This is a genomic window from Cellulosimicrobium sp. JZ28, assembly GCF_015327065.1.
Taxonomy (GTDB): domain Bacteria; phylum Actinomycetota; class Actinomycetes; order Actinomycetales; family Cellulomonadaceae; genus Cellulosimicrobium; species Cellulosimicrobium funkei.
Window position 1 is genome coordinate 3,027,882 of sequence record NZ_CP017660.1, and the last position, 115,343, is coordinate 3,143,224.

General features: G+C 75.2%; 101 protein-coding genes, 1 tRNA gene, 1 pseudogene and 1 riboswitch (2 of these 104 cut by a window edge). Of the genes and pseudogenes, 39 read left to right on the plus strand and 64 right to left on the minus strand.

The window, feature by feature from the left end:
* Nucleotides 1-21, plus strand: the 3' end of a protein-coding gene (locus tag BJP59_RS13530; protein ID WP_051028110.1) for an SRPBCC family protein. Its footprint begins 456 nt before the window's first position; the window shows 21 of its 477 coding nt (coding positions 457-477); its start codon lies beyond the left edge, outside the window; it ends in the stop codon at nt 19-21.
* A 109-nt stretch (nt 22-130) separates the two neighbouring features.
* Here the strand turns inward: BJP59_RS13530 and BJP59_RS13535 are convergent, their stop codons facing one another.
* Nucleotides 131-1,036 carry a PadR family transcriptional regulator gene (locus BJP59_RS13535; protein WP_228485066.1) on the minus strand — a complete coding sequence of 302 codons (906 nt, stop codon included), beginning with the start codon at nt 1,034-1,036 and terminating at the stop codon, nt 131-133.
* Between the two features lie 309 nt (nt 1,037-1,345).
* Here BJP59_RS13535 and ddaH point away from each other — a divergent pair, with 309 nt between their 5' ends.
* The 5 genes and pseudogenes from ddaH (at nt 1,346) to BJP59_RS13560 (ending at nt 6,973) form a co-directional block, all read left to right on the plus strand.
* A complete protein-coding gene (gene ddaH, locus BJP59_RS13540; RefSeq protein ID WP_194521178.1) occupies nt 1,346-2,275 on the plus strand; it encodes a dimethylargininase in 930 nt (309 codons plus the stop codon).
* Entirely contained in the window at nt 2,272-3,576 is a 1,305-nt protein-coding gene (rocD, locus tag BJP59_RS13545) for an ornithine--oxo-acid transaminase (RefSeq protein WP_194521179.1), read from the plus strand. Before ddaH ends, rocD begins: the two co-directional genes overlap by 4 nt.
* A 10-nt stretch (nt 3,577-3,586) precedes the next feature.
* A pseudogene (locus BJP59_RS13550) lies at nt 3,587-4,868 on the plus strand (aminotransferase class I/II-fold pyridoxal phosphate-dependent enzyme).
* Nucleotides 4,869-5,120: 252 nt separating this feature from the next.
* Nucleotides 5,121-6,122 (plus strand): daunorubicin resistance protein DrrA family ABC transporter ATP-binding protein, encoded by a 1,002-nt coding sequence (locus tag BJP59_RS13555; RefSeq protein ID WP_034651234.1) that lies wholly within the window; start codon nt 5,121-5,123, stop codon nt 6,120-6,122.
* Nucleotides 6,122-6,973, plus strand: a complete 852-nt coding sequence (locus tag BJP59_RS13560; RefSeq protein WP_051028222.1) for an ABC transporter permease — start codon at nt 6,122-6,124, stop codon at nt 6,971-6,973. Before BJP59_RS13555 ends, BJP59_RS13560 begins: the two co-directional genes overlap by 1 nt.
* 48 nt (nt 6,974-7,021) lie before the next feature.
* Here the strand turns inward: BJP59_RS13560 and BJP59_RS13565 are convergent, their stop codons facing one another.
* From BJP59_RS13565 to BJP59_RS13575, 3 genes are all read right to left on the minus strand, one after another.
* Nucleotides 7,022-7,969 carry a universal stress protein gene (locus BJP59_RS13565; protein ID WP_076406209.1) on the minus strand — a complete coding sequence of 316 codons (948 nt, stop codon included), beginning with the start codon at nt 7,967-7,969 and terminating at the stop codon, nt 7,022-7,024.
* Nucleotides 7,970-8,156: 187 nt separating this feature from the next.
* Nucleotides 8,157-8,966 carry a C40 family peptidase gene (locus tag BJP59_RS13570; protein ID WP_442861512.1) on the minus strand — a complete coding sequence of 270 codons (810 nt, stop codon included), beginning with the start codon at nt 8,964-8,966 and terminating at the stop codon, nt 8,157-8,159.
* 7 nt (nt 8,967-8,973) lie between these two features.
* A riboswitch (cyclic di-AMP (ydaO/yuaA leader) is annotated at nt 8,974-9,134 on the minus strand.
* Between the two features lie 166 nt (nt 9,135-9,300).
* On the minus strand, nt 9,301-10,011 hold the full coding sequence (locus BJP59_RS13575; RefSeq protein WP_021482469.1) for a metal-dependent transcriptional regulator: 711 nt from the start codon (nt 10,009-10,011) through the stop codon (nt 9,301-9,303).
* Nucleotides 10,012-10,257: 246 nt separating this feature from the next.
* On the opposite strand from BJP59_RS13575, the gene serC reads away from it, so the two are divergent.
* Entirely contained in the window at nt 10,258-11,400 is a 1,143-nt protein-coding gene (gene serC / locus BJP59_RS13580; RefSeq protein ID WP_228485068.1) for a phosphoserine transaminase, read from the plus strand.
* A 94-nt stretch (nt 11,401-11,494) separates the two neighbouring features.
* On the opposite strand, the gene BJP59_RS13585 is transcribed toward serC, so the two are convergent.
* The 6 genes from BJP59_RS13585 to BJP59_RS13610 all read right to left on the minus strand — a co-directional run bounded on the left by BJP59_RS13585 (nt 11,495) and on the right by BJP59_RS13610 (nt 18,667).
* On the minus strand, nt 11,495-12,841 hold the full coding sequence (locus BJP59_RS13585) for an MFS transporter (RefSeq protein ID WP_163188048.1): 1,347 nt from the start codon (nt 12,839-12,841) through the stop codon (nt 11,495-11,497).
* Nucleotides 12,838-13,296 carry a MarR family winged helix-turn-helix transcriptional regulator gene (locus BJP59_RS13590; protein WP_021483075.1) on the minus strand — a complete coding sequence of 153 codons (459 nt, stop codon included), beginning with the start codon at nt 13,294-13,296 and terminating at the stop codon, nt 12,838-12,840. The genes BJP59_RS13585 and BJP59_RS13590 overlap by 4 nt, the downstream gene beginning before the upstream one ends.
* Before the next feature lie 158 nt (nt 13,297-13,454).
* Complete coding sequence (gene manA / locus BJP59_RS13595; RefSeq protein ID WP_194521180.1) at nt 13,455-14,810, minus strand: mannose-6-phosphate isomerase, class I; 1,356 nt, start codon at nt 14,808-14,810, stop codon at nt 13,455-13,457.
* Between the two features lie 9 nt (nt 14,811-14,819).
* Nucleotides 14,820-16,295 carry an NCS2 family permease gene (locus BJP59_RS13600; RefSeq protein WP_021483129.1) on the minus strand — a complete coding sequence of 492 codons (1,476 nt, stop codon included), beginning with the start codon at nt 16,293-16,295 and terminating at the stop codon, nt 14,820-14,822.
* A gap of 85 nt (nt 16,296-16,380) precedes the next feature.
* The gene (locus BJP59_RS13605) at nt 16,381-17,112 is read right to left on the minus strand and encodes a hypothetical protein (RefSeq protein WP_194521181.1); all 732 of its coding nucleotides are present in this window, start codon (nt 17,110-17,112) and stop codon (nt 16,381-16,383) included.
* 40 nt (nt 17,113-17,152) lie between these two features.
* Nucleotides 17,153-18,667, minus strand: a complete 1,515-nt coding sequence (locus BJP59_RS13610) for a sugar transferase (RefSeq protein ID WP_021482865.1) — start codon at nt 18,665-18,667, stop codon at nt 17,153-17,155.
* Between the two features lie 458 nt (nt 18,668-19,125).
* On the opposite strand from BJP59_RS13610, the gene BJP59_RS13615 reads away from it, so the two are divergent.
* On the plus strand, nt 19,126-19,377 hold the full coding sequence (locus BJP59_RS13615) for a DUF2530 domain-containing protein (RefSeq protein WP_034651078.1): 252 nt from the start codon (nt 19,126-19,128) through the stop codon (nt 19,375-19,377).
* Here the strand turns inward: BJP59_RS13615 and BJP59_RS13620 are convergent.
* From BJP59_RS13620 to BJP59_RS13635, 4 genes are all read right to left on the minus strand, one after another.
* Complete coding sequence (locus BJP59_RS13620; RefSeq protein ID WP_194521182.1) at nt 19,353-22,496, minus strand: sacsin N-terminal ATP-binding-like domain-containing protein; 3,144 nt, start codon at nt 22,494-22,496, stop codon at nt 19,353-19,355. The genes BJP59_RS13615 and BJP59_RS13620 overlap by 25 nt on opposite strands.
* A complete protein-coding gene (locus tag BJP59_RS13625; protein WP_194521183.1) occupies nt 22,493-23,608 on the minus strand; it encodes a DUF3027 domain-containing protein in 1,116 nt (371 codons plus the stop codon). The genes BJP59_RS13620 and BJP59_RS13625 overlap by 4 nt, the downstream gene beginning before the upstream one ends.
* A gap of 2 nt (nt 23,609-23,610) precedes the next feature.
* Nucleotides 23,611-23,994: a cold-shock protein gene (locus tag BJP59_RS13630; protein ID WP_034651071.1), complete on the minus strand. Its 384-nt coding sequence runs from the start codon at nt 23,992-23,994 to the stop codon at nt 23,611-23,613.
* A 132-nt stretch (nt 23,995-24,126) separates the two neighbouring features.
* Nucleotides 24,127-24,843 carry a TetR/AcrR family transcriptional regulator gene (locus BJP59_RS13635; RefSeq protein ID WP_194521184.1) on the minus strand — a complete coding sequence of 239 codons (717 nt, stop codon included), beginning with the start codon at nt 24,841-24,843 and terminating at the stop codon, nt 24,127-24,129.
* A gap of 119 nt (nt 24,844-24,962) precedes the next feature.
* Between BJP59_RS13635 and BJP59_RS13640 the strand changes: the two genes are divergently transcribed.
* The 6 genes from BJP59_RS13640 (at nt 24,963) to BJP59_RS13665 (ending at nt 34,854) form a co-directional block, all read left to right on the plus strand.
* Nucleotides 24,963-25,901, plus strand: coding sequence for an NAD-dependent epimerase/dehydratase family protein (locus tag BJP59_RS13640; protein WP_194521185.1), 939 nt, complete (start codon nt 24,963-24,965; stop codon nt 25,899-25,901).
* Nucleotides 25,902-26,294: 393 nt separating this feature from the next.
* Entirely contained in the window at nt 26,295-27,086 is a 792-nt protein-coding gene (locus BJP59_RS13645) for a hypothetical protein (protein WP_194521186.1), read from the plus strand.
* Between the two features lie 114 nt (nt 27,087-27,200).
* Nucleotides 27,201-29,645 carry a helicase-associated domain-containing protein gene (locus BJP59_RS13650; RefSeq protein WP_194521187.1) on the plus strand — a complete coding sequence of 815 codons (2,445 nt, stop codon included), beginning with the start codon at nt 27,201-27,203 and terminating at the stop codon, nt 29,643-29,645.
* Between the two features lie 117 nt (nt 29,646-29,762).
* On the plus strand, nt 29,763-31,442 hold the full coding sequence (locus BJP59_RS13655) for a DNA repair helicase XPB (RefSeq protein WP_076406186.1): 1,680 nt from the start codon (nt 29,763-29,765) through the stop codon (nt 31,440-31,442).
* Nucleotides 31,443-31,892: 450 nt separating this feature from the next.
* Entirely contained in the window at nt 31,893-33,962 is a 2,070-nt protein-coding gene (locus BJP59_RS20220; RefSeq protein ID WP_263858626.1) for a TPM domain-containing protein, read from the plus strand.
* 88 nt (nt 33,963-34,050) lie between these two features.
* Nucleotides 34,051-34,854: a PspA/IM30 family protein gene (locus tag BJP59_RS13665; protein WP_051028097.1), complete on the plus strand. Its 804-nt coding sequence runs from the start codon at nt 34,051-34,053 to the stop codon at nt 34,852-34,854.
* A gap of 12 nt (nt 34,855-34,866) precedes the next feature.
* Here BJP59_RS13665 and BJP59_RS13670 read toward each other — a convergent pair whose 3' ends face one another.
* Complete coding sequence (locus tag BJP59_RS13670; RefSeq protein WP_194523069.1) at nt 34,867-35,625, minus strand: type 1 glutamine amidotransferase; 759 nt, start codon at nt 35,623-35,625, stop codon at nt 34,867-34,869.
* Nucleotides 35,626-35,746: 121 nt separating this feature from the next.
* Between BJP59_RS13670 and BJP59_RS13675 the strand changes: the two genes are divergently transcribed.
* Entirely contained in the window at nt 35,747-36,346 is a 600-nt protein-coding gene (locus BJP59_RS13675) for an NYN domain-containing protein (protein ID WP_061268040.1), read from the plus strand.
* A gap of 25 nt (nt 36,347-36,371) precedes the next feature.
* On the opposite strand, the gene BJP59_RS13680 is transcribed toward BJP59_RS13675, so the two are convergent.
* Nucleotides 36,372-37,601, minus strand: a complete 1,230-nt coding sequence (locus tag BJP59_RS13680; RefSeq protein ID WP_194521188.1) for a winged helix DNA-binding domain-containing protein — start codon at nt 37,599-37,601, stop codon at nt 36,372-36,374.
* Nucleotides 37,602-37,733: 132 nt separating this feature from the next.
* On the opposite strand from BJP59_RS13680, the gene BJP59_RS13685 reads away from it, so the two are divergent.
* The 4 genes from BJP59_RS13685 (at nt 37,734) to BJP59_RS13700 (ending at nt 41,540) form a co-directional block, all read left to right on the plus strand.
* Entirely contained in the window at nt 37,734-38,471 is a 738-nt protein-coding gene (locus BJP59_RS13685; RefSeq protein WP_085387381.1) for a response regulator transcription factor, read from the plus strand.
* Nucleotides 38,468-40,156, plus strand: coding sequence for a sensor histidine kinase (locus BJP59_RS13690; protein WP_194521189.1), 1,689 nt, complete (start codon nt 38,468-38,470; stop codon nt 40,154-40,156). Before BJP59_RS13685 ends, BJP59_RS13690 begins: the two co-directional genes overlap by 4 nt.
* Nucleotides 40,157-40,389: 233 nt before the next feature.
* On the plus strand, nt 40,390-41,121 hold the full coding sequence (locus BJP59_RS13695) for an HD domain-containing protein (protein ID WP_021479889.1): 732 nt from the start codon (nt 40,390-40,392) through the stop codon (nt 41,119-41,121).
* Between the two features lie 125 nt (nt 41,122-41,246).
* Entirely contained in the window at nt 41,247-41,540 is a 294-nt protein-coding gene (locus tag BJP59_RS13700; RefSeq protein WP_021479890.1) for a WXG100 family type VII secretion target, read from the plus strand.
* Between the two features lie 120 nt (nt 41,541-41,660).
* Here the strand turns inward: BJP59_RS13700 and groL are convergent, their stop codons facing one another.
* The gene (gene groL, locus BJP59_RS13705; protein ID WP_031315159.1) at nt 41,661-43,286 is read right to left on the minus strand and encodes a chaperonin GroEL; all 1,626 of its coding nucleotides are present in this window, start codon (nt 43,284-43,286) and stop codon (nt 41,661-41,663) included.
* 819 nt (nt 43,287-44,105) lie between these two features.
* Here groL and BJP59_RS13710 point away from each other — a divergent pair.
* Complete coding sequence (locus tag BJP59_RS13710; protein ID WP_194521190.1) at nt 44,106-45,044, plus strand: hypothetical protein; 939 nt, start codon at nt 44,106-44,108, stop codon at nt 45,042-45,044.
* A gap of 46 nt (nt 45,045-45,090) precedes the next feature.
* On the opposite strand, the gene BJP59_RS13715 is transcribed toward BJP59_RS13710, so the two are convergent.
* The 4 genes from BJP59_RS13715 to BJP59_RS13730 form a co-directional block, all read right to left on the minus strand.
* Nucleotides 45,091-46,596 (minus strand): phytoene desaturase family protein, encoded by a 1,506-nt coding sequence (locus tag BJP59_RS13715; RefSeq protein ID WP_194521191.1) that lies wholly within the window; start codon nt 46,594-46,596, stop codon nt 45,091-45,093.
* A gap of 19 nt (nt 46,597-46,615) precedes the next feature.
* Complete coding sequence (locus BJP59_RS13720) at nt 46,616-46,819, minus strand: cold-shock protein (protein WP_021482750.1); 204 nt, start codon at nt 46,817-46,819, stop codon at nt 46,616-46,618.
* 191 nt (nt 46,820-47,010) lie between these two features.
* Complete coding sequence (locus BJP59_RS13725; RefSeq protein WP_194521192.1) at nt 47,011-47,661, minus strand: LytR C-terminal domain-containing protein; 651 nt, start codon at nt 47,659-47,661, stop codon at nt 47,011-47,013.
* A gap of 79 nt (nt 47,662-47,740) precedes the next feature.
* On the minus strand, nt 47,741-48,061 hold the full coding sequence (locus tag BJP59_RS13730; RefSeq protein WP_021482752.1) for a DUF3263 domain-containing protein: 321 nt from the start codon (nt 48,059-48,061) through the stop codon (nt 47,741-47,743).
* Nucleotides 48,062-48,288: 227 nt separating this feature from the next.
* On the opposite strand from BJP59_RS13730, the gene BJP59_RS13735 reads away from it, so the two are divergent.
* Both BJP59_RS13735 and BJP59_RS13740 read left to right on the plus strand, forming a co-directional pair.
* Nucleotides 48,289-48,948, plus strand: a complete 660-nt coding sequence (locus BJP59_RS13735; protein WP_263858646.1) for a uracil-DNA glycosylase — start codon at nt 48,289-48,291, stop codon at nt 48,946-48,948.
* Between the two features lie 135 nt (nt 48,949-49,083).
* Nucleotides 49,084-49,962 (plus strand): SGNH/GDSL hydrolase family protein, encoded by an 879-nt coding sequence (locus BJP59_RS13740; RefSeq protein WP_194521193.1) that lies wholly within the window; start codon nt 49,084-49,086, stop codon nt 49,960-49,962.
* A 141-nt stretch (nt 49,963-50,103) separates the two neighbouring features.
* Here BJP59_RS13740 and BJP59_RS13745 read toward each other — a convergent pair.
* The 4 genes from BJP59_RS13745 to BJP59_RS13760 form a co-directional block, all read right to left on the minus strand.
* Nucleotides 50,104-50,179, minus strand: a tRNA-Thr gene (locus tag BJP59_RS13745).
* A 117-nt stretch (nt 50,180-50,296) separates the two neighbouring features.
* Nucleotides 50,297-51,148 carry a DsbA family protein gene (locus BJP59_RS13750; protein WP_021483591.1) on the minus strand — a complete coding sequence of 284 codons (852 nt, stop codon included), beginning with the start codon at nt 51,146-51,148 and terminating at the stop codon, nt 50,297-50,299.
* Nucleotides 51,075-51,812, minus strand: coding sequence for a hypothetical protein (locus BJP59_RS13755; RefSeq protein WP_194521194.1), 738 nt, complete (start codon nt 51,810-51,812; stop codon nt 51,075-51,077). Before BJP59_RS13755 ends, BJP59_RS13750 begins: the two co-directional genes overlap by 74 nt.
* Before the next feature lie 55 nt (nt 51,813-51,867).
* Nucleotides 51,868-53,607, minus strand: coding sequence for a serine/threonine-protein kinase (locus BJP59_RS13760; protein WP_194521195.1), 1,740 nt, complete (start codon nt 53,605-53,607; stop codon nt 51,868-51,870).
* 216 nt (nt 53,608-53,823) lie between these two features.
* Here BJP59_RS13760 and BJP59_RS13765 point away from each other — a divergent pair, with 216 nt between their 5' ends.
* From BJP59_RS13765 to BJP59_RS13785, 5 genes are all read left to right on the plus strand, one after another.
* Nucleotides 53,824-55,302: an alpha,alpha-trehalose-phosphate synthase (UDP-forming) gene (locus BJP59_RS13765; RefSeq protein WP_319946782.1), complete on the plus strand. Its 1,479-nt coding sequence runs from the start codon at nt 53,824-53,826 to the stop codon at nt 55,300-55,302.
* Entirely contained in the window at nt 55,299-56,153 is an 855-nt protein-coding gene (otsB, locus tag BJP59_RS13770) for a trehalose-phosphatase (protein ID WP_194521196.1), read from the plus strand. The genes BJP59_RS13765 and otsB overlap by 4 nt, the downstream gene beginning before the upstream one ends.
* 277 nt (nt 56,154-56,430) lie before the next feature.
* Nucleotides 56,431-57,555 (plus strand): ABC transporter ATP-binding protein, encoded by a 1,125-nt coding sequence (locus tag BJP59_RS13775; RefSeq protein ID WP_021483311.1) that lies wholly within the window; start codon nt 56,431-56,433, stop codon nt 57,553-57,555.
* Between the two features lie 216 nt (nt 57,556-57,771).
* Nucleotides 57,772-59,448 carry a discoidin domain-containing protein gene (locus BJP59_RS13780; RefSeq protein WP_194521197.1) on the plus strand — a complete coding sequence of 559 codons (1,677 nt, stop codon included), beginning with the start codon at nt 57,772-57,774 and terminating at the stop codon, nt 59,446-59,448.
* Nucleotides 59,449-59,518: 70 nt separating this feature from the next.
* A complete protein-coding gene (locus tag BJP59_RS13785) occupies nt 59,519-60,784 on the plus strand; it encodes a DUF4032 domain-containing protein (protein WP_044144390.1) in 1,266 nt (421 codons plus the stop codon).
* Nucleotides 60,785-60,867: 83 nt separating this feature from the next.
* Here BJP59_RS13785 and rlmB read toward each other — a convergent pair whose 3' ends face one another.
* The 3 genes from rlmB to BJP59_RS13800 all read right to left on the minus strand — a co-directional run bounded on the left by rlmB (nt 60,868) and on the right by BJP59_RS13800 (nt 64,867).
* A complete protein-coding gene (gene rlmB, locus BJP59_RS13790) occupies nt 60,868-61,887 on the minus strand; it encodes a 23S rRNA (guanosine(2251)-2'-O)-methyltransferase RlmB (protein ID WP_086150972.1) in 1,020 nt (339 codons plus the stop codon).
* A gap of 207 nt (nt 61,888-62,094) precedes the next feature.
* Entirely contained in the window at nt 62,095-63,525 is a 1,431-nt protein-coding gene (gene cysS, locus BJP59_RS13795) for a cysteine--tRNA ligase (RefSeq protein ID WP_061269066.1), read from the minus strand.
* A gap of 73 nt (nt 63,526-63,598) precedes the next feature.
* Complete coding sequence (locus BJP59_RS13800; protein ID WP_081895924.1) at nt 63,599-64,867, minus strand: alanine racemase; 1,269 nt, start codon at nt 64,865-64,867, stop codon at nt 63,599-63,601.
* Nucleotides 64,868-64,911: 44 nt separating this feature from the next.
* Between BJP59_RS13800 and BJP59_RS13805 the strand changes: the two genes are divergently transcribed.
* The gene (locus BJP59_RS13805; RefSeq protein WP_194521198.1) at nt 64,912-66,321 is read left to right on the plus strand and encodes a D-arabinono-1,4-lactone oxidase; all 1,410 of its coding nucleotides are present in this window, start codon (nt 64,912-64,914) and stop codon (nt 66,319-66,321) included.
* Between the two features lie 46 nt (nt 66,322-66,367).
* Here the strand turns inward: BJP59_RS13805 and BJP59_RS13810 are convergent, their stop codons facing one another.
* Nucleotides 66,368-67,006 carry a TetR/AcrR family transcriptional regulator gene (locus BJP59_RS13810; protein WP_081599891.1) on the minus strand — a complete coding sequence of 213 codons (639 nt, stop codon included), beginning with the start codon at nt 67,004-67,006 and terminating at the stop codon, nt 66,368-66,370.
* A 157-nt stretch (nt 67,007-67,163) separates the two neighbouring features.
* Between BJP59_RS13810 and BJP59_RS13815 the strand changes: the two genes are divergently transcribed.
* Nucleotides 67,164-67,733: an LpqN/LpqT family lipoprotein gene (locus BJP59_RS13815; protein WP_194521199.1), complete on the plus strand. Its 570-nt coding sequence runs from the start codon at nt 67,164-67,166 to the stop codon at nt 67,731-67,733.
* A 2-nt stretch (nt 67,734-67,735) separates the two neighbouring features.
* Here BJP59_RS13815 and ispF read toward each other — a convergent pair whose 3' ends face one another.
* The 3 genes from ispF to BJP59_RS13830 all read right to left on the minus strand — a co-directional run bounded on the left by ispF (nt 67,736) and on the right by BJP59_RS13830 (nt 69,635).
* Nucleotides 67,736-68,203, minus strand: a complete 468-nt coding sequence (ispF, locus tag BJP59_RS13820; RefSeq protein WP_228485441.1) for a 2-C-methyl-D-erythritol 2,4-cyclodiphosphate synthase — start codon at nt 68,201-68,203, stop codon at nt 67,736-67,738.
* A gap of 98 nt (nt 68,204-68,301) precedes the next feature.
* The gene (ispD, locus tag BJP59_RS13825) at nt 68,302-69,048 is read right to left on the minus strand and encodes a 2-C-methyl-D-erythritol 4-phosphate cytidylyltransferase (RefSeq protein WP_137281514.1); all 747 of its coding nucleotides are present in this window, start codon (nt 69,046-69,048) and stop codon (nt 68,302-68,304) included.
* Between the two features lie 104 nt (nt 69,049-69,152).
* Nucleotides 69,153-69,635, minus strand: a complete 483-nt coding sequence (locus BJP59_RS13830) for a CarD family transcriptional regulator (protein ID WP_031315710.1) — start codon at nt 69,633-69,635, stop codon at nt 69,153-69,155.
* Between the two features lie 442 nt (nt 69,636-70,077).
* On the opposite strand from BJP59_RS13830, the gene BJP59_RS13835 reads away from it, so the two are divergent.
* Nucleotides 70,078-70,488 carry a hypothetical protein gene (locus BJP59_RS13835; RefSeq protein ID WP_228485069.1) on the plus strand — a complete coding sequence of 137 codons (411 nt, stop codon included), beginning with the start codon at nt 70,078-70,080 and terminating at the stop codon, nt 70,486-70,488.
* 107 nt (nt 70,489-70,595) lie between these two features.
* Complete coding sequence (locus BJP59_RS13840; RefSeq protein WP_021481982.1) at nt 70,596-71,123, plus strand: septum formation family protein; 528 nt, start codon at nt 70,596-70,598, stop codon at nt 71,121-71,123.
* Nucleotides 71,124-71,219: 96 nt separating this feature from the next.
* Here the strand turns inward: BJP59_RS13840 and pstB are convergent, their stop codons facing one another.
* From pstB to BJP59_RS13870, 6 genes are all read right to left on the minus strand, one after another.
* Nucleotides 71,220-71,999 carry a phosphate ABC transporter ATP-binding protein PstB gene (gene pstB, locus BJP59_RS13845; RefSeq protein ID WP_021481981.1) on the minus strand — a complete coding sequence of 260 codons (780 nt, stop codon included), beginning with the start codon at nt 71,997-71,999 and terminating at the stop codon, nt 71,220-71,222.
* Between the two features lie 15 nt (nt 72,000-72,014).
* A complete protein-coding gene (gene pstA, locus BJP59_RS13850) occupies nt 72,015-72,998 on the minus strand; it encodes a phosphate ABC transporter permease PstA (RefSeq protein ID WP_021481980.1) in 984 nt (327 codons plus the stop codon).
* A complete protein-coding gene (gene pstC, locus BJP59_RS13855) occupies nt 72,998-74,023 on the minus strand; it encodes a phosphate ABC transporter permease subunit PstC (protein ID WP_034654023.1) in 1,026 nt (341 codons plus the stop codon). Before pstC ends, pstA begins: the two co-directional genes overlap by 1 nt.
* A 100-nt stretch (nt 74,024-74,123) precedes the next feature.
* A complete protein-coding gene (gene pstS / locus BJP59_RS13860) occupies nt 74,124-75,263 on the minus strand; it encodes a phosphate ABC transporter substrate-binding protein PstS (protein ID WP_021483683.1) in 1,140 nt (379 codons plus the stop codon).
* 277 nt (nt 75,264-75,540) lie between these two features.
* Nucleotides 75,541-76,245 carry a response regulator transcription factor gene (locus BJP59_RS13865; protein WP_076406159.1) on the minus strand — a complete coding sequence of 235 codons (705 nt, stop codon included), beginning with the start codon at nt 76,243-76,245 and terminating at the stop codon, nt 75,541-75,543.
* Nucleotides 76,242-77,549, minus strand: a complete 1,308-nt coding sequence (locus BJP59_RS13870; protein WP_228485070.1) for a sensor histidine kinase — start codon at nt 77,547-77,549, stop codon at nt 76,242-76,244. The genes BJP59_RS13865 and BJP59_RS13870 overlap by 4 nt, the downstream gene beginning before the upstream one ends.
* A gap of 219 nt (nt 77,550-77,768) precedes the next feature.
* Between BJP59_RS13870 and phoU the strand changes: the two genes are divergently transcribed.
* Nucleotides 77,769-78,452 carry a phosphate signaling complex protein PhoU gene (gene phoU / locus BJP59_RS13875; RefSeq protein WP_021482507.1) on the plus strand — a complete coding sequence of 228 codons (684 nt, stop codon included), beginning with the start codon at nt 77,769-77,771 and terminating at the stop codon, nt 78,450-78,452.
* Nucleotides 78,453-78,545: 93 nt separating this feature from the next.
* Here the strand turns inward: phoU and BJP59_RS13880 are convergent, their stop codons facing one another.
* A complete protein-coding gene (locus BJP59_RS13880; protein WP_021482508.1) occupies nt 78,546-79,283 on the minus strand; it encodes a phosphoglyceromutase in 738 nt (245 codons plus the stop codon).
* Between the two features lie 174 nt (nt 79,284-79,457).
* On the opposite strand from BJP59_RS13880, the gene BJP59_RS13885 reads away from it, so the two are divergent.
* Nucleotides 79,458-79,898 carry a nitroreductase family deazaflavin-dependent oxidoreductase gene (locus tag BJP59_RS13885; protein WP_043653402.1) on the plus strand — a complete coding sequence of 147 codons (441 nt, stop codon included), beginning with the start codon at nt 79,458-79,460 and terminating at the stop codon, nt 79,896-79,898.
* A 33-nt stretch (nt 79,899-79,931) separates the two neighbouring features.
* Here BJP59_RS13885 and mshA read toward each other — a convergent pair whose 3' ends face one another.
* From mshA to BJP59_RS13985, 20 genes are all read right to left on the minus strand, one after another.
* Nucleotides 79,932-81,188, minus strand: a complete 1,257-nt coding sequence (gene mshA / locus BJP59_RS13890) for a D-inositol-3-phosphate glycosyltransferase (protein WP_194523071.1) — start codon at nt 81,186-81,188, stop codon at nt 79,932-79,934.
* A 69-nt stretch (nt 81,189-81,257) separates the two neighbouring features.
* The gene (locus BJP59_RS13895) at nt 81,258-82,469 is read right to left on the minus strand and encodes a lactonase family protein (protein WP_194521201.1); all 1,212 of its coding nucleotides are present in this window, start codon (nt 82,467-82,469) and stop codon (nt 81,258-81,260) included.
* Nucleotides 82,470-82,584: 115 nt separating this feature from the next.
* Nucleotides 82,585-82,926, minus strand: coding sequence for a histone-like nucleoid-structuring protein Lsr2 (locus BJP59_RS13900; protein WP_021483784.1), 342 nt, complete (start codon nt 82,924-82,926; stop codon nt 82,585-82,587).
* Between the two features lie 172 nt (nt 82,927-83,098).
* Nucleotides 83,099-83,278, minus strand: coding sequence for a hypothetical protein (locus BJP59_RS13905; protein WP_021483783.1), 180 nt, complete (start codon nt 83,276-83,278; stop codon nt 83,099-83,101).
* 26 nt (nt 83,279-83,304) lie between these two features.
* Nucleotides 83,305-84,840, minus strand: coding sequence for a lysine--tRNA ligase (gene lysS, locus BJP59_RS13910; protein ID WP_061269256.1), 1,536 nt, complete (start codon nt 84,838-84,840; stop codon nt 83,305-83,307).
* Between the two features lie 102 nt (nt 84,841-84,942).
* On the minus strand, nt 84,943-85,923 hold the full coding sequence (gene nadC, locus BJP59_RS13915) for a carboxylating nicotinate-nucleotide diphosphorylase (protein WP_336244633.1): 981 nt from the start codon (nt 85,921-85,923) through the stop codon (nt 84,943-84,945).
* 168 nt (nt 85,924-86,091) lie between these two features.
* The gene (locus BJP59_RS13920; RefSeq protein ID WP_194521202.1) at nt 86,092-87,783 is read right to left on the minus strand and encodes an L-aspartate oxidase; all 1,692 of its coding nucleotides are present in this window, start codon (nt 87,781-87,783) and stop codon (nt 86,092-86,094) included.
* Nucleotides 87,780-88,238, minus strand: coding sequence for an aspartate 1-decarboxylase (gene panD / locus BJP59_RS13925; RefSeq protein WP_051028700.1), 459 nt, complete (start codon nt 88,236-88,238; stop codon nt 87,780-87,782). The genes BJP59_RS13920 and panD overlap by 4 nt, the downstream gene beginning before the upstream one ends.
* Before the next feature lie 53 nt (nt 88,239-88,291).
* Nucleotides 88,292-89,290, minus strand: coding sequence for a pantoate--beta-alanine ligase (panC, locus tag BJP59_RS13930; protein WP_194521203.1), 999 nt, complete (start codon nt 89,288-89,290; stop codon nt 88,292-88,294).
* On the minus strand, nt 89,287-90,312 hold the full coding sequence (locus BJP59_RS13935; protein ID WP_194521204.1) for a Rossmann-like and DUF2520 domain-containing protein: 1,026 nt from the start codon (nt 90,310-90,312) through the stop codon (nt 89,287-89,289). Before BJP59_RS13935 ends, panC begins: the two co-directional genes overlap by 4 nt.
* Entirely contained in the window at nt 90,309-91,847 is a 1,539-nt protein-coding gene (locus BJP59_RS13940; protein WP_194521205.1) for a PH domain-containing protein, read from the minus strand. Before BJP59_RS13940 ends, BJP59_RS13935 begins: the two co-directional genes overlap by 4 nt.
* Complete coding sequence (locus tag BJP59_RS13945) at nt 91,844-92,362, minus strand: PH domain-containing protein (protein WP_043660504.1); 519 nt, start codon at nt 92,360-92,362, stop codon at nt 91,844-91,846. The genes BJP59_RS13940 and BJP59_RS13945 overlap by 4 nt, the downstream gene beginning before the upstream one ends.
* A 67-nt stretch (nt 92,363-92,429) precedes the next feature.
* A complete protein-coding gene (locus tag BJP59_RS13950; RefSeq protein WP_034655682.1) occupies nt 92,430-92,948 on the minus strand; it encodes a DUF3180 domain-containing protein in 519 nt (172 codons plus the stop codon).
* Complete coding sequence (gene folK / locus BJP59_RS13955) at nt 92,948-95,584, minus strand: 2-amino-4-hydroxy-6-hydroxymethyldihydropteridine diphosphokinase (RefSeq protein ID WP_194521206.1); 2,637 nt, start codon at nt 95,582-95,584, stop codon at nt 92,948-92,950. Before folK ends, BJP59_RS13950 begins: the two co-directional genes overlap by 1 nt.
* A gap of 120 nt (nt 95,585-95,704) precedes the next feature.
* On the minus strand, nt 95,705-96,592 hold the full coding sequence (folP, locus tag BJP59_RS13960) for a dihydropteroate synthase (protein WP_194523073.1): 888 nt from the start codon (nt 96,590-96,592) through the stop codon (nt 95,705-95,707).
* A 64-nt stretch (nt 96,593-96,656) separates the two neighbouring features.
* Entirely contained in the window at nt 96,657-97,310 is a 654-nt protein-coding gene (gene folE / locus BJP59_RS13965) for a GTP cyclohydrolase I FolE (protein WP_051028623.1), read from the minus strand.
* A complete protein-coding gene (gene ftsH, locus BJP59_RS13970; protein ID WP_043659730.1) occupies nt 97,310-99,412 on the minus strand; it encodes an ATP-dependent zinc metalloprotease FtsH in 2,103 nt (700 codons plus the stop codon). The genes folE and ftsH overlap by 1 nt, the downstream gene beginning before the upstream one ends.
* 178 nt (nt 99,413-99,590) lie before the next feature.
* On the minus strand, nt 99,591-100,145 hold the full coding sequence (gene hpt, locus BJP59_RS13975; protein ID WP_021479810.1) for a hypoxanthine phosphoribosyltransferase: 555 nt from the start codon (nt 100,143-100,145) through the stop codon (nt 99,591-99,593).
* A 5-nt stretch (nt 100,146-100,150) separates the two neighbouring features.
* Nucleotides 100,151-101,251 (minus strand): tRNA lysidine(34) synthetase TilS, encoded by a 1,101-nt coding sequence (gene tilS / locus BJP59_RS13980; protein ID WP_194521207.1) that lies wholly within the window; start codon nt 101,249-101,251, stop codon nt 100,151-100,153.
* 3 nt (nt 101,252-101,254) lie between these two features.
* Nucleotides 101,255-102,382, minus strand: a complete 1,128-nt coding sequence (locus BJP59_RS13985) for a zinc-dependent metalloprotease (RefSeq protein WP_228485071.1) — start codon at nt 102,380-102,382, stop codon at nt 101,255-101,257.
* An 85-nt stretch (nt 102,383-102,467) separates the two neighbouring features.
* On the opposite strand from BJP59_RS13985, the gene vapB reads away from it, so the two are divergent.
* The gene (gene vapB, locus BJP59_RS13990; protein ID WP_021482085.1) at nt 102,468-102,701 is read left to right on the plus strand and encodes a type II toxin-antitoxin system VapB family antitoxin; all 234 of its coding nucleotides are present in this window, start codon (nt 102,468-102,470) and stop codon (nt 102,699-102,701) included.
* Nucleotides 102,698-103,120, plus strand: a complete 423-nt coding sequence (locus BJP59_RS13995; RefSeq protein ID WP_194521208.1) for a type II toxin-antitoxin system VapC family toxin — start codon at nt 102,698-102,700, stop codon at nt 103,118-103,120. The genes vapB and BJP59_RS13995 overlap by 4 nt, the downstream gene beginning before the upstream one ends.
* A gap of 34 nt (nt 103,121-103,154) precedes the next feature.
* Here the strand turns inward: BJP59_RS13995 and dacB are convergent, their stop codons facing one another.
* A complete protein-coding gene (gene dacB, locus BJP59_RS14000; RefSeq protein WP_194521209.1) occupies nt 103,155-104,567 on the minus strand; it encodes a D-alanyl-D-alanine carboxypeptidase/D-alanyl-D-alanine endopeptidase in 1,413 nt (470 codons plus the stop codon).
* 261 nt (nt 104,568-104,828) lie between these two features.
* On the opposite strand from dacB, the gene BJP59_RS14005 reads away from it, so the two are divergent.
* The gene (locus tag BJP59_RS14005; RefSeq protein WP_034655165.1) at nt 104,829-105,332 is read left to right on the plus strand and encodes an inorganic diphosphatase; all 504 of its coding nucleotides are present in this window, start codon (nt 104,829-104,831) and stop codon (nt 105,330-105,332) included.
* Between the two features lie 64 nt (nt 105,333-105,396).
* Here BJP59_RS14005 and BJP59_RS14010 read toward each other — a convergent pair whose 3' ends face one another.
* The 4 genes from BJP59_RS14010 to BJP59_RS14025 form a co-directional block, all read right to left on the minus strand.
* Nucleotides 105,397-106,020, minus strand: coding sequence for a cell wall-binding repeat-containing protein (locus tag BJP59_RS14010; protein ID WP_194521210.1), 624 nt, complete (start codon nt 106,018-106,020; stop codon nt 105,397-105,399).
* Complete coding sequence (locus BJP59_RS14015; protein ID WP_194521211.1) at nt 106,014-107,357, minus strand: cell wall-binding repeat-containing protein; 1,344 nt, start codon at nt 107,355-107,357, stop codon at nt 106,014-106,016. The genes BJP59_RS14010 and BJP59_RS14015 overlap by 7 nt, the downstream gene beginning before the upstream one ends.
* A gap of 38 nt (nt 107,358-107,395) precedes the next feature.
* The gene (locus tag BJP59_RS14020) at nt 107,396-110,644 is read right to left on the minus strand and encodes a cell wall-binding repeat-containing protein (RefSeq protein ID WP_194521212.1); all 3,249 of its coding nucleotides are present in this window, start codon (nt 110,642-110,644) and stop codon (nt 107,396-107,398) included.
* Nucleotides 110,645-110,723: 79 nt separating this feature from the next.
* Nucleotides 110,724-112,103, minus strand: a complete 1,380-nt coding sequence (locus tag BJP59_RS14025) for a C40 family peptidase (RefSeq protein WP_194521213.1) — start codon at nt 112,101-112,103, stop codon at nt 110,724-110,726.
* A gap of 344 nt (nt 112,104-112,447) precedes the next feature.
* Here BJP59_RS14025 and BJP59_RS14030 point away from each other — a divergent pair, with 344 nt between their 5' ends.
* The 3 genes from BJP59_RS14030 to BJP59_RS14040 form a co-directional block, all read left to right on the plus strand.
* Complete coding sequence (locus BJP59_RS14030) at nt 112,448-113,785, plus strand: bifunctional o-acetylhomoserine/o-acetylserine sulfhydrylase (protein ID WP_194521214.1); 1,338 nt, start codon at nt 112,448-112,450, stop codon at nt 113,783-113,785.
* A gap of 88 nt (nt 113,786-113,873) precedes the next feature.
* The gene (gene metX, locus BJP59_RS14035) at nt 113,874-115,124 is read left to right on the plus strand and encodes a homoserine O-acetyltransferase MetX (protein WP_228485072.1); all 1,251 of its coding nucleotides are present in this window, start codon (nt 113,874-113,876) and stop codon (nt 115,122-115,124) included.
* 84 nt (nt 115,125-115,208) lie between these two features.
* Nucleotides 115,209-115,343: the 5' end (the start) of a zinc-binding dehydrogenase gene (locus BJP59_RS14040; RefSeq protein WP_194521215.1), read on the plus strand. The gene runs 825 nt beyond the window's last position; 135 of the gene's 960 nt are visible here — the first part of the coding sequence; the start codon lies at nt 115,209-115,211; the stop codon falls past the right edge of the window.

The window sequence follows — 115,343 nt, forward strand, 5'->3', positions numbered from 1 at the left end:
CGCCTGCGCGCCCGCCGGTAGCCACGAGCGGCCCGGCTGCCGGGCCGCGCCCCGCGGACGCGACGGACCCGGGGCCCCACGGGACCGACCAGCGTCGGTACCGCGCGACCCCGGGTCCGGGGTGGTGGGTTCAGGCCGTCGGCCCGTCCTCCACCGGGGCGTCCTCCACCGAGGTGTCCTCCGTCGGGCTGCCCGACGACGCACGGTCGGTCGAGGTGTCGGGCACGGCCGGGCCCGCGAGGATCAGGTAGAGCTCGCGACGCGTGCGCTCGAGGAGCTCCGCGGCGGCCGTCGTCTGCTCGTCGGTGCCGGTGCGGGCGACCTGGTGGACCGCCGCGGCCACGGCCTCGACGCCTGCGCGCAGCTCGCGCCGCGGGCGGCCGCCGCGACCGGCGGCGTCGGCGAACGGGTCGCCCAGGTCGTCGGCGTGCTCCGCGACGTACGCGGTGCCCGCCTCGGTGAGCGTCGCGAGGCGGCGCCCGCCGTCGGCCGAGAGCTCGACGAGCCCCTCGTCCTGGAGCAGGTTCAGGGCCGGGTAGACCGCGCCGGGGCTCGGGCGCCACTGGCCCTCGCTGCGCTCCGCGATCTCCTGGATCACCTGGTACCCGTGCATGGGCTGCTCGGCGAGGAGCAGCAGGACGGCGGCGCGGACGTCGCCGCGGCCGGCGCGCCCGGGGCCGCGACCGCGGCCCCCGTGGCGGCGACCGCCGTGACCGGGACCGAAGCCGGGCCCGCCCGGGCCGAACCCGGGGCCTCCCGGCCCGGGACCGAACCCGCGACGGTCGTCGGCCGGACCGCCGGGGCCGAAGCCCCGGCCGCCGTCGGCCGGTCCGCCGAACCCGCGCCCACCACCGCGGCGGGCTCCGCCGCGGCCACGGGGGCCGTCGCCGCGGAACCAGGCCGCGTCGTCGGGCACGGGCGGGAAGCCGTCGCGACGACGGCGGTCCGGGCGCGGCCCGGGTCGCTCGCCGAACGGCTGGGACATGTTCTGGACGTTCTCCGGGGTCCTGCCCCGGTGCTGGTGTGCGTGGTGCATGAGGGGTGTCTCCTGTACGTGGATGTTCGCGGGCTCCGGGTGATCCGCGGAGCGTGGCGGGCCGGTCCGGCCGCGCGGTCGTCGCGAGCCGCGTCTCGGGCTCAGCGATACGGTAACGATATATCGATAGAATATCGCTGTCAACACCCGTGTCGCTCGCACGTCGTCCCAGGACGCGCACCCGTCCCGGACGTACGCTGACTTCCAGCAGCCAACCGGCAGCCCACCAGCAGCACCGGACGCATCCCCCGTCCGGCACCCACCCGGGCCGCACCACCCCGGCGGCCCGGCTCCCGCGAGGAGGCGGCGATGCGCCCAGGCCAGCCCCGGCACTACCTGATGTGCCGGCCGACGTACTTCACCGTCAGCTACGAGATCAACCCCTGGATGGACCGGCGCACACCGGTCGACACCGCGCTCGCGGTCGCGCAGTGGGAACGCCTGCGCGACACCTTCCGCGACCTCGGCCACACCGTCGAGACGATCGACCCCGTCCCCGGCCTGCCGGACATGGTCTACGCGGCCAACGGCGCGACCGTCGTCGACGGCCTCGTCTACTCCGCGCGCTTCACCCACCCCGAGCGCGGGCCCGAGGGCGCCGCCTACCTCAAGTGGTTCGCCGACCACGGGTACGTCACGCACCTCGCGGAGCACGTCAACGAGGGCGAGGGCGACCTGCTGCTGGCCGGCGACGTCGTGCTCGCCGGCACCGGCTTCCGCACCGAGCGCGCCGCGCACGCCGAGGCCGCGGCCCTGTGGGGCCGGGAGGTCGTGACGCTCGAGCTCGTGGACCCGCGGTTCTACCACCTGGACACGGCGCTCACCGTGCTGCGCGGCAACGAGGGCACCGCCGGCAACCGCGGGACCGGCGACGACGCGCACCCCGACGACACCACCCACCCCGCGCTCACCGGCCCGCCGGCCGTCGACGTCGTCTACCTGCCCGCCGCGTTCTCCCCCGCCGCGCAGGAGGTGCTGCGCGAGCGCTACCCCGACGCGCTCCTCGCGACCGAGGAGGACGCCGCCGTGCTCGGCCTCAACGCGGTGAGCGACGGGACGCACGTCGTGCACTCGCCGCGCGCGGGCCGGCTCGCCGCGGCGCTGCGCGAGCGCGGCTACGAGACGGTCGCGGTGGACACGTCGGAGCTCCTGCGCGGCGGCGGCGGGGCCAAGTGCTGCACGCTCGAGATCCGCGAGCCCGCCGTCCACTCCCCGGCGCCGGCCGGGAGCGCGTCGTGACCGCCCAGGAGGTCCGCGCGTCGGACGGCCGCACGGGCGCGAGCAGCGCCACCGGCCCGCTCGGCCGCGACCGGCCCGCTGACGGCAGCGGCGGCGGCGCGCTCGCGCACAACTACTACCCGCTGCCCGTCACGGTCGCGAGCGCCGAGGGGTCGTGGGTCACCGACGTGACCGGTCGCCGCTACCTCGACCTCCTCGCGGGGTACTCGGCGCTCAACTTCGGGCACCGGCACCCCGCGCTCGTCGACGCCGCCACGCGCCAGCTCGGCCGCGTCACGCTCACGTCGCGCGCGTTCGACCACGACCTCCTGCACCCGTTCGCCGAGGCGCTCGCCGCGCTCGTCGGGCCCCTCACCACGGGCGGGGCGGACTCCCTCGTGCTCCCGATGAACACGGGCGCGGAGGCCGTCGAGACCGCGATCAAGACGGCGCGCAAGTGGGGCTACGACGTCAAGGGCGTGCCCCCGGGCGAGGCGACGGTCGTCGTCGGCTCCGGGAACTTCCACGGCCGCACGACGACGATCGTGTCGTTCTCCGACGACCCCGACGCCCGGCGCGGGTTCGACCCGTACACGCCGGGGTTCCGGCTCGTGCCGTACGGCGACGCCGACGCGGTCGCCGCCGCGATCGACGACACGACCGTCGCCGTGCTCCTGGAGCCGGTGCAGGGCGAGTCGGGCGTCGTCGTGCCGCCCGACGACTACTGGCCGCGCCTGCGCGCGATCACGACCGCGCGGGACGTGCTCCTCGTGGCCGACGAGATCCAGTCCGGCCTCGGGCGCGCCGGGGCGACGCTCGCGACCGAGACGTGGGGCGTGCGACCCGACCTCGTGACCCTCGGCAAGGCGCTCGGCGGCGGGATCGTGCCGGTCTCGGCCGTCGTCGGGCGGCGCGACGTGCTCGAGGTGCTCACGCCCGGGACGCACGGCAGCACGTTCGGCGGCAACCCGCTCGCGTGCGCGGTCGGGCTCGCGGTCGTCGAGCTGCTGCGCACGGGCGAGCCGCAGCGACGCGCGCGCGAGCTCGGCACCGGGTTCCAGGACCGTCTCAGCAAGCTCGTCGACGCGGGCCTGCTCGACGGCGTCCGCGGCCTCGGCCTGTGGGCGGGCCTCGACCTCGACCCGGCGCGCGGGACGGGCCGCGACCTCTGCGAGGCGCTGCTCGCGCGCGGCGTCCTCGCCAAGGACACGCACGGCTCGACCATCCGCCTCGCTCCCCCGCTCACCATCGCGGCCGAGGACCTCGAGACCGGGCTGTCCGCCCTGGAGGACGCCCTGACGGACCTTGCGCGGGGTCGGTAGAGTCCGGAGGGTGACCACGCCCGAGCCCACCGCACCCGGTACCACCACCCTCGCGTCGTCCCTCGACGACCTGCGTCGCGCGTACGCCGACCTGCAGGCGCTGGGGCTGAGGCTCGACCTCACGCGGGGCAAGCCCTCGGCCGAGCAGCTCGACCTCTCCGAGGCCCTGCTCGCGCTCCCGGGCGAGGGCGTGCACACGGACGCCGACGGCACGGACGTGCGCAACTACGGCGGCCTCGACGGGCTGCCCCAGCTCCGGCGCATCTTCGCCGAGCTGCTCGGCGTTCCCGTCGAGCAGCTCCTCGCGGGCGGCAACGCGAGCCTCACGCTCATGTACGACACGCTCGTGTACGCGACGCTCTTCGGCGTCCCCGGGTCCGAGCGCCCGTGGGGCCGCGAGGAGAAGGTCCGCTGGATCTGCCCCGTGCCCGGCTACGACCGCCACTTCTCCGTGTGCGAGGCGCTCGGCATCGAGATGGTCACCGTCCCCATGACGGCGGACGGCCCCGACGCCGCGGCCGTCGCCGCGCTCGTCGCCGACGACCCGACGATCAAGGGCATGTGGGTCGTGCCGACGTACGCGAACCCCGACGGCTCGGTCGTCACGGAGGAGGTCGCGCGGGCGCTCGTGTCCGTGCCCGCCGCCGCCCCGACTTCCGCATCCTGTGGGACAACGCGTACGCCCTGCACCACCTCACCGACGACGAGGTCCGCAGCGCCGACGCGATCGCGCTCGCCGCCGAGGCCGGCCACCCGGACCGCGTGATCCTCTATGCCTCGACGTCGAAGATCACGTTCGCCGGCGCAGGCGTCGCGTTCCTCGCGTCGTCCCCCGGGAACGTCGCCTGGTACAAGAAGCACCTGTCCGCCCAGTCCATCGGCCCGGACAAGGTCAACCAGCTCCGGCACGCGCTGTTCTTCGGCGACGCCGACGGCGTGCGGGCCCACATGCGCAAGCACCGCGACATCATCGCCCCCAAGTTCGACGCCGTGACGAGCATCCTCGCCGACCGCCTCGGCGCCACCGGCGTCGCGTCGTGGACCGAGCCGAAGGGCGGCTACTTCGTCAGCCTCGAGGTCGTGCCGGGCACCGCGTCGCGCGTCGTCGAGCTCGCGAAGGCCGCCGGCATCGCGCTCACGCCCGCGGGCGCCCCGTTCCCCTACGGCAAGGACCCGGAGGACAAGGTCCTCCGCCTCGCCCCGACCCTCCCCCGATCGAGGAGGTCCGCGTCGCGATGGACGGCGTCGCGACGTGCGTCCTCCTCGCGGCCGCGGAGCACGCCGCTCGGTAGAGGGCCCCGGACCCGCGAGGTAGAGCCTCCGGTCGCGAGAGAGAGCCCCCGGGATCTCCCTCGCGGCCGGAGGCTCTACCTCGTTCCGGCACGTCTCTTCGCTCCTGGCGCATCGCGCTGGTCAGCGTCCCCTTCTCCGGCGCACGATGAGAGGGGTGCGCGACCGATGAGTTCTGCCGGCCCGGGCGGTCGGTGGGTGCGTGGGTGGCCCGGACGCTCCGGGCGGCCCGTCGGCAACGGCCAGGAGGGGACATGACCGAACCTGCACGCGGCGACCTCGCCGTCGAGGCGCGCGGCCTCGTCAAGCACTTCACGACCGGGAAGTCGGTGACCAAGGCGGTCGACGGCATCGACCTCCTCATCCCCGAGGGCACCGTGTTCGGCGTCCTCGGGCCGAACGGCGCGGGCAAGACGACCGCCGTCCGTATGCTCGCGACGCTCCTGCGCCCCGACGCGGGCACGGCGCGGGTCCTCGGCCACGACGTCGTGCACGACGCCGACAAGGTGCGGTCCGTCGTCGGGCTCACCGGGCAGTACGCGTCGGTGGACGAGGACCTCACGGGCACGGAGAACCTCGTCATGCTCGCGCGGCTGTACGGGTTCCTCGGCGGCACGGCACGCGGTCGCTCGGCCGAGCTTCTCGACGCGTTCGGGCTCGGGGACGCCGGCGACCGCCAGGTGAAGACGTACTCGGGCGGTATGCGGCGGCGCATCGACCTCGCGGCGAGCCTCGTCATGAGCCCGCGCGTCATCTTCCTCGACGAGCCGACCACCGGGCTCGACCCTCGCAGCCGCAACCAGGTGTGGGACATCGTGCGCGTGCTCGTCGCCGACGGCGCGACCGTGCTGCTCACGACCCAGTACCTCGAGGAGGCGGACCAGCTCGCCGACCGCATCGCCGTGATCGACCACGGCAAGGTCATCGCGGAGGGCACCGCGACCGAGCTCAAGCGGTCGGTGGGCGAGGGCGCGGTCCACCTGCGCCTCGCCGACGCGACGCAGCGGGGCCGGGCCGCGGAGGTCGTGGGTGCGCTGCTCGGCACGGACATCACGCTCGCGAACGACCCGTACGCGTTCACCGCGCGCGTGCCCGACGACGGCGCGGCGGACGTCGCGCGGATCCTGCCCGCCCTCGGCGACGAGGGAATCGTGGTGCCCGAGTTCACGCTGGGGCAGCCGAGCCTCGACGAGGTCTTCCTCGCGCTCACCGGCCAGCCCATGGACGACGACGAGACGATCGAGGAGGTGGCCTGATGGCCGCGGACCCCACGACCACCGCCGCGGAGCTGCGCGCCCCGGAGGCGAACGCGCTGCGCGCGGCGGTCGCGCTCGACCGGCGGCCGGACCGGCCGTCACCCGTCTCGGCGACCCTGACGTACACCTGGCGCGCGCTGCTGAAGATCAAGCACGTGCCCGAGCAGCTGTTCGACGTCACGGTCTCGCCGATCATCTTCACGCTGATGTTCACGTACCTGTTCGGCGGCGCGCTCGCCGGCGACGTGCAGAGCTACCTGCAGTTCCTGCTGCCCGGCATCCTCGTGCAGGCGGTGCTCTTCACGACGATCTACACGGGCTACACGATGAACACGGACATCAGCAAGGGCGTGTTCGACCGGTTCCGGTCGCTGCCCGTGTGGCGGCCCGCGCCGATCGTCGGCGCGCTGCTCGGCGACACCGTGCGCTACACGATCGCCTCGGTCGTGACCCTCGCGCTCGGCCTCGTGCTGGGCTTCCGCCCGCCGGGCGGCGTCGTCGGCGTGGTCCTGGGGATCGTGCTGCTGCTGGTGTTCGCGTTCGCGCTCAGCTGGGTGTTCACGGCGCTCGGGCTCGTGCTGCGTTCCCCCAACGCCGTCATGGGCACGTCGATGCTCGTGCTCATGCCGCTCACGTTCGCGTCGAACATCTTCGTCGACCCGTCGACGATGCCCGTCGTGCTGCAGCGCTTCGTCGACGTCAACCCGGTCACGCACCTCGTCACCGCGGTGCGCGGGCTCATGGCGGGCGAGCCCGCGACGGAGGGGATCGTGTGGGTCCTCGTGGCGTCCGTCGTCCTCACCGCGATCCTCGCCCCGATCACCATGCGGCTGTACCGCAACCGGAGCTGACCGCGCGCCGGGGCACCACGGGCCGTGGTGCCTCGGCGTGCCGGGGGCTCAGCCCTCCTGGGCCGCCGGTTCGTCGTCCTCGCACTTCTTGGTCACGACCATGACGGGGCACGCGGAGTGGTGCAGCACGGCCTGGCTCGTGGAGCCCAGCAGCAGGCCGCGGAACCCGCCCCGCCCGCGCGAGCCCACGACGATGAGATCGGACGCCGTGGAGAACTCCGTGAGGAGCTCCGCACCCGTGCCGTCGAGCACGATGCGCTTGATCGTCAGCCCGGGGTGCTCCGCCTCGTGGCGGTCGATGATGACGTTCAGCCCCTCGGTGACGTCGGCCAGGACCTGCTCGTGGTCGATCGACGCCGGCAGCCACGCGAGGAGGCCCGCACCGGCACCGACGGGGACGCCGGCGACCGCGACGAGCTCGGCGTCCCAGGCGCGGGCCTGACGGATCGCGTGCCGCAGCGCGATCTCCGCGGACGGCGACCCGTCCACCCCGACGACGATCCGGCGCAGGTCCCGCACCGGCGGCAGCTCCTGCGCGCCGCCCTCGTCGTCCTTCCCGCCCGCGCGGTACGGCACGACGACCGTCGGGCAGTGCGCGTGCGCGGGCAGCGCGGAGGAGACGGTGCCGAGCAGCCGCTCGGTGAAGCCGCCGCGCCCCCGCGTGCCGACGACGACGAGCGCGTGCTCGCGCGACATCTCGACGAGGACCCCCGCGGCGTCGCCGGTCGTGACGGTCGCCGTCGTGCGGACCCCGGCGCCCTCGGCGCGGGCGCGAGCCTCTTCCAGGACGGCGCGCGCGCCCTCCTGGATGGCCGAGTCGTCGAGGGCCGCGTAGCCGCCGTCGAGCGACGCCGCCGTGAACGACGGCAACGAGTAGGTGCACACGATGTGGAGGGGCCACCCCACGCGCAGCGCGTACGCCGCGGCCCAGTCCAGGGCGTGGAGGCTCGGCGCCGAGCCGTCGACACCGACGAGGACGGATTCCGTGCGGGTCATGAGCGACTCTCCTCTCGACGGCCCGGTGCCATCGGACGACCAACCTAGCCGAGACCAGGCCCGGCCGTCCGTCTGCCACGAGTCACGAACACGTCAAGAATGCCACGAACCCCGCCCGCTCGCGCTGAGTGCGAGCGGACGGGGTTCGTCCAGCCAGTGACCGCGGGGGTCCTGATCGGGTGAGCGATCAGGCCACGCGGATGAAGGTGGGGTTCGACTGCCAGATCTGGCGGAACTGGACCGACTTCCCGGGACGCGGGGCGTCGATCATCATGTTGTCGCCCGCGTAGATGGCGATGTGGCCCGGCGTCCAGATGAGGTCGCCCGGCTGCGCCTGGTCGCGCGACACCTTGGTGCCGACCGAACCCTGGGCGCCCGACGTGCGCGGCAGGTTGATGCCGACCTGGGCGTAGACGTAGCTGGTGAAGCCCGAGCAGTCGAAGCCGTCGGGGGTGGTGCCGCCGTAGACGTACGGGACGCCCACGTAGCGGGCCGCGATCGAGACGATCGACGAGCCGTAGGCCGACGCCGGGGCGCCGACGGAGGCCTCCTGCTGGGCCGAGGCCTGCGACTCGTCGGACGACGACTGCGTGGACTGGCGCTCCTGCGTGCGGCTCGTCTGCGTGGTGCGGACGGGCTCGGGCTCGGGCTCCGGCTCCGGCTCGGGGGCCGGGGTCACGGTGACCGGGGCCTCCTCGATGGTGAACGCCGCGTCGGCCGCGACGGTCACGGCCGGGGCGGCCTCGAGGGCCTGGCGGGCCTGCGCGGTGAGGGCGCTGAGGTCGACGGCGTTGAGCTTGCCGGACTCGTTGTCGACCGGGGCGGCCGTCGCGGGGGCGGCGGCGCCGATCATCGAGACGATGAGGCCGGAGGACGCGGCGACGACGGCGGTACGACGACCGACGCTCGACATCTGGTCCGATGCGGCCTGGGCGATGGTGCTGAGTGGCGTCACGGGACGCCGCGCCGCGCGGTGGCGGGCGCGAGTCGTGCTCACGGTCACTGTTGCCTCTCCTGGACGCCTGCGAGGTCAGCTGTCGGGTTCGGGTGGAAGAGTCACCCGGCCTGGCGGACCGGAGTCCGTCGGGCTTCACCCCAAGGGCGCTGTCTCCAGCACCCGGAAGTGGGTCCCCCGTCCCTGTCATCGGGTCGTCGTGGGCCTCTCGCGGTGACAGGGTTAGGCGTTCCGCGCGAGGTCTCCGCCAGATGGGTATCCCGACGGAGCAGGACGACCGTACAGGACCCCTCGGCAAAAGTCACGTTCCCATTACGACGGAACACGGCCCCTCGCATCGCCGCAGGTCACGGCGTTTCCCCCGGTGAACGGGCGGCTATCCGCGGGCGACGAAGAGGTGGCGCGCGACGTCGTCGGGCAGGTCGAGGACGACCGGCGCACCCTCTCCCTGCACGGTGACCCCGCCGGCCGGCGCCGGGCGCACCACGAGCGTGCGGCGCGGCAGCACCCCGGCCTGGGCGAACCGCGCGAGGAGCTCGACGTCGACCTGGACCGGCTCGGCGATCCGCTGGAGCACGACGCGCACCTCGCCGCCGCCGAGACCGTGCTGGGCGAGGTGGACGGGGAGCGACACGACGCCGTCGAGGAAGTCGACCTCCTCGAGCTGCTCCCCGAGCTCCGGCAAGCCCGGGATGGGGTTGCCGTACGGGTCGAAGTGCGGGTGGTCGAGCAGCCCGAGGAGCCGCTCCTCGACGAGCTCGCTCATCACGTGCTCCCAGCGGCACGCCTCGGTGTGCACGTACTCCCAGTCGAGCTTGATGACGTCCGTGAGGAGCCGCTCGGCGAGCCGGTGCTTGCGCATGACGCGCGTCGCCTTCTCGTGGCCCGCGGGCGTGAGCTCGAGGTGGCGGTCCCCCGTGACGACGACGAGCCCGTCGCGCTCCATGCGCGCCACCGTCTGCGACACCGTGGGCCCCGAGTGGCCGAGGCGCTCCGCGATGCGCGCGCGCAGCGGGACGATGCCCTCCTCCACGAGCTCGTAGATCGTCTTCAGATACATCTCGGTGGTATCGATCAGATCGGTCACGTCACGCTCCCAGTCGCTCGTCGGCTCGGGGCGCCCGGTCGTCGCTCCACGGGGCGCCTGCCCGCACCGGCGGGCCGCTGGGGGTCAGTCTATGGCGAGCCCGTGACCCGACCGCGGTGTCGTCCAGAGGCACCCGTGGTGCCTGGTGGCCCGCGCCTCCCCGCGGGCCCCGGCGCGGACCCTGCGGTGACGCACGGCCTGTGGACGAGGCTCCCGGGGTGCGCCGCGCGCGCGTAGGGTGACGCCGTGCCCGATCTCGCGAACACCTCGATCACGATCCCCTCGGACCTCCTGCCGGCCGACGGCCGCTTCGGGTCCGGGCCCTCCAAGGTCCGCGCCGCGCAGGTCCGGGCGCTGTCCGACGCCGGCACCTCCCTGCTGGGGACGTCCCACCGGCAGGCGCCCGTCCGGTCGCTCGTGCGCCGCACGCGCGAGGGCCTCGCCACGCTGTTCGCGCTGCCCGACGGCTACGAGGTCGTGCTCGGCAACGGCGGCTCCACGACGTTCTGGGACGTCGCGACGGCATGCCTCGTCCGCTCGAAGGCGCAGCACGCAGCGTTCGGCGAGTTCGGCGCGAAGTTCGCCGCCGCGACGACCGCCGCACCCTTCCTGGAGCCGTCCCAGGTGATCTCGGCCCCTGCGGGGACCGTCGCGCTCCCGGAGCCCGCCGACGACGTCGACGTGCACGCGTGGCCGCACAACGAGACCTCGACCGGCGCGATGGCGCCCGTGCGCCGCGTCCCCGGCTCGCGCGAGCGCGGCGCGCTCACGCTCGTGGACGCCACGTCCGGCGCGGGCGCGATCCCCGTGGACGTCGCGGAGACCGACGTCTACTACTTCGCGCCGCAGAAGGTCTTCGGGTCGGACGGCGGCCTGTGGCTCGCGCTGTGCTCGCCCGACGCGCTCGCGCGCGCGGACGAGGTCGAGAGCAGCGGCACCCGCTGGCTCCCGGAGTCGCTGTCGCTGCGCACGGCCGCGGCGAACTCGCGCCAGGACCAGACGCTCAACACGCCCGCGATCGCGACGCTCGTCATGCTCGCGGAGCAGGTGGAGTGGCTCCTGGGCAACGGGGGCCTGGAGTGGGCCGCCGCCCGGTCCGCCGAGTCGGCCGCGCACCTCTACGGGTGGGCGGACTCGCGCGAGTGGGCGACGCCGTTCGTCGCGAACCCGGCGGAGCGGTCGACGGTCGTCGGCACGATCGACCTGGACGACGCGATCGACGCGACGACCGTCGTCGCCGCGCTGCGCGAGAACGGCGTGCTCGACGTCTTCCCGTACCGCAAGCTCGGCCGCAACCAGCTGCGCGTCGCCATGTTCCCGGCGATCGAGCCCGACGACGTCCGCGCCCTCACCGCGTGCGTGGACCACGTCGTCGACCACCTCGGCTGACGAGCGCGACCGAGGTCCGCGCCCAGCACGAGGCCGGTGCCGCCCGGGAGACCGGGGTGGCACCGGCCTGGTGGCTCGGGCGGGAGTGGCGGCGTCAGGCCGCCCGGGCGGCCTCCTGCGCGTCCTCGGCCTCGATCCGGCGCCGCGCCTCGGTGCGGGCGGAGCGGTCGGTCGGGGTCCCGGCGTCGAGGTAGCGCACCACGAGGTGCGGGCGCTGCAGGACGCGGTACCGGACCTCGAGGTGCCAGTTGCGCACGGCCCAGACGGCGGCGCCCACCGCGACGAGCGCGGCGGTGATCGACCCGACGCCGATCGCCCAGCGCGGGCCCCACGCCTCGGCGATCCAGCCGACGAGCGGGGAGCCGACGGGCGTCGCACCGAGGAACACGATCATGTAGAGAGACATGACGCGCCCGCGCATGACGGGGTCCACGGACATCTGGATGGTCGAGTTGGCTGCGGTCATCATGGTGAGCGACGCGAGCCCCACGGGGATGCACGCGACGGCGAAGCTCGCGTACGTGGGCATGAGCGCCATGACCCCCGTGGCGACGGCGAACCCGAACGCGGACCCGATGACGAGCCGGACGCGCGGGCGCTCCCGGCGCGCGGCGAGCAGGGCCCCGGTGAGCGACCCGATCGCGAGGATGGACCCGAGGATCCCGTACTCCCCCGGCCCCATGCCGAACTCGACCTTCGCCATCATCGCGGACGTGAGCTGGAAGTTGAGCCCGAACGTCGACACGACGCCGACGACGACCATGATGACGATGATGTCCGTCCGTCCGCGCACGTACCGGATGCCCTCGCGGATCTGACCCTTCTCGCGCGGCGCGCTGGGCAGCACGTGGAGCTCGCGCGTGCGCATGTACAGCAGCGCGAGGATGGTCGCCCCGAAGGTCACGCCGTTGATGATGAACAGCCAGCCGGAGCCGACGGCCGCGATGAGGAGCCCGGCGACGCCCGGCCCGACGAGGCGCGCCGCGTTGAACGACGCGCTGTTGAGCCCGACGGCGTTGGAGAGCTTGTCGGCGGGCACCATCTCGGCGACGAACGTCTGGCGCACGGGGTTGTCGAACGCCGAGACGACGCCGAGCAGGCCGGCGAACACGTAGACGTGCCACAGCTCGACGTTCCCGGACAGCACGAGCGCGCCGAGGCCGAGCGCGAGCAGTCCCATCGCGCCCTGGGTGGCCATGAGGAGCCGACGGCGCGGGAGCCGGTCGGCGAGCAGGCCCGCCCACGCGGACAGGGCGAGCACGGGCGCGAACTGCAGCGCGGTGACGACGCCGACGGCGACGCCGGAGTTGTCGGTGAGGTCGCTGAGGACGAGCCAGTCCTGCGCGACGCGCTGCATCCAGGTGCCGACGTTCGCGACGAGCGCGGCGCCGAACCAGACGCGGTAGTTGTAGTACTGGAGGGAGGAGAACGTGGTGCTCATCGGGCGGCGATCCGGGTCAACAGCTCACTGGCGCGGGCCAAGGTCTCTCTTTCGTCAGGGGTGAGGGAGGACAGCTGCTGCGTGAGCCACGCGTCCCGGCGGCGCCGCGTCTCCTTGACCTCGCGCACGCCGGCGTCCGTGAGGCGCACGACGACCTGACGGCGGTCGCTCGCGTGCTCCCCCTTCTCGACGAGACCCATCTCGACGAGGGCGTTGACGGCGCGGGTCATCGACGGCGGCCGGACGCGCTCGTGCTCCGCGAGCTCGCTGGGCGACATGGCGCCGTGCTTGTGCAGGACGGTGAGGACGCCGAACCGCCCCTCGGGGAGGTCCGCCTCGCCGCGCTGGGCACGCAGCCGCCGGGAGATCCGGGTGAGCGCGACCCGCAGGTCGCCGCCGAGCGTCGCGGGCCGGTACTGGTTCCGGGTAGGAGCAGTGAGGTCCGCAGCAGGCATGATAGTTACCCTAACTCATTACCCTAGGTAAGGAAAGAGGTGCAGGTCACGTCCAGGGGCGCGCCGGAGAGGCACCACGCCTGGGCGCGGGCAGCGCCTCGGCAGGTGCCTGTCGGCACTGCGGCGAGGACGCGAGGGCGGCCTGCCCGGCGGTCGTGTCAGGGCACGTAGGCGACGACGACGTCACCCTCGCCGTCCACGACGACGGCCCCCGTGCCGTGCGGGACGAACACGGACTGCCCGCGGACGAGCCGCGTCCCGGGCTCGGCCCCGGCGCCCGCGCGGGCGGCCGCGAGCGTCACCGCACCGTCCAGGCACAGCACGACGCGCGGACCGGCGGCGGGCAGCGGCACCGCGCCCGCGACCCGGCCGGCCCGGAGCGCGAACTCCGCGACGGGCGGGCGGTAGGCGACGAGGCCGGTGCCGTCGTCGACCAGCCGCGGTCGCGCGGCCGGACCGGGCGTGCACGTGGCGCACTCGAGCAGGGCGTCGACGTCGACGAGCTTGCTCGTCAGCCCGGCCCGCAGCACGTTGTCGGAGCTCGCCATGATCTCGACGGCGCACCCGGACAGGTACGCGTGCACGTGCCCCGACGGGACGAACATCGACTCCCCGGGCTCCAGGGTGACGCGGTTGAGCATGAGGGACACGACGGCGCCCGGGTCGCCCGGGTGCTGCTCCGCGAGCGCGAGGACGGTCGCGTCGGCACGGCGCGACGTGCGCCGGCCCCCCGGCGCGGGCACCGCCGGCTCGCGCCCGGCCCGGGCACGGACGGACGCGACGGTCAGCGCGAGGTCGGCCGCGACGTCGGGCTCCGCGCGGGCGTGGAGCGCGAGGGTGAACGCCTCCCGGACGCCCGCCTCGGTGGGGCGGGCGCGCAGGGTGTCGCGCATCCGTCCGGCGAGCGCGCCGTCGAGCCCGTCGAGCAGCTCGAGGATGCGCGCGGGTCGGCGGAACCCGGAGAGGCCCTCGAAGCGGGAGACCGCCACGACCATCTCGGGCTTGTGCTGGTCGTCGTGGAAGCTGCGCAGCGGCGAGTCGCGCGCGACGCCCTCCCGGTTCTCGCGGTTGAACCCGGCGCGCGCGAGGTGCGGGCGCGGGTGGACCTGCAGCGAGAGCGCACGGTCGGCGGCGAGCACCTTGAGGAGGTACGGCAGCCGGGGCCCGTACTGGTCGAGGACGCGCTGGCCCAGCACCCCCACCGGGTCCGCGCGCACCAGGTCCGCGAGCGTCGTGCCCGACGTCGTCTCCGCGCCCGGGTGCGACGTCCCGGCCGGGCGAGCGCCGCCGTCGGGCACGACGCGCGACGGCGCGAGCGGGTGCGCCCCCATCCACAGCTCGGCCGCCGGACGACCGTCCGGTACCACCCCCAGGAGGTCCTGGATCGCCGACGTCGAGCCCCAGTCGTACCGCTGGACGGTGTTCTCCAGCCGGTAGAACGCCGACGGACGAGCGCCGGGGAGGGCGTCGTCCACCGACGCCTCCCCCGACCGCTCGTCCGCCGCGCTCGTCATGGGCCGAGCCTAGAGGCCCAGGGCGTCCCGGATGGGGCCGAGGAGGAAGTACACGACGAACATCGCCGCCGCGACCCACATCAGCGGGTGGATCGCCCGGACCTTGCCGAGCGCGAGCTTGATGAGCACGAAGGCGAGGAAGCCCGCCCCGATGCCGTCCGCGATCGAGTACGTGAACGGCATGACGATGATCGTGAGGAAGGCGGGGATGCCGATCTCGACGTTCTTCCAGGAGATGCCGGCGATCTGCGTCATCATGAGGAACCCGACGAAGACGAGCGCGGGCGCCGCGGCCTCGTACGGGACGAGCGCGACGAGCGGCGACAGGAACGTCGCGAGCAGGAACGCGACACCCGTGACGACCGACGCGAGGCCCGTGCGGGCACCCTCGCCGGCGCCCGTCGTCGACTCGACGAAGCTCGTGTTCGACGACACGGACCCGGCACCACCGGCCGCCGCCGCGATGGAGTCGACGACGAGGATCGCGCGCGAGCGCGGCGGGACGCCCTCGGCGTCGTTGAGGCGCGCCTCGGCGCCGACGGCGACCATCGTGCCCATCGAGTCGAAGAAGTCGGCGAGCAGGAGCGAGAACACCAGCAGGATCACGGTGACGGTCGCGATGTTCTGGAACGAGCCCAGGAGGGAGAACTGGCCGAGGAGGCCGAAGTCCGGGACCTGCACGACGCCGTCGAACGTGGGCGCGTTGAGGTTGAAGCCGTCCGGGTTCGAGCCGTCGGGGGCCTTCGCGCCGATGTGGAGCGTGTTCTCCAGCACGACGGCGAGCACCGTCGCCGTGAGGATCGCGACGAGCAGCGCGCCCTTGACCTTGCGCACCCAGAGCACGATCGTCAGCACGAGGCCCACGACGAACACGAGGATCGGCCACGTGCCGAGGTTGCCGAGCGCGAGGAGCGTGCCGCTGCCCGCGGTGACGAAGCCCGCGTTGACGAGGCCGATGAGCGCGATGAACAGGCCGATGCCGACGCTGATGGCGGTCTTCAGCTCGAGCGGCACGGCCCGGAAGACGGCCTCGCGGAACCCGGTGAGCACGAGCACGAGGATGATGAGGCCCTCGATGACGACGAGGCCCATCGCGTCCGCCCACGTGACCCCGGGCAGCGACGCGATCGAGTACGCGACGACGGCGTTGAGACCGAGCCCGGCCGCGAGACCGAGCGGGAAGTTCGCGAAGACGCCCATGGCGAGCGTCATGACGCCCGCGACGAGCGCGGTGGCCGCGGCGATCTTGCCGAAGTCCGGCTCGGCGCCCCCGCCGAGGAACTGGCCCGTGCCGTCCTGGACGGTCCCGATGATCAGCGGGTTCAGCACGATGATGTAGGCCATCGCGAAGAACGTCACGAGACCGCCGCGGATCTCGGTGCCGATCGTCGAGCCACGCTCGGTGATCTTGAAGAAGCGGTCGATCGCGCCGCGCGCAGGCGCGGGGGCGTGCTCGTCCTCACGGACGGAGGTGGGGGTGGACATGGGGAGAATGCTGCCAGAACCGTGTGACCGCGCGGTAACGCGCCGGACACGGTCGGGCATCGCCCGCCCGGGTCGTCCGTGCACGTCAGGCCGCGCCGACGGCGTCGAGCGCCGTCCGGGGTGTGCTCGACGCCACGTCAGCCGGCCCGGGCGTCGCGCCGACGTCGTGCGCGCGGGACACGCCGTGACCGTGCCCGAGCGACTCGGCCGTCGCGAGGTCGGTGACGCTGCGCGGCGCGCCCGAGGCGAGCTGGACCGCGTGGAGCACGTCGAGGATCGCGTTCGCCCGCTCCCCGGCGGGGCCCGCGGGGACGCCGTGCACGACCCGGGCGGGGTGCAGGAGGTCGACGACGGCGTGGCCCGGCCGGTGCTCGTCGGGCACCCAGGCGACCGTGGCCGGGACGCCGTCCGCGGCGAGGCACGCGGCGAGCAGCGCGGCGGTGCCCGCGGGGACGCGGGCGCGCCCGACGACGAGGTCGCCGGGGCCGAGGTGCGGGGCGAGGCCGTCGAGCGCGTCTCGCAGCGCCGCGACGCGCGCCGCACCGCCGACGTCGGGCGCGGTCCCGGCGCCGACGCAGAGCAGGTGCACGCGCGCACCGGCGACGGCCGTGCGGTCGGTCGTCGGGCGCAGGCGCCCGCTCACGAGGCCGAGCGCGAGGAGCCGGGGCAGCCGCGGCTCAGCGGTCCTCGGCGCGGAGCGGAGCGCGGCGAGCGCGCGCGGGTCCGGGTCGAGGAGCACGACCTCGTGGCCGGCGGCGGCGAGGCAGGCCGCGTGCAGGACGCCGCGGCGACCGCCTCCCGAGACCGAGACCCGCACGACGCACCTCCTCCTGCCTGCCCCGACACCCCGGCGGGCGTCAGTAGGCCCCGGAGCCGGAGAACACCGCGCGCGCCGTGCGCGCGAGGATGAGGAAGTCGCCGAACATCGTCCAGTTCTCCACGTAGTACACGTCGAGACGGACGCTCTCCTCCCACGACAGGTCCGACCGGCCGCCGACCTGCCACAGGCCCGTGAGACCGGGCTTGACCAGGAGCCGACGGCGGACCTTCTTCTCGTACTTCTGCACCTCGCGCGGCAGCGGGGGCCGCGGGCCGACGAGGCTCATGTCGCCGCGCAGGACGTTGAGGAGCTGCGGCAGCTCGTCGAGCGAGTAGCGGCGCAGCACCCGGCCGACGGGCGTCACGCGCGGGTCGTCACGCATCTTGAACAGAAGGCCGGAGCCGTCGTTCTGCTCCTCGAGGTGCTCGACCTCGCGGTCGGCGCCCACGCGCATCGAGCGGAACTTGTACATCGAGAACGTGCGGCCGTTGCGCCCGACGCGCTCCTGGCGGTAGAGGACGGGACCGCGGCTCGTGAGGCGGACGGCGAGGGCGACCGCGACGAGCACGGGCAGCGCGACGAGCGTGATGAGGGCCGCGCCCGTCCAGTCCACGACCGACTTCACGGCGAACTTGGGCCCCGTGAAGCGGGGCGCGTCCACGTGCAGGAGCGCGACGCTCTCGGCAGGCGTGATGGTGATGCGGGGGCCGGCGACGTCCGCGAGCTCCGCCGTGAGCATGAGGTCGACGCCGAACGGCTCGAGCTCCCAGCCCAGGCGGCGCACGACCTCGGCCGTGATGGCGTCCGAGCCGGAGACCGCGACGACGTCCGCGCCCACCCGGGTCGCGACCTCGCCCGCGTGCCGGAGCTCGCCGAGCACCGGGACGCCGTGGATCTCCTCGCCCGCCCCGAACCCGCCCGACGGGACGCACACGCCGACGACGCGGTAGCCCGACTCGTCGCGGGAGTTGAGGTCGCGGATGAGGCGCTCGGCCTGGTCCCGGTGCCCGATCGCGAGCACCGCGGACCGCATGCCGCCGTGGGCGCGCTGACGGTGGAGCCACTGGCGCCACGCGTACCGGCCCGCGAGCAGCCCGCCGAGGCCGAGGGGGAACGCGAACGCGAGGTAGCCCCGGGTCTCCGGGAAGCGGAGCAGGAAGGCGAGGACGGCGAGCACCGCGAACAGGCGCCACGACGCGTCGAACACGCGGTGGTACTCGGTGGGCCCGCTGCCCATGACGCGGGGGTCGCGCGTCCGGCTGGCCACGAGGGACACGGACCAGGCGACGCCCACGAGCACGGACAGGACCACGTAGGGGACGCGGGCCCGGCTCACGGGCTCGTCGATCACGGCGTCCCAGCGCAGGAAGTAGGCGACGAGCACGGCCACGACGATCACGACCGTGTCGGTGACGAGCAGCCGGCGGCGGTAGGCGACCTCCCAGCCCTGCGCGGCGAACGCGGCCCGGGCGGCGCGGATGCGCGCCGCGGGCGACGCCGTGAGAAGGGTGCGCAGACCTCGTCTCGTGTCGTCGGTGACGCTGTGGGACATGCGTCCACCTCCGGTCGGCTCCACACCCTGCATGGCGACTCATCCTAGGTTCGAGAATGTGCGATAACGAGGGTTGACGAGGGCTTTCACCCGGGTGAGAAGGCGTTCCGGACGACTGCTGTCCGGAAGGTCCCGGGCCGCAGGATCCTGCGGTTCTCGCCTCGTCCGCGCGTCGTGAAGGAATTCACTGGACAGGTGTCCAGGTCTGACGTTCTGCCGCGCGCGACACTGTGTGCGCGAAGTCGTGGAGGAGTGCCCGCCCGGATTCCGGGGCGGTTCGAGCTGGACGGGCGACCACGAGCGGGAGAGCGTGGTGGGCCGCTTGCATCGTAGCGCGCGGTTGCGGGTGCTCCGGACGTGTGCTCACACCAGAGGGGAAGAGACGCAGGTCACGCCTGTGACGCGCCGTGGGGGTGAAAAAACCGGCGCGTCGCTACGATGCTCGGGTGCCCTCGGTCGTGACCCTTCTACTCCACCCCGAACGCCGGCGCCCCGACCCGGCGCCCTGGCGGGTCGACCTGCGCGTCGTCATCCTCGCCGGCATGGCGCTCTGGACGGTCGCGCTCGTCGTGTGCGCCGTCCTGCTCGCCACCGGGACGCTCGCGCCCCGCGCGGTCGCGACGTGCGCCGTCGGGCTCGCGCTCGGCGCCCTCGGGCTCGGCTGGGAGCGGCGGAACCGGACCCGCTACCGCGCGTCCGCCGACGACTGAGGGTCGTCCCAGGCCGTCCGCGCCACCGCGCCCTGCGCCCCGCGCGGGTCGCGGAGCACCTCCTCGAGCACGTGCCGCGCGCGGTAGCGCCCCGCGACGACGGCGAGCGCCGCCGCGAGCCCCGCCGGACCGGTAGCGTGCACGACGACGTCCGCTCCCCCACGACCCTCGACCCACCACGGGACCGCGACCCCGCCGACACGGAGGTCGTCGTGCCGTTCCCAGGTGCGCGGCAGGCGCTCGCCGACGACGGTCCCCGCCTCGCCCGGGACGTCCTCGCGGTGCCCGGCGTCGTCCGGCGCCGGTGCGGGGCCCGCGACCGTCGCGACGTCGAGCAGGTCCGCGATCTCCTCGACCAGGTCCCGTCCCGCGGGCACGAGCGGACGCAGCGGCGCCCACATCGGGTCCGGGGCCACCGCGACGTCGTCGGCCGCCGCGACGACGACCGTCCCGCCGTGCAGCGCGGGCACCCGCGCGGGGGCCGGGTCGAGCCGCACGCCGCTCTCCGCCAGCGTCTCCAGGGCGCGCCACAGCGCCAGCGCGGCCGCGGCGTCGACCGGTGACCCGACGGGCGGCAGCCCGTCCAGCAGGTCGGCCCACTCCTCCGTGTCGAGCGCGGCGAGGTCGTGCACGCCCCCGACGGCGGCGAGCGCCGCGTCGTCGAGCCCCGCCACCTCCGGCGGTGCCGGACGCAGGAACGCGGCGGCGGGGCCGCCGTCGAGCGCGAACGGCCCGCCGAGCTCCTCGCGCAGCCACCACGCCGTGTACGACCGGGCCGACGTCGGACGCCTACCCTCGGCGCGCACGGGCGTCAGCAGGGCCTCCCGCGCCGCGGGGTCGCCCGCGAGCCGGGCGAGCACGTCGGGCCACGCGTCGTCGGCCACCGCGTCCAGGTCCGCGACGGCGAGCACGTCCCCCACGTACGCCTCGGGGCCGAGCGTCGCCGCGAGGTGCTCGAGGTACCCGGCCCAGTCGGAGAGCCAGCCCTCCGGCGCGTGCGGGTCCAGGTCGGGCTCGTCGCCGTCCGACGCGGGCGCGAGGACGTCGCGCACCCGCAGCACGGTCGGTCCCGCCGCGGCGCCCACCGCGCGCAGCGCCGGCTCGCCCCAGCGCGCGACGACCCCCGGGTCGACGACGTCGAGCCCGTCGAGCGCGTCCGCCGCCCAGGTGCCCGGCAGGGCGCAGCCGCGCGCGGGCGACCAGCCGCCGTCCGTCGTCGGGACCGGGAGCTCGCCCCACCAGAACGGCAGCGCGTCGCCGGGGTCCCGCACGTCGCGCAGCGCGGCGGCGACCAGCGCGAGCAGCCGCTCGACCTTCGGGGCGGGGTCGTCGTCCGCCTCCGCGGCGTCGGCGGCGGCCAGCACGCGCTCGCGCACCGCGCCGTCGGCGAGCACCGCGCGCAGGTCCGTCGCGCGCGCGCCCAGCCGCTCGAGCAGCGGGTGCGCGGCCCGCGGGTCGACGACGCGCAGACCGAGGTCGGCGGCGTCCCGCGCGTCGAGCGTCCCGCCGTCCATGCCGTCGTCGAGGAGCAGGAGGCCGCGGGCCCCGCGCGCGACCTGCCCGCCGAGGAGCGGGACCGGGAGCGCGCCCAGCGCCTCGAGCACCGACCGGTCCCCCGCGTGCGGCGCGAGCGCGTCGTACAGCGCCCGCCAGCGCTCGGGGTCGGCGACGAGCGGGAGGTCGTCCACGACGTCGGCCAGGTCGACGACCTGCGCCCCGAGCGACCGCGCGACCGCGCGCAGCGGGCCCGGCACGTCCACGAGGTGCGCCGCCCCGAGCTCGGCACGCACGCGCGCGTCGCCCACGTCCCCGGCGAGGACGCGCGCCTCGGCGGGCGCGAGGAGCCGGCGCTCGTCCCGCTGCGGCGCACCGTGCTCGTCACGGTCCGCGAGGATCGGCGGGTCTTCCCAGGTCTCGTCGAGCGCGAGACCGGGCTGGTCGGGCGGCAGGTCGAGCGGGAGGAGCGGCGTGCGGGCCAGGGCCGCCGTCGCCGCCGTGCGGACCCCCTCGTCGACCGCGCTCCCCGGCAGCCCGGTCGGGACGAGCGCGAGCACGTCGGCGCCGCGGTCGGCCGCGAGCGACCCGAGGAGCGCCGCGAACGCGCGACCCGCCTCGTGCGCGACGTGATCCGTCACGGCACCGCGCGGGACGTGCCGGCGCGCGGGGTCGAGCGGGAACGTCGCCAGGAGCAGGGCCGGGAAGGTGAGCCGCTCGTCCGTCGGAGTGGGGGCGTGCAGCACGGTCGGCGCCGCCGCGTCGTGGGGCAGCGCCCAGGTCACCGACCAGCGGTCCGCGCCGCGCTCCTCGACGGGACGGTCCGCGAGGAGCGCGGGGTCGAGCGTCCCCTCGCGCCGCAGCACCGTCCAGCGCTCGTCGACGTCCGCGACCCGGCGCTCCGCGACGCCGTCGCCCGCCACGACGACCTCCGTGAGCGCGGGCAGGGCGAGCAGCAGCGGGTCGCCGACGTCCGCGAGCTCGGCCCGCACGGCGTCGAGCGCCGCGTCGTCGCGCAGCTCGACCTCGACCACCGTGTCGTACCCCGCCGGCACCTCGACGCGCGCCGGGAACGGGAGGCGCAGCACCGGGAGCCGGTCGCCGCGCCCCGCGACCTCGGCGGCGAGGTCCGGGCGGTCCGCCACGACGTCGTCGAGCGCGGCGCGCGTGCGGTCGAGCGAGAGCTCGACGGCGTGGTCTCCCGCGCCGACGCGCACGCGGTCCGCGACCGAGCGGACCGCCGCGAAGCCGACCCCGAACCGACCCACCGTGCGCGGGCCACCCGCCGCGCCCGCGCCCCGACCCGTGGCGGAGGCCCGCATCGCGACGAGCGACGCGACACCCGCCGCGTCGAGGGGCTCGCCCGTGTTGGCCGCGCGCAGCACCCAGGGCCCGTCGGGGTCGGACGGCGCGTGCAGGCTCAGCCGGAGCCGACCGGGGACGCCTGCGCGTGCGGCGGCGTCGGCGGCGTTCTGCGCGAGCTCGACGACGACCCGCCCCCGGTACGACCCGTGGGCGTGGTCCTCCTCCGTGTTCGCGTCCTCGCGCAGGCGCGTCGGCGAGGACCGCCACGCCTCCAGGACCGCACGACGCAGCGCGGCCGTCCCGAAGACGTCCTGCGTCACTCCCGCGGCTCGTCCGGCGCGGCGTCGACGGCGGGGTCCGGCGCGGTCTCGTCCGGCGTAGCGTCGAGGTCAGGGGCGGTCTCCGCGTCGTCCGGCACGGCGTCGACGGCGGAGTCCGGCGCGGTCTCCGCGTCGTCCGGCTCGACGGCCACGGCCGCGGGGGCCTCCGGCGCGGTGTCGACGGGCGTCGGGGCGTCGGCCACCGGCGTCGGCTCGTCCTGTGCCGCCGGAACCGTCCCGTCCGGGGCGGTCTCGTCCGCGGCAGTGTCCGTCGGCGCGGCCCCGTCCCGGGCCGCCTCCTTGCGGGCGACCGCGGACTCGAGGAGCGTGACGATCTCGACGTGCAGCTCGTCGACGAGCGGGTCCGGGTCCGGCCACTCGCTGCGCTGCGGCTCGACGTCCGTCTCCGAGTGCGCGCCGCAGCCGTGGTCGAGGCTCACGACCTTGCCGTCGTCGGGCGACCACTCGTTCGCGCACACGCCGAAGACCTGGCCGAGGCTGCCCTGGAGCGGCACGAGGAAGCCGCACGACCCGCAGTCGGCCGCGGCGGCGACGGCGCCGCGCGTCGTCGGGCCGCGTGACCCGCGGTACCAGCGCTCCGCGGCCTCGTCGCGGCCCTGCGGCGACAGCACGCGGGCACGCGCGAGCGCGAGCTCCTCGATCGCGACGGCGTCCTGCTCCTCGTCGCCCGTAGGCACGTAGCCGGGCTCGAGGCGCGGGTCGTCGGCGCGGAAGGGCAGCACGTCGCCCGGGCCGACGTCGCCCGGGCGCAGGCGCTCGGACCACGGGAGCCACGACGGCGCGAGCAGCGCACCGTCACCGGGCAGGAGCTCGACCTCGCACACCGTGGCCGTCCGGCCGCGCGGCACGCGCGCGAGCGTGACGGTCCAGTGCCAGCCGCGGTAGCCGCGCATCGTGCACGCGAAGCGGTGGGAGATGAGCCGGTCCGCCTCGGCGACCGTGCCGAGGTGCTCGCCCACGTCCTCCGGGCTCTCGGCCACCTCCTGCGCCGCGGCGCGCGCGAGCTCGACCGCGCCCGTGAGCACGGCGTCCCGCGCCGCGCGTGCGGAGACTCCTCGGACGCGCTCCTCTGCGGCTGCCACGGCGGACATCGTCAGGCCTCGATCTCGTCCGCGACCGCGCGCAGGACCGCGGCGACCTTGGTGGCCTTGCCCTTCTCCGGGTAGCGACCACGACGCAGGCCGTTGCCGATCCCGTCGAGCTCCTTGATGAGGTCCTCCACGATGACCGCCATCTCGTCCGCCGAGCGACGCTTCGCCTTGACGACCGAGGGCGCCGGGTCGAGGAACGTGACGGCGAGCGCCTGCGGGCCACGGCGCCCGTCGGCGACGCCGAAGTCGACGCGAGCGCCCGGCTTGGGCGCGGGGGCGTCCGCGGGCAGCGCGGAGGCGTGCAGGAAGACCTCGCCGCCGTCGTCGTTGGCGATGAAGCCGAACCCGCGTTCGGTGTCGAACCACTTGACCTTGCCGGTGGGCACGTGGACCTCGTTCGTGCTCGTAGGAACCAGAACCCCCAGGTTACCGGCCACGCGGCGGCAAAGCCGCATCCATACCGCGGGCGAGCCCAGGGGGAGCCCGGACGACCGGCCGCGTCCCCGCCGTCGTCCCGGTCAGCGCGGGACCACCCCGGCGTCCGCCCCGACCCGCAGCGCGACGGCGTCGAACCAGTCGGCGTAGTCGGCGACCGTGCGGTGGAGGTGGCCGAACAGCTCGAACGACACCGTGCCGAACAGGGTCGTCCACGCCATGAGCGTGCGCACGACGGCCTCGGGCGGGGCGTCGGGCGCCGTGAGCCCGCGGGCGCTCACGTACGCGACGGCGGGGGCCACGAGCGCGGCCGCGTCCCCGCCGGACGGCGGTGCGGGCGCGGGGCCCTCGCCGTCCGCCCAGGAGTCGGCGACGACCCGGACCAGGGTCCGCACGACGCGCGTCGCGGGCTCGACCGTGTCCTGCGGCGCCGCGTACCCCGGCACGGGGGTGCCGTAGAGCAGCCCGAACTCCCCGGGCCGCGCGACGCACCAGGCGCGCAGCGCGCGGCACGCGGCGAGCCAGCGACCGGGCAGGTCGTCCCGCGCGACGGCGGCCTCCGCGGCCTCGACGGCGGCCCCGAGCTCGTCGTAGCACTCGACGAGGAGCGCGGTGAGCAGCGCGTCCCGGCTCGGGAAGTAGCGGTAGACGGCGGACGACACCATGCCGACGTCGCGCGCGACGGCCCGCAGCGAGAGCGCGGCGGGCCCGTCGACGACGAGCCGCACGCGGGCGGCGTCGAGGATCTCGCGCGTGAGGGTCTCGCGCGCCAGGGCGCGCGCCGTCCGAGGTGCCGTCATCCCGTCAGAGTCGCAGACGAGAGCGCCGCCCACCAACGAGAGCGGTGCTCTTGCTTTGCCGTGGCCGTCGTGCCAGGCTGCTGCCGAAACGAGAGCACTGCTCTCGGAAAGGAGCCCTCATGTCCAGCACCTCGTCCTCCCCCGACCGGCACCTCGTCGTCGGCGCCGGCCCGGTCGGCCGCCACGTCGCGGCCCAGCTCGCGGCCCGCGGGTCGCACGTCACCGTCGTCACCCGCAGCGGACGGGACACCGGGCTCGCCGGCGTCACGCACCTCGCGCTCGATGCGTCCGACGCCGACGCGCTGAGCCGTGCCGCGGACGGCGCCGCCGTGCTCTACAACTGCGCCAACCCTGGCGACTACACGCAGTGGGAGAAGGTCTGGCCGCCGCTCGCCGCCGCGCTGCTCACCACGGCGGAGCGGACGGGCGCGGTCTACGCGATCACGGGCAACCTCTACCCCTACGGGCCGGTCGACGGACCGATGACCGAGGAGCTGCCGGACGCCGCGACCGACCACAAGGGCGTCCTGCGGGCCCGGCTGTGGGCCGACGCCCTCGCCGCGCACCGCGCCGGCCGTGCGCGGGTCGTCGAGGTGCGCAGCTCCGACTTCGTCGGGCCCGGGGTCGGCGCCAACGGCCACGTGTCACGCGTCGTCCCCGCCGCGCTGCGCGGCCGGGCCGTGACGATGATCGGCCGCACCGACCTGCCGCACTCGTTCACCGACGTGCAGGACGCGGCGCGCACGCTCGTCGCGGCGGCCGCCGACTCGGGGGCGCTCGGCCGCACGTGGCACACCCCGAGCAACCCGCCGCGCACCCAGCGCGAGGCGCTGACCGACGTCCTCGCGAGCGTCGGGCGCCCCCCGGTCCGGGTCCGCTCGCTGCGCGGCCCCGGGCTCGCCGTCGCCGGGCTGTTCTCGCCGCTGCTGCGCGAGCTGCGCGACCTCGCCTACCAGTGGGAGCACCCCTACGTCCTCGACGACACCGCGTCCCGCGACCGCTTCGGCATCGAGCCCACGCCCTGGGACGAGGTCTGCCGGCGGACCGCCCGCGGGTGACCGGTCGCCGCGGGCCGGGCGCGTGCGGTCGGCACGTCGTGCGGCGTTCGGCACCTGGGGCTGCCGACGTCCCGCACGCGCTGCCGAACCGCGTCCGTCCTGCCGAAGCGTCTGACCGTCGCGCACAGGCGCCGTCGACCGGGGACCGTCCACAGGACCGGTCCGGACGACCCACGCGCGCTCCCGGACCGGGCACGCTCGCCCGGTGCACGACGACGACCCCCTCGCCCCCGGCGGACCTCGACGACCCGCGTTGCTGCTCGCGGCGGAGCACCCGCCCCAGCTCGTGCGGCAGGCCGCGTCCTCCGGGTCCTGGGAGCGGGTGCGTCGGGGCGTCTACCGCGAGAGACCGGCACCAGCAGGAGGATCGGGCCCGCCGACGAGCGCGACCTCGTGCTGGACCGGGCGACCGCGCTCCATCGCACCCTCCGCGCGGACCACGTCCTCAGCCACACCACCGCCGCCCTCGTCCACGGCCTGCGCCTGTGGACGGCGCCCAGTGACGTGCACGTGGTGCAGCCCTACCGGCGGTCCGGGCGCGCGGACCCCACGGTCGCGAGGCACCTCGGACTCGTCGACGCCGTCGACCGGTGCGTCGTCGGCGGTCTGCCGGTGACGACGCCCGCCCGCACCGTCGCCGACTGCCTGCGCACCCTGAGCCCGCTCGAGGGGCTCGTCGTCGCGGACGCGGCGCTCGCGCGGGGTCTCGCCCGCGAGGACGTCGCGGCCTGTCTCGCGCGACAGCCCCGGGCTGCCGGGGCACCTCGCGCCCGGCACGTCCTCCGGCTCGCGGACGCCGGCGCCGAGTCGGCCTGGGAGACCTGGTTGCGGTACCTCGTCCTCCGGCTCGGCCTCCCCCGCCCGTCGACGCAGGTCCCGGTCCGTACCTCGGTCGGCCGGGTCCGCGCGGACCTCGGGTGGGAACCGTGGCGGCTGCTGCTGGAGTTCGACGGGCTGGTGAAGTACCGCACGACGGGCGACGGCCTCGCTCCCCGTGAGGACCCGGGCCGCGTCCTCGTCGCGGAGAAGCGACGGCACGAGGCGATCGAGGCGACCGGACGTCGCGTGCTGCGGTTCACCGCGCGGGACGCGCCCGACGCCGTCGGCGAACGGGTCCTGCGCTGGGTGCCGTCGGACGTCGTCGCGTCACTGCGCCCTGACCGTCACCTTCCCCCGCTGCGCTGACCGGTCGGCACCTCGGCGGCGGTTCGGCACCCGCAGCACTCTTCGGCACCTCGAGGTGCCGACGAACGACAGGAGGTACCGAACCGACAGCACAACCCGCGTAGCATCGGACGGATGGCCACCTCCCGGCCCGAGCGGGCTCCGACGTACAGCGAGTCGCTGCGCCAGCGCGACGACGCCGCGCTGGTCGCCCTGCTCGCGGGGCGTCCCGACCTCGCCACGCCCTCCCCCTCGACGCTGCTCTCGCTCGCCGCGCGCGCGATGAACCGCACGAGCCTCGAGCGCGCGCTCGCCGGTCTCGACGAGCTGACGCTGCACGTGCTCGAGTCGGTGCTCGTGCTCGACTCGGTGGGCACGCCCGCGACGGCGGCCGCGGTCGCGCGCGCGACGGGGGTGGACCGTGCGTCGGTCACCGCGGCGCTCGCGCGCCTCGACGAGCTCGCGCTCGCGTGGTCGCCCGGCACGCGCTCGGCCGGGTTCCGCCCGGCGCCCGGGACGGCCGAGGTGCTCGGCCCGCACCCCGCAGGCCTGGGCCCGGTCTTGGGCGACGCGCGCGACGCCCCGGCACCGTCCGCCGTCCTGCCCGACGACGCACCCCCGGGCGCGCGCGCGATCCTCGACGCGCTCGCGTGGGGGCCGCCCGTGGGCGTCGCCCCGCGTTCCGACGCGTCGGCGCGCCGGGCGACCGCCTGGCTGGTCGAGCGGGGGTACCTGCGCGCGACCGACGAGCGGCACGTCGTCCTGCCGCGCGAGGTCGGGCTCGCGCTGCGCGGCGGGCGCACCCACCGCGACGTGCGCACGACGCCGCCCGTGCCCGACGCGCGCGAGCTCCCCGCGGCGACGGTCGAGGCCGAGTCCGCGAGCGCCGGGCTGGAGGCGGTGCGCCTCGTCGCGCGCCTCGTGACGCACTGGACCGAGCACCCGCCCGGCGTCCTGCGCGCGGGCGGGCTCGGGGTGCGCGACCTGCGCCGCGCGGCCCTCGCCCTCGAGGTCGACGACGCGACGGCGGCCGCGGTCGTCGAGGTCGCCGCAGCGGCGGGCCTCGTGGCCGACGACGGCGACGACCCGCCCACGTTCGCCCCGACCCCGACGGCCGAGGACTGGCTCGACGACGACCTGGGCGACCGGTGGGCCGCGCTCGCGCGCGGGTGGTGGCGGTCGCGCCGCACGCCGTGGCTCGTCGGGAGCCGTGACGAGAGGGGCGCCCTGCGCGCCGCGCTCGACCCCGAGCTGTGGCGGCCCTGGGTTCCGCGGCTGCGCCGCTCGGTCCTCGACGTGCTCGCCCTCGCGCCCGAGCGGCCGCTCGGCCCGGCCGACGTCGTCGCGGTCCTGCGCTGGCGCACGCCGCGCGCGGTGCCGCCGGAGCAGGCCGTCGCGGGGCTGCTGCGCGAGGCCGCGCTGCTCGGCGTGACGGGCGCGGGCGCGCTCGCTCCCCCGGGCCGCGCGCTCGTCGCGGGCGACGACCCCGCGCCGTCGTCGGACCCCGTGGACCTGGGCGCCGCGTTCGAGGCCGTGCTCCCGCCCGAGGTGGACGACCTCCTGCTCCAGGGCGACCTCACCGGCATCGTGCCGGGCCGGCCCTCGCGCACGCTCGAGCGCCTCGTGGAGGTCGCGGCCGACGTCGAGTCGCGCGGCGCCGCGACCACGGTCCGGTTCACGCCGGAGTCGGTGCTGCGCGCGCTCGACCGCGGCGCGACGGCCGACGAGCTGCTGGCCGAGCTCGCGTCGCACTCCCGCACGCCCGTGCCGCAGCCGCTGGAATACCTGGTGCGCGACACCGCGCGACGTCACGGGCGCGTGCGGGTCGGGACGGCGTCGTCGTACGTGCGCGCCGAGGACCCGGTGCTCCTCGCGGGCATCGCGGAGGACCCGGCGCTGCGCGGCCTCGGTCTGGTGCTGCTCGCGCCGACCGTGCTCGCGTCCGGCGCACCGGCCGGGGAGCTGCAGGACGCGCTGCGGGCGCGCGGCGTGCCGTCGGTCGTGGAGGGCCCGGACGGGCGCGTGCTCGTCGCGGACCGTGCAGGCCGTCGCGACCTGCCCGACGCCGCGGGCCCGGCCCGGCGAGGACGGGCCGGGGCGGTCGTCGGGCGGCGCGGGAGCCGCGCCCGGACCGGGGTCGTGCCGGGCTCCGGGGCGCGGGTCGACGAGGCGCGGGACGGGGCAGGGCGTGGCGAGCAGCGGTTCGCCGACCTCGTCGCCCGGCTGCGCGCCGCGGACACGCGCTCGGCGGAGCAGGCCCGGTCCCGCGCGGCCGGCGGGGCACGCGCCGACGGCGACGGGTCGCGCCGGGGCGGGGGGACGCCGTCGGGCCGGGCAGGACGCGGGGACGACGGCCCCGAGGGAACAAGCGACCCGGTGGCGGCGTTGGGGCTGCTGCGCGAGGCGATCGCGGACGGCGCCATGGTGTGGCTCGAGGTCGTCGGGTCGACGGGCGCGCCGGACCGCCGCCGCGTGCGGCCCCTCACGCTCGACGCCGGACGGCTGCGCGCGCAGGACCCGGCACGCGACGCCGAGCTCACGGTCGCGGTCCACCGCATCGCGTCCGTGACCCCGGACTGACGCCGGCCCGCCCCCGCACTACCCCGGACCGGTCCCCGACCGACCCCGGACCACACCGGCCCGCCCGGCGACCGCCCGGACCGCACGACCCTCGGCCACCCACGGCAAGGAGAACGCATGACCGACGGACCTCTCATCGTCCAGAGCGACAAGTCGCTCCTGCTCGAGGTCGACCACCCCCGTGCCGACGACGCGCGGCGGGCCATCGCGCCGTTCGCCGAGCTCGAGCGCGCCCCGGAGCACGTCCACACCTACCGGCTCACGCCGCTCGGCCTGTGGAACGCGCGCGCGGCCGGGCACGACGCCGAGCAGGTCGTCAACACGCTCATCGAGTACTCGCGCTACCCGGTGCCGCACGCGCTGCTCATCGACGTCGCGGAGACCATGTCGCGGTACGGGCGGCTCACGCTCGCGCAGCACCCGACGCACGGGCTCGTGCTCGAGGCGACGGACCGCGCCGTCCTCGCCGAGGTGCTCAAGTCCAAGCGCACCGCCGGGCTGGTGGGCGACCGGATCGACGACACGACCGTCGTCGTGCACCCGTCCGAGCGCGGCCACCTCAAGCAGGTGCTCGTGAAGCTCGGCTGGCCCGCCGAGGACCTCGCGGGGTACGTCGACGGTGAGAAGCACGCCATCGCGCTCAGCCCGACGACGCCGCCGCGCGCCGAGGGCGAGGAGCCGAAGCCGTGGGAGATGCGCCCGTACCAGGCGCAGGCGGTGGACGGGTTCTGGCACGGCGGGAGCGGCGTCGTCGTGCTGCCGTGCGGCGCGGGCAAGACGATCGTCGGCGCGGGCGCGATGGCGAAGTCCGGGACGACGACGCTCATCCTCGTGACGAACACGGTGAGCGCGCGCCAGTGGCGCGACGAGCTCGTGCGGCGCACGACGCTCACCGAGGACGAGATCGGCGAGTACTCCGGCGCGCGCAAGGAGATCAAGCCCGTCACGATCGCGACCTACCAGGTGCTGACGACCAAGCGGAAGGGCGTGTACACGCACCTCGAGCTGCTCGACGCGCGCGACTGGGGCCTCGTCGTGTACGACGAGGTGCACCTGCTGCCCGCGCCGATCTTCCGCATGACGGCGGACCTGCAGGCGCGCCGCCGCCTCGGGCTCACCGCGACGCTCGTGCGCGAGGACGGCCGGGAGGACGAGGTGTTCTCGCTCATCGGGCCCAAGCGGTACGACGCCCCGTGGAAGGACATCGAGGCGCAGGGGTACATCGCACCCGCGGACTGCGTCGAGGTGCGCCTCACGCTGCCGGAGTCCGACCGCATGACGTACGCCGTCGCCGAGCCCGAGGACAAGTACCGGCTCGCCGCGACCGCCACCGGCAAGAACCGGGTCGTGGAGCAGATCGTCGCGCAGCACCCCGACGACCAGGTGCTCGTGATCGGCCAGTACCTCGACCAGCTCGAGGAGCTGTCGCAGCACCTCGACGCGCCGCTCATCACGGGCGCGACGACGGTCCGCGAGCGCCAGCGCCTGTTCGACGCGTTCCGCACGGGCGAGATCTCGCGGCTCGTCGTGTCGAAGGTCGCGAACTTCTCCATCGACCTGCCCGAGGCGTCCGTCGCGATCCAGGTCTCCGGGTCGTTCGGGTCGCGCCAGGAGGAGGCCCAGCGCCTCGGCCGCGTCATGCGCCCCAAGGCCGACGGCCGCACCGCCCACTTCTACGCCGTCGTCGCGCGCGACACGGTGGACCAGGACTTCGCGGCGCACCGCCAGCGGTTCCTGGCGGAGCAGGGGTACGCCTATCGCATCGTCGACGCGGAGGACCTGGGCGTCGTGCAGTGACGGGTGGGGGTCCCGCGACGTAGGAGCGCGGCACCCGCCTGGCACGGAACGACGCCCGGGGCCGACCAGGAACGCGGAGGACCTGGGCGTCGTGCAGTGACGGGTGGGGGTCCCGCGACGTAGGAGCGCGGCACCCGCTCGGCACGGAACGACGCCCAGGGCCGACCGAGAACCCGGAGGACCTGGGCGTCGTGCAGTGACGGGTGGGGACCGCAGCGCAGCAAGGTACCCGCCTGGCACGGAACGACGCCCGGGTCCGACCAAGAACACGAAGGACCTGGGCGTCGTGCAGTGACGGGTGGGGGTCCCGCGACGCAGGAGCGCGGCACCCGCCCGGCACGGAACGGTGCCGGAGGCCGACCAGGAACGCGAAGGACCTGGGCGTCGTGCAGTGACCGCGGGCCCCGGGCACCGATTGCGGGTCCTGGGCGGCTGGGAAAGGATCGGGCCGTGAGCACGGCCGATCGCCCCTGGCACCCCCGCGCGGCCGGGGGACGCGGCGCCCGCGCGTTCCTCGCCCTCGTCGTCTCGACGCTCGTCGGGCTGCTGACGTGCGTCGCCCTCGTCGCCCCGGCGGGCCTCGCGCACGCCGTCCCGCCGATGGACGTGACGAACGAGATCACCGACCCGTCCGGCGTCCTCGGGGACCGCACGGACGACGTGCGCGCGGCGCTCGACCGCCTGGCCCAGGACACGGACCTGCAGCTCTTCGTCGTGTACGTGGACGACCTCGACGGCATGGACGGCGTCGACTGGGCGAACGCGACGGCGAACCAGTCGGGGCTGGGGGTCGACGACCTGCTGCTGGCCGTCGGGACGCAGGACCGGCGGTACGGGCTGTCGTACGACAACAACGTCCCGCTGTCGGACGCCGAGCTGGACCGGATCACGTCCGCCGTGGAGGACGAGCTGCGCGCCGACGACTGGGCGGGTGCGGCCATCGCGGCGGCCGAGGTGGCGCGTGGTGCGAGCCAGGGCTCGGGCGGCGTGTCGTGGTTCTGGGTCCTGCTCGTCGGCGGCGTGCTCGTGATCGTGGTCGTGGTGGTCGCCCGAGCGGCGGGACGACGACGCCGGGCCGCGACCGCCGTCGGGCCGGCGGGCGACCCGCTCGCGGCGCTGCCCACGGCCGAGCTGGACCGCCGCGCGAGCGCGGCCCTCGTGGCGATCGACGACGCCGTGAAGACGTCCGAGCAGGAGCTCGGCTTCGCGCAGGCGCAGTTCGGGATCGAGGCGACGCAGCAGTTCTCCGCCGCTCTCGCCGAGGGCAAGCAGCGGGTCGCGGAGGCGTTCGCGCTGCGCCAGCAGCTCGACGACGACCAGCCCGAGGCGGAGCCCCAGGCGCGGCAGATGATGGCGCGCATCGTCGCCCTGTGCGACGAGGTCGCGGACTCGCTCGACGCCCAGTCCCGCACGTTCGACGAGCTGCGCGACCTGCAGGCCCGCGCGCCGCAGGTGCTCGACGAGACCGACCAGCGCGCGACCGAGGTGCTCGCCCGCGTCGAGCCCGCGCGCGCGACGCTCGAGGCGCTCGGGCGCACGTACCCGTCGACGGCGCTGGCGTCCGTCGCGCAGAACCCCGAGCAGGCGCAGGCGCTCCTCGCGGGCGCGCGCGAGTCGGTGGCGCGCGGTCGGGAGGCGCTCGCCTCGAAGGACCGGGCGACGGCGGTCGCGCTCGCCCGGGCCGCGCAGAACGCCGTCGGGCAGGCGGTGACGCTGCTCGACGCCGTCGACCGCGCGGGCACCGACCTCGCCGAGTCCGGTCCGCGCCTCGACCGGGGCGTCGCGTCGATCACGTCCGACATCGCGGACGCCGGGCGGCTCGCCCCCGGGGATCCCACGGTCGCGCCCGCGCTCGCGGAGGCGCAGGCCGCCGTCGCGGTGGCCGGGGCCGCGCGCGACGGCGGTGACCCGCTCGCCGCGCTCCGTCGCCTCACGGACGCGGAGGCGGCGCTCGACGCCGTCCTCGCCCCGTTCCGCGAGCGTGCCGAGCAGGCGGCGCGTGCGAACGCGCTGCTGCGCGAGACCCTCGCGCGCGTCGACTCGCAGGTCCGCGCGACGAACGACTTCATCGAGACGCGGCGCGGCGCCGTCGGCCCGGAGGCGCGGACCCGGCTCGCGGAGGCGATCCGCCTGCTCGGCGACGCCCGCGCGCTCCAGCCGACCGACCCGGTCTCCGCGCTCCAGCGCGCGCAGCAGGCCGACGTGCAGGCGCAGTCCGCGGCCCAGCGCGCGCAGCAGGACGCGTCGAGCTGGCAGTCGTCCCAGGGTGGCGGGTTCGGCGGGGGTGGCGGCAGCAACGTCGGGGGCATGGTCCTCGGCGGGATCCTCCTCGACTCCATCCTCCGCGGCGGGGGCGGCGGCGGACGCTCCGGCGGGTTCGGCGGCGGCAGCTTCGGCGGCGGCTACGGGGGTGGCGGGTTCGGCGGCGGACGCTCCGGCGGACGGTCGGGCGGACGGTCGGGCGGACGGTCGGGCGGACGGTCGTCGGGCGGACGCTCCGGCCGCGGCGGACGCTTCTGAGCACGGGCGGCACCTGACGCCCCGCACCACGGGACGACGGCACGACGGACACGACCAGCACCAGACGGCTCACCAGAGAGGGACGACCATGGCGGAGAAGCAGAGCATCTTCGGACGGATCGCGCAGCTCGCCCGCGCGAACATCAACGCGCTCCTGGACAGCGCCGAGGACCCGCAGAAGATGCTGGACCAGCTCGTGCGCGACTACACGAACAACATCGCCGAGGCGGAGCAGGCCGTCGCGCAGACCATCGGCAACCTGCGCCTCGCCGAGCAGGACTACAACGAGGACGTCGCCGCCGTCCAGGAGTGGGGCCAGAAGGCCGCGGCCGCGTCGGCGCAGGCCGACCGGTACCGCCAGCAGGGCGACGCCGCGAACGCCGACAAGTTCGACAACCTCGCGAAGATCGCGCTCGGCAAGCAGATCGCCGCCGAGAGCGAGGTCCGCCAGGCCGAGCCGCTCATCGCGTCGCAGCGCGAGTCGGTCGAAAAGCTCAAGTCCGGCCTCGCGATGATGAAGGACAAGCTCGGTCAGCTGAAGTCGAAGCGCGACTCGCTCGTGGCGCGGCAGAAGAGCGCGCAGGCGCAGCAGACCGTGCAGGGCGCGCTCAGCTCGATCAACGTGCTCGACCCGACGAGCGAGCTCTCCCGCTACGAGGAGATCGTCCGCCGCGAGGAGGCGCAGGCGCTCGGCCAGGCGGAGGTCGCCGCGTCGAGCATCGACGCCCAGTTCGCCGAGCTCGAGACGTCGGGCGAGGCCGTCGAGATCGAGGCCCGCCTCGCCGCGCTCAAGCAGGGTTCCGCGCCCGCCGCGCAGGTGTCGCCCACCCAGGTCACGCCCGCGATCGGATCCGGGACGACCACCCAGGACGCCCCCTCGACCGACTGGTGACCTCGGACCGGGTCAGGCGGGGACGCGTCGTCGGCTGACCCGGACCGCGGTGACGAACGACTCCGCGAGCCGGCGCCCGCCGTCGAGCAGCGCGGAAGCGTGCTCGTCGAACCCGGCGAGGGCCGCCGCGGTGTCGACGTCGTCGTAGCGGTCGCACCAGGCAGCGAAGCCGGCGCGCGACGCCTCGGGGTGGAACTGGACGCCGAGCGCGGACCCGAGGCGGAACGCCTGGTAGGGGTACATGTTCGACGACGCGAGCCAGACGGCGCCGTCCGGGAGCTCGACGATCGCGTCGCCGTGCATGCTCGTCACGCAGCGCACCGGGTCGTCGCCGGTCGCGAGCGGCGCCAGCACCGGGTCGGTGTCTGCCTCGGCACGCCAGAAGACGCGGGTCGCGCCGACCTCGCGCCCGGGCGGGGCGGCGACCGCCACCTGTCCCCCGCCCGCGACGGCGAGGAGCTGCGCGCCGAGGCAGATCCCGAGCGTCGGGACGCCCTGCGTCGCGGCGGCGACGAGGGTCTCGCGCAGGGCGGGCAGCCACGGGGCGCGCGCGTCGTCGTACGCGGACACGTGGCCCCCGAGGACGACGAGGCCGTCGCCGAGCTCGTCGAGCCGGTCCGCGGCGGGGACGGGCTCGCCCTCGTGCGCGCGGACGACGCGGAGCTCCGCGTCGAGGAGGTCGGCGTAGGCGTCGAGCGTGACGTCCGGGGAGTTCTCGACGACCGTGAGCCGGACGGTCCCGGTCGCGGTCGTGGCGTCGGTGTCGTGCATGGTCACGAACCCTGACGGTACCCACTCGGGGGTGGAAGGACGCAAACACCCACGTCGTGGACAGTGCGGCGGGCGCACCGGGACGGAGCGCGGCGGGTCGCGCGCGGATAGGCTGACCGGCATGTCCGACCTCCAGACCTCCGACGGCCGAGCGCTGACGACGCCGCGCCGCACCTACCTCGTCGTCGACGGCGAGAACATCGACGCGACGCTCGGCATGAACGTCCTCGGCCACCGCCCCGCCCCGGAGGAGCGGCCGCGCTGGGACCGCATCGTGGACTTCGCGCGCCAGGCCTGGGGCCAGGACGTCACGCCCCTGTTCTTCCTCAACGCGTCGTCGGGCCAGATGCCGATGTCGTTCGTGCAGGCGCTGCTCGCGATGGGCTACCGCCCGATCCCGCTGTCGGGGTCGAGCAACGAGAAGGTCGTCGACATCGGTATCCAGCGCATGCTGGACGCGATCGCCGGCCAGCCGGGCGACGTGCTCCTCGCGAGCCACGACGGCGACTTCCTGCCCCAGGTCGAGACGCTGCTCGACGACAAGGACCGCCGCGTGGGCGTCCTCGCGTTCCGCGAGTTCGTCAACGTGCGCCTCACCGAGCTCACGGGCCGCGGTCTCGAGATCTTCGACCTCGAGGACCACGCGGGCGCATTCACGGCCGTGCTGCCGCGCGTGCGGATCATCCCGCTCGACGAGTTCGACCCGATGCGCTACCTCTGACCGCCCGTACCGCGGGCTCCGTCGCTCACGCGTGGAGCTCGCGGTACAGCGGCGTCGGGAACGACGCCGTCACGCCGTCGCCGCCGAGGAGCCCGGCGATCCGCTCGGCCTCGACCGCGACGGCCCGCTCGCCGTCGGCGCCGACGTCGTCGAGGAGCCGCCACGCGGGCTCGCCGCCCGGCCGCACGACCCAGGCCCCGACGATCCGCCCTTCCCACCAGGCGGTCGCGCCCGCGTTGCCGATCGTGTCGAAGACGGCGGCCTTGTGAGCCCCGAGGTACCAGTCGCGCGCGGTCCAGCCCATCGTCGTCGGGTCGAGCGACGGCAGGAGCGCGACGTGGCCCTCGATCGGCACCTCGTCCGGACCGGGCAGGTCCGTGCCCCGCAGCATGACGCCGGGGCGGGCGTCCTCGCCGTCCTGTGCACCGACCTCGACCTCCACCTCGACGACGTCGAGGCCCGCGAGCGCCGCGAGCGTGTCGCGGCGGTTCCAGCCGGTCCACCACACGAGGTCCTCGACCGTCGCGGGCCCGAACACGTCGAGCCAGGCCCGCGCCAGCGCGGTGCGCGCCGCGGCCTCGTCGAGCACGGGGATGCCGCCGGGGAACCAGTCCTCGACGGGTGACCAGACGTGCCGGTTGGACGACCACGTGCCCCGCGGCTCGCCGCGCACCACCACGCCCTCGGCGGAAAGCAGCGAGAGCAGCGGGGACGTCATGGTGCGGCGCACGTCCCACGTCTTGGTGGTCGTGGGCAGGAACGCCGTCCGCAGCAGCGGCGCGGCCCGCGACAGGCTCGCGCCGTCGAGCGGGCCGTGCTCGGCGAGCGCCGCGTGCACCTGGGCCTCGACCGCGGCGAGGAAGGTCGCGGCGTCGTCGACCGGCGGGTCCGTGGGCAGGGTCGCGAGCTCCTTGAGCAGGCGCGTGCGCAGCCGTCGCGCGACGGCGAGGGCCGCCGCCGCGTGCACGACGGGCACCGTCTCGCGGCGCACGACGAACATCGTGCGTCGCATGGCGAGCACCTTGACGAGCGAGCGCCGCCGGAAGACGGCGTCCCGGACGTCGTCGAGCACGAGACCGGGGACCCGCGCGAGCACCGACAGGTAGACGCTCGGGGCGTCGGTCGCGTGCAGCGCGAGGAGCCGGTCGACGACGTCCTCCGGGCTCCGGGCCGCCGGTCTGCCGGGCAGGTCCGCGGCGAGCGCGAGCTGCTGCGCGACGAGCCGCCGCCGCCTCTGGTCCACCGTGATCCGCACGGCGGCCATCCTGCCCCGGGCCACCCACGCCCGCCCGCCCGCGAGCCGCGCCCGGCGCCGGCGTCGCGCCGGTGCCGCCGGGGTCGAGCACGTTCCCAGGCGTCTCCCAGACCGCGGGAGCACACTGGACGTATGAGCACCACCCCCGAGGCACGCCTCGTCGTCGTCGACGACGAGCCGAACATCCGCGAGCTGCTGGCCACGTCCCTGCGCTTCGCCGGGTTCGAGGTGCACGCCGCCGCGGACGGGCAGAGCGCCCTGCGGCTCGTGCGCGACGTCGAGCCCGACCTCGTCGTGCTCGACGTGATGCTCCCCGACATGGACGGGTTCACCGTGACCCGCCGCCTGCGCGAGAAGGGCCAGCACACGCCCGTCGTCTTCCTCACCGCGAAGGACGACACACGCGACAAAGTCACCGGGCTCACCGTGGGCGGCGACGACTACGTGACGAAGCCCTTCAGCCTGGAGGAGGTCGTGGCGCGCATCCGGGCCGTGCTGCGCCGCACGCACGCCGAGCCGGTCGACGACGCGGTCCTGCGCTTCGCCGACCTCGAGATGGACGAGGACTCGCACGAGGTCCGCCGCGCCGGCGTCGACATCGACCTGTCCCCCACCGAGTTCAAGCTGCTGCGCTACCTCATGCTCAACGCGGGCCGCGTGCTGTCCAAGGCGCAGATCCTCGACCACGTGTGGCAGTACGACTGGGGCGGCGACGCGAACATCGTCGAGTCGTACATCTCCTACCTGCGCCGCAAGATCGACAACCTCACCGTGCCCGGCCCGGACGGCGAGCCCGTGACCCTCCCGCCGCTCATCCACACCAAACGCGGCGTCGGCTACCTGCTGCGCCAGCCGCCCGCGGCGTCATGACGGCCGGCCCCGACCGCACGGCGGCCGGGTCCCCGCCGGTCCCGCCCCCTCCCCCGCCCCCCGGGGCGGTCTCGCAGCCCGGCCGCGCTCCGTCGGGCGAGCGCGCGGGGTCCGCACCCGTCCCCGACGGCCCGACGGCGGAGCGCCCCTTCGGCCGGCCCGTCCCCACCGAGGGGTGGGGCTGGTTCGCGCGCGTGCCGCTGCGGGCGCGCCTCGTCGCGATCACCGTGCTCCTGCTCGCGGCCGGGCTCGGGCTCGCCTCGGTCGTGACGACGACCGTCGTGTCGAGCTACCTCGTCGAGCAGGTCGACCAGGACCTCCAGGGGTCGGCGACGACCGTCGCCCGGTCCTCCTTGCTCAGCAACCCGACCACCGCGAGCCAGATCCCGAGCGAGTACTTCGTCCTGCTCCGCGAGCTGTCCGGCAACGAGAGCGGCTACAGCTGGCGGGCCACGACGTCGCGGTACGGGGAGCCCGACATCCCCGCGCTGTCCGACCAGGAGATCGAGCGCCTCGCGGGAGAGCCCTTCACCGTGCGGTCCGTCGGGGGCTCCGACCCGGCGCAGTGGCGCGTGGTCGGGCGGTTCCTCTTCGTGGACGGCCAGCAGGCCGGGACCGTCTTCGTCGCCCTGCCCCTGACGGGCATCCACGAGACGGTCAAGGTGCTCGGTCGCGCGCTCGCGCTGTCCGCGCTCGGCATCGCGCTCGTCGGCGGCGCGGTCGCCTACCTCGCGGTCCATCGCGCGCTGCGCCCGCTGCGCGAGATCGAGGAGACCGCCGCCGACATCGCCGCGGGCGACCTGTCGCGTCGCGTGCGCCCCGCGCCGCCGACGACGGAGGTCGGCTCGCTCGCGGCGTCGCTCAACGCGATGCTCACCCAGATCGAGGAGGCGTTCGCCGTCCAGGAGGCGTCCGAGGAACGGATGCGGCGCTTCGTCTCGGACGCGAGCCACGAGCTGCGCACGCCGCTCGCGACGATCCGCGGCTACGGCGAGCTGTACCGGATGGGCGCGCTCGACACCCCGGACAAGGTCGACGACACGATGGGCCGCATCGAGGACTCGGCGACCCGCATGGGCACGCTCGTCAACGACCTGCTCGCCCTCGCGCGGCTCGACGAGGGCCGGCCGCTGCGCCACGAGCCGGTCGACCTCGTCTCCCTCGCGCGGGACTCCGCACAGGACCTGCACGCGCTCGACCCTGCGCGCGACGTGCGGGTCGTCGGGCTCGCGCCGGGCGCGGACGCTCCGGCGACGCTGCGCGTCGTGGGCGACGAGGACCGGCTGCGACAGGTGCTCGCCAACCTCGTCGGGAACGTCGCGCGCCACACGCCGTCGGGCACGCCGGTGGAGATCGCGCTCGGCGCGGCGCTCGCGCCCCGGTCCGACGACGCGCCGTCGGGCGACGGCGCGGGCGGGAGCGGCGCCCCGGCCGGCGACGCCGCGCGCGACGTCGCGGTGCTCGAGGTCCGCGACCACGGCCCGGGCGTCCCGACGACGCAACGGGGCCGCCTGTTCGAGCGGTTCTACCGGGCGGACACGTCGCGCAACCGCTCGTCCGGCGGGTCCGGGCTCGGTCTGGCGATCGTCGCCGCGATCGTCGGGGCGCACCGCGGCCGCGTGTCGGTCCGTGAGACGCCGGGCGGCGGGCTCACCGTCCGCGTGGACCTCCCCCTCGGCTCCTGACGGCCTGCACCCCACCCGACCTGCGGGTTCGCGGGCGACCGTCCGCGACGTCGCGCGGGAGCCCGTCGGGGCGTCCCGACGCGCGGCCGACTGGGGCTACGATGGCGGGTCGTCCCGCGAGACCTAGGCTGAAGACGAGGCCGCGCGGCGACGCGGGGGCCTCCGCGCCGGGCAGCACGCCCGGCGACGACGACCTCCGTCCTGCTCGTCTCCGTCGAAGAAGGCTGAAGTTCATGGGCGTCAACAGCGCCGACGCACCACAGTGGTTCCTCTCCTCGTTCGTCCGCAGCGCCCGGGGCGCCGGGGCGACCGCCCCGGACGACGAGATCCGCGCCGTCGGGCAGGGGCTGCTCGACCGCTGGGACCAGCCGGGACGCCACTTCCACAACCTGCGCCACCTGGCCGACGTCCTGGGCCGGGTCGACGAGCTCTCGCAGGAGACGCACGACCCCGATCTCGTCCGGCTCGCGGCCTGGTACCACGGCGCCATCTTCGACGCGAAGGGCCGCGCGACCTACGCCAACAAGGGCGGCGAGGACGAGACCGCGAGCGCCGCGCTCGCCGTCGCCGAGCTCACGCGGCTCGGCGTCCCCGAGCCCGCGGTGCGGCGCGTCGCGCACCTCGTCAACGCGCTCGTCCGCCACGCCCCGGACGCCTCCGACTTCGACTGCGCGGTCCTGTGCGACGCCGACCTCGCGATGCTCGCGGCCGAGCCGCAGCGCTACAAGGAGTACCTCAAGGACGTGCGCGACGAGTACGCGCACATCCCCAAGCCCGACTACGTGCGCGCCCGCATCGCGATCCTCACGAAGCTGCTCGACCGGCGCACGCTCTTCTCGAGCCCGCTCGGCGCGGCCTGGGAGGAGGCCGCGCGGCAGAACCTCGACGCGGAGCTCCAGCGCCTGCGCAAGGAGCAGGCCAAGCTCGCGGAAGCGTCGACGGCGTCCCCAGCCTCCGGCGCCTGAACCGCCGTCCACAGGCCTGACCTCCGCCCCTCAGGACCCGGGGAGGTCCGCCTACCGTCGTCGCCACGCCCCGGGCCCACCGGGGCGAGGGACGGCCCCCGGGCCGAGGGACGACGGAGGTTCGGATGAGCCGGTACGAGGTGGACAGCGCGCGCGTCGCGCAGGCGAGCGCCGCGGTGCACGGGTCGGTCACGGCGATCCGTGCGGAGGTCGGCGCCATGATGCGGCACCTCACGGACCTGCAGGCGTCGTGGCGCGGCGGGGCGGCGTCGTCGTTCACGGGCGTCATGGCGCAGTGGCAGACGACGCAGACCCAGGTCGAGGTCGCGCTCGACGACATCACGGCCGCGCTCGGCGCCGCCGCGCAGACCTACGCCGACGCCGAGTCGCAGGCCGCGCGCCTGTTCACGGCGCGGTAGACCCCGCCCGGCCGGGACCTCGCAGCGGGCACGACGGGCACGACGACGGCCGCCGGCCGGGCGAACCCGGCCGACGGCCGTCGGTGTCCTACGACTCCCCGTGAGGGGAGGCGGGTCGGCTCAGAAGTCCATGCCGCCCATGCCACCGGTCGGGTCGCCCGCGGGGGCGGCCTTCTCCGGCTTGTCGGCCACGACGGCCTCGGTCGTGAGGAACAGCGCCGCGATGGAGGCGGCGTTCTGCAGCGCGGAGCGCGTGACCTTGACCGGGTCGTTCACGCCGGCGGCGAGGAGGTCCTCGTACACACCGGTCGCGGCGTTGAGGCCCTGGCCCGACGGGAGGTTGCGCACCTTCTCCGCCACGACGCCACCCTCGAGGCCCGCGTTGACCGCGATCTGCTTGAGCGGGGCGTCGATCGCGGCGCGCACGATCTGCGCACCGGTCGCCTCGTCGCCCTCGAGCTCGAGCTTCTCGAACGCCACGGCACCGGCCTGGATGAGCGCGACGCCACCACCGGCGACGATGCCCTCCTCGACGGCAGCCTTCGCGTTGCGGACGGCGTCCTCGATGCGGTGCTTGCGCTCCTTGAGCTCGACCTCCGTCGCGGCACCCGCCTTGATGACGGCCACGCCGCCGGCGAGCTTCGCGAGGCGCTCCTGGAGCTTCTCGCGGTCGTAGTCGGAGTCCGACTTCTCGATCTCGCCACGGATCTGGTTGACGCGACCCTGGATCAGGTCGGCGTCGCCCGCGCCCTCGACGATCGTGGTCTCGTCCTTCGTGACGACGACCTTGCGCGCCTGACCGAGCAGGTCCAGCGTCGCGTTCTCGAGCTTGAGGCCCACCGTCTCGGTGATGACCTGGCCGCCGGTGAGGATCGCGATGTCCTGGAGCATGGCCTTGCGGCGGTCGCCGAAGCCCGGGGCCTTGACGGCGACGGACTTGAACGTGCCACGGATCTTGTTGAGCACCAGGGTCGCGAGCGCCTCGCCCTCGACGTCCTCGGCGATGATGAGGAGCGAGCGGCCGGCCTTCATGACCTGGTCGAGGACCGGGAGCAGGTCCTTCACGTTCGAGATCTTGGACTCGACGATGAGGACGTACGGGTCCTCGAGCACGGCCTCCTGGCGCTCGGGGTCCGTCTCGAAGTAGCGCGCGAGGAAGCCCTTGTCGAAGCGCATGCCCTCGGTGAGCTCGAGCTCGAGGCCGAACGTGTTCGACTCCTCGACCGTGATGACGCCCTCCTTGCCCACCTTGTCGAGGGCCTCGGCGATGAGCTCGCCGATCGCGGGGTCGCCGGCGGAGATGGCGGCCGTGGCGGCGATCTCCTCCTTGGTCTCGATGTCCTTCGCGGCGTTGAGCAGCTGCTCCGTCACCGCGTCGACGGCCTTCTCGATGCCGCGCTTGACGGCGATCGGGTTGGCGCCGGCCGCGACGACGCGCAGGCCCTCGCGCACGAGCGCCTGGGCGAGCACGGTCGCGGTGGTCGTGCCGTCACCCGCGACGTCGTCGGTCTTCTTGGCGACCTCCTTGACGAGCTCCGCACCGATCTTCTCGTACGGGTCCTCGAGCTCGATCTCCTTGGCGATGGAGACGCCGTCGTTCGTGATGGTCGGCGCGCCCCACTTCTTGTCGAGCACGACGTTGCGGCCCTTGGGGCCGAGGGTGACCTTGACGGTGTCGGCGAGCGTGTTGAGCCCGCGCTCCATGCTCCGACGAGCCTCCTCGTCGAAGGCGATGATCTTGGCCATGGGGAATGATCCTCCGCTGGTGGCGTATGGCGGTCGGCCGGCGCCCGCGACGGACGGCCCACGACGGCGGCGTTCATGTCACGCCGCCAGGGCGGGCCTCACCTGTCGACCTGGTGGGTTGCGCCGCAGCCGCCTGAGCGGCTGCCTGCGCTGGTCACTTCTGTCACTCTCGTGACGAGAGTGCTAACGCCATTATTGGCACTCGCACGGTGCGAGTGCAAGACAGCGGTGCGCCACGCCGCCGCGTATCGCGAGGGGCGAAACCGCGCACCGCGCGGCTCGCTCTAGGATGCGCGGTGTGATCCGCGCAACACCGTCGTGGCGCCCCCTCGCAGCCCTGGCTGGCTTCGTGCTGGTCCCTGCCCTCGGCCTGACCGCCGCGACCGCGGTCGCGGCGCCCTCGGGCGAGCACATCGACCTCTACCAGGACGGCGTCGCGGTGACGACCGGGCCCGACGGCGGCCCCGCGGTGCTGCGCCTCGCGCCCGGCGTCGGCGCGACGTACCTCGAGGGCAGCCGCGTGCTCGACCCGGCGGCGCTCGACCCCGGCGCGCTCGCCGCGGGCGTCGACCCCGCGGACGGCGAGGCGGACCGGCTCGCGCAGGTCGCCGGGGCGCGCCTCGACGCGACGGCGCTCCTCGACCCCGGTCTCGCCCACCAGACCGCCACCGCGTCGCGGGCCTGGCTCGCGTCCGGCGTCGTACCGGGTGCGGGCGGGCCGTTCGCCGCGCTCGGCGAGGCGGCCCTGCTCGACCTGCGCGCGCTCACGCTCGACGACGGCGCCGCCCTCGCCGCGCCGTCGCCCAAGTGGCGCTACGTGTGGCCGCGCGACGCGTCGTTCACCGCGGCGGCGTTCGCACGCACCGGTCACGTCGACGACGCGCGCGCCGTCCTCGGCTTCCTCGGCCGGGTCCAGAGGACGACGGCTCGTTCCACGCGCGCTACCTCCCCGACGGGTCGGGCGTCCCCGACGACCGGGGCATCCAGTCCGACGGCGTCGGCTGGGTCCTGTGGGCCGCGGACGTCGTGCTGGAGGAGACGCCCGCCGCGGACCGCGCCGAGGTGGCCGCCGAGCTGCGCCCGCTGGTCGACGCCGCGACGGACCACGCGCTCGAGCTCGTCGACGGCGAGGACCCGCTGCCGCCGCCGTCGAGCGACTACTGGGAGGTCGAGCCCACGTCTCTCACGCTCGGGACCGCCGGTCCCCTGCTCGCGGGCCTGGAGGCCGCGGCGGACGTGTACGCGGCCGCGGGCGAGGCGCCGCGCGCGCACGAGGCGACCCTCGCTGCCGCCCGCCTGCGCATGGCGGTCGAGCGCTCGTTCGGGTCCCAGGGCTACCCGCGCCACGTCACCGGCGGCGCGCGCGACGCCTCGACGGCGTTCGTGCTGCCGCCCTTCCAGCCGGAGCCCCTCGCCGGCGCGGACGAGGCCTGGCGCACGTCCGTGCGCGAGATGCTGCGCCCGGCCGGCGGGCTCGCGCCGGGCGCGGGCTGGCGGGCCGACGGCATCTCGTGGACACCCCAGACCACGCTGTACGCGCTGGCGGCGGCGTCGTCGTCCGACCCCGAGGACCGCGCCGACGCCGAGGAGTGGCTCCGCTGGGTCGACGACCACCGCACCGCGTCCGGGGCCATCCCGGAGAAGGTCCTCGCCGACGGCTCGCCCGCCGCCGTCGCGCCGCTGTCGTGGAGCTCCGCGCTCGTCGTGCTCGCGCTCGTGGAGCTCGGCGCCCAGGGCACGCCGGGCGGCGCGGGCTGACGCTCCTCCTGGGCTCTCCCGGTCCGCTGCGGCCGGCGCGCCGGGGCTACCGGGTGGTCGCGCCGCTCGTCGCGACGGGCCCCAGGTCGGGCGCGTCCCGCACGTCGAACTCGCGCCGCAGCACCCGTTGCGCGGCGTACCAGCCCCCGAGGCCGTGCACGCCCGGCCCGGGCGGCGTCGACGCCGAGCACAGGTAGACGCCCTCCAGCCCGACGGCGTAGGGGTCGAACCGGGGCGTGGGCCGCGCGACCATCTGCCACATGCTCACGGCGCCGCCCGCGATGTCGCCGCCCACGTAGCTCTCGTCGTGCGCCGCCATCTCCGCCGCGGGCACGCAGCGCGACGCCACGACGACGTCCCGGAAGCCCGGCGCGAACCGCTCGACCTGCGCGACGACGTCCTCCGTCACGTCGCGCGTCGACCCCGCGGGCACGTGCGCGTAGGTCCACAGCGGGCGCAGCCCGCCCGACCCGCGCCCGGGGTCGACGACGGTCGGGTCGCTCACGAGCACCACGGGCCGGGCGGCGTGGCGACCGGCCGCGACGTCGGCCTCGCTGCGCGCCATCTCGGCGCGCGTCCCGCCGAGGTGCACGGTCCCCGCGCGCCCCACCTCCGGGTCGGCCCAGGGCACGGGCCCGGAGAGCACGAGGTCGACCTTCGCGGCGGCGTCGCCGTGCCGGAACCGGCGCAGCGCGTCCTCCGCGCGCGGCGGGAGCCGGTCTGCGAACACGTCGGCGACGACACGCGGCGTCGTGTCGAACACGTAGGCGCGGGCCCGCGGGAGGTCGGCGCGCGAGCCGACCCGATGGCCCGTGACGACGTCGCCCCCGTGGGCGCGCAGGTCGTCCTCGAGCGCGGCGACGATCGCGCCGGAGCCGCCGCGGGGCAGCGGCCAGCCGCCCGGCGCGTGCCCGAGCGAGGCCAGCAGCACCGCCGTCCCGGCCGCGGCGAGCGACGGGAGGCGGGAGATGGCGTGCGCCGCGACGCCCGTGAGGAGCGCGCCGGCCTCGTCGGTGCGGAACCGTCGCGTCCACGCGGGGCTCCCCTGCTCGAGCACCGCCGCGCCGAACCGGGCCGTCACACCGGCGCCGCTCGGCGTGAGCACACGCCCCGGCACCGAGCGCTTGTCCCCGAGGGCGACCGCGACGACGTCGCGCCACCCCTCGGCGAGCGGGCCGAGCAGGGCGCGCCAGGCGGCGCCGTCGACCCCGAGCCGCTCGACCGTGCGCTCGAGGTCGTGATAGGCCACGCCCGCGCGACCCCCGTCGAGGGGGTGGGCGTACGAGACCTCCGGCGCGAGCAGCTCCACGCCGCGCGCGCCGAGGTCGAACGCCTCGAAGAACGGCGAGGCCCACGCCATCGGGTGCACCGCCGAGCACACGTCGTGCACGACGCCGTCGGCCAGGCCGAGGTCGAGCGTGCGGGCCCCGCCGCCCGACGTCGGCTGCGCCTCCAGCACGCGCACGGAGAGACCGGCGCGTGCGAGGGTCACGGCGGCGGCCAGGCCGTTGGGGCCCGAACCGACGACGACGGCGTCGAGATCCTCCGTCACGCGACCCTCGGAGCCGGGCTCAGAGCGGCCGCACCTGCTCGGCCTGCGGGCCCTTGCTGCCCTGGCCGAGCTCGAACTCGACCTCCTGGCCCTCGTCGAGCGTGCGGTAGCCGTCCGTCTGGATCGCGCTGAAGTGCACGAAGAGGTCCTGCCCACCCGCTGCGGGCGTGATGAACCCGTAGCCCTTCTCGGCGTTGAACCACTTCACGGTCCCCTGAGCCATGTACGTCTCCTCGTGCATCGTCGCCCGCGAGGCGACCGCCGCCCCGTGGTAGCCCGAGCCTAGCCCGCAGGCGGCGTGCACGGAAGGTCGAACGGCAGGTCGCGATTCTCGGGCTCCGGGCCGAACGAGCAGGTCACGCGGGTGCAGCGTCAGGTCGTGGCGCCACGGCCGGGGCGGCCCGGGAGTCCGGGTCAGCCGACCGGCGCCAGCTCGGACTTGATGATCACCGCGACGTCGCCCTCGCGCAGGCTGTCGACCTGGACGACGTTCTCCGCGGGGATGCCCAGCGTCGCGGCGACGGCGGCGGCGGTGTCGCTCCGCTCGGGCACGTACCAGACCGTGGTGACGTCGACCGGCGCCGGCCCGTTCGTGTAGTCCGTGGCGACGGTGTTGCTGAAGCCCTGCGCGTCGAGGGCATCCTTGCCCTTGGCCGCCTCGCCGCCGATGCCGCTGTCGTTCAGCACGCGGACGTAGGCGCTCGGGTCGGCCGCCGCCATGAGCGTCGCGAGGTCCGGAGTCTCGGGCGTCTCCTCGGTCGCGGGCGGCTCCTCCGTGGCCGGGGGCTCCTCGGTCGCGGGCGGCTCCTCCGCCGCGGGCGGCTCCTCGGTCTCCGCGGGCGGCGGCTCCGTGGACTGCGCCTGCGGCGGGTCCTCCGTGGCCCCGTTGTCGGACAGCAGCGCGACGCCCCCGTACGCGAGGCCGGCGAAGACGACGGCGACCAGCAGGAACGGCCACGTCTTGCTCCACCCGCTGCGCGGCGTGCGGTGCACCCCCACGGGCGCACCCTGCGGCGCGGGCGCGTCGAACTCGTCGGGCGCGTAGGGGTAGCGGCTCTTCGTCACGGCGACAGGGTAGCCCGGTCGGGGCTCTCGGCTAAACGCCCTGTTCGCCCGGACTTCACGCGCACCCGGTCGTCCCGGGTCAGAGGCCCTCGAGCCGACGCGCCGTGCGCGCCCGCTGCCGGGTGGACCGCATCCGCCGCAGGCGCTTGACGAGCATGGGGTCGTGCGCGAGCGCGGCCGGGGAGTCGATGAGCGCGTTGAGCACCTGGTAGTAGCGCGTCGCGGACATGTCGAACAGCTCGCGCACCGCCTGCTCCTTGGCGCCCGAGTACTTCCACCACTGCCGCTCGAACGCCAGGATCTCCTGGTCCCGCTCGCTCAGGCCCGACGCCGGCGCCTCCGAGGTGGTCGGGTCGCCGACCGCGTCGGGTCCGTCGAGCACGTACGCCGCCTCGCTCATCGTTCCCTCCTGCACTCTCTCGTCACCGGACCTGCGCACTCCCGCGCGCGGCCGCCTCTCAGCCTACGCACGAACCACACCCGTGTCATTCGTCCTCGCCGCACGCTGCGGACGTGCCGAGGACGCCGGTTAGGCTCGGGGCCGTGGAGAGCGCACCCGCCCAGCCCGTCGCCGTCGACCCGGTCGCGACCGCCTCGACGGCCGACCCCCGTCCGGCCCTCGCGAGCATCATGGCGCCCGACTGGGCCGAGGCCCTCGCGCCCGTCGAGCCGCAGCTGCACGCGCTCGGCGACTTCCTGCGCGCCGAGGTGGCGGCCGGACGGGAGTACCTCCCCGCGCCGTCGGCCATCCTCAACGCGTTCTCGCGCCCCCTGGCCGAGGTGCGGGTGCTCGTCGTCGGGCAGGACCCGTACCCCACGCCCGGGCACCCGATGGGGCTGTCGTTCTCCGTGCAGCCGCACGTGCGCCCCGTGCCCCGCTCGCTCCAGAACATCTTCGCCGAGCTCGCGGACGACGTCGGCGCCCCGACCCCCGCGAACGGCGACCTGTCCGCGTGGAGCGACCAGGGCGTCATGCTCCTCAACAGGGTGCTCACGGTCCGGCCGGGCGAGCCCGGGTCGCACCGCGGCCAGGGCTGGGAGGCCGTCACCGAGGCGGCGATCCGCGCGCTCGTCGCGCGCGACGCCCCGCTCGTCGCGATCCTCTGGGGTCGCGACGCCGCGACCCTGCGCCCGATGCTCGGCGACACCCCCGTCGTCGCGAGCGCCCACCCGAGCCCGCTCTCCGCGCGCCGCGGGTTCTTCGGGTCGCGCCCGTTCTCGCGCGTCAACGAGCTCCTCGTCGCCCAGGGCGCCGCCCCCGTCGACTGGACCCTCCCCACCACCTGATCTCCGCCCGCCCCGGCCCCCGGCCCGCGGCCGAGCAGGTGGTCCTGGCTCGTCCGCGCCGCGTGACGCGCCAGGACCACCTGCTCGACCCGCCAGGATCGCCGGGTCGACGGCACGCCGCCCCGCAGGAGCAGAATGGGGCGGGTGACGACGCAGAACCCGACGACCACTCCCCTGGCCGGTGACACCGCCGACGCACGCCGACCCGACGACCCCGCTCCGCGCTGGACGAGCTACGTCGCGATCGGCGACTCGTTCACCGAGGGGCTGTGGGACCCGTACCCCGGCGAGGAGGACCACCAGCGAGGATGGGCCGACCTCCTCGCCCAGCACCTCGCGGCCCGGCGCGTCGCCGCCGGCGAGGACCCGCTGCGGTACGCGAACCTCGCCATCCGCGGGCGCAAGCTGCGCTCGATCCTCACGGAGCAGGTGCCGGCGGCGCTCGAGCTCCGGCCGGACCTCGTGAGCGTCATCGGTGGCGGCAACGACATCCTGCGGCCGAACGCCGACGTCGACCGCCTCGCGCGCAACCTCGAGCACGCTGTCTCGCGCCTGCGCGGCGCGGGGATCGACGTGCTCATGGCGACCGGCTTCGACGCCTCGCAGTCGCCGCTCGTCGGCCTCACGCGCCCGCGCGTCGGCGTGTACAACGCCCACATCTGGTCGATCGCGCGCCGACAGGGCGCGTACGTGCTGGACCTGTGGGGCATGCGCGCGCTCCAGGACTGGCGCGTGTGGTCGGAGGACCGCATCCACCTGACGCCCGCGGGGCACGCGCGGGTCGCCCAGGCGGCGCTCGTCGCGCTCGGCCAGGCGCCCGACGACGCCGCGTGGGACGACCCGCTGGCTCCCCTCCCGCCCGCGCCGGCTCTCGACCGCGCGCGGCAGAACGCGCAGTGGGTGCGCACGCACGTCGTGCCGTGGGCGCAGCGGCGGCTGCGCGGGACGTCGTCGGGCGACGGGCGGCTCCCCAAGGCGCCCGAGCTCCTGCCCGTCCCGCTCGCCGACCGCTGAGCGCGGGCGACCTCGGCAGCACCTGCCGAGGTCGGCTCGCGCGACCACCGATCCGGGCAGCGGCTGCCGACCGACTGCTGACCCCGCGGTGCGCACCGGCACGACGACGCCCCCGGCTCCGTGGAGCCGGGGGCGTCGTGGTGGAGCCGCCTGTCGGATTCGAACCGACGACCGTTCGCTTACAAGGCGAGTGCTCTACCGGCTGAGCTAAGGCGGCGTTCCCGGGGCTGCCGGGCGAGCGAACAGACTACCTGCTCGCCCGGCGCGCCCCGGCCGGCGGCCCGTGCCGGTCGGGGGCGCGGGCCTGGCCGATCGGGTACCGGTGCGGTGCCGGTCAGCCCTGGGCGGCGGTGACGGCCTGCGGGAGCGCGTTCGGGTCGCTCCAGTTGCCGTCCCACCGCTCGCCGTTGATCGTGATCGTCGGCGTGCCGAACCCGCGCTCGCCGTGCAGCGACGTGTCCTGGTTCACCAGGCTCGACGCCGTCGCGACCCAGTCGCCGAACGTCTCGACGGCCGTCCCGTCCTCGATGCCGGCGGCGACGTCGGCGGGCACGCCCGCCTGCTCCGCGATGTCGGCGATCTGGGCGTCGGTCAGGGTCCCGCTGCCCTCCTGGGGCTGGTTCTGGAACATCGCGGTGTTGAAGTCGTTCATCGACTCGGGCGCGCGGTCGGCGACCCAGGCCGCCGCGGCGGCAGAACGCGTCGAGAACTGCTGCGACTGCGCGACGCGGTCGAGGATCGAGATCGGGTGCAGCACGACGGTCACGTCACCGGACTCGCGGAGCTGGTCGAGCGTCGCGCCGTTCGTCTCCTCGAACTGGCCGCAGATGGGGCACATGTAGTCGAGGTAGACCCCGACCTCGACGGCACCCTCGTTCTGCGTCCCGGCGGCGCCGTCCGCACCGATCGGGATGCCGCCGTCCTCGGCGTCGCTCGTGGCGGGGCTCGTGACGTCGGCGAGGTTGCCCGCCGCGACGGCGTCGATCGTCTTGTTCCGGTCGTTCATGGCCGGGATCCACACGGCGAGGAACACGCCGACGAGGACGAGGACGCCCGCGACGAGCGCTCCGATCGTGATGAGGCGGTTGCGCTTGTCGCGCTTGGCCTGCGCCTCACGCAGCGCGAGCGCCTCCGCGCGCGCGGCCTCGCGGCGCTGGGCCTTGGTCTGGGTTTCGTTGCTGGGCATGGTCGTCCTCCGAGGGAGTGGCCGAGAGCTGGGGATGTGTCAGGGTGCGCGCCGACGGGGTCGCGCGGGCGGTGCGTCCGACGGCGTCGTCAGACGAACGCGACCTGCGGCGGCCCGCGCCGGGTGCGCACCACCGCGTCGGCGAGGTGGTGCAGCGCGGTGGGGACGGCGTCGGGCACCGGGCGCACGACGCGGCGCGCGGCCCCGGCGCGCGACCCCGCGGGGCGCAGCGCCCCCGGAGCACGGCGCGCAGCGCACGCCCGGCCCCGGTCACGACGGCGCGGGAGCGCTCGTGCGCGCGCCGCGCCCACGCCGAGAGCCCCCACGCGACGGCGGCGGCCGCCGCGTGGGCCACGACGACGGGCAGCGCGAGCGCGCCCACGACGGTGACCATGGCGGCCGGGTCGCCCCCGAGCGCGGTGCCCGACGGGCAGTCCGGCACCTCGTGGACGAGCGCGAGGTGCATCCCGGCGGCTCCCCACATCCCCGGCACCGTCACGCACTGGTGCACGACGGCGTACCCGCGGTCGGCGAGGTGCGTCACCACGGCGGCGAGGAGGGTGAGCAGCAGGAGCGCGGGGCCGAGCAGACGGCCGGCTGCGGGCACGACGGACGTGCGCGTCACGCCGCGCGACAGGGCGCGCGGCACCGTCGTCCGGAGCACGGCGCCCATCCTACGCGCGCGGCCTGGCAGCGGGCTGGGAAGGGCCGGTGCCGGCTCAGCGCAGCGACGGCGGGCCGGGGAACGGCCACCACGTGACGCCCGGGTCGCCCGCGAGGAGCACGAGGGTCACGACGGTGAGCACGAGTCCCAGGCCGGCGAGGACGAGCCTCCCCGTGCGTCCGGGGGCGAGCCGCGCCAGCGCGGTCCGCGTCCCGTACCGCGTGAGGTGGGTCAGGGGCCCGACCCAGGCCAGGGTCACCGCCGCGACCGCCGCGAGGCACAGCAGCACGGTCGTCACGACGGGCGCGTTGCCGCCGTCGGGCCCCTCGACGACGACCCAGCGGTCGGACTCGAGGAGCCACCACCCGGCCACGACCACGAGCACCGCGGCGCACGCCGCGACCAGGAGGGACGGGAGCGCGCCGACGAGCGCGCGCACGACGTACCAGGGCGACGCCGCGACCGCGCGCACCGTGTCCCGGGACGAGACGCCGCGCCGCTCGCGCCGCGTGTGCAGCGACTCGGTCGTCACGCCGACGACGCGCGCGAGCACGACCAGCACCGACAGCACGACGAACGCCACGCCGGGGTACGTCGCGCCGAGCAGCACGAGCGGCACGGCGAGCAGGAGCAGCGCGGTGCGCCGCGCGGCGGGCACGGGGCGCACGTAGAGCGGTTCGCCGTCCTCGCCGAGGGGCGGGGCGCCGAGGTCGTCCATGAGGTCGTGCCCGACGGGGACGGCCATCGTGCGGCCGTCGTTGACCTGCGCCTGCGACGTGGGCAGGGGCGGCGGCACGACCTGGGCCTGGCCGGTCCACGCGGACGCGCCGGTCCACGCCTGGGCCCCCGTGCCGCCGGGCACGACGGCGACGGGCGGCACCACCTGGGTCGGTCCGGTGGGCGGCGCGACCACCTGGGTCGCGGGCGCGGCGTCGCCGGTGTCGGCTGCGTGCCGCAGGGCGGCCACGACCTCGGTCGGCCCGAGGCGCTGCGCCGGGTCGGCGTGCAGCGCACGACCGATCGCGTGGGCCGTGACGGGCCCCAGGCCCGCGAGGTCGGGGCGTCCGCTGCGCGCGCGGGCGAGCACGACGTCCGTCGGGCGCACGCCGAACGGCGCCCGACCGGTCGCCGCGTAGGCGAGCAAGGCAGCCCACCCCCACCAGTCGGTGTCCACGCTGGGGGCCGCGCCCTCGAGCAGCTCGGGCGCCAGGTACCCCGGGGTGCCCATGACGAGGCCCGTGGACGTGACGCGCGCGTCCTCGAGCCCCTGGGCGATGCCGAAGTCGATGAGCACCGGGCCTCGGGAGGACACCATGACGTTGCTCGGCTTGAGGTCGCGGTGCACGACGCCGGCCGCGTGCACGGCCTCGAGCGCGGCGGCGAGCTGGTCGGCGAGCTCGTAGAGGTCCCAGGCGTCGAGCGGCCCGCCCTCGGCGATCTCGTCCTCGAGCGTGGGCCCGTCGACGAGCTCGGTGACGATGAACGCGTCCGGGCCGTCGAGCTCGACGTCGAGGATCTGCGCGACGGCGGGGTGCCGCAGGCGCTGGAGGGCGCGGGCCTCGCGACGCAGCCGTTCGCGGCCCTGCGCGGCGGCGTCGAGGTCGACGTGCGCGTGCAGGAGCTTGATCGCGACGAGGTTGCCGCCGCCGTCGTGCGCGCTGTGGACGGTGCCCATGGCGCCGGACCCGAGCCGCGCGCCGATGTGGTAGCCCCCGACCTCGCTGCCGGGGGCGGGTCCGCGCGACGGCCCCCCGGCGACGTTCCGCGCCTCGACGCGCTGCGTGGGCTCCTCCATGGTGACAAGGTAGCGGCAGTGGACGGGCCGGCGCTGGAGGGTGCGGCCCCGACGGGCCCGGTGGGCGACCCGGCCCGGGGCGGCGTCCGGCACGCGACCGGCACCGGACGACCCGTTCACGCGCCCGACGAGCGGACTACCCTGGGCCGCCCAGGCGCGATTCATCGAAGCTCAAGGAGAGGTCCATTGACAGGCAAAGAGGGATTCGATCTCGTCGTGGTGGCCAACCGGCTGCCCGTGGACTTCACGGTCGGCCCCGGCGGTGAGATCGAGTGGAAGCGGTCGCCCGGAGGCCTGGTCACGGCGCTCGAGCCCGTCATGCAGGCGTCCGACGGCGCCTGGGTCGGCTGGTCCGGCGCGCCCGACCTGGCGAGCGAGCCGTTCGACGCCGACGAGATGCGCCTCGTGCCCGTGACGCTCTCGGCCGACGAGATCGAGCGGTACTACGAGGGCTTCTCGAACGACACGCTCTGGCCGCTCTACCACGACGTCATCTCGCCGCCCACGTACCACCGCACGTGGTGGGACGCGTACCGCCGCGTCAACCAGCGCTTCGCCGACGCCGCCGTCGCGCAGGCGGCACCGGGCGCCGTCGTCTGGGTGCACGACTACCAGCTCCAGCTCGTGCCGCAGATGATCCGCGCCCAGCGCCCGGACGTGCGGATCGGGTTCTTCAACCACATCCCGTTCCCCCCGCTCGAGCTGTTCCAGCAGCTGCCGTGGCGCCGCCAGGTGATCGACGGCCTGCTGGGCGCGGACCTCGTGGGCTTCCAGCGCGCGGGCGACGCCGCGAACTTCATCCGCGCGGTGCGGCGGCTGCGCGCCCACACGACGCGCGGGCCGATCATCACGGTCCCGGGCGAGGACGGGCGCGACCGCCACGTCCGCGCCGCCGCGTTCCCCATCTCGATCGACTCGCGCCGGTTCGACGAGCTCGCCCGCACGCCCGAGGTCCAGCAGCGCTCGCGCGAGATCCGCGCGGACCTCGGCGACCCGGACATCATGATGCTCGGCGTCGACCGCCTGGACTACACCAAGGGCATCCGGCACCGCATCAAGGCGTACGGCGAGCTGCTGCAGGACGGCCGCCTCGACGTCGAGCACGCCACGCTCGTCCAGGTCGCGAGCCCGAGCCGCGAGAACGTCGACGCCTACCAGGAGCTGCGCGAGCACGTCGAGGGTGCGGTCGGGCGGATCAACGGCGAGTACGCGGAGATCGGGCACGCCGCCATCCACTACCTGCACCACTCCTACCCGCCCGAGGAGATGGCCGCGCTGTACCTCGCGGCCGACGTCATGCTCGTCACGGCGCTGCGCGACGGCATGAACCTCGTCGCGAAGGAGTACGTCGCGGCCCGCTCGGACGACCGCGGGGTGCTCGTGCTCTCCGAGTTCACCGGCGCCGCCGACGAGCTCTCGTCCGGCGCGCTCCTCGTCAACCCGCACGACATCGACGGGATGAAGGACATCATCGTCGCGGCCGCGCACATGGACCACCGCGAGCAGCGCAAGCGCATGCGCCGGCTGCGTCGCAAGGTCCTCACCGACGACGTCGCACGGTGGTCGGAGTCGTTCCTCGGCGTCCTCACCGCGATGCCGTCCCGCGTGCCGCGCCGCCGCCCGGAGGACGACGAGCCGGGTGCGCCGCAGGACGCCCGCCAGGCCGCCGACGAGCCCGCGGAGCAGGGCGCGTGACCGCGACGCACCACCCCGCGCCCGTGCCCGGGCCGGTCGCCGACGCCGTGCGCGCCTTCGCGGCGGACGCGGACGGCGCACCCGCCGCGCGGCTCGTCGCGCTCGACTTCGACGGCACGCTCTCGCCGCTCGTCGACGACCCGCTCGCCGCGCGCATGGCGCCGTCCGCCCGGGCCGCCGTCGACCGGCTGGCCGCCGCGCTCGTCGGCACGACGACGCGCCTCGCCCTCGTCTCGGGCCGCAACCTCGCGGACCTCGCCGAGCGCAGCGAGCCGCCCGTCGGCACGTACCTCGTGGGCAGCCACGGCGCCGAGACCGGGCACGTGACCGAGGACGGGCTCGACGCCGTCCCGCTCGACCTCACGCCGGAGCAGGCCGACCACCTCGCCGCCCTGCGCGCGGGCATGGCCGACGCCGTCGCGGGGCGGGAGGGCGCGTGGGTGCAGGAGAAGCCGAGCGCCGCCGTCCTGCACACGCGGCTCGCCTCGGCGGCGGACACGCAGGCCGCCGAGGACCTGGCCGACGCGGTGGCCGAGCGGCTCGGGCTGCACGCGATGCACGGGAAGGACGTCGTCGAGGTCGCGGTCGTCGAGACGTCCAAGGGCGAGGCGGTGGACCGGCTGCGGGACGTCGTCGGGCAGGACGCCGGGTGCCCCGACGCGCGCACGCGCGTGCTCTACGCGGGCGACGACACGACCGACGAGACGGCGTTCGCCGTGCTCGGCCCGGGCGACCTGGGCGTCAAGGTGGGCGACGGCGACACGCTCGCCGAGCAGCGCGTGCCCGACGCCGACGGGCTCGCCGCGGTGCTCGACCTCCTCGCGGACCTCCTGGAGCGCCGGGAGGCCTGACCCCCGGGGGGTCCGCCGGGCGCTCGCCCGGCGGACCCTGCCGCCCGCACCGAACCGCTACCGGATCGTGACCGACGCTGTGACGAAGCACTCAGGACCGGGAGTAGGATCGGGTCACGATGACGTCGGGTCCCCTGCCCGTTCCGGAGGGGGTCCGACTTCTTCTGTGTCGTCGAAGACACGCTCGTCCGCCATCGCGAACAGCTACGTCGACGTGGCACGTCACTGCACAACGGATCGTCCGGCACGTACCTGCCGGTGGAGGGATGTACCAGTCATGGCTACGGTCACCTACGACCACGCAACCCGCGTCTACCCCGGGACCGAGCGTCCTGCCGTGGACCAGCTCAACCTGCACATCGAGGACGGCGAGTTCCTCGTCCTCGTCGGCCCCTCGGGCTGCGGCAAGTCGACCTCGCTCCGCATGCTCGCGGGCCTCGAGGACGTCAACGGCGGACACATCTACATCGGCGACCGCGACGTCACGGACGTCCAGCCGAAGGACCGCGACATCGCGATGGTGTTCCAGAACTACGCGCTGTACCCGCACATGTCCGTCGCGGACAACATGGGCTTCGCGCTGAAGATCGCCGGCACGCCGAAGGCGGAGATCCGCCAGCGCGTCGAGGAGGCCGCGAAGATCCTCGACCTCACCGAGTACCTCGACCGCAAGCCGAAGGCGCTCTCCGGCGGTCAGCGCCAGCGTGTCGCGATGGGCCGTGCGATCGTCCGCCAGCCGCAGGTGTTCCTCATGGACGAGCCGCTGTCGAACCTCGACGCCAAGCTCCGCGTCCAGACGCGCACCCAGATCGCGTCGCTCCAGCGCCGCCTCGGCGTCACGACGGTCTACGTCACGCACGACCAGACCGAGGCCCTCACCATGGGCGACCGCATCGCGGTCCTCAAGGACGGTCTGCTCCAGCAGGTCGGCACGCCGCGCGAGATGTACGACACGCCGGCCAACGTCTTCGTCGCGGGCTTCATCGGCTCGCCGGCGATGAACATCGGCACGTTCGCGGTCAACAACGGCGTCGCCGAGGTCGGCCCCGCGCGCATCGCGCTCGAGCGCGAGACGGCCGCGAAGATCACCGAGGCCGACAACGGCAAGGTGACGATCGGCTTCCGTCCCGAGGCCCTCGACGTCGTGTCGCAGGCCAACGAGGCCGCGTTCCCGGTCGAGGTCAACATCGTCGAGGAGCTCGGCTCCGACGCGTTCGTCTACGGCACGCTCAAGGGCGACCTGGCCTCGCAGGCCGACGTCCACTCGGGCGCCGGCGACAACCAGGTCATCGTCCGCGTCGACCCGCGCAACGTCCCGGCCAAGGGCGAGCGCATCTACGTGACGATCCGCCCGGGTCAGTCGCACGTCTTCGGTGCCGCCTCGGGCCAGCGCATCAGCTGACACCCCGCACCACCGCCGCAGGGCGGGTCCTCCCGGTCGGGAGGGCCCGCCCTGCGGCGTTCCCGGGCTCGCGACAGCGTGGCACGCCGTCCCGCCGACCCGCCGGGTCCGTGCCCTTGACAGGGTCATGGGGGACCTCAAGACTGCTTTTGCACACACGACGCCAAAAGTCGTCTGTTCGTCACCCAAATCGACAACGCTGTCAATTGGAGCCTCATGCAGATCCCGTCCCTCTCCCCGCGCGCCCGGCGCGTCGGCGCGGCGCTGGCCACCGGCGCGCTCGTCGCGACCGCGCTCGCCGCCGCGCCGGCCGTCGCCGCCCCTGTCGTGACCACACCGCCCGCCGGCCCGTCGACCGGCGCCGCCGCCGTCACGTGCGACGCGGACGACGGCCTCCCCGACGCCAAGATCTCGATCCAGCTCTACACGCACGTGGGCGAGCTCGGCGGCTCGGGGACGCCGTCACCGGAGACCCTCGACCGCGTGCTCGGCGAGGTGGCCGCGGCCGGGTTCACGAACGTCGAGACGTACAACCAGCCCTACGCGATGCCCGTCGACGACTACCGGGCGATCCTCGACCGGCACGGCCTCCAGGTGTCGTCGAGCCACGGCAGCACGGACCGGGCCACGTGGCCCGAGACGGTCGCGTACGCCGTCGCGCTGGGCCAGGACTACATCGGGACCGGCGGTATGGCGGGCGGCTACGGCACCTACGACGAGGCGGTCGCCACCGCGGCGTACGTGAACGAGCTCGGGAAGTACGCGCACGAGAACGGCGCGAACAAGATCGTGCTGCACAACCACCAGAGCGAGTTCACCACGCGGTACACCCACCCGGAGACGGGCGAGACGGTCAGCGCCTGGGAGGTCATCGAGGAGAACACCGACCCGCGCTACGTCACGTTCGAGCTCGACGTCGGCTGGGCCGCCGACGCCGGCCTCGACGTCCCGGCGTGGATCGAGGAGCACGGGGACCGCATCGAGCTGCTCCACATCAAGGACGCCGTGAACGTCGACGCGCCGGGCGACATGCGGCAGGTCGCGCTCGGCCGCGGCGAGCTCGACCTCCCGGCGATCATCGCCGCGGCCGAGCCCTACGTCGAGTACTTCACCTACGAGTGGGACTGGGCGCCGTCGTTCGAGACCTCCGTGGAGTCCTACCGGTACCTGCGCTGCTTCCGGTCCGACGACGGGGGCGGGGAGGAGGACGAGGACTCGCTCGCCCTGGGCCGCCCGGTGACGGCCTCCAGCGTCGACGAGGCCGGCCACGAGCCCGAGAAGGCGGTCGACGGCAACGCCGGGACCCGCTGGAGCAGCGCGTGGAGCGAGCCCGAGTGGATCGCGGTCGACCTCGGCGCGAGCTACGACCTGAACCGCGTCGTCGTCGACTGGGAGACGGCGTACGGGTCGGGCTACGAGGTCCAGACGTCGCCCGACGGCGAGTCCTGGACCACGGTCCGCACCGTCACGGACGGCGACGGCGGGTTCGACGACCTGGACATCACCGGGACCGGGCAGCACGTGCGGCTCTACCTCACCGAGCGCGCGACGCAGTGGGGCTTCTCCCTCTACGAGCTCGAGGTCTACGGCGCACCGGCCGGGCAGCTCGACCTCGACGTCGAGGTGCAGGCGCGCTGCCTCGCCGGCCAGGCGTACGTCGCCGTGCGCGCCGCGAACGGCGAGGACCAGCCGGTCGACGTGACGCTCGCGACGCCGTACGGCACCCGCGAGGTGGCCGACGTCGCCCCGGGCGCGAACGCGTACCAGTCGTTCCCGGTGCGCTCCGCCTCCGTCGAGAGCGGGTCGGTGACCGTCACGGGCACCGCGACGGTCGACGGCGAGGACGTCACCTCGACGGTCGAGGTCGACCACGACGCGGTCGCCTGCGCCTGACGGCTCCCCGCCTTCTCGCGGGCGGGTCCGACCTCACGGGTCGGGCCCGCCCCGCCCGGGCCCCACGACCATGGACAATGGACCCGTGACGGTGCACAACCTGCAGATCACCGCGTCGGCCCCCGACCCGGCGCTCCTCGACCTGCCCTGGGACGTCCCGCTCGAGGAGTGGCCGGCCGAGACGCTCGCCGCCCTCCCCCGCGGCATCTCGCGGCACATCGTGCGGTTCGTCCGCCTCTCCGGGCGGGTGATCGCGATCAAGGAGATCGGCGAGACGGTCGCGTACCGCGAGTACGAGCTGCTGCGGCAGCTCCGCCGGCTCGAGGTGCCGAGCGTCGTCCCGGTGGGCGTCATCACCGGGCGCCAGGACGCGCACGGCGAGCGGCTCGAGGCCGTGCTCATCACCGAGCACCTCCAGTTCTCGCTCCCCTACCGCGCGCTGTTCAGCCAGTCGCTGCGGCCGGACACGGCCACGCGCCTCATCGACGCGCTCGCCGTCCTCCTCGTGCGCCTGCACCTCGTGGGCTTCTACTGGGGCGACGTGTCGCTGTCGAACACGCTGTTCCGGCGCGACGCGGAGACGTTCGCCGCCTTCCTCGTGGACGCCGAGACGGGCGACCTGCACCGCGAGCTCTCCCCCGGCCAGCGCTCCTACGACGTCGACCTAGCGCGCACGAACATCATCGGCGAGCTCATGGACCTCGCCGCCGGCGAGCTGCTCGACGAGGACGTCGACGAGGTCGCGATCGGCGACGCGCTCGTCGCGCGCTACGAGGAGCTGTGGGAGGCGCTGACGACGTCGGAGTCGTTCGACGCGAACGAGCGGTGGCGCGTCGCGGCCCGCATCGAGCACCTCAACAACCTCGGGTTCGACGTCGACGAGCTCGCGATCACGACCGACATCGACGGCACGACCGTGCAGATCCAGCCGAAGGTCGTGGACGCGGGGCACCACTCGCGACGCCTGCTGCGCCTCACCGGCCTCGACGTGCAGGAGAACCAGGCCCGCCGTCTGCTCAACGACCTGGACTCGTTCCGCGCGGCGGCCGAGCGGCAGAACGACGACGAGGAGTTCGTCGCGCACGACTGGCTGAGCGGCGTGTTCGAGCCCACGATCCAGGCCGTGCCGCGGAACCTGCGCCGCAAGCTCGAGCCGGCGCAGCTGTTCCACGAGATCCTCGACCACCGCTGGTTCATCTCGGAGCGCGCCGGACGCGACGTGCCGATGGCGGAGGCGACGCAGTCGTACGTGGAGAACGTCCTGCGCCACCGCCCGGACGAGAAGGCGATCCTCGGCCTCGCGCCGGGCGAGAAGGACCCCGAGTACTACGGCTGACGGACGCGCGTCGCCCCGCCGTCCGAGGACCGGCGGGGCGACGCGGGCACCGCGTGCGATGAGTGCTGCCGGGCGCGCCGGCGTCAGGCCTCGCGCCGCAGGCGCGCGACCTCGTAGAGCGAGATGCCCGTCGCGACGGCGGCGTTGAGCGACTCCGTGTCCGACCCGATGGGGATGGACGCGACGACGTCGCACGCCTCGCGCACGAGGCGGGACAGGCCCTTGCCCTCCGACCCCGCGACGACGACGAGCGGCTCGGTCGCGAGCTCGAGGTCGCCGATCGCCGTGGTGCCGCCGGCGTCGAGCCCGACGACGAAGCACCCCGCCTTCTTCAGCTCACCGAGCGCGCGCACGAGGTTGGTCGCCCGCGCGACCGGGACGCGCGCGGCGGCGCCGGCCGAGACCTTCCACGCGGACGCGGTGACGCCGGCGGCGCGGCGCTCGGGCACGAGGACGCCGTGCGCGCCGAACGCGCCCGCGGAGCGGAGCACCGCGCCGAGGTTGCGCGGGTCCGTGACGCCGTCGAGCGCGACGACGAGCGGCGGCCGCCCCGACTCCTCGGCGGCGTCGAGCAGGTCGTCGACGTCCGCGTACTCGTACGGCGGGACCTTGATCGCGACGCCCTGGTGCACGGCCCCGTCGGTGAGACGGTCGAGCTCGGGCTTGCCCACCTCGAGGAGGTCGTAGCCGCGGCCCGCGACGATGTCGACGATCTCGCGCGTGCGGTCGTCGGCGTCGAGGCGCGACGCGAGGTAGACCACCTCGACGGGGATGCGCGCGCGCAGCGCCTCCAGGACGGAGTTGCGACCCGCGACGACCTCCTGGACCGACCCGCGCCCCTTGGGGCCGCCGCCGCGCGAGGCCCCGCCGCGCGACGTGCCGGCACGCTCGGTGCCGCGCGCCGGGCCCCCGCGTCCGGTCGGCACGCGCTTCTCGTCGGCCACCTTGCGCTTGTGCGCCGCGTGGTAGACGCGGTCCTCCGCCTTCGGGGTCGGCCCGCGGCCCTCGAGGCCCTTGCGCCGCTGCCCGCCCGAGCCGACGGTCGCGCCCTTCTTGCTTCCGGGCTTGCGGGTCGCGCCGCGTCGTTGTGAGTTGCCAGCCATGGTGTACCGATCGTGTCGTCGTTCAGGTCAGTTCAGGTCAGTCCACGTCGGGTTCGGCGCCCGGCGTGCGTGTCTCGCTCCTGGGTCCAGTGTCCCCCAGACACCTCGCCGAGGGGGAACCGTGGTCATCACCAGGGTTCTCCGCCGTGCTGCCGAAGCCCCACCGCGCGCGTCGGCGGTTCGCTCCCGACCGTCGTCCGGTGGGCGTCAGGCGAGGGTCCAGCGCGCGCCGTCGGCCGAGTCCTCGACCGCGACGCCCGCCGCGGCGAGCCGGTCGCGGATCGCGTCGGCCGTCGCGAAGTCCCGCGACGCGCGCGCCTCGGCCCGCGCCGCGAGCTCCGCGCCGACGACGGCGTCCAGCACCGCCGCGTAGCGCGAGTCGCCGCGGTCTGCCCACTGCGCGTCGCCCGGGTCGAGCCCGAGCACGTCGAGCATCGCGCGCACCGCCACGAGGTGGTGGCGCGCGACGGCGTCCGCGGCCGTCGTCCGGTCCGCGAGCGCCGCGTTGCCCGCGCGCAGGTGCTCGTGCACGACGGCGAGCGCCGCCGGCACGTTGAGGTCGTCGTCCATCGCCGCGGTGAAGGCGGTCGGGAGCTCGGCGTCGCGCACGTCGTCGACCTCGCCGACCCGCTCGGTCGCCCGCTCGACGAAGCCCGCCAGCCGCTCCCACGTCGCCTCGGCCTCGACGACCGTGGCGGGGGTCCACTCGAGCATCGAGCGGTACTGCACGGACGCGAGCGCGTAGCGCAGCACGGCGGGGCTCGTGGTCGCCAGGACCTCGCGCACGAGCAGCCCGTTGCCGAGCGACTTGCTCATCTTGGCGCCGCCCTGGGTGACCCACGCGCTGTGCAGCCAGTGCTGCGCGAACCCGTAGCCCGCGGCGCGCGACTGGGCCTGCTCGTTCTCGTGGTGGGGGAAGCGCAGGTCGAGGCCGCCCCCGTGGAGGTCGAACGTGTCGCCGAGGTAGCGGCGCGCCATCGCGGAGCACTCGAGGTGCCAGCCCGGACGGCCGCGCCCGAACGGCGTGTCCCACGACGCGGTCTCCGGCTCGCCCGGCTTGGGGGCCTTCCACAGCGCGAAGTCGCGCGGGTCGCGCTTGGCGGCGGCCTCCTCGGCGTCGGCGGGGACGTCGTCGGGCACGGGGTTGAGGTCCTCGAGGCGCTGGTTGGTGAGCGCGCCGTACTCGGGCCAGGACCGCACGTCGAACCACACGTCGCCGGGGCCCGTGGTGTAGGCGTGGCCGCGCTCGACGAGGCGCTGCATGAGCTCGACCATGTCCGGGACGTGGCCCGTCGCGCGCGGCTCGTACGTGGGGGGCAGCACGCCCAGGGCGTCGTACGCGGCGGTGAACGCGCGCTCGTACGTCGCGGCCCAGGCCCACCAGGGCTCGCCCGCGTCGGCAGACTTCGCGAGGATCTTGTCGTCGATGTCGGTGACGTTGCGGATGAGCGTCACCCGCGCGCCCCCGCGCCGGAGCCAGCGCACGAGCACGTCGAACGCGACGGCCGAGCGCATGTGCCCGATGTGGGGGGCGGCCTGGACGGTGGCGCCGCACAGGTAGATGCCGACCTCGCCCGGGGTCAGGGGGACGAAGTCGCGCACGTCCCGCGTGGCGGTGTCGAACAGGCGAAGGGTCACGCCGCAAGGGTACCGGGGACGCACCGTCGCGGCCGAAGCGGCGCCGGGGCGACTCCCGTCCGTCCTCGCCGCGTCAGCCGAAGCTCTTGCCCTCCCCGCGGTACGTCGGGACGACGTCGACCACCTCGTCGCCTCGCACGAGGTGCACGCGGTCGAACCGCTCCATGGCCTCGCCGGCCTTGCCGTGGCGGAACCAGACGCGGTCCCCCACGCCCAGGTCGGGCGCCCCGGCGGCCCCGCGCGACCGGTGCAGCGGCGTCTGCACCTCGCCCGCGCCCTCGCGGCCCGTGAGCGACCATCCCGGCGTCACGACGCGCGGCAGCCGGCTGCGGGTCGCCGGGCCGGACGCGACGTACCCGCCGCCGAACGCCGTCGCCCAGCCCGGGCCCGGGACGCGCACGACGTCGAGGCCGAAGAACGCCGACGGCCGGGGCCGGAACGCGCGGTACTCGTCGAACAGGCCCGGGACGTACAGGCCCGACCCGGCCGTCACCTCGGTCACGACCGCGTCGGCGGACGACGTCTCGAGCGACCCCGTGCCGCCCGAGTTCACGAGCTCGAGGTCGTGCCCGACGACGTCCCGCACCGCCGCGACGACCTCGCCGCGGCGCTCGCCCAGCTCGAGGACCGAGAGCCGCTTGACCGCGCGGACGGCGAGGCTGGAGTCCGGCATCCCGGCGACCTGCGCCTCGTAGAACATGAGGCCCCGCAGCGCGAGACCGGGCGTCGAGACGACCCGGGCGGCGAGCGACGCGACGTCGCGCGCACCGTGCAGGGGCGAGCGGCGCGTGCCCAGGTGGACCGTCACGAGACCGAGGCCCACGCGCAGCGACGCGTCCACGTCGAGGCACACCCGCACGGGCGGCTCGTCCCCGGTGCCGGTCTCGGCGAGCGCGTGGCGCACGAGCTCCAGGTGCGCGGCGTCGTCGACCATGAGCGTGACCTCGCGCCGGCCGGCCTCGTGGCGGGCGAGCGCCGCGAGCGCCCCGCGGTCGACCGACGGGTAGCCCACGAGGACGTCGCGGACGCCCGACTCGACGAGCCACAGCGCCTCGCGCACCGAGTACGCCATGACGCCCTGGAAGCCCCGCTCGCCCGCGCGCGCGACGAGCGAGCGCACCCGCACGGACTTCGACGCGACCCGCACGGGGACCCCGCCCGCGCGCGCGAGCAGCTCGTCGGCGTTGGCGTCGAACCGGTCGAGGTCGACGACGGCGAGCGGGCCGTCGAGCGTCGCGGTCGCGCGGGTCAGGCGGGCCAGGAGCGACGGCGTCGCGCCCCGCTCGTCACCGTCCTGCGGGCCCGCGCCCTGGTCCGCCCCCGGTGCCGTGTGGGTCGTCATGGGGAGAACGTACGCCACCCGCCGGGCGTGAGACAGTACGACCTGTGAGCAGCGACGACGCCCTCTCCTGGACCAACTGGGCCCGCACGGCCTCCGCGACGCCGCGCCGTCGGGCCTCGCCGCGCGACGAGGCGGAGCTGGGCGGCCTCGTCGCCCGCGCCGCGGCGGAGGGCATGCCCGTCCGCGCGGTGGGTGCCGGGCACTCGTTCACCCCGGCCGCGGTCACGGACGGCCTCCTGCTCGACCTCGACCGGCTCAGCCTCGTCGAGCGCATCGCGCGCGGCGGGGCGGACGGCACCGACGGCGACGCGATCCTCGTGACCGTCGGGGCGGGCATCCGCCTGCACCGGCTCAACGAGGCCCTCGCCGCCGCGGGGCTCGCGATGCGCAACCTCGGGGACATCGATAGGCAGTCGGTCGCGGGCGCGATCTCGACGGGCACCCACGGCACCGGGGCACGCCTCGGCGGCCTCGCGACACAGGTGCGCGGCGTCCGCGTCGTGGGGGCCGACGGCGAGGTGCGCGAGGCGTCGCCCGCGCACGAGCCGGGCCTGTTCGAGGTCAGCCGGCTCGGGCTGGGGGTCACGGGCATCCTGTCCGCGGTGACGCTCGAGGTGGTCCCGGCGTTCCTCCTGCGCGCGCAGGAGGAGCCGTGGCCGCTCGACCGCGTGCTCGAACGGCTCGGCACGCCCGACGACCCCGACGGGCTCGTCGGCGGCAACGACCACTTCGAGTTCTACTGGTTCCCCCACACCCGCCGGGCGCTGACCAAGCGCAACAACCGCCTCGCGCCCGACGAGGAGGCCGTCGAGCTCGAGCGGCTGCGCACCACGGGCCCCGGGCCGGTCGCGCGGGCGCGCACGTGGGTCGACGAGGAGCTCCTGTCGAACGGCGCGTTCGAGCTCGTGAACCGGCTCGCGACCGCGGTCCCGCGCGTCACGCCGCGCCTCAACGCCGTCTCCGCGCGGGCGCTCGCGCCGCGCACGTACGTCGCGCCGTCGCACCACGTGTTCGTCACGTCGCGCCGCGTCCGGTTCCGCGAGATGGAGTACGCCGTGCCGCGCGAGCACCTCGTCGACGTGCTGTCGAGCATCGACGCGTGGCTGGACCGGTCCGGCGAGCACGTGCCGTTCCCCGTCGAGGTCCGGTTCGCGGCGCCCGACGACGTGTGGCTCTCCACGGCCCACGGTCGCGAGACCGCCTACGTCGCCGTGCACCAGTACGCGCGCCTGCCGCACGAGCGGTACTTCGACGCCGTCGAGCGCATCGTCGCCGAGGTCGGGGGCCGCCCGCACTGGGGCAAGATGCACGGTCTGGCGGCGGACCGGCTCCGGGAGCTCTACCCGCGGTTCGACGACGCCGTCGCCGTCCGCGACGCGACGGACCCCGAGGGCGTGTTCGCGAACGGCTACACCGACCGCGTGCTCGGCCCGGCCCCGGCCGCGCGGCGCTGACCGGCGACGTCCCGGACCCGTCAGGGGACGGGACGTCGTCCGCCCGTCAGGGGACGGGCTCTGGACCGTGCTCCCGCACCGGCGAGCCGTCGGGGCGCACCATCATCGACAGCACGTACTCGGCGAGCGCGTGGAAGCTGCGGACCGCCGTCTCGTCGTCCTGCTCGACGAGCCACGCGATCTCGATCCCGTCGATGTACCCCGCGACGACCCGGGACAGGAACCCCATGTCCATCGTGTAGCTGACGTTCCCCCGCTCGGCCACGTTCTCGAGGAACCCGCGCGTCATCGCCCAGGTCTGCTCGAGGTGCGTGTGCGCGACGGAGCGCAGCGCGCGGCTGCGCACGCCCGCCGTCGCGAACTCGAACGTGAGGAGCCGCATGTGACGACGCGGCGTCAGCCCGCTCCACAGGCCGTCGGCGGCGGCGTGGGCGAGCGCCACGACGTCGCCCTCGACGTCGAGCGCGGACCGGACGGGCTCGGAGGCCACGAGCGCGAGGCTGTTGCCCATGGCCTGGAGGAGCTCGTCCTTGTCCTCGAAGCAGTAGTGCACGACGCCGAGCGAGACCCCGGCCTCGGCCGCGACGCCGCGGATGGTCACGGCCTCGACGCCCTCGCGGACGGCGATGGTCATCGCGGCGTCGACGAGCTGGGCTCGGCGTTCCTCGACGGACATTCGGTTCATGTGCGATTCATCCCATGTGTCGTTCTTGGGAAAGTCAAACACATCGATGCGCTTCCAGCGATCGTAGAGGCAGGTGGCGGGCCTGGCACGCCGGACGGGAGCGGGCGAGAATGACGAGCCGGACCAGCCCCGGCCCCACCCCCGACGAAGGACTCCCGTGCCCCGACCGCGCCTGCCCCGCTCCCCCTGGACGCTCGCCCTCACGGCGGCCGTCGCGCTCGCCCTCGCGGGCTGCGGCGGGCCCGAGGACGCCGCCGGCGGCACGGAGCCGGTCGTGCACGACGTCCCCGAGATCCCGGTCCAGGTGACCGCGCCCCCGGGCTGGGAGCGCGGCACGCGCGACGGCGCGTTCCTGCTGCGCGCGCCGAGCGGCACGGGTTCCGAGGACTTCCGGGCGAACGTCGTCGTCACGGGCGAGGAGTCGACGCACACCGTCGACGAGGCGGGCGCCGCGACGACGGCGGCAGTCGCCTCGATCCCCGGCTGGGTGCCCGACCCCGACGGGCAGGGCCCCACGACCCTCGCCGGGCTGCCCGCCTACCGCGTGGCCGGGACGTACGACGCCGCGGGCACCGCCGTCGCGCAGGAGATCGTGGCCGTGCGGACGGGCGACGGGCCGGACGCGTGGGTCGTCGACCTCACGGCGTCGTACGCCGTCGACGACGCCGACGGCGCCGCGCAGGCGCGCGCGATCCTCGAGAGCGTCCAGGTCGCGCCCGCGGGCTGACGTCAGGCGAGCGGCGCGACCCGGACCACGAGGGCCGTGGCGACCGCCGCGACGCCCTCGCCGCGCCCGGTGAGGCCCAGCCCGTCGGTCGTGGTCGCCGTGAGGGTCACCGGGGCGCCCGCGGCCGCCCCGAGCGCCGCCTCCGCCTCCGCGCGGCGCGGCCCGAGGCGCGGCCGGTTGCCGATCACCTGGACGGCCACGTTCCCGATCTCGAACCCCGCGGCCCGCACCCGGCGCGCGGCCTCCGCGAGCAGGCTCGCACCGCTCGCGCCCGCCCACTCGGGCGCGCTCGTGCCGAAGTTCGAGCCGAGGTCGCCCAGGCCGGTGGCCGAGAACAGCGCGTCCGCGGCGGCGTGCGCCGCGACGTCGGCGTCGGAGTGCCCGGCGAGCCCGCGCTCGCCCGGCCAGTGCAGACCGCCCAGCCACAGCGGTCGCTCCTCGCCCTCGGGCGCGAACGCGTGGACGTCCACCCCGACGCCCGTGCGCGGGAGCGCCGGGACGGAGCCCGCGGCGGCCGGTGCGGTGGTGGGCGTCTCGGCCGACGTCCCGGTGGAGCCTGCAGGAGTGGTCAACGGTCCTCCCGGAGCGTCAGCGCCGCGACCCGCAGGTCGTGCGCGGTGGTGATCTTGGCCGCCGCGGCGTCGCCGGGCACCACGTGGACCGGGACACCGAGCGCCTCGACCAGCCCGGCGTCGTCGGTCGCGGCGACGGACTCGTCGTCCGCGCGGTGCGCCGCTGCCGCGTGCGCGCGGGCCAGGAGCTCGCCGTCGAACCCCTGCGGGGTCTGGACGGCGCGCAGCGCGCTCCGGTCGACCGTCTCGACGACGGGCTCCGCGCCGGACGCGTCTCCCGCGCCCGCGGGGGCCACGCGCTTGATCGTGTCCGTGACGGGGAGCCCCGGCACGACGGCCCCGTGGCCCGCGCGCACGGCCGCGACGACGCGGCGGACCAGCGACGGCGGCGCGAGGGGCCGTGCGGCGTCGTGGACGAGCACGACGTCGGCGGGCACGTCGCCCTCCGAGAGGTCGCGGCCGGCTCGGAGACCGGCCGCCACGGAGGCCTGACGGGTCCCCGCGCCCTCGACCACCCGGACCGGCCGGTCGACCGCGGGGTCGTCGGCCAGGAGCGTCGCGACGTGGTCGCGCAGCCCGGGCGGCGCGGTCACGACGAGCGCGTCCACGACCCCGGACGCGCACAGCCGCCGGGCAGCGTGCGCCACGAGCGGGAGGCCGTCGAGCTCGACGAGGGCCTTGGGCAGGTCCAGCCCGAGGCGGGTCCCGGAGCCTGCGGCGGTGAGGACGGCGAGAGTCGGCACGCGCACACGCTACCGGGCACGACGACGGGGAGGGCGCCGTCCGTACGGACGGCGCCCTCCCCGGTGGTCTGTGGCGCTGACTGCGCGGGCCGCGGCCCGGGACGTCAGGAGGCGAGCACCTCGTCGAGGATCGCCTCGGCCTTGTCCTCCTCGGTGTGCTCGGCCAGCGCGAGCTCCGAGACGAGGATCTGCCGTGCCTTCGAGAGCATGCGCTTCTCGCCGGCGGACAGACCGCGGTCGGCGTCGCGGCGGGAGAGGTCGCGCACGACCTCGGCGACCTTGATCACGTCGCCCGACGCGAGCTTCTCGAGGTTCGCCTTGTACCGGCGCGACCAGTTGGTCGGCTCCTCGGTGTAGGGTGCACGAAGCACCTCGAACACGCGGTCGAGACCCTCCTGGCCGACGACGTCACGCACGCCGACGAGGTCGACGTTCTCGGCTGGGACTTCGATGGTCAGGTCGCCCTGCGCGACCTTGAGCTTGAGGTAGATCTTGTCCTCTCCGCGGATGGTGCGCGTCTTGATCTCCTCGATCAGTGCGGCTCCGTGGTGCGGGTAGACAACGGTCTCGCCTACTGTGAACGTCATCTGCAGATGTCCCCTTTCGCGGTGGTCCACCTTACCACGCGGAAGGGCGGAAATCCGAGCCCCTGCGCCCCTTGACAAGCCCGTCACCAGCACGTTCGCCCAGGTCAGAGCCGTGTCAGCGCGCCTGACGAATCTCGAGGAGGGGCCTCTTCGGCCCCTCGGGAGCGCCCCGCGGGCCCTTTCAGGACCTTCACCTCGCGCGACGACCACCGTCCCGGCGCGCCCGGAGCCACGTGACGCCGCTCACGCCACGGTCGCGAGCCGGCCGTTCCGGCCGCCCTCGCCCTCCCGACGCACTAGGCTGGGCGCGGAATCCCGTCCCCCTTCTTGCAGCCCTGGAGTGCACGTGACCCGCATCCCGACCCCCCGAGCCTCGACCCGTGCGGAGTCCCGAGCGACCGGCCGTGCGCGCGCCTGGGCCGTGCCCCTCCTGGTCGCCGGTGTGGCCCTCGCGTCCGCCTGCTCCCCCATCGAGACGAACCGCCCGTACTCCCCCTCCGACGGCCTGCGGGTCGACCTCACCAGCGAGCTGCGCGGGCTCAACCTGCTCGTCGTGAGCGCGGAGGACGGCGAGCCGGGCGCCCTCGTCGGGGCCTTCGCCAACGACTCGACGGAGGACGTGGAGTTCGACGTGACGCCCGAGGGCGGCGCGCCGGTGACGATCCCCGTCGCGGCCGGCGAGACGGTCTACCTCGGCGCCGAGGACGGCTTCGACGCGCAGATCGGCCGCGTCGACGCGGCCCCCGGCGCGATGCTGCCCGTCACGGTGAGCACGACGACGGGCGAGGAGCAGACCCTCTCCCTCCCCGTCCTCGACGGCACCCTCGAGGAGTACGCGCACCTCCTGCCGTGACCGCCCAGGTCGCGCCGGAGATCGGCTCGGCTCGTGTCACCGCCCGGCGCTAGCCTTCGCGTGCCGCCCCACCACCCTGGTCGGGGCCTCGTACCGAAGGAACCCTGGTGACCCTCCCCCGCTCCACCCGCCGGCCGCTCGTCCTCGTCGTGAGCGCCGTCGCCCTCGCCCTGACCGCGTCGGGCTGCGGCGCGATCCTCGACGAGATCTCCGGACCCGCCGACGCCCAGCGCGACGAGCCCGGCGGCGAGGTGACCGAGGCATCGGACGCCGACGTCTTCTCGGTCCAGGTCGGCGACTGCATCGTCTCCTCGAAGCTGGACGACGCGGACCTGGTCGAGTCCGTGCCCGTCGTGCCGTGCTCGGAGCCGCACGACGCCGAGGTCTACGCCGAGACCGAGCTCCCCGCGGGCGACTACCCCGGTGACGAGGCCGTGACCACGAGCGCCGAGGAGTTCTGCTACGGCGCGTTCGAGCCGTTCGTGGGGCTCCCCTACGAGGAGTCGGCGCACGAGTACTGGTACTTCACGCCGCGCGCGGACGGCTGGAACCGGCAGGGCGACCGCGTGGTCCAGTGCGTCCTCGACACGAACGGCACCGACGTCACGGGCTCGCTCCAGGGCAGCGCCACCTGATCTCCTGATCCGTCCCGCACGCCCGACGGCGCCCCTCCCCGCGCGGGGAAGGGTGCCGTCGGGCGTCGGGCCGGGGCCGTGACGGACGGGCTCAGGTCACCCGAAGCGGCCGGAGATGTAGTCCTCGGTGGCCTGCTGCGTGGGCGAGGAGAACATCGTCGCGGTGTCGTCCATCTCGATGAGGCGCCCGGGCTTGCCGGTGCCCGCGATGTTGAAGAACGCGGTGCGATCGCTCACGCGCGCCGCCTGCTGCATGTTGTGCGTGACGATGACGATCGTGTACTCGTCCTTGAGCTCGGCGATGAGGTCCTCGATCGCGAGCGTGGAGATCGGGTCGAGCGCCGAGCACGGCTCGTCCATGAGGAGCACCTGGGGCTTGACGGCGATCGCGCGCGCGATGCACAGGCGCTGCTGCTGGCCGCCGGAGAGGCCCGAGCCCGGGCGGTCGAGGCGGTCCTTCACCTCGTTCCACAGGTTCGCGCCGCGCAGCGACGACTCGACGAGGTCCTCGGCGTCGGACTTCGAGATGCGCTTGTTGTTGAGCTTCACCCCCGCGAGCACGTTCTCCTTGATGGACATCGTGGGGAACGGGTTCGGCCGCTGGAAGACCATGCCGACCTGGCGGCGGACGGCGACCGGGTCGACGTCGTCGCCGTAGAGGTCGACGCCCTCCATCGCGACGGTCCCCTCGACGCGCGCGCCGGGGATCACCTCGTGCATGCGGTTGAGCGTCCGCAGGAACGTCGACTTGCCGCAGCCGGACGGGCCGATGAAGGCCGTCACGGACTGGGGTTCGATCGTCATGCCGACGTCCTGCACCGCGAGGAAGTCGCCGTAGTAGATGTTGAGGTCCTTGACGTCGATGCGCTGTGCCATCGGGGCTGTCCTGTTCTAGCGGAGGGTCTTGGGCGCGAACCAGCGGGTGACGAGTCGCCCGACGAGGTTGAGCAGCATGACGATGAGGATCAGCGTCAGGGCGGCCGCCCAGGCCCGGTCGTAGTTGATGTCGGGGAGGCACACGGCGTCGGTGACGTTGCTGCAGGGCACCAGGCCCTGGCTGTACTGCCGGTAGACGTACACCGGGAGCGTCATCATGCGGCCCTCGAAGAGGTTGCCGTTGATCGAGTCGACGACGCCGACCGTGATGAGGAGCGGCGCGGTCTCGCCGATGACGCGCGCGACGGCGAGCATGACGCCCGTCGTGATGCCGGCGATCGACGTGCGGAGCACGACCCGCACGACGGTGAGCCACTTGGGCACGCCGAGCGCGTAGGCGGCCTCGCGCAGCTCGTTCGGCACGAGCCGGAGCATCTCCTCGCACGAGCGCACGACGACCGGGATCATGAGGACGGACAGCGCGACCGAGCCGACGATGCCCATGCGCACCCCCGGCCCGAACAGCACCGCGAAGAGCGCGTACGCGAAGAGGCCCGCGACGATCGACGGGATGCCGGTCATGACGTCGACGAAGAACGTCACCGCGCGCGCGAGCGGCCCGCGCCCGTACTCGACGAGGTAGATCGCGGCGAGCAGGCCGATCGGCACCGAGATCACCGCGGCGCCGAGGGTGATGAGGAGCGTGCCGAGGATCGCGTGGTAGATGCCGCCCGCGTCCATGCCGCCGAAGACGCCGCGCATGGAGTGCGTGAGGAAGTAGACGTCGAACCGCTCCATGCCGTGCACGACGACGGTCCACGCGACGGACACGAGAGGCACCATCGCGAGGGCGAACGCGCCCCACATGAGGACCGTCATGGTGCGGTCCTTGCGGCGACGTCCGGCGTCCGCGCCGCGCAGGAGCGCGCGCACGGACGCGGTGCGCTCCGGGTCCGGTGCGGAGGCCCCGCGCGCGGGGCTGGTGCTGAGGGCGCTCATCAGTTGGCTCCCGAGAAGTCCTTGCGCCGCGCGACGATCGCGCGGGCGCCCATGTTGACGAGCAGGGTGATGACGAACAGCGCGAGGCCCGTCGCGATGAGGGCGCTCACCCCGAGCGGGTTCGCCTCGGGGAAGTCCGCCGCGATGTTCGCGGCGATCGTCTGCTGCTGCCCCGCCTGCAGGATCTTGAACGAGTAGAGGAGCCCGGGCGAGAGGATCATGAGCACGGCCATCGTCTCGCCGAGCGCGCGCCCGAGGCCGAGCATCGCGGCCGAGATGACGCCCGACCGCCCGAACGGGATGACCGCGGTGCGGATCATCTCCCAGCGCGTCGCACCGAGGGCGAGCGCGGCCTCCTCGTGGAGCTTCGGCGTCTGGAGGAACACCTCGCGGCTCACGGCCGTGATGATCGGCAGGATCATCACGGCGAGCACGAGCGCGACGGTGAGCAGGACGCGACCGGTCGGCGACGCCGGGCCGGCGAAGAGCGGGAACCACCCGAGGGTGTCGGCGAGCCAGGACCACACCGGCACGACGACCGGCGGGAGGACGAGCGAGCCCCACAGGCCGTAGACGACGCTGGGGATCGCCGCGAGCAGGTCGACGACGTAGCCCAGGGTCGAGGCGAGCCGTCGGGGCGCGTAGTGGGAGATGAACAGCGCGATGCCCATCGCGACGGGCGTCGCGAGCACGAGCGAGAGCGCCGCCGCGAGCAGCGTGCCGAAGATCAGCGGCCCCACGAACGACAGCAGCGACGCGCCCTCGGGGAACCACGCCACCTGCTCGCTCAGCTCGGCCCCGCCCGCGCTGAGTGCGGGCCACGCCCGCAGCAGCAGGAAGATCGCGACCGCGGCCAGCACAGCGAGGATGAGCGCGCCGGCACCCGTCGCGGTCCAGCGGAACGCGCGGTTCACGCCGCGGTCGCTGTTGCGGGCGCGGCGGCGTGAGGTGCCCGCGCGACGCGCGGGCTCGGACGAGCCGCCCGGCGCGGGGCCCGGCGTCGTGGGTGGGGCTGTGGTGGTCACTCTCGTGCTCCCGGTGTGCTGTCCTGCGGCGTACGGTCTGGTCGCGGGTCGGGGGCGACGGGGCCCGCAGGCCCCGCCGCCCCCCGGCGCCCGGCGGTCGTCAGCCGGCGGCGCCGACCGTGATGGCCTCGACGGCCGCGTGGACGTCCGTGCGCAGGTCCTCCGAGATCGGCGCGCTGCCCGCGGCCGACGCGGAGGCCGACTGGCCCTCCTCGCTCGAGACGTAGGTGAGGAACGCCTTGACGAGGTCGCCCGTCGCCTCGTCCTCGTAGTTGAGGCACGCCACCGCGTACGAGACGAGCACCAGCGGGTAGGCGCCGGCCTCGGTCGTGGTGCGGTCCAGCTCGACCGCGATGTCGTGCTCGTGCCGGCCCTCGACGCGCGGCGACGCGTCGACGACCTTGGCCGCGGCCTCCGGGGAGTAGGCGACCCACTCCTCGCCGACCTTGATCTTCGCGGTGCCGAGGTCGCCGGCCTTCGAGGCGTCGGCGTAGCCGATGGTGCCCTCGCCGCCCTGGACGGTCTGCACGACGCCGGACGTGCCCTGCGCGGACTCGCCGCCCTGCGTCGGCCAGTCGCCGCTCGGCTCGTGGCCCCACGCGTCGCCCGCGGTCGCGGCGAGGTACTCGGTGAAGTTCTCGGTGGTGCCCGACTCGTCGGAGCGGTGGACGGGCGTGATCGCCACGTCGGGGAGCGTCGCGTCGGGGTTGTCGGCGGCGATCTCCGGCGCGTTCCACTGCGTGATGGTGCCGTTGAAGATGCCCGCGATCGTGGCCGGGGCGAGGTTCAGCTCGGCGACCTCCGGCAGGTTGTAGATGATCGCGATCGGGCTGACGTAGACGGGGAGGTCGATCGCGCCGTCGGGGCCGCACACGGCCTGCGACTGGGTGATCTCCTCCTCCTTGAGCACCGCGTCGGAGCCGGCGAACGCGACGCCGCCCTCGAGGAACTGGGTGCGGCCACCGCCGGAGCCGACCGGGTCGTAGTTGACCGTGACGTCGGGGTTCGCGCTCTGGAACCCGGCGCGCCACGCCTCCATGGCGGACTCCTGCGAGCTCGCGCCCGCACCGTTGAGCTCACCGCTGAGGTCGCTCGCGGTCTCGGACGAGCCCTCGGAGGAACCACCGGTGGAGCCGTCGGCGCCGCCGACGGGGTCGTCCGACCCGCACGCGGCGAGGGTCAGGGCGAGCGCGCCGACCGCGACGGCGGATCCTGCACGGGAGAATCGGCTGAGCTTCACTCTTCGTTCCATCCTGTTCACGCGTCTCGTGCCACCAGCGAGCGCCGGTGACGATCCCGACGCTAGGAGCGCCGGGTGACGCGTTCCCCGAGAGCGGGTGAACGACGGATGAACAGTGCACAGACCTTCCGTGCCGGGCTGCCGGCTCGCGCGGCGGGCCCCGCGGCGTCGGACGACGACGGCCCCGGTGCGTCCGCGAGGGACGCACCGGGGCCGTCGTGCCGGCAGTCGCGCCGGTCAGTCGTGCCGGTCGTCCGTGCCGGACGGGACCGTCGGGTCAGGCCTGCCCGACGCCGTCGGCGATCTTGTAACCGAGGCCCCGCACCGTGAGGAGGTAGCGCGGGCTCGCGGGCTCGGGCTCGATCTTCGACCGGATGCGCTTGACGTGGACGTCGAGGGTCTTGGTGTCCCCCACGTAGTCCGTGCCCCACACCCGGTCGATGAGCTGCCCGCGCGTGAGCACGCGCCCGGCGTTGCGCAGGAGCAGCTCGAGGAGCTCGAACTCCTTGAGCGGGAACGGCACGACCTCGCCGTCCACGCTCACGGTGTGCCGCTCGACGTCCATGCGGACGGGACCGACCTCGAGCGCGCTCTCCGCGACCGGTTCGGCGCCGGCCTCCCCGCCCTTGCGGCGCAGCACGGCGCGCACGCGCGCGAGCAGCTCGCGGAACGAGTACGGCTTGGTCACGTAGTCGTCCGCACCCAGCTCCAGGCCGACGACCTTGTCGATCTCCGAGTCCTTCGCCGTGAGCATGATGACGGGGACGTCGCCGCGCTGGCGCAGCTCCCGGCACACCTCCGTGCCGCTCAGGCCGGGGAGCATGAGGTCGAGCAGGACGAGGTCCGCGCCGTCGGCGTCGTACCGCTCCAGCGCCTCCGTGCCCGTCGCCGCCTCGACGACGTCGAAGCCCTCGCGCCGCAGCTGGTACGTCAGCGGGTCGCGGTACGACTCCTCGTCCTCCACCACCAGGATGCGCGTCACGCGCCTACCTCCTTGTTCCGTGCGCCCGCGTCCGGGGCGCCGTCGTCCGACGCGTGCTCGTGCGGCACACGCTCGTGCTCGTCCGGTGCGCGACCCTCCGTCGCGTGCCCGTCGGGTGCCTGCTCGGCCACCCGGTCGGTCACCGTGCCGCGCGTCCGCGCGGCCGGGACGTTCGCCGCCGGGATGCGGAGCGTGAAGGTCGACCCGCGGCCCGGCTCGGACCACATCGTCACCTCGCCGCCGTGGTCGGCGGCGACGTGCTTGACGATGCTCAGCCCGAGGCCGGTGCCCCCCGTGTCCCGCGAGCGCGCCGGGTCGACGCGGTAGAACCGCTCGAAGACCCGCGCCTGCTCGTCGGCCGCGATCCCGATGCCCTGGTCCACGACGGCGATCTCGACGAGGTCGCCCGACCGCGTCACGCCGACGCCGACGCGCGTGTTCTCGCCCGAGTAGGCGACCGCGTTGTCGAGGAGGTTGCGCACCGCGGTGACGAGCAGGTTGTGGTCGCCGTAGACCGCGGCGTCCAGCTCGCCGCCCGTCGTGAGCACGATGCCCTTGCCCTGCGCGGTCGTGCGGGCGCGGTCGACGGCCTCCTCGACCACGCCGCGCACCGGCACGACCGTCACCTCCTGCAGGGCTCCCGCGACCTGGAGCCGCGACAGCTCGATGATCTCCTGCACGAGCGCGGACAGGCGCGTCGCCTCGGACTGCATGCGCGCGGCGAACCGGCGCACCGCCACCGGGTCGTCCGCGGCGTCCTGGACGGTCTCCGCGAGCAGCGCGAGCGCGCCCACCGGCGTCTTCAGCTCGTGGGACACGTTGACGACGAAGTCGCGGCGGATCGCCTCGACGCGCCGCGCCTCCGTCCGGTCCTCCGCGAGCACGAGCACGTGGTGCGGGCCCACCTGGGCCACGCGCACCTGGAGCATCACCGTGCCCCGGCCGACGGGACCGCGCGGGAGCTCGAGCTCCTCGTCGCGGATCACGCCGTCCCGGCGCACGTCGTCGATCATGTCGCGGATCGCGGCGTGCGCGATCGCGTCGCCGCGCACGACCCCCAGCGCGTACGCGGGCGGGCTTGCCCGCACGACCTCCCCCTCGCCGTCGAGCACGACGGCGGCGGACCGCAGCACGGCCAGCACCCGGACGAGTCCCTCGTCGAGCTCCGGCGCGGTCTCCTCGCGCACGGCGCGCTGCTGCCGCTCGCTCACGCGGAACGCGATCGCGGCGATCACGCCGACGACGATGCCCACGACACCGGCGAGCAGCACGGTCACGCCCTCGATCAGACTCTCGGCTTGCACCCGTCCAGCGTACGGTCGCGCACGCTCCCTCCCGGCCCCGCCGGCCCCTGGGCGGGCCCGAGCCGCCAAGAGTTCACCTGACGGCGCACTGGTGTTCACCGGCCGGTCGACCACGCCTGCGAGCGTGTCAGGAGCCGACGGCGTGCCCGGGCGCCTCCCGGCGCGTCGGGGCGCACGCCGTCACGGACCGGACCGACCGGTCACGACGAGAGGGAAGCGATGCGGGAGATCTTCGAGGCCGAGCTGAAGCAGGTCGGCGACGACCTGGCCGAGATGAGCCGGCTGGTGGAGTCGGCCGTGAACCGCGCCGGGCAGGCGCTCCTCACGGCGGACCTGCAGCTCGCGCAGTCGGTGATCGGCGACGACCACACGATCGACGCCCTCGAGCGCGAGCTCGACGAGCGCTGCGTGCTGCTGCTCGCGCAGCAGCAGCCCGTCGCGACCGACCTGCGGGTCGTCGTCAGCGCGCTGCGCATGAGCGCCACCCTGGAGCGCATGGGCGACCTCGCGCGTCACATCGCGCAGGTCGCACGCGGCCGCTACCCGGGCCGCGCGATCGAGCCGTCGCTGCACCGCACGTTCGAGCAGATGCACGACGCCGCCGTCCGCGTGGCGCGGCGCACGACCACGCTCCTCACGACGCGCGACCTCACCGTCGCCGCGAACATCGAGCGTGACGACGACCTGCTCGACAAGCTGCACCAGGACACGTTCAGCGCGCTGCTCGACGGCACGTGGACGGGCACGCCGCAGGAGACGGTCGACGTCACGCTCGTGGGCCGCTACTACGAGCGCTTCGGCGACCACGGGGTGTCGATCGCCAAGCGCGTGACGTACCTCGTGACCGGCGAGTTCGCCGACGACCGCGGCGCACCCGCGGGCACCACGCGCGCGACCGCCTGACACGCCGCCGGGAGCGCCCGCTCGACCGGCGCAGACGACCGTGGCCCGTCCGGATCTCCGGACGGGCCACGGTCGTGCGGGGGGTGGGGCCGGTCAGCGGCCCTGGTTCGCGACCGCCGCGGCGGCCTCGGCGGCGGCCTCGGGGTCGAGGTAGCGGCCGCCCTTCGTGACGGGCTTGAGGTCCTCGTCGAGCTCGTAGAGCAGCGGGATGCCGGTCGGGATGTTGAGCGCGGCGATGTCCTCGTCGGAGATGCCGTCGAGGTGCTTGACGATCGCGCGCAGCGAGTTGCCGTGCGCGGCGACCAGGACGGTCTTGCCCGCCTTGAGGTCGGGGACGACCTCGCCGTCCCAGTACGGCAGGGCGCGCTCGAGCACGTCCTTGAGGCACTCGGTGCGCACGACGGGGGCGTCGGCGTAGCGCGGGTCCGTGTCCTGCGAGAACTCGGAGCCGAGCTCGATCTCGGGCGGCGGGACGTCGTAGGAGCGGCGCCAGAGCATGAACTGCTCCTCGCCGAACTCCTCGAGGGTCTGCTTCTTGTTCTTGCCCTGGAGCGCACCGTAGTGCCGCTCGTTGAGGCGCCAGGACCGCTTCACGGGGATCCAGTGGCGGTCGGCCGCGTCGAGCGCGAGGTTCGCCGTCGTGATGGCGCGGCGCAGGAGCGAGGTGTGCACGACGTCGGGCAGGACGCCGGCCTCCGTGAGGAGCTGACCGCCGCGCTTCGCCTCCTCGGTGCCCTTCTCCGACAGGGCGACGTCCACCCAGCCGGTGAACAGGTTCTTGGCGTTCCATTCGCTCTCGCCGTGGCGGAGCAGCACGAGGGTGTAGGTCATGCCTCCATCCTGCCGCACGGCCCGGCGCCGCGGCACGCGTGTCCCACGTGGTGGTGACCGTCGCCGCGCGGCGTGGGACGAAGGTCCGGCCGTCCCGGGCCGCCCGAGCAGCGCCGCGCCACGGCCGGGGGCGCGGCCGGGAATCAGCGCGCCGTCGCGCACGTTCTCTCCCGCATGCCGATCGACGGAGAGTACGCACCGAGCCCGAGCACCTGGTCCCGCGAGCAGGCGGAGGCCTACGAGTCGTCCGGCGGGACGCGCAGCACGACCATGAACGGGATGCCCGTCGTCGTCCTCACGACGCTCGGGCGCCGCAGCGGCAAGGTCCGCAAGACCCCGCTCATGCGGGTCGAGCACGACGGCGCGTACGCGGTCGTCGCGTCGCTCGGCGGCGCGCCGAAGCACCCGGTCTGGTACCTCAACGTGCTCGCGCACCCGCGGGTCGAGCTGCAGGACGGCACCGAGCGGCACGACTACGTCGCGCGCGAGGTCCACGGCGAGGAGAAGGCGCTGTGGTGGGAGCGCGCGGTCGCGGCCTACCCGCCGTACGCCGACTACCAGGAGAAGACGTCGCGGGAGATCCCCGTCCTCGTGCTGGAGCGCGCGGACGACTGAGCCCGGCGTGACCCCGCGTACCGGTCCGCGCGGTCAGCGCGCCGCGCGGACCTTCTTCGCCTGCGCGTAGACGTCGAGCATCCGGACCGCCGCGACGTCCCACCCGAACCGCTCCCCCGCGCGTCGGGCGCCCTCGCCGAGGGTCGCGAGGCGGGCGTCGTCGGCGAGCAGGTCCGCGAGGACGCGCGCCCAGGTCTCCGGGTCGTGGTCGGGCACGAGGACGCCGGAGACCTGGTCCTCCACCACGGTCCGCAGCCCGCCGACGGCGGCCGCGACCACGGGCGTGCCGCTCGCCTCCGCCTCGGCCGCGACGAGCCCGAACGTCTCGTTGTGCGAGGGGACGGCGACGACGTCGGCCGCCCGGTACCAGCGCACGAGCTCGTCGCGCGGGACGGGCGGGCGCACGACGAGCCGGTCGCTCACGCCCACCTGGTAGGCGAGGGCCTCGAGCTCGCGGACCGCCGTCGGGCGGCCGCTGGGGCCGCCGAGCACGACCAGCGTCGGCACGGGCACCCCGCGCGCGGCGAGGACGCCGAGCGCTCGGACGAGCACGTCCGGGCCCTTGAGCGGCTGCACGCGCCCGGCGAAGAGGACGAGGCCGCCGTCCGCCGGCAGGCCCAGGTCGGCCCGCAGCGCGCGCCGCCGCTCGCGGCGCGCCCGGGCGTCGCCGGTCGTGGCGCCCGGCGCCGGGGAGAACAGCTCGAGATCGACGCCCGGCGGCACCACGTGCACGCGCGCCGGGTCGGCCGCGTAGTCGCGCACGAGGTCCTGCGCCTCCGCGTCCGTGCTGGCGACGAGCGCGTCCGCCTCCGCGACGACCTGCTCCTCGCCGATGATGCGCCCGAGCGGCTCGGGCGCGTCGCCCGGTGCGAGCGCCGCGTTCTTCACGCGCGCGAGCGTGTGCATGGTGTGGACGAGCGGGACGTCCCAGCGGTCGGCGGCGAGCCACCCGACCTGCCCCGAGAGCCAGTAGTGCGTGTGCACGACGTCGTACCAGCCCTCGCGGTGCCGCGCCTCGGCCCGGAGCACCCCGGCCGTGAACGCGCAGAGCTGGCCGGGGAGGTCGTTCTTGTCGAGCCCCTCGTAGGGCCCGGCGGCGACGTGGCGCACCGTCACGCCGTCGGACACCTCGACCACGGGCGGCTGGCTCGACGCCGTCGCGCGCGTGAAGATCTCGACCTGCGTGCCGCGGCGCGCGAGCGCGTGCGCGAGCTCGGTCACGTACACGTTCATGCCGCCCGCGTCGCCGGTGCCCGGCTGGTCGAGCGGCGACGTGTGCACCGAGAGCATCGCGACCCGCAGCGGGTCCGACGGGGCGGGGGCGGTTCCGCCCGGCAGGTCGAGCGTCGTCACGGCGAGTCAGGCCTCCACGACGCACGCCGGGGCCGGGAGCGCGAGCACGTCGAGCACCTGGGCGGCGCCGTCCGAGCGGCGCACGCGCAGGAGCGCGAGGTTCGACGTCGGGGCGTCCGGGCCGGCCGCGGCGGGCCGCTCGACGAGCGGGTCGTCGTCCTGGTTCGCCACGACGACGAGGTCGTGCAGGGGCGCGTCGGGGTCCCCCTGGTCGGCCTCGGCGCCCGACCCCGCGCCGGTCGCGGCCCCGAGGATCGCGAAGTGGCGCGGCCACGCGCCGCCCACGGGCGAGTCGGCGAGGTGGCGCAGCGTGGGCACGCCGCCGTCCGGCCCCGGCTCGACCGCGTGCACCGCGAGCACGTCGGCGCCGCGCACCGCGGCCAGGACACGCGTGCCGTCCGCCGTGACCGCGACGTGCGAGGGGTAGTTCCCGCCGTCGGCCGGGGCGGCGGCGTGCGTGACGTCGTAGCGCGCGACGACGTCATAGGTGCGCACGCCGTCCGGCCCGTCCACCGGGGAGAGCAGGAACAGCGCCGGGTCGAGCTCGCCGACGACGACGAGGTGCCCCGACGGCAGCGCCGCGAGGTGGCGCGGGCCCGTGCCGGGCGGGAAGATCGCGACGACGCGGGCCGTCGAGCCGTCGGGCGCGGCCGGGTCGTGCCGGCGCAGCTCGTCGGTGCCGAGGTCGACGACGAGCACCGCGCCGCTGCCGTCGTCCGCCGCGCCGAGGTCCGCGAGGGGCGCGACGAAGTGCGCGTGCGGCCCCTCCTGGCGGTCGGCGACCGGGCCGGTCCCCGCGTGCCCCTGCCGGCGCGGGCCGGCGTCGGGCGGGCTCGTCTCGAACGCGGCGTCGTCCGTCGTCGGCACGACCGTGAGGAGGCCGTCGCCGTAGTTCGCGACGAGCACGTCACCGCTCACGGCGACGTGGCACGGGTACGAGCCGCCCGTGGCGACCGGGCCGCCCCGAGGGGTGAGGGCGCCGTCGGGCCCGACGGCGAACGCCGAGACGGAGCCGGCCTCCGTCTCCCCCACCGCGTAGAGCGTGTCGCCGTCGAGCGCCAGGAACGACGGCGACCCCGACGCGGCGGCGAGCGTGCCGCCCCCGAAGGAGCCGGTGCCCGCGGCCGGGTCGACGTCGAGCTCGACGCGCCACACGCCCTCCGCGCCGCTCGGGTGCGGGTAGGTGCCGATCCAGAGGGCGCGGGTCGCGGAGGTCATGCCCCGAGCCTAGTTCTCCGCGCGGGTGGCTCGGCACGAGCGCCCCGGCGCACGAGAAGGGCGCCCGGCCGACGTGTCGTCGGCCGGGCGCCCCGGTGCTCGGTGAGACGACGCGTCAGTGCGCGGCGTCGTACGCGGTCTGGATCTCCTGGGAGATGCGCCCGCGGTCGTTGACCGTGTAGCCGTTGGCACGGGCCCACTCGCGGACCTCGGTCGCACGGGCCGAGCCGGACGAACGACCGCCGCCGCTGCGGCGGGCCGGCCGGGCCGAGCTCGTGCGGGACGAGACCTTGCGCGCGTTGCCGACCCACGAGGCAAAGGCGTCGCGCAGCTCTTGGGCATTCTTCGTGCTGAGGTCGATCTCGTAGGAGACGCCGTCGAGTGCGAACGTGACGGTCTCGTCGGCCGCACCCCCGTCGAGATCGTCGACGAGAATTACCTGGACTTTCTGGGCCACTGTGGTTTCCTCACGCTTCACAGGAATTGCTGTCGTCGTCAGGATGCCACCGCGAATGGTGAGCGTCAATTGAACACGCCGCGCCGACGGAACGTGCGCGCCGTACCTGACGGGCAATTCTTGGACGGCGGTCCATCATTTCGGGACGCCGCCCGACGGCCTTCCGCGGAGATCAGGAGTCGTGCGCGGGAGCAGCATTCCCGCGCGCGGCGGATTCCTGTTCCGCGTCGAGGCGCGCCAGCGCGGCGCGCTCGTTGCGGTCCGCGCGCACGATCGCGCGCATCGCGACATAGAAGAGCACGCCGACGCCGATCGACGGGATCAGCGCCGCGAGGGTGGGCCAGATGTCCATGCTGTCGGTCCTAGTTCTCGGCCGCGCTACTGCGCGGGCTTCACGAGCGGGAAGAGGATGGTCTCGCGGATGCCGAGACCGGTGAGCGCCATGAGCAGGCGGTCGATGCCCAGGCCCATCCCGCCGGACGGGGGCATCGCGTACTCCATCGCGGTGAGGAAGTCCTCGTCGATGCGCATGGCCTCCTCGTCACCGGCCGCGGCGAGCAGGGCCTGCGCCTCGAACCGCTGCCGCTGGACCACCGGGTCCACGAGCTCGGAGTACGCCGTCGCGAGCTCGACGCCGCGCACGTAGAGGTCCCACTTCTCGACCTGCCCGCGCACCGTGCGGTGGTCGCGCGTCAGCGGCGAGGTCTCGACCGGGAAGTCCCGCACGAACGTCGGTGCGACCAGATGGTCTCCCACGAGGTGCTCCCACAGGCCTTCGACGAGCTTTCCGTGATTGACGTTCTTCGGGTCGAAGGAGAGCTCGTGCTTGTCCGCGAACGCCCGCAGCGTCTCGACCGACGTCTCGGGGGTGATGTGCTCGCCCAGCGCGTCCGAGAGCGAGTCGTACATCTTCAGCTGGGTCCATTCCCCGCCGAGGTCGTACTCCGTGCCGTCGGCAAGCGTCACGAGCGTGGTGCCGAGAGCGTCCTGCGCGGCGCGCTGGACGAGGTTCTGGGTGAGCACGGCCATCGTGTCGTAGTCGCCGTAGGCCTCGTACGCCTCGAGCATCGCGAATTCCGGCGAGTGCGTGGAGTCCACGCCCTCGTTGCGGAAGTTGCGGTTGATCTCGAACACCTTCTCGACGCCGCCGACGGCCGCGCGCTTGAGGAACAGCTCGGGCGCGATGCGCAGGAACAGGTCGATGTCGAACGCATTCATGTGCGTCTCGAACTGACGCGCGGCGGCACCCTCCGGACGTGTCTGGAGCATCGGGGTCTCGACCTCGACGAAACCGCGCTCCCAGAAGTTCTCGCGGATCGAGCGCACGACGGCGGCACGCAGGCGCACGGTGTCCCGCGCGGCCGGGCGGGCGATGAGGTCGACGTAGCGCTGGCGCACGCGCGCCTCCTCCGAGAGCTCCTTGTGGAGCACCGGGAGGGGACGCAGCGCCTTCGCGGCGATCTGCCACGCGTCCGCGAACACGCTCAGCTCGCCGCGGCGCGAGCTGATGACGCGGCCGTGCGCGAACAGGTGGTCGCCGAGGTCGACGTCGGACTTGAACGCCGCGAGCGACTCCTCCCCGACCACGGCCTGGCTGAGCATGACCTGCAGGCGGTTCCCCTCGCCGTCCTGCAGCGTGGCGAAGCACAGCTTGCCGGTGTTGCGCAGGAACACCACGCGGCCGGCGACGCCGACCTCGTCCTGCGTCTCCTCGCCCGTCTCCAGGTGCGCGTACGCGGCACGGACCTCGGCGATCGTGGTCGTGCGCGGCACCGAGACGGGGTAGGGCTCGTCGCCGCGCGCGAGGATCCGCTCGCGCTTCTCGCGGCGGACCTGCATCTGCTCGGGCACGTCGTCGACGTGGTCCTCGGGCTCGGGCACGGCAGGAGAGGGGGTTCCGGCGGGGGAGGTCACCCCTGGATTCTACCGACGCTCCCGCGTCCCCGAGATAGAGCCGTGGTCGCGCGAGGTAGAGCCGTGGTCGTGACCAGGGCTCTACCTCGCGGGACCGGGCCTCTACCTCGCGGGACCGGGGCTCTCCCTCGGCGGGAGGGTGGGGAGGAGGTCGAGCGCGAGGTCGAGGATCGGGGCCGAGTGGGTGAGCGCGCCGACGGACAGGTAGTCGACACCGGTGCCCGCGACCTCGCGCGCGCGGTCCAGCGTGAGGTTGCCCGTCGCCTCGAGCTCCACCTTCGCCGGGACGCCGTCGGTCCCCTCGCGTGCCCGCACGGCCGCGACCGTGTCGGCGAGCACCGGCGTCGGCATGTTGTCCAGGAGCAGGAAGTCGGCGCCCGCCGACAGCGCCTCGAGCGCCTGCGCCGTGGTGTCGGCCTCGACCTGCACGAGCACGTCGGGGAACGCCTGGCGGATCGCCTCGATCGCGGCGCTCACCGACCCCGCGGCCACGACGTGGTTGTCCTTGACCATCGCGACGTCGTAGAGGCCCATGCGCTTGTTCGTGCCGCCGCCCGCGCGGACCGCGTACTTCTCGAGCGCGCGCAGCCCGGGGGTCGTCTTGCGCGTGTCGAGCACCTGGGCGCCGGTGCCGGCGAGCTCGCGCGCCCAGGCGCGCGCCGCCGTCGCGACCCCCGACGCGCGGCTCGCGAGGTTGAGCAGCGTGCGCTCCGCCGTGAGCAGCACCTGGACGGGACCGGTCAGGGCGGCGAGGACGCGGCCGCGGCCCACGGCCTCGCCGTCGGACGCGACGAACGTCACCTCGACGGGCGGGAGGCCGAACCGCTCCGCGACCTGGCGCGTCACCTCCTCGACCACCACGAGGCCCGCGACGACCCCGTCCGCGCGGGACACGAGGTGCGCGGTCCCGGTGGCCGACGTCGGCACCGTCGCCTGGGTGGTCACGTCGCGCCCGGGCACGGGGCCCAGGTCCTCGTCGAGCGCCCGGGCGACGGTCTCGGCGATCCACGCCGGGTCGAGCCCGGGCTCCACGCGGGACGGGACGGCGGGCGGCGCTCCGCCGTCGGCGGGACGGGCGGGCACGGGCTCGGCAGGGCTGCTCACGGTCCCCCACGCTATCCGCTCGCGTGCCCGCAGCGCGCCGGTGCCCGGCGGCCCCCGGCCGCCGCCCGCCCACGCCGTCGCGCAGGACCGCGGTCGTGCGGGCCCGCGGTCGTGCAGGCCCGCGGTCGCGAGGTCGCGCGCCGCACCTCAGCGGACGAGCAGTGTCCCGTCCGCGCCGAGCGAGACGAGCACGCGCCGCTCCCACGCGGGGTCGCTCGCCGGGAAGTCGGTGCGGAAGTGGCCGCCGCGGCTCTCGGTGCGCAGCGCCGCCGCGGCGGTGAGCGCGGTCGCGACCTGGTGCACGTTCGTCGTCTCCCACTCCGCGGCCTGCGGCTGCGCGACGACGTCGCTCGCCTCGTGCGCGTCGGTGCGGACCGCGGCGAGGCGGGCGGAGGCCGCCGCGAGCCCGTCGCCGTCGCGCAGGACGCCCGGGCCCGCGGACGCGATCGACTGGATGCGCGAGCGCGCGGCCGCCGCCACGAGGGCCGACGGCCCCGGACGGTCGACGGGCTCGCCCACCTCGAGCTCGCCCGCGGCCACGCGCTCCGTGATCTGCCGCGCCGCCCGGTGGGCGAAGACGAGCCCCTCGAGCAGCGAGTTCGACGCGAGGCGGTTCGCGCCGTGCACGCCCGTGCACGCGACCTCGCCGATCGCGTAGAGACCGTCGACGGTGGAGCGACCGTGCAGGTCCGTCACGACGCCGCCCGAGTGGTAGTGCTGGGCGGGCGCCACGGGGACGGGCTCCTCGGTCCAGTCGAGCCCGTTCTCGGCGAGCCGCTCGGTGATCGTCGGGAAGCGCGCCCGCAGGAACTCGGCGCCGAGGTGCCGCGCGTCGAGCAGCACGTGGTCCGAGCCGGTCGCGGCCATCTGCCGCACGATCGCGTGCGCGACGACGTCGCGCGGCGCGAGCTCGGCCATGGGGTGCTGCGCGGGCATGAACCGGTGGCCGTCGGTGTCGAGGAGGATCGCGCCCTCGCCCCGCACGGCCTCGGAGATGAGCGGGAGCTGCCCCTTGGCGCCGAGGCCGAGCCACAGCACCGTCGGGTGGAACTGCACGAACTCGAGGTCGCCGAGCGTCGCGCCCGCGCGCAGCGCCGCGGCGATGCCGTCGCCCGTGGCCTGCGGCGGGTTGGTCGACGAGCGGAACACCTGCCCCACTCCCCCGGTCGCGAGCACGACGGCGCGCGCGAGGACCGCACCGACGCCGTCGCGCGAGCCCTCGCCGCGCACGTGGAGGGTCACGCCGCACGCGCGGGGAGCGCGGTCGCCCGAGCCGTCGGTCGTCAGCACGTCGAGCACGAGCGCGTTCTCGATGACCTCGATGCCCGGGTCGCGGCGCACGGCCTCGAGCTGCGCGACGAGCGCGCGCGAGATCTCCGCGCCCGTGGCGTCGCCGCCCGCGTGCGCGATCCGGTCGGCGTGGTGCCCGCCCTCGCGCGTGAGGGCGATGTCGCCGTTCGCCGCCCGGTCGAAGTTCGCGCCGCGCGCGACGAGCTCGCGCACGCGCGCGGGGCCCTCGGTGACGAGCACCTCGACGGCCGCCGGGTCGCACACGCCGGCCCCCGCGACGAGCGTGTCCGCGAGGTGCGCCTCGGGCGAGTCCTCGGGGTCGAGCGCGGCCGCGATGCCGCCCTGCGCCCAGACCGTCGACCCGGACGACAGCTCGCCCTTGGTGACGAGCAGGACGTGGGGCACGCGCGTGCGCAGCTCGAGCGCGGCGGTGAGCCCGGCGATGCCCGAGCCGACGACCACGACGTCCGCCGTCGTCGTCCACCCCGGTGCGGGGGCGGCGAGGGACCGGGCGAGGTGGGGCGCGGACGCCCCGCCGGCCCGGGTCACGCGGGGCGCACCGCGGAGGCCACGCCGCCGTCGTCGACCGCGCCGCGGAACGGGGCGAACGGCAGGCCGCTCGCCTCGAGGCCGTGGCCCGCGGGCACGAGCCCGGGCTCGTCGGAGAGCTCGACGATGCGGTTCTGCTCGTCCACGAAGACGACGTTCGGCAGGTAGGTGCGCGCGTCGGCGTCGTCGAGCATGCCGTAGGCGATGAGGATGACGACGTCGCCCGGACTCACGAGGTGCGCGGCGGCGCCGTTGATGCAGATCTGGCCCGCACCACGCTCGCCCGGGATGACGTACGTCGTCAGGCGCGCGCCGTTGGTGACGTCCACGACGTCGACCTGCTGGCCCGGGTAGAGGTCCGCGGCGTCGAGCAGGTCGGCGTCCACGGTGATCGAGCCGACGTAGTGCAGGTCGGCCTGCGTCACCGTCGCGCGGTGGATCTTGCCGATCATCATGGGTCGCTGCAGCGACGCCGGACGTCGCGGCGGGCTCGGCGGGGTCTGCGCGGTCACGCGGTTCCTCCAGGTGCGGGGGCACGGCCCGCGGGGTCCGCCGCCCGGGTCGCGGGCGGCACGATCTCGACGGCCGTGTTGTCGATGAGACGCGTGGTGCCCACGCGTGCCGCGACCAGGAGGAGCCCGGGGCCGACGGCGCCGGGCGCCAGGTCCTCCACGGTAGCGGGATCGACGAGCACCACGTAATCGACGTCAACGCCGTCGGTGGCCTCCAGGATTCCCCGCGCGGCGGCGAGCACGGACGGCGCGCCCTCCCCCGCGGCCGCGGCGTCCCGCCCGGCGCGCAGCGCGCGGCTCAGCGCGAGCGCGTGCTCGTGCTCGGCCGGGGAGAGGTACGCGTTGCGCGACGACCGCGCGAGGCCGTCCGCCTCGCGCACGGTCTCGACCGCCAGGACCTCCACGTCGAGGTCGAGGTCGGCGACCATGCGGCGCACCGCGAGCAGCTGCTGCGCATCCTTCGCGCCGAACACGGCGACGTCCGGGCGCACGAGGTGGAGCAGCTTGAGCACGACCGTGAGCACGCCGTCGAAGTGCCCCGGCCGCGACGCGCCCTCCAGCACCGTCCCGATGCGCCCCGACGTCACCCGCACGATCGGGCCGTCGGCCGAGCCCAGGTCGGGGTAGAGCTCGTCGACGGGCGGCGCGAACACGACGTCGACCACCGCGTCCGGGCCCGCCGCGGCGAGCAGCGCCACGTCGGCCGCGACGTCGCGCGGGTAGCGCTCGTAGTCCTCGCCGGGGCCGAACTGCAGCGGGTTGACGAAGTCCGTCACGACGACCTGGCCGTCGGGGCCCGCCTCCGCGCGCGCCCGGCGCACGAGCTCGAGATGCCCGGCGTGCAGCGCACCCATGGTCATGACGACGACGCGGCGACCGTGCGGGTGCTCGGCGCGCCACGCGTCGAGCGCGGTGCGCAGCGCGGCGCGCGTCGTCACGACGGCCGGGGTCCCGGCTGCGGGGGACCCGGCGTCCGGGCGGGGGGTGCTCGTCATGCTCGTCCTTCGTCGTGCGGGTCCTGCGGGTCGGGCCGGTCCTGCTGGTCGTGCCGGTCCTGCGGGTCGGGCGCGGGCGCGTCGAGCGCGTCGAGAAGATCGCGGGCCGCGCGCTCGCCGAGCCGGCCGCCCGCGAGCGCGCGGTGCGTCGCGGCGCGGCTCAGCGCCCGGTACGACGGCGGCACGTCCGCCGCGTCGCTCGTCGCGGCGAGGGCGTCCAGGGCGGCGAGGTGCTCCCGGACGGTGCCGACGTCGCCCCGCGCCACCGGCCCGGTGAGCCCGAGGAGCGCCCCGGCGCCCGCGCCCGTCCCCGACTCGGCACCCGTGTCGGCGCCGCGCGTCGCGCCGTCGAGGGCGGCCGCGAGGAGCGGCGCGAGCGCGCGCCCGGGCTGGTCGACGCCCGCCGCCTCGAGCGCCTGCGCGGCCTGCGCGACGAGCACGACGAGGTGGTTCGCGCCGTGCGCGAGGGCCGCGTGGTAGAGCCCGCGCGACTCCTCGGCGACGACGACCGGCTCCCCGCCGAGCTCGACGACGAGCGCCTGCCCGATCGGCAGGACGGGGCCGGGCGCGGTGACGGCGAACGTCGTGCCCTCGAGCCGCGCGAGGTCGAGCGACGTGCCGGTGAACGTCATGGCGGGGTGCAGCGCGAGCGGGATGGCACCGGCGGCGCGCGCCGGGTCGAGGACCGCCGTGCCGTAGCGGCCCGACGTGTGCACGACGATCTGGCCGGGCTGCCACGCCCCCGTGTCGGCGAGGCCGCGGACCAGGGCCGGGAGCGCGTCGTCGGGCACGGCGAGGAGCACGAGCTCGGCGCGCTCCACGACCTGCGGGACCTCGAGGACGGGCACCCCCGCGAGGAGCGTCTCGATGCGGTCGCGCGACGCGTCGGACACGCCGCTCGCGCCCACGACCGCGTGGCCGACGGCGCGCAGGGCGCTGCCGAGGACCGCCCCGACGCGACCGGCCCCGACGACGCCGACCCCGAGCCGCCCGGGGCGGCGACCGCCGTCCGCGGCGCTCACGCGTTCTCCTCGAGCGGGACGTCGTCGCGGCGCATCCAGAGCTCCGGCCCCGCGTGCGCGCGGGCCTCGCGGGCGCGCTCGGCCTGGGTGTCGAGGAGGCGGGCGGCGTCGCCCGCGTCGAGGTGCCGCACCTGGGGCGAGACCGGCCCGGGCGTCGAGTGCACGGTGAACGACGCGACGTCGAGCCGGCGCTGCAGCGGGCCCTGCTCGAGCCCGAGCGACTGGGTGCGCTCGTGGGGCACGACGACGAGGGTGCGGAAGACGCGCCCGCCGCGCAGCAGGAGGGCGCGGTCGGTGACGCTGAAGCCGTTCCGCCGCCACGCGACGAGGTCCAGGAGGCGCGCACGGCGCGGGGACGCGACGAAGTGCTGCCCGGCGTCGAGACCGGACAGGCCCTCGTCGAGCAGGCCGCGGGGGTCGGGCGTGCCGAGGTCCGGCAGCACGAGCCACAGGGCCGCGAGCGCCTCGTCGCGCGTGCCGACGGGCAGGAGCACGCTCGTGCTGTCCGTCCCGTCGGTGCTGACGCCGTAGCCCGCGACGTTGACGTCGACGCGCCACCAGTCGGGCCCGCGCCAGAACGGGCCCTGCCGCAGCCGCACGGCCTGGACGCGACCGGGCGGGATCGTCTGCGAGCGGGTCTCGAGCAGGCCGTGGCGCAGGCGGATGCCGTCGGGCGAGATGGCGGACCGGAAGCCGAACTCGCCCGTGAACCGGGAGAACAGGAACCCGCCGAAGCCGAGCACGGCGGGCAGCGCGCTGAACAGGATCCCGATCTCGCGCGTGCCGACGACGACGCCCGCGATGCCGAGCACACCGAGGACGAGGCCGACCGTCGCGCCCGACCGCAGGAGCGAGGCGACGAGCCGACCCGGCCCGACGGCAGTCACCGGCTGCTCGGGCGCCTCGGCGACGAACGCCGGCGCGTCCGCCCCGGGCGCCTGGACGTCCCCGGCCGGCGCCCCGACGGCGCCGGGAGCACCCGGGACCGCGGGCGCACCCGGGACGCCGGGCGCCGTCGCGGCGGCCGGGCGCTCGCGCGCGACCCGCAGGCCCGCGGCGCGCGCGAGGAGGTCGTTGCGCAGCCGGTTCGCCTCCGCCTCCTTGAGGAAGCCCAGCTTCACGCCCGAGTCCGCTCCCCCGGCGACCTCGAGCTTGAGCTCCGCGAGCCCGAAGAACCGGGCGAGGAGCGGCTGCACGACGTCGACCGCCTGGAGCCGGTCGAGCCGCGCCTTGCGCTGCTGCCGGAACAGCACACCGGTGCGCAGGTGCACCGACTCGTCGTCGACCGCGTAGCTCGTCATGCGCCACGCGACCGCCGAGTAGCCGAGCCCCACGAGGCCCACCACGAGGATGCCGAGGAGGATCATCCACCAGCGGTCGCCCTCGAGGAGGTTCTCCCCCTCGGGCAGCCCGTTGAGCGTCTGCTGGCCGACGACGACCAGGAGCACCGCGATGACCGTCCAGCCCCGCACGAGCGGGGTGACCGGGTGCACCCGGTGCCACACGAGGTCGTCGGTGGCCGGTGCGTCGTTCACAGGCCCGCCAGCCTCGCCTCGCCGCGCGACGCGAGCCGGTCGCGCAGGCGCTCCGCCTCGGCGGGCTCGAGACCGTCGATCGTCGCGTCGGTCGACGCGGACGCCGTGTGGAGCTGGACCTGGGCGATGCCGAGCTTGCGCGCGAGCGGCCCGGCCTGGACGTCGACGTACTGCATGCGGCCGTAGGGCACGACGACGAGCGTGCGGAACATGATGCCGTGGCGGATCAGGAGGTCGTCGTCACGCTCCGCGTAGCCGATCGCACGGACCTGGCGCGGCACGAGGACGGCCGCCCAGAGGCCCAGGAGCGCGAGCACGCCGAGCACGAGCCACTGCCACCAGTGCGGGAAGAGGATCGCGAGCACGACCACGGCGACGGCCGGGACCGCGAGCGTGATGCCCACGGACAGCAGGCGCGCCGTGACGAGCCGCGGCGACACGCGCGTCCACTCGATGCCGGGCGGGTCGAAGGGGCCGGTGCCGCGGGGGTCCTGGTCCCGTGCAGGGTCGGTCATGCGTCGATTCTCCCATCCCGTCCCGGTGCGGACCGGGTCGTGCACAGGCCCGGGCGGAGGGCGCGTCTCAGGCGGGCGTGCCCGCGCCCGGAGTCTCCGGGTCCTCGCGCGTCACCGAGCCCTCGCGGCCCTCCCGGCCCTCGCCGCGGTCGTCGGGCGGGAGCTGGCAGAACCGCTCGGCAACGAGCCCGACGACGGCCAGCACGACCGCGCACGCGGCGGCCAACCCGGCCGCGAGGGCCCGGTCGCGGAACGCGTCGATAGAGAGGTCGGGCAGGGCGGCGAGCACCTGCGCGCCGTACCAGCCCGTCAGGAGCGCGCCCGTGAGCGCGGCCGCCTTCGCGAGGACGAACGTGCGCGCCGCCCGGATCGCGTCGAGCGACGGGCGCTTGCCCTGCTGGTACGCGCGCACGGTCCAGCCCGCCCAGAACACCGCCGCCGCGAGCGCGAGGACGGTGACGTCCACGATCCACGGCACCGCCGGCAGGAGCGTGCCGCGGCTCTGGAGCAGGCGCACGACGAACCACCCGCCGACGGCGGTCGCGACCGCCACGAGCAGCAGGGTGCGGACGGAGGTGCGCCGCATCAGCGCTCGTCGTCGCGACCGTCGCCGGACACCGGCCCGAACGGCGGCCACGGGTCGTTCGCCGGGAGCCCCGCGTCCGCGAGCGGGCCGGGGGCGGACGCCGGGCCACCGCCCGAGACAGGCGCGAACGGCACCGACCGGATGATGTCGTCACCGGACGACGCGGCGTCCGCGGGTGGCTGCGGGTGCGCGGGCTGCGCGACCGGCTGCTGCGGCGCCGTCGGCACGGGCTCGGGCGCGTGGACCGGCGGGAAGACCGGGTGCGCGGGTGCGGCGTGCTCGGGGAAGCGCGCCGCGTCCTGAGCCGGGGCGGGCCCGGCGTCCGGGGCGTGCCCGGCATCGAGCGACGACGGCACGGGGTGCGACGGCGGCCGGTTCGACGGCCCGGGGAACGGGGCGACGGGGACGCCCGCGTCCTCGCGCGGGTCGAACGAGCCGTCGGGGACGATCGGCGGGGCCGCCCCCTCGGGCGCGACGCCTTCGGAGACGGGCGCGAAGACCGGCCGTGCCGGGAGTGCCTCGCTCGGTGTCACGGTCTGCGGGAGACCGGCCGGCTGCGGCACGACCGCGGGCTGCGGCGGGGCCACCGGGGGCGCGGGCTCCGCGGCGGGCGGCTGCGGCGGCTCCGCCTGCTGGACGTGCGGCGGCTGCTGCGGGGCGGGCTGCTGCTGCGGGGCTGCGGGCTGCTGCGCGAGGGGCTCCTGCGCGAGCGGCTGCTGCGGCGCCGGGTGCGCCTCGTGCGGCGGCACGGGCTGCTGCGGTGCCGACTGCTGCGGTGCCGGGTGCTGCGGTGCCGGCGCGCCGTCGGGGGCGGGCACGCCGCCGCCGGGCGTCACGGGACCGTCGTACGGGGCGGCGACGGGACCGGTGTGCGCCTGCTGGTAGGGGTCGGGCACGTCGACGGGCGCGGGCGGCGGCGCGGCGTCCGTGCTGCCCGTGGTGACGGGCACGGCGCCCGTCGGGTCGGGGGCAGGGTCCGTCAGCCAGTCGAGCGCGAGCCACCGGATGCCCCCGCGGTCGGGCGCGGTCGCCGCGAGGGCCGCGACGGGGCCGCCCCCGAGGCCCGGGAGCACCGCGTCCGGGTCGATCTGCGACCACGGCTCGAGCACGAACGCCCGCTCGTGCGCGCGGGGGTGCGGCAGCTCCAGGTCGTCGGCGACGGCCGTCAGCGTGCCGTAGACGATGAGGTCGACGTCGAGCGTGCGGGGACCCCAGCGCTCGTCGCGCACCCGGCCGTGCGCCTGCTCGACCGCCTGGCACGCGTGCAGCAGGTCGCGCGCCGACAGGCGCGTGCGCGCGAGGAGGACGGTGTTGAGGTAGTCCGGCTGGTCGGGGCCACCCACGGCCTCCGTCCGGGCCAGCGGCGAGACCTCCGTGATCTCGAGACCGGAGATCCGGTCGAGGTCCGTGATCGCGTCGCGCAGCGTCTGCTGGGCGTCGCCGAGGTTCGCGCCCAGCGCGAGCACGACCTCGACGAACCCGGCGGGCACGTCGTCCATCCGGTCGTGCTCGACGGGCGCGGCCACCTCCGCGGCGTCGTGCGCCCCGCCGGGGGCCTCGTCGTGCGCCGGGACGGGCTCGGCCGCGGCGCCGTACGGCAGGGGCTCGGCCTCGGGGGCGGCGTGCTCGACGGGCGCGGCGTCGCCGGGGACGGTCTGCTGCTCGCCCGACGGCGCGCCGGGCGCGACCGGCGGCGCGTCGTGGTGCAGCACGTGCTCGGCGGGGCCGGCCGCGGGGACCGACCCCGCGACGAGCTCGTCGTACGACGCCGCCTGCTGCGGGTGCGGTGCCGCGTCGTCGTGCGCGGGCTCGCCGCGGTCGTCGTGCGCGGGCTCCGCGTACGGCGCCTCCCCGTACGGCGCCTCGCCGTACGGTGCCTCCGCGGGGGTCTGCTGCTCGGCGCGGGCATCGCCGGGGGCGGCGTCGTCCCGGACGGCGGGAGCCTCGCGGGTCGCGTCGAGCGCGTCCTCCGGTGACCCGGCGGCCACCGCTCCGGTCTCGGCCGCGGTCCGCGCGTCCTCGACCGGGGCACCGGCCGAGCCCGGGAGGATGCTCGGGGGCATGACCTCGGGCGCGGGGGCGAGCGGGGTCCGGTCGTCGGGCGCGGGCACCTCGCCGACGCCGTGGATGAGCGCGGGGGCGACCGACCCGACCGGGATCGGCCCGACGGGCTGCGCGTCGCGCGACCCCTGCTCCCCGCGGCGTGACAGCGGCGCGACGACGGGGACGACCACGCGGTCGCGACGGATGACGACCTCGACGTCCTCGAACGGGACCGTGATCGGCGCCTGCGGCTTGTGCACCGCGACGTCGACCGCGACGACGTCGTCGTGCGTGAGGATCGTCGCGGCGATGCGCTCGGCGACGGTCTCGACGAGGTCGGCGGGCGATCCGGCGAGGACCGCGACGACGTCCTCGGCGACGCCCGCGTAGCTGACGGTCCGGGACAGGTCGTCGCCGCTCGCGGCGGCGCGCGTGTCCAGGTGGAGCACGACGTCGGCCCGGAAGAGCTGGCCCTGCGCCTTCTCGTGCTCGAAGACGCCGTGGTGGCCCGTCGCGCTCAGGCCCGTGAGGCGGATCCGGTCGAACGGCCGTCCGTCCGCGTCGAGGACCGCTCCTGCGAACGCTGTGGTCACGTCGTGCTCCCGTCCGGTGCTCCGTCGTCGCCCGCCGGGGCGGGTCGTCGTCACCGTGTCTCGTTGCGTGTGTCGTGCTGCGCCGGGCCGCCCGCGCCGCGGGGCCCCTCGCCCATCCTGCTAGGTCGTGGGCCGCGCCGTCGAGTCGCTCCCGGCCCTCGGTCGGTCCGCCGGCTGCGCCGCGCCGCCGTCCGCGGGACGCACGACCTCGTCACAGGCCCGGCCCCAGGCGGCGGCGACCCGCACGGCGTCGGCGGACGCCCGGACCGCGTGGACCCGCACGCACCACGCGCCCGACGCCGCGGCGAGAGTCGTGACCGCGGCGGTCGCGTCGTCGCGCAGGAGCGGCGGGACGGGCCGACCGTCGGAGCGCGCGAGGAGGTGCCCGAGGAACCGCTTGCGGGACGCGCCCACGAGGACGGGCAGGCCCAGCGCCTCGAGCTCGCGCAGGCGGGCGAGCAGCGGCCAGTTCGACGACCCGGCCTTCGAGAAGCCGAGACCCGGGTCGAGCACGACCTGCTCGCGCCGCACGCCCGCCGCGAGGAGCACGTCCACGCGCGCGGCCAGCTCGTCGCGCACGTCCGTGACGACGTCGTCGTAGTCCTCGAGGTCGTCCATGACGTCCGCGTGCCCGCGCCAGTGCATGCAGACGTAGGCGACGCCCGTGCGCGCGACGACGTCGGCCATCGCCGGGTCGGCGAGACCGCCGGAGACGTCGTTGACGAGCCGGGCGCCCGCCGCGACCGCGCGCTCCGCGACGACCGCGCGCGTCGTGTCGACGCTGACGACAGCCCCCTCGGCCGCGAGCGCGGAGATCACGGGGAGCACGCGCGCGAGCTCCGCCTCGACGGGCACCCGGCCCGCCCCGGGGCGGGTCGACTCCCCGCCGACGTCGAGGATGTCCGCACCCTCGCCCAGCAGCTCGCGCCCGTGGGCGATCGCGGCGTCCGGCTCGAACCACTCGCCGCCGTCGGAGAACGAGTCGGGCGTGACGTTGACGACGCCCATGACGAGCGTGCGTCCGACGTCCGCGAGCTCTTCGAGCCCCACGACCACGAACCGGTCCACGGGCCTAGCGCCCCAGGATGAGGCTCATCGCCTCGGCCCGCGTCGCGCCGTCGCGCATCTGGCCCCGCACCGCCGACGTGACGGTGCGCGCGCCGGGCTTGCGCACGCCGCGCATCGACATGCACAGGTGCTCGCACTCGACGACGACGATCGCACCGCGCGGCTTGAGGTGCTCCACGAGCGCGTCCGCGACCTGGGACGTGAGCCGCTCCTGCACCTGCGGGCGGCGCGCGTACACCTCGACGAGGCGCGCGAGCTTCGACAGGCCCGTGATGCGGCCGTCCACGTTGGGGATGTACCCGACGTGCGCGACGCCATGGAAGGGCACGAGGTGGTGCTCGCACGTCGAGTACACCTCGATGTCCTTGACGAGCACCATCTCCTCGTGGCCGAGGTCGAAGGTCGTCGTCAGGACGTCCGCGGCCTCCTGGCGCAGGCCCGCGAAGATCTCGCGGTACGCGCGCGCCACGCGGGCCGGCGTCTCGCGCAGCCCCTCGCGGTCCGGGTCCTCGCCGACGGCGAGCAGCAGCTCGCGGACGGCGGCCTCCGCGCGGTCCTGGTCGTACGGCGGGACGTCCGCGGGGGCGCGCAGGCCCTCCGCCGACCGGGCCGGGGTGATCGCGCCCGCGCCCGCCGAGGCGCCCGTGGGGGTGCCCATCAGTCCTGCCCCGGCTCGCGCACGTCCGTGACGTCCGTGGTCGTGTCGCGGCCGAGCGCGCGGTCGAGCGGGCTGTCCGCGGGCACCTCGCCGATGCGCTCCGGGGGGAGCTCGTCGTTCGCGGCCGCGGCCTCGTCCTGCGGGATCACGGGCGCGCCGTTCTGCGCCGCCTTCTCGGCGTCGGTGAGCACGGGCCCGCGCTGCGAGACGGCCCGCTGCTCGCTCGAGAGCCAGACGTCGCGCGGGGCGCGCTTCTCGACCGGGGAGAACACGCGCGCGAGCTCGGCCTGGTTCAGCGTCTCCTTCTCGAGGAGCTCGAGCACGAGGGCGTCGAGCACGTCGCGGTACTGCGTGAGCACCTCCCACGCCTCGTCGTGCGCGGCCTCGACGAGCTTGCGGACCTCGTGGTCCACCGTGCCCGCGACCGACTCCGAGTAGTCGCGCTGGTGGCCCATGTCGCGGCCGAGGAACGGCTCGCCCGAGCCGGAGCCGAGCTTGATCGCGCCGACGCGCTCGCTCATGCCGTACTCGGTGACCATCTTGCGCGCGATCGCGGTCGCCTTCTCGATGTCGTTCGAGGCGCCCGTCGTCGGGTCGTGGAAGACGAGCTCCTCGGCGACGCGACCGCCCATCGCGTACGCGAGCTGGTCGAGCAGCTCGTTGCGCGTCGTGGAGTACTTGTCCTCGGTCGGCATGACCATCGTGTACCCGAGCGCCCGGCCGCGCGGCAGGATCGTCACCTTCGTGACGGGGTCCGTGTAGCGCATGGCCGCCGCGACGAGGGCGTGGCCGCCCTCGTGGTACGCGGTGATCTTCTGCTCCTTGACGTTCATGACGCGCGTGCGCTTCTGCGGACCGGCGATCACGCGGTCGATCGCCTCGTCGAGCGCCCGGTCGTCGATGAGCTGCGCCCCGCTGCGGGCGGTGAGGAGCGCCGCCTCGTTGAGCACGTTCGCGAGGTCGGCACCGGTGAAGCCGGGCGTGCGACGCGCGACGGCCGCCAGGTCGATCTCGGGGACGATCGGCTTGCCCGCCGCGTGCACCCGCAGGATCGCCTCGCGACCCTTGAGGTCGGGCGCCTCGACCGCGATCTGGCGGTCGAAGCGGCCCGGGCGCAGGAGCGCCGGGTCGAGGATGTCGGGGCGGTTGGTCGCGGCGATGAGGATGACGTTCGTCTTGACGTCGAAGCCGTCCATCTCCACGAGGAGCTGGTTGAGCGTCTGCTCGCGCTCGTCGTGGCCGCCGCCCATGCCGGCGCCACGGTGGCGGCCGACGGCGTCGATCTCGTCGACGAAGATGATCGCGGGCGAGTTCTCCTTGGCCTGGTTGAACAGGTCGCGGACACGGCTCGCGCCGACGCCGACGAACATCTCGACGAAGTCCGAGCCGGAGATCGAGTAGAACGGCACGCCCGCCTCGCCGGCGACGGCGCGCGCGAGCAGCGTCTTGCCCGTGCCGGGAGGGCCGTAGAGCAGGACGCCCTTGGGGATCTTCGCGCCGACGGCCTGGAACTTCTCCGAGTCGGAGAGGAACTCCTTGATCTCGTGGAGCTCCTCGACCGCCTCGTCGGCGCCCGCGACGTCCGCGAACGTCACCTGCGGGGTGTCCTTCGAGACGAGCTTGGCGCGCGACTTGCCGAAGCCCATGACGCGCGAGCCGCCGCCCTGCATGCGCGACAGCAGGAACCAGAACAGCACGCCGATGATGAGGAACGGGATGAGCAGCCCGAGCAGCGAGGACCAGAACGAGGGTTGCGCGACCTCGGAGTTGTACCCGTCCTTCGGCTCCGCGGCGACGACGGCGTCGACGACCGCCTCGCCCTGCGGCTGGACGTAGTAGAACTCGACGTTCTTGCCCTTGTTCTCCTCGGTGTCCGTGCCCTCGTCGGCCACGTAGTCCTCGGACAGCGTGAGACGCACGCGCTGGTCGCCGTCCACGATGAGCGCCTGCTCGACCGTGTCGCCCGAGAGCAGCTCGAGGCCCGCGGACGTGTCGATGCGCTGGACCGTGGGGCGCGACAACGTCGCGAACGCGATCCACAGGATCACGAGGCCCAGGACGATCCAGACGATCGGCCCACTGAGAATCTTCTTGATGTTCATCGGCGACGGGGCGTGCGCCCCGGATCCCTCCGCTCGCGCAAGTGTTCGGGCTCGAAACTACACTCTGGACCTTGGCGCCTGCTGGGGATCTTCCCCCTGTTCGCCCAGGGCGTGGTCCGTACTTCCTGAGCAGCTCCCTGGGCGGTCCGGGCGGGCCCGTGGCCCGCCGCCGCCCGGCTCAGCTCGAGTAGACGTGCGGCGCGAGCGTCCCGACGAACGGCAGGTTGCGGTACTTCTCCGCGTAGTCGAGGCCGTAGCCCACGACGAACTCGTTGGGGATGTCGAAGCCGACGTAGCGCACGTCGACCTCGGTCTTCGCCGCGTCGGGCTTGCGGAGCATCGCCGCGATCTCGACCGACGCCGGGCCGCGCGAGCGGAGGTTCGACAGCAGCCACGAGAGCGTGAGGCCCGAGTCGATGATGTCCTCGACGATGAGCACGTTGCGGCCGGTGAGGTCCGCGTCGAGGTCCTTGAGGATGCGCACGACGCCCGACGACTTGGTGCCCGAGCCGTACGACGACACGGCCATCCAGTCCATCTCGACGTGGCTGTGCAGGCGGCGCGCCAGGTCTGCCATGACCATGACGGCGCCCTTGAGCACGCCGACGAGCAGGAGGTCCTTGCCCGCGTAGTCACGGTCGATCTGCGCGGCGATCTCGTCGAGCCGCGCACCGAGCTGGTCCTCGGTGAGCAGGATGTTCTCGAGGTCGCCTGCGACGTCCGATGCTTCCACGGGGGTCACTCCTGAGCTGGGGGGAGGGGGGAGGTGCCGGCCCGGCGCGTTGGCCCCGGGCCCAGGGAAAGCCTGCCACACGCGCGCGACGCCCTGCGGTCGCCCGGGAGGTGCACCGGGCCCTGGCCGCGCCACGCGGTGACGAGCGCGTCGAGCGCGTCGACGTGGACGGCGAACAGGTCGCTCCCCGGGCACCCCGCGCGCAGCGCCGCGGACCGCAGCGCACGACGCCGCAGCGCCGGGTGCGCGGCGGCGAGCGGGCCGACGTCGAGCACGACCGTCGCGCGGGAGGCCGCTCCCCCGCCGGGGCCGGGGTCCGCGCCGGGGCCGGGGTCCGCGCCGGGGGCGGGGTCCGCGCCGGGTGGGACGAGCGCCGCCGCGAGGAGGTCGGCCGCGAGCGCGTCGAGGAGGTCGGCGTCGTCGCGCAGGAGGTCGGCGCTGCGCGCGAGCGCGGGCACCGCGCCCGGGCCGAGGACGTCGACGAGCACCGGCACGACCCGCCCGCGGACCTGCGAGCGCAGCGGCGTGCCCGTGTTCGTGGGGTCGTCCCACCAGTCGAGCCCGAGCGTGCGGCACACCGCCTCGGTCTGCGTGCGCCGCAGGGCGAGGAAGGGGCGCCGGTACGCCCCGCGCCGCGGCGCCATGCCCGCGAGCGAGCGCGCCCCCGCCCCGCGGGCGAGGCCGAGCAGCACCGTCTCGGCCTGGTCGTCGAGCGTGTGGCCCAGGAGCACCGCGCCGGCGCCGTGGGCCGCCGCGGCGTCGTCGAGCGCGGCGTACCGGGCCGTCCGGGCGTGGGCCTCCGGGCCGTCCCCCGCCGTCGGGACGACGACGCGGCGTACCTCCACCGGGTCGAGCCCGAGGTCGCGGCACCGCTCGGCGGCGGCCGCCGCGGCGGCGGCGCTGCCGTCCTGGAGCCCGTGGTCCACGACGACGGCGCCCGCCCGAAGCCCGAGGCGCGGCGCCACGAACGCCGTGGCGGCCGCGAGCGCCGTCGAGTCGGCGCCGCCGGAGCAGGCGACGAGCACGGTCGCCCCCGGGGGCAGGTCCGCGAGCGCGCCGCGCACGGCGTGGCGCGCGGCGGCGACGACCGGCGCCGGCCCGCCCACGGCTCAGCCGTGCACGCGGCGCACCCAGGCGCGCGCGTCGGCGATCTCGCGGGCCGTGGGCAGGTTCTCCGGGGACGCCCAGACGGCGTTGAAGCCGTCGCGCCCCACGTCCTTCTCGACCGCGCGGACGAACGCCGCCCCGTCGCGGTACTGGGCGATCTTGGCGTCCATGCCGAGCAGGCGCCGCAGCACGACGTCGAGGCCGGAGCTGCCCTCGCCGTCGCGCCGCGCGTCGAACTTGCGCCGGATGCTGCGCACCGTGCGCACGGTGCGGGGCCCGACGGCGTCCATGGCGACGTCCGCGTGGCCTTCCAGGAGCGCCATGACGGCCGTGACGTCGGCGAGCCGGTCCTGCTCCTCGGGCGTGAGGAGGCCGTCGAGGAGGGTCGTGCCCTCGCCGCGCACCGCGTGCAGGACGGCGCGCCCCACCGCGACGAGCTTGTCGCGCAGGCGGGCCTCGGCGAGGCGTCGCGACGACGCGGAGAGCTCGGTGAGGAGGTCGCCCGCGCGCGTGCGCAGGTGGTCCGCGAGCCACGGCGCCGCCGCGAACTGGAGGGCGTGCGTCTGCTCGTGCAGGCACACCCAGAGGCGGAAGTCGGCGGGCCGCAGGTCGAGCGCGCGCTCGACCTGGAGCACGTTGGGCGCGACGAGCACGAGCCGGCCGGGGCCCGCCCCTGCCGCGGCCTGCCCGCTGTACGGGTCGAACTGGCCGAGGACGCGGCTCGAGAGGACCGCGAGGACCGAGCCGACCTGCGCCGCGCCGACGAGGGCGGTCGCCTGCGGCACGCGCCCGCTCTCCCCCACGAGCGCCTCGGTGACGCCCGTGGTGAGCGACGCCATGATCTCGGTGTTGGCGCGCGCCCAGCGCGGCCGGTCCACGACGTGCACCGCGCCCAGCGTCTCCGGGGTCCCCGCGACGGGCGTCATGCGGGTCACGTCGAGCACGTGCGGGACGGCCTCCCCCGCCGCGGTGCGCAGCCCCTCGACGAGGTCGGCCAGCTCGGCGCGCGACGCCTGGGGCCCCGGGCGCGCGAGGCGCCCGGCGATCTGCGCGGCGGCGGACCAGTCGACGACCGACCGGTCGCCGCGCGACGGGCCGTGGGGTCGGCCGTCCTGCTCGACGAGAGTCACCGGCCCACGGTAACCCGCTCGCCCGGCCGACGGGTTCGAGGACGCCCGGAGGATATACTCTCGGGATATACGACGGGAGGTCGGCATGGTGCGCACGACGGTGTTCCGCAGCAACAGGACGCAGGCGGTCCGGCTGCCCAAGGCGGTCGCGCTGCCCGACGACGTCCGGGAGGTGGACGTCCGGGCCGTCGGCCGGTCACGGGTCATCACCCCGGCCGGCTCCGGGTGGGACGAGTGGTTCGAGCACGGCCTGCGCGTCGGTCCCGGCTTCCTCGCCGACCGTGACCAGGGCACCGCGGACGAGCGCGAGGCCCTGTGAGCACCCTCTATCTGCTGGACACGAACGTGCTCGTCGCCCTCCTCCGCGGGCACGGCGCGGCCGCGCGTCCGAGGCTGCGCGAGGCAGAGGGGCGCGTCGCCGTCTCGACCGTGAGCGAGATGGAGCTGGAGTACGGCGTGGAGCGCTCGCAGGACCCGGCCCGCAACCGGCAGGCGGTCGACGAGCTGCTGTCGCTCGTCGACGTGCTGCCCTTCGACAGCCTGGCGGCGATGCACGCCGGCAGGGTCCGCGCCGTCCTCGCGGCCCGCGGCACCCCTGGCGGCCCGTACGACGCGCTCCTCGCCGGGCACGCCCGGTCGCTCGGGCTCGTGCTGGTGACGAACAACGTGCGCGAGTTCTCCCGCGTGCCCGGCCTGGAGGTCGAGGACTGGCTGGCGGACGCGACGCACGGCCCCTGAACCGGGAGCCCTCCCCCAGACGTGGCGCGGCCCGTCAGGCGCTGCAGCCGCACTCCGCGAGCGACGCGACGAAGTCGTCGAGGATCAGGCGCGCGCCGTAGGTGCCGCCGTCCGGGACGGCGTCGGCCATGAGGGAGAACACGAGGAGGCGGTCGTCCGCGGTGACGACCGTCCCGGCGAGCGACGTGACGTTCGGCAGGCTGCCGGTCTTCGCGCGCACGACGCCGCGGCCCGCGTTGGCGAGGTAGCGCTCGTCGAGCGTCCCGGACAGCCCCGCGACGGGCAGGCCCACCGCGCCGGGCCGCAGCCGCGGGTGCGCGGGGTCGGCCAGGAGGCCCACGACCTCGTCGAGCTGCGCGGGCGTGACGACGGAGCCGTCGCCGAGCCCGGACAGGTCCGCGAGCGTCGCGCCCGTGAGGTCGACGCCGAGGCCCTCGACCGCCGCCCGCACGGCCTGGGTCGCGCCGGCACCCGAGCCGGGCAGGCCCGCGTCGAGCGCGACGACCCGGCCGACGACCTCGGTGATCGTGTTGTCCGAGTGCTGGAGCAGGTACGCGACGACGTCGCCGAGCGGGGCGGACTCCACCTCGCCCACCGTGCGACCCTCGCTCGGCGCCGGCGCTCGCACGACGTCCCCGGAGACGGTGACGCCCTCCTGCGCGAGCGCGGCCACGAACGCGTCGGCCGCGGCGAGGGCCGGGTCCTCCGCGCGCGGCGCGTACTCCTCGTCGGTGAGGCGCGCGATGTTCACCGCGAGCGCCGCGACGGGCGCGACGTAGCCGTTGCGCACGCTGGCCGGGTCGACGGTCGGCGCGACCGCGGGCCCGGTGAACAGCGTGTCGTCGAGGCGCAGCGAGATCGTCGTGCGTCCCGTCAGCCGCAGCTCGCCCGCGACCTGCGCGGCCAGGTCGCCGAGCCCGGCCCGGCCGTTGACCGCCGTCGGGTCCCCGGCACCCGCCGCGAGCATCATGTCGCCCCCGCCCACGAGGTACACCGTCTCCTGCCCCTCGAGGACGGCACGGGTGGGCAGCGTGGTGTGCGCTCCCGGCGAGGTGAGCGCCGCCGCGGCGGTGAACGTCTTGAGGGTCGACGCCGGGACGTGCCCCACGCTCTCGCCGGCGGCGCCCAGCACGTCGCCGGTCGCCGCGTCGGTCACGAGGACGCCCACGCGCGGGCCGAGCCGCGTGTCCGCGACGAGCCCGTCCACGAGGGCCTGCACCGCGCCGGTCGAGGGGACGGGCGCCGCGTCGTCGAGCGCCGGCAGCTCCACCTCGAGCGGCGGGGCGGCAGCCGCGCCCGGCGCCTGCGGGAACGGCGGCGGCTCCGGGACGGGCGGCTCGAGCGTCAGCACGCCGGGGACGACGTCGTACGCGTCCGCCACGGCGTACCCGCCCGCGAGCGCGAGCACCACGCCGACGGCCACGCCCGTGCGCGTCGCCCAGCCCATACCTCTCCCTCGGTCCGCCCCGGTCACCGGGGCGCGTCGTCCGCCCGCCCCGTCCCGACCGGTCGTCGGTCGTCCGACCCGCCCCCCGGGCGGCGGGCACGTGCGCATTATCACTCACGGCGTCGCCCGCCCAGGGCCGTACGGACTCTTGTGGGCGGACGTCCCGTGTCACACTAGTTCCCGCACGACGGCGTCGTCCGTCGATCATCCGACACCAGCCACCGCCCGAGCGCCGCGGTGCCGGTACGACTGGAGGAAGCAGTGGAGTTCGACGTCACGATCGAGATCCCCAAGGGGCAGCGCAACAAGTACGAGGTGGACCACGCGACCGGTCGCATCCGCCTCGACCGCATGCTCTTCACCTCGACCCGCTACCCCGACGACTACGGGTTTATCGAGGGGACGCTCGGCGAGGACGGCGACCCGCTGGACGCCCTCGTGCTGCTCGAGGAGCCCACGTTCCCGGGCTGCCTGATCCGCTGCCGCGCGCTCGGCATGTTCCGCATGCGCGACGAGGCCGGCGGCGACGACAAGGTGCTGTGCGTCCCGACGGGCGACCAGCGTGCCGCGTGGCGCCAGGACATCGACGACGTGTCCGACTTCCACCGCCTGGAGATCCAGCACTTCTTCGAGGTCTACAAGGACCTCGAGCCCGGCAAGTCCGTCGAGGGCGCCCACTGGGTCGGCCGCGCCGACGCCGAGGCCGAGATCGAGCGCTCCCTGCAGCGCGCCATCGACTCCGGGTACCACACGCCGGGCCACTGACCGGCTCGTCCTCCCGTACGACGGCGGCCGCCCACCTCGCGAGGTGGGCGGCCGCCGTCGTGCGTCACGGGCAGGGTGTGATCGACTCGACCCCGGGTCCGAGGAGCGACGTGCTGCCGTGCAGCCGGAGCACGCTCCCCGGCTCCGGCGCGCTCAGCGCGGCTGCCAGACGTCGCGGGACGCAGTCGCGGGGCAGGACCACGACGCTCGAGCCGAGGTGTGCGCCCGCGGTCAGGGCGGGCAGTGCGTCCGCCGGCACGGCCGGAACCCCGATGACGCCCCCCAGGTGGGGTTCGACCGCGGTCACGGAGGTCTCGTAGAGGTTCGGACCGGTGATCCGTCGCGCCACGACGGCGCCGGTGCGTGCGGTGAGATCCTCGAGGAACGCCTCCCCGATCGCTTCCTCGTCGCCGACGACGGTGACCGTCCCCGCCCTCGCCGTGCGAAGCCGACTGACGAGCTCCTCGCGCGCGGTCGGTGCGGAACCGTCGACCAGGATCGCGGAGGCTCGGCTCCCGATCCCGGCGACGACAGATGCCACCAGGGCGTCGCCCGGCGCGTCGACCGAGGCAAGGACCACCCGGTCGGAGAGCCCCACCGAGCTGGCGACCGCGAGAGACGCGGACTCCGGGTCCGCCCCCGTCACACGTCGCGCCCCCCAGACGAGCGTGCCGAGCTCGTTCAGCACGGCGTCGGAGACCTCGTCCGTCCCGCCGACGACGACGACGTGCGACGCGCCGAGGCGGATGATCTCGTCCCTGACGACCGCCGGGAGGGAATCGCGCGGGACGGCGAAGAGCGGGCCCGGGTACGCCGCGGCCGCTGCCGGCGCACTGAGGGCTGCCGCCGTCGGTTGCTCTCCCACCACGTGGACGACTCGGGCCCCGTGGGGAAGTACCTGCGCGAGACCGCGACGGCGTCGGCATAGCGGTCGCCGAGGGAGTAGCGCTCCACGATCGTGGGGATCCGGGGCGACGGGACGGTACCGGTACGAGGATCGAGGAGCGCCGGCCCGCTCCCGCACTGCTCCAGGCGCCCCACAGCCGGGTCGAGCGCGCCCGCTCCACCGAGAAGCGTCACCCGGGACGTGCGGAGCGTCCGCAGGGACCCGACGGACGGAACGCTCAGGCACGTGGGCGGCGTCACGAGGAGCGGGGCGCCCACCGCACCCGCGAGGGCCGCACCGCTCAGCGCGTCGGCGAACTGCGTACCGGTCGCGACGAAGGCTCGTGGCGCCTCGGCGAAGCCCCACGCGCTGATTCGGGCCGAGGTGTCGTAGCGGTCCTTGCCCCCGACTCGTCCGACGGCCGAGTAGCGGGTCAGCAGCAAGGTGTCCTCGATCTGCTTTCCGAGCGCCCCGATACCGCCCACCAGGACGACCTTGGTCACGTGCGTCGCGTCCAGCAACCCGTCCGCGGCAGCGGTCAACGGTGCCTCACCGTCGACGAGGAGCACGAATCCCCCGTTCGCTCCCGCGACGGCAGCGGCAGACAGCGCATCCGCGTAGCCGCGACCCGTCGCGAGGAACGCGACGCGGGAGTAGCCGGGGTCGGAGATCGCCGCCCCGAAGGCGTCGAGCACGACGGCCCGGGACGTCTCGTATCGGTCCTGGCCGGACACCCGGTCGGTCGGCGCGATGCCGTCGAGCTGCACCTGCACCCGTTGCGCCACTGCGCCGTAGCCGCCGACGACGACGATCCGTTGTGGACGCAACCGGCGCACCTCGTCCACCACCCGGCTCGGCGCCTGGCTCGGAGGGGTCAGGAGGAGAGGGCCACCCCTGTAGGCGGCCGCCGGGCCGGCGCTGAGCGCGTCGGCGTAGGAGAGCCCGCTCGCGACGTACACCACGGGGACGCCCGGTTCATACTCCTGCGCCAGGCGCAGCGCCGTCTCGTAGCGGTCGGCTCCGGAGAGCCGGTCAACCGTCACGGGTGCGGACACCTCGCCGAGGTTCGGCCCCACGGACGGCGTGCCCGTCGTGGGCGCTGCGAGCGACGTCACGAGGAACGTCGCCACGGCCAGCACGGCGCCCGTCCTCCACCGACGTGGTCGACGGTCGCTCATCAGCACCGCTCCAGCCGGGCCACCGCGTCGGACAGGGCACCCGGGCCGCCGAGCAGGTGCACACGTCCGGCCGCGGACTCGTTCATCGCGTCGAGCGTCCTGCCCGGCACGCATCGCGCGGGGACGACGTACAAGGGCTCACGCCGGAGACCCGCGACCGCAGCGCCGGCGAGCGCGTCGGGGAAGTCGGCGCCCGTCGCGAGGTTCACCGCCGGAGGGGACCAGAGGCCCTCGTCCTGCCACGCGCCGAAGTAGGCGTCGTTGAGCGCCACCGCTGTGCCGTACCGGTCGGTCCCGCCCAGGCGCTCCGTGCCGACGACCCCGGGCACGCGTCCCGCGGACCTCTCGAGCCCCGTGCTCACCGCACCCGACCCACCGACGACCGTGACACCACGCACCCCGAGAGACCGGAACGTCCGTGCCGCCTCCGGCGCGAGGCTCGCCGCGTTCCCCGGGACGAGGACGACCGGGACGCCTGCCGCCCCCGCCGCGGCACCTGCGGCGAGCGCGTCGGGGAAGGAGCGCCCGTCCGCGACCACCACGGCCCCCACCGAGTGCCCGAAGGCGCTCTCGGCGACCTTGCGTGACGTCTCGTACCGGTCGGCACCGGCGAGCGTGAGGATCTGGGGCAGCCCCGCCTCTGGCCGCAGCGCCCAGAGCTCGCTCTGCACCTCGGCGGACACCGCTCCCGCACCTCCGACGACCACGATGCGCTCGGGCTGCAGGCGGACGATCTCCGCGCGCACGGCCGGGGGGATCGTGGCGTTCGGGACGAGCAGGAGCGCGCCACCCTCGGCCGCGGCGGCGGGGGCGGCCGACAGCGCGTCGGCGAAGCCCGTACCGGAGGCCAGGTACAGGACAGGGATGCCCGGCGCGAGCGAGCTGGTCGCCGCGACCGCGGTCGTATACCGGTTCGCCCCTGCCATCCGCACGACCTCGACCGTGGACGGGCTCCCCGGCGAAGGTGCCGAACCGGCCGGTCCGGTGCGGACGGACGCCGTGCTCGAGGACGGCGCGACGCCGGTCGCGCCCCGGAACACGGCACTGACGGTCCGTGCCGGGTCGGCGGTGACCGACCAGAGGCGTGTCGTCACCGTCCCGTCACGCAACGGGAGCACCGCCGCTCGCTCGCCGTCGACCAGGAGGACGACCTCGCCCTCGGCCCGCCCGTCGGCTGCGCTCACGTCGACGCGGACCGGCAGCGCCTCGGCGCCCGGCCACGACTCCGGCGCGGTGAGCGTCGTCGTGGTCGGGGCCGCGACGATCGCCGCCGAGGTGTCGCCGCCTGCGGAGACCCCGGCGAACGTGGCCCCCTCCGGCGCGGCAGGGACCCGTGTCTGCCCGGCGTCCTCCCGTCCCCAGGCGTGCACCGACCCGTCCGAGGCGAGCGCGACGGCGTGGTCCCGGCCGGCGTCGAGATCCACGAAGACCTCGCCCGGAGGGGGCGCGGGGGCGTCGAGCTGGCCGTAGGTGTTGCGGCCCCAGCCGACGATCGTCCCGTCGTCGAGGAGGCCGAGCGAGAACCCGGAACCCGCCGCGACGTCGGCGAACCGCGTGCCGTCGGGAGGGCGCGGCACGTCCGTCGCACCGTCCGCGGGGTCGCCCCAGGCCTGCACCGTCCCGTCCGAGGTCACGAGGAGCGCGTGCCCCGCACCCGCCGCGACGGAGAGGACCGAGGCACCCGCGGGGATCGCGGGCGGGGTGGCGATCGCGCCACCTGCCGGTGCGTCCACGACGACGTCGCCGGTCCCGTCAAGCCTCTCGGTGCGCGCCACCGTGAACCCGCCGCCCGCCGACACGTCGGTCACCACCGCCTGGTAGGAGAGACCGTGAAAGGGCTGACGACCGAGATCGCGGGGCCCGAAGAGGAGTGTGTCGAAGTGCTCGCCCCGTCGGCGGACCCAGGCCGTGTGGTCCTCACCCGCCGCGACGTCCTGCGTGGGGCCCTGGTACCGGGTCGCCATCCCCACCCTGGTCGCGTCGTCTCCGTAGCCGAGCAACAGCCCGTCGGACCGGACGAGCGCGACGTGTCGGCCCCCGACGGCGACGTCGACGTAGCGCTGACCCGCCGGCAGGGCGGGAGGGAGCTCGCCGTCAGGACGAGCACCCCAGACCACCACGCCCTCCGCGTCCGGTCGCAGCACATCGGTCGGGGACGGGCTCGGCGTGCTCCGTGGCTGGTCCGACGTCAGCGTGAGCACCAGGCTCTCGACGGCGCCGAGACCCCAGTTCTGCGCAGCGACCTCGTAGACGTACGCGCCGGGGAGCGGTCGTTCAGGGACGGTGTAGCGGAACAACGGCAGGCCCCACGTCCGCAGCTCGCCGGTCGTCGTGACCACGAACCCGTGGCTCCCCGTCGCGGCCACCGCGGCGGCACGCTCCCCCGGGGGCAGCACCGGTGCCGCGGCGGAGGAACCACAGCCACGAGCGACGATCGTGCCGTCCGCCCGCAGCGCGAACGAGACGTCGAGCCCGGCCGCCAGCGCGACGTACGGCGAGGACGACGGCGCGGGGACGTCGCCCTCGCCGCAGTACCGCTCGCCCCAGCTCACGACGCGACCGTCGGACCGCAGCGCGACGAAGTGGAACTCCCCGCCCGCGAGGGCGACGTAGCGCACCCCGTCCGGCAGCGCGGGCACCGCCGAAGGGTCCGCGCCCCACGCCACGATCGTCCCGTCGCTGCGCAGGGCTGCCATGCTCCTGTACGTGGCGGCGACGTCCGCGTACCAGACGCCCTCCGGCAGGGCCGGGACCGCGGCCTCGCCGGCCGGCGCATCCCCCGTCACGCGCACGTCACCGGCGGTCGTCAGGAAGTACGCGAGCCCGTGCTCACCCGCACCGACGGCCGCGAACCGGTGACCGTCGGGCAGCGACGGCACCTCGACCCGCTCACCGTCGTACGCGCCCCAGGCCACGGCCTGACCGTCGCTGCGCAGCGCGAGGCCGAACCCGTGGCCGACGGCGGCGTCCACGAAGTCGAGCCCTTCGGGAAGCGGCGGGACGTCGAGCTCGCCCGACGTCCGACGTTCCGGGTCGCCCCACGCCTGCAGGCGCCCGCCGGAGAGCGTCGGCACCGGGACGACGTCCGTGGCCGGTGCGGCGACGGCCGTCATCGCCGGGCCGGGGACGAGCCCGATCGCGAGGACCGCCGCCACCGCGAGCGCCGTCAGGCGTCGGTGCCTCGAGGTGCGGTTCTGGGAGCTCTGCGCGCTCGTTCGGTCGGTGTGCTCGTGCGCGCCAGTGCTCACGGGTCCCCCTCCTGGTCAGGTGGGGGAAACGTAGGGCACCCGAGGCTCCCGGAGCAACCGCCCGGGACGCGGCGGACGGCTACGGTCGGCCCGCGTACGGCATCGCGTCGGCCCAGCGCATCGCGACCTCGTGCACGGGGCTGCCGGGCTGCCGAGCCTCGATCATCATCCCGCCGCCGGTGTACATCGCGACGTGGCGGATGGTCGACGGGTTGGACGTGTCGTTGGCGTAGAAGATGAGGTCGCCCGGGCGGAGGCGGTCGTAGGAGATCTTCTGCACGCGCTGATACTGCGAGCGCGACGTCCGGGTGATGTCGACGCCCGCGGCGGCCCACGCGCGGGACGTGAGGCCCGAGCAGTCGTAGCCCGGCCCGGTGCCGCCGAACACGTACGGCGCGCCGATCTTCGTGCGCGCCCACGCGACGGCGGCCTGGCCCTGGGCGCCGTTCCCCACGCCCGTGCCGGGCGGCGGCGTGACCACGGGCGGCGGGGCGGGGGCGGGCGGAGGCGCCGGAGCCGGGGCAGGCGCTGGGGCGGGAGCCGGTGCCGGGACGGGAGCGGGGGCCGGAGCCGGCGCCGGGGCGGGAGCCGGGCCCTGCGGGGCCGGGGCGGACGGCGCGGCGGGGGCGGACGGCGCCGCCGCCGGCGTCCCCGCAGCGGGCGGCGCGACCCGCTCCCGGGCCGCGCTCTCGCGCGCGCTCGCGGCCTGCGCGTCGAGCGCGTCCTGGCGCTCCCGCTCGACGTCGACGCTCGTGGCCCGTGCCTGCGCGAGCTCGGCGAGCAGCGTCTCCCGGCGCGCCGCCGACTCCTGCACGGCCTCGTCGAGCGCCCCGGAGGAGACCTGGGCGGCGGCCAGCGCGTCGCGCGCGCGGTCCTCGACCTCGGCCTGGTGCGCGAGCGCCGCGTCCGCCCGCGCGCGGGCCGTGCCGGCGACGGCGCGCGCCGTCGCGTGCGTCTCGACCGCACGTCCGGCGGTGCGGCCCGCGACGCGCTCGGCGTTCTCGCGCGCGACGACCTGCTCGACTCCGTCCGCGTCCAGGACCGTCCGCAGGGCGTCGAGCTCCGTCGAGCCCTGGCGTGACGCGCGGAAGAGGGCGCCGACGGAGGCCCGCGCGTCGGACTCGCCCGACCGGGCCGTCGCGAGCGCCGCCTGGGCGTCGCGCACCTCCGCGTCGGCGGCTTCGAGCTCGCCCTGCGCCGCGGCGTACTCCTCCGCCGCCGTCTCGACGGCCGCGACCGCGGACGCGTGCCGGTCGCGCAGCGCCGCGAGCTCGCGCTCGACCGTCGCCACGTCCCGTGACGCGCCGTCGGCGGCCTCGCGCGCGGCGCGCACGTCGTCGTCCGACGGCGCGGACGACGCGGTCGGAGCGAGGCCGACGCCGAGCGCGAGCACGAGCGCTCCGGCGGCCCCCGCCGCGGCGACGCGACGGCGCGGCGCGCTCCGGGTCACGCGGTTCATCAACTCCTCCTCGGCGTGTCTCGTTGACAGCACTCGCACGAGTCTGCCCGGAACGTCCGCTCCGCGCGATCCGAGCGGCCGGACCCTTCTCACAATGTGGTCTCGCATGGTGAGAAGGGCCTACCGGGTCGCCGACGACGCGCCTAGCCTCGGCCTCATGTCCCGTCGAATGTGTCGCTGACCCGAGCGCACGTTCGCCTGCCCGCGAGCCGTCGTCGACGACGCCCTCGCCGCGGCATCCCGTCCCGCGTGCGCCTCTCGCCGCGGTCGACGACCTCGTCCCGCCGCACCCGCCCCGGTGCACCCGCACGCCGCCGTCCCACCTCACCCGCAGGAGAGCAACCATGAGCACCGACAACGCCCCCGCCTGGTCCTTCGAGACGCGCCAGGTCCACGCCGGCCAGACCGCCGACCCGACGACCGGCGCCCGCGCGCTCCCGATCTACCAGACCACGTCGTTCGTCTTCCCGGACGCCTCGGTCGCGGCCGACCGGTTCGCGCTCAAGGACCTCGGCCCGATCTACACGCGCATCGGCAACCCGACGCAGGAGGTCGTGGAGAACCGCATCGCCTCGCTCGAGGGCGGCGTCGGCGCGCTGCTCCTCGCGTCCGGGCAGGCCGCGACGACGTTCGCGATCCTCAACGTCGCCGAGGCGGGCGACCACGTCGTCGCCTCCCCGAGCCTGTACGGCGGCACCTACAACCTCCTGCAGTACTCGCTCGCCAAGCTCGGGGTCGAGACGACGTTCGTCGCCGACCCGCACGACCCGCAGGCCTGGCGCGACGCCGTGCGCCCGAACACGAAGCTGTTCTTCGGCGAGACGATCCCGAACCCGCAGGCCGACGTCCTCGACATCGAGGCCGTCGCGGCGGTCGCGCACGAGGTCGGCGTCCCGCTGATCGTCGACAACACGGTCGCCACGCCCTACCTGCTGCGCCCGCTCGAGCACGGGGCGGACGTCGTCGTGCACTCCGCGACGAAGTACCTCGGCGGCCACGGCTCCGCGATCGGCGGCGTGATCGTCGACGGCGGCACGTTCGACTACGCGGCGCACCCGGAGCGGTTCCCGAACTACAACACGCCCGACCCCTCGTACAACGGACTCGTCTACGCGCGCGACCTCGGCGTGGGCGGCATCCTCGGTGCCAACCTCGCGTACGTGCTCAAGGCGCGCGTCCAGCTCCTGCGCGACCTGGGCTCGGCCATCTCTCCGTTCAACGCGTTCCTCATCGCGCAGGGCATCGAGACGCTGTCCCTGCGCGTCGAGCGCCACGTCGCCAACGCGCAGAAGGTCGCCGAGTGGCTCGAGGCGCGCGACGACGTCCGGACCGTCCACTACGCGGGCCTGCCCTCGAGCCCGTGGCACGCGAACGCGCAGAAGTACCTGCCGCGCGGCGCGGGCGCGGTCCTCGCGTTCGAGCTCGACGGCGGCAGCGACGCCGGGCAGGCGTTCGTCTCCGCGCTGCAGCTCCACTCGAACGTGGCGAACATCGGCGACGTCCGGTCGCTCGTCATCCACCCGGCGTCGACGACGCACGCCCAGCTCAGCCCCGAGGAGCAGGCGAAGTCCGGCGTGACGCCGGGCCTGGTCCGCCTCGCGGTGGGCATCGAGCACGTCGACGACATCCTCGCCGACCTCGAGCTCGGGTTCACCGCCGCCAAGTCGGCGCTGGGCTCCTGACCGGCCGACGACGGGCGCGACGATGACGGATCTGGACAGCCGGGGCGCCCTGGGCGCCCCGGCCGTACAGTGGCCGACGGTGACCCCGGTGAACGACGAGCTCCTCTCCCCCGCCCCCGACGCCCGCTCCGGCGCGCGGCCGGGCGACTCGTCGACGCACGGCGTGGCGCCGTCGCGCGCGCGGGTGAAGGCCCCGGTCCCGGCGACCGGAGCGTGGCGCGAGGGCGACCCGGCGGGCCGGCGACGCTTCGCCGACGTCGGCACGTTCGACCTCGAGTCCGGCGCCCGCCTGCCCGACGTCCGGGTCGCGTACGAGACGTGGGGCACGCTCGCGCCCGACGGGTCGAACGCCGTCCTCGTGCTGCACGCCCTCACCGGCGACTCGCACGTGAGCGGTCCCGCCGGCCCGGGGCACGTCACCGCGGGCTGGTGGGAGTCGCTCGTGGGGCCCGGCGCCCCGATCGACACCGACCGCTGGTTCGTCGTCGCGCCCAACGTGCTCGGCGGCTGCCAGGGCACCACGGGACCGGCGTCGACCGCGCCCGACGGCCGTCCCTGGGGCAGCCGGTTCCCGCGCGTCACGACGCGCGACCAGGTCGCGGTCGAGATCGAGCTCGCCCGGACGCTCGGCATCACGTCGTGGGCGTTCGTCGTCGGCGCCTCGATGGGCGGGCACCGCGTGCTGGAGTGGGCGCTGCTCGGGCCCGAGGCGGGGGTCGACGTCGTCTCGCTCGCCGCGATCGCGACCGCCGCCCAGACCACGGGCGACCAGATCGCCTGGGCCCACCCGCAGCTCGGCGCCGTCCGCGCGGACCCGGGCTTCCGCGGCGGCGACTACTACGACGCCGCGGACGGCGACGGCCCGCACGTCGGGCTCGGCATCGCCCGGCAGATCGCGCACGCCACCTACCGGTCCGCGCGCGAGCTCGACGACCGCTTCGGCCGGCTGCCGCAGGGCGGCGAGGACCCGTTCACCGACGGCCGCTACGCCGTGCAGTCCTACCTCGACCACCACGGGGACAAGCTCGCGCGGCGGTTCGACGCGAACTCGTACGTCGTGCTCACCGAGTCGATGCTCACGCACGACCTCGGGCGCGACCGCGGCGGCGTCGAGGCGGCGCTCGCGCAGATCACCGCGCACGCGCTCGTCGTCGCCGTCGACACCGACCGGCTGTTCCTCCCCGCCGACTGCGCGCGCATCGCCGCCGGCATCCCCGGCGCCGAGCCCCTGCGGACGCTCACGAGCGACTTCGGGCACGACGGCTTCCTCATCGAGTTCGACCAGCTCGGACCGATCGTCGCCGACTTCCTCGGCGAGCGGGCGCGCGTGCGCGACTGACCCGCTCGTCGTCGGGGCAGGTCCGGGGGGCTCCCCCGGGCGGGCCCCGTGGTCGGAGCACGGGCCGGACCGTAGGTTGGTCCCATGCTCGCCGCCTACGCCGACCGCACCGACCCCGACGATCCCCTGGCCGGCCTCGTCGTCGGGGACCGCCCCGAGCCCGCGTCCCGCGAGCACTGGACCACGGTCGACGTGCGCGCCGCGTCGCTCAACCACCAC

Bases quoted from the DNA above. Each gene is read 5' to 3' on its own strand.
- BJP59_RS13655 (WP_076406186.1), top strand. From the start codon at position 29,763: ATGACCGACGGACCTCTCATCGTCCAGAGCGACAAGTCGCTCCTGCTC.
- pstB (WP_021481981.1), bottom strand. From the start codon at position 71,999: ATGGCACAGCGCATCGACGTCAAGGACCTCAACATCTACTACGGCGAC.
- BJP59_RS13905 (WP_021483783.1), bottom strand. From the start codon at position 83,278: ATGGACATCTGGCCCACCCTCGCGGCGCTGATCCCGTCGATCGGCGTC.
- BJP59_RS13885 (WP_043653402.1), top strand. From the start codon at position 79,458: ATGCCGATCGACGGAGAGTACGCACCGAGCCCGAGCACCTGGTCCCGC.
- panC (WP_194521203.1), bottom strand. From the start codon at position 89,290: ATGACGAGCACCCCCCGCCCGGACGCCGGGTCCCCCGCAGCCGGGACC.
- BJP59_RS13895 (WP_194521201.1), bottom strand. From the start codon at position 82,469: ATGACCTCCGCGACCCGCGCCCTCTGGATCGGCACCTACCCGCACCCG.
- BJP59_RS14025 (WP_194521213.1), bottom strand. From the start codon at position 112,103: ATGAACCGCGTGACCCGGAGCGCGCCGCGCCGTCGCGTCGCCGCGGCG.
- BJP59_RS13675 (WP_061268040.1), top strand. From the start codon at position 35,747: ATGTCCGACCTCCAGACCTCCGACGGCCGAGCGCTGACGACGCCGCGC.
- folP (WP_194523073.1), bottom strand. From the start codon at position 96,592: ATGGGCGTCGTCAACGTCACGCCCGACTCGTTCTCCGACGGCGGCGAG.
- ftsH (WP_043659730.1), bottom strand. From the start codon at position 99,412: ATGAACATCAAGAAGATTCTCAGTGGGCCGATCGTCTGGATCGTCCTG.
- BJP59_RS13625 (WP_194521183.1), bottom strand. From the start codon at position 23,608: ATGTCCGCCGTGGCAGCCGCAGAGGAGCGCGTCCGAGGAGTCTCCGCA.
- BJP59_RS13565 (WP_076406209.1), bottom strand. From the start codon at position 7,969: ATGACCCGCACGGAATCCGTCCTCGTCGGTGTCGACGGCTCGGCGCCG.
- pstA (WP_021481980.1), bottom strand. From the start codon at position 72,998: ATGAGCGCCCTCAGCACCAGCCCCGCGCGCGGGGCCTCCGCACCGGAC.
- folE (WP_051028623.1), bottom strand. From the start codon at position 97,310: ATGGGCACCCCCACGGGCGCCTCGGCGGGCGCGGGCGCGATCACCCCG.
- BJP59_RS13760 (WP_194521195.1), bottom strand. From the start codon at position 53,607: ATGGAGGAGCCCACGCAGCGCGTCGAGGCGCGGAACGTCGCCGGGGGG.
- BJP59_RS13800 (WP_081895924.1), bottom strand. From the start codon at position 64,867: ATGACGACCCACACGGCACCGGGGGCGGACCAGGGCGCGGGCCCGCAG.
- BJP59_RS13635 (WP_194521184.1), bottom strand. From the start codon at position 24,843: ATGACGGCACCTCGGACGGCGCGCGCCCTGGCGCGCGAGACCCTCACG.
- BJP59_RS13950 (WP_034655682.1), bottom strand. From the start codon at position 92,948: ATGCGGCGCACCTCCGTCCGCACCCTGCTGCTCGTGGCGGTCGCGACC.
- BJP59_RS13700 (WP_021479890.1), top strand. From the start codon at position 41,247: ATGAGCCGGTACGAGGTGGACAGCGCGCGCGTCGCGCAGGCGAGCGCC.
- vapB (WP_021482085.1), top strand. From the start codon at position 102,468: ATGGTGCGCACGACGGTGTTCCGCAGCAACAGGACGCAGGCGGTCCGG.
- BJP59_RS13585 (WP_163188048.1), bottom strand. From the start codon at position 12,841: ATGAGCACCACGTTCTCCTCCCTCCAGTACTACAACTACCGCGTCTGG.
- BJP59_RS13750 (WP_021483591.1), bottom strand. From the start codon at position 51,148: ATGCCCAGCAACGAAACCCAGACCAAGGCCCAGCGCCGCGAGGCCGCG.
- BJP59_RS13830 (WP_031315710.1), bottom strand. From the start codon at position 69,635: ATGACGTTCACAGTAGGCGAGACCGTTGTCTACCCGCACCACGGAGCC.
- BJP59_RS13535 (WP_228485066.1), bottom strand. From the start codon at position 1,036: ATGCACCACGCACACCAGCACCGGGGCAGGACCCCGGAGAACGTCCAG.
- BJP59_RS13720 (WP_021482750.1), bottom strand. From the start codon at position 46,819: ATGGCTCAGGGGACCGTGAAGTGGTTCAACGCCGAGAAGGGCTACGGG.
- BJP59_RS13880 (WP_021482508.1), bottom strand. From the start codon at position 79,283: ATGACCTACACCCTCGTGCTGCTCCGCCACGGCGAGAGCGAATGGAAC.
- manA (WP_194521180.1), bottom strand. From the start codon at position 14,810: ATGACGAGCGCGGCGGACGAGCGGTCGGGGGAGGCGTCGGTGGACGAC.
- BJP59_RS13650 (WP_194521187.1), top strand. From the start codon at position 27,201: ATGGCCACCTCCCGGCCCGAGCGGGCTCCGACGTACAGCGAGTCGCTG.
- BJP59_RS13665 (WP_051028097.1), top strand. From the start codon at position 34,051: ATGGCGGAGAAGCAGAGCATCTTCGGACGGATCGCGCAGCTCGCCCGC.
- BJP59_RS13695 (WP_021479889.1), top strand. From the start codon at position 40,390: ATGGGCGTCAACAGCGCCGACGCACCACAGTGGTTCCTCTCCTCGTTC.
- phoU (WP_021482507.1), top strand. From the start codon at position 77,769: ATGCGGGAGATCTTCGAGGCCGAGCTGAAGCAGGTCGGCGACGACCTG.
- rlmB (WP_086150972.1), bottom strand. From the start codon at position 61,887: ATGGCTGGCAACTCACAACGACGCGGCGCGACCCGCAAGCCCGGAAGC.
- mshA (WP_194523071.1), bottom strand. From the start codon at position 81,188: ATGCTCTCGGTGCACACGTCGCCGCTCGACCAGCCGGGCACCGGCGAC.
- BJP59_RS13775 (WP_021483311.1), top strand. From the start codon at position 56,431: ATGGCTACGGTCACCTACGACCACGCAACCCGCGTCTACCCCGGGACC.
- BJP59_RS13560 (WP_051028222.1), top strand. From the start codon at position 6,122: ATGGCCGCGGACCCCACGACCACCGCCGCGGAGCTGCGCGCCCCGGAG.
- BJP59_RS13945 (WP_043660504.1), bottom strand. From the start codon at position 92,362: ATGACCGACCCTGCACGGGACCAGGACCCCCGCGGCACCGGCCCCTTC.
- dacB (WP_194521209.1), bottom strand. From the start codon at position 104,567: ATGGGCTGGGCGACGCGCACGGGCGTGGCCGTCGGCGTGGTGCTCGCG.
- BJP59_RS13670 (WP_194523069.1), bottom strand. From the start codon at position 35,625: ATGCACGACACCGACGCCACGACCGCGACCGGGACCGTCCGGCTCACG.
- BJP59_RS13785 (WP_044144390.1), top strand. From the start codon at position 59,519: ATGGACAATGGACCCGTGACGGTGCACAACCTGCAGATCACCGCGTCG.
- BJP59_RS13640 (WP_194521185.1), top strand. From the start codon at position 24,963: ATGTCCAGCACCTCGTCCTCCCCCGACCGGCACCTCGTCGTCGGCGCC.
- BJP59_RS13740 (WP_194521193.1), top strand. From the start codon at position 49,084: ATGGGGCGGGTGACGACGCAGAACCCGACGACCACTCCCCTGGCCGGT.
- BJP59_RS13730 (WP_021482752.1), bottom strand. From the start codon at position 48,061: ATGAGCGAGGCGGCGTACGTGCTCGACGGACCCGACGCGGTCGGCGAC.
- BJP59_RS13555 (WP_034651234.1), top strand. From the start codon at position 5,121: ATGACCGAACCTGCACGCGGCGACCTCGCCGTCGAGGCGCGCGGCCTC.
- BJP59_RS13610 (WP_021482865.1), bottom strand. From the start codon at position 18,667: ATGTCCCACAGCGTCACCGACGACACGAGACGAGGTCTGCGCACCCTT.
- BJP59_RS13810 (WP_081599891.1), bottom strand. From the start codon at position 67,006: ATGAACCGAATGTCCGTCGAGGAACGCCGAGCCCAGCTCGTCGACGCC.
- BJP59_RS14030 (WP_194521214.1), top strand. From the start codon at position 112,448: ATGAGCACCGACAACGCCCCCGCCTGGTCCTTCGAGACGCGCCAGGTC.
- BJP59_RS13690 (WP_194521189.1), top strand. From the start codon at position 38,468: ATGACGGCCGGCCCCGACCGCACGGCGGCCGGGTCCCCGCCGGTCCCG.
- BJP59_RS13685 (WP_085387381.1), top strand. From the start codon at position 37,734: ATGAGCACCACCCCCGAGGCACGCCTCGTCGTCGTCGACGACGAGCCG.
- panD (WP_051028700.1), bottom strand. From the start codon at position 88,238: ATGATGATCGGCAAGATCCACCGCGCGACGGTGACGCAGGCCGACCTG.
- BJP59_RS13590 (WP_021483075.1), bottom strand. From the start codon at position 13,296: ATGCCTGCTGCGGACCTCACTGCTCCTACCCGGAACCAGTACCGGCCC.
- BJP59_RS13780 (WP_194521197.1), top strand. From the start codon at position 57,772: ATGCAGATCCCGTCCCTCTCCCCGCGCGCCCGGCGCGTCGGCGCGGCG.
- groL (WP_031315159.1), bottom strand. From the start codon at position 43,286: ATGGCCAAGATCATCGCCTTCGACGAGGAGGCTCGTCGGAGCATGGAG.
- ddaH (WP_194521178.1), top strand. From the start codon at position 1,346: ATGCGCCCAGGCCAGCCCCGGCACTACCTGATGTGCCGGCCGACGTAC.
- BJP59_RS13600 (WP_021483129.1), bottom strand. From the start codon at position 16,295: ATGTCCACCCCCACCTCCGTCCGTGAGGACGAGCACGCCCCCGCGCCT.